This window comes from Psychrobacter coccoides (assembly GCF_017498085.1).
In the GTDB taxonomy this organism is placed as follows: Bacteria; Pseudomonadota; Gammaproteobacteria; order Pseudomonadales; family Moraxellaceae; genus Psychrobacter; species Psychrobacter coccoides.
In genome coordinates, this window is the sequence record NZ_JAGBKM010000006.1 from 1 (window position 1) to 115,343 (window position 115,343).

The 115,343-nt window shown below is 46.5% G+C and carries 99 protein-coding genes and 1 tRNA gene; 32 read left to right on the plus strand and 68 right to left on the minus strand.

Going from position 1 to position 115,343, the window contains the following annotated elements:
* Positions 1–201 precede the first annotated feature (201 nt).
* A complete protein-coding gene (locus J3492_RS04675) occupies positions 202–870 on the plus strand; it encodes a class I SAM-dependent methyltransferase (protein WP_207990414.1) in 669 nt (222 codons plus the stop codon).
* Between the two features lie 185 nt (positions 871–1,055).
* Here the strand turns inward: J3492_RS04675 and J3492_RS04680 are convergent, their stop codons facing one another.
* On the minus strand, positions 1,056–2,180 hold the full coding sequence (locus J3492_RS04680; protein ID WP_243453107.1) for an S-(hydroxymethyl)glutathione dehydrogenase/class III alcohol dehydrogenase: 1,125 nt from the start codon (positions 2,178–2,180) through the stop codon (positions 1,056–1,058).
* Positions 2,181–2,394: 214 nt separating this feature from the next.
* On the opposite strand from J3492_RS04680, the gene J3492_RS04685 reads away from it, so the two are divergent.
* Entirely contained in the window at positions 2,395–3,273 is an 879-nt protein-coding gene (locus tag J3492_RS04685) for a LysR family transcriptional regulator (RefSeq protein ID WP_207990416.1), read from the plus strand.
* 80 nt (positions 3,274–3,353) lie between these two features.
* On the opposite strand, the gene J3492_RS04690 is transcribed toward J3492_RS04685, so the two are convergent.
* The 5 genes from J3492_RS04690 to J3492_RS04710 form a co-directional block, all read right to left on the minus strand.
* Positions 3,354–3,902 carry a Spy/CpxP family protein refolding chaperone gene (locus tag J3492_RS04690; protein ID WP_207990418.1) on the minus strand — a complete coding sequence of 183 codons (549 nt, stop codon included), beginning with the start codon at positions 3,900–3,902 and terminating at the stop codon, positions 3,354–3,356.
* Between the two features lie 103 nt (positions 3,903–4,005).
* Positions 4,006–4,353 (minus strand): hypothetical protein, encoded by a 348-nt coding sequence (locus J3492_RS04695; RefSeq protein ID WP_207990420.1) that lies wholly within the window; start codon positions 4,351–4,353, stop codon positions 4,006–4,008.
* Between the two features lie 115 nt (positions 4,354–4,468).
* Complete coding sequence (locus J3492_RS04700; RefSeq protein ID WP_243453108.1) at positions 4,469–5,845, minus strand: NAD(P)/FAD-dependent oxidoreductase; 1,377 nt, start codon at positions 5,843–5,845, stop codon at positions 4,469–4,471.
* Positions 5,846–5,928: 83 nt separating this feature from the next.
* The gene (locus J3492_RS04705) at positions 5,929–6,312 is read right to left on the minus strand and encodes a rhodanese-like domain-containing protein (RefSeq protein WP_207990422.1); all 384 of its coding nucleotides are present in this window, start codon (positions 6,310–6,312) and stop codon (positions 5,929–5,931) included.
* 397 nt (positions 6,313–6,709) lie between these two features.
* Positions 6,710–8,500 carry a potassium/proton antiporter gene (locus J3492_RS04710; RefSeq protein WP_207990424.1) on the minus strand — a complete coding sequence of 597 codons (1,791 nt, stop codon included), beginning with the start codon at positions 8,498–8,500 and terminating at the stop codon, positions 6,710–6,712.
* Between the two features lie 411 nt (positions 8,501–8,911).
* Here J3492_RS04710 and J3492_RS04715 point away from each other — a divergent pair, with 411 nt between their 5' ends.
* Positions 8,912–9,427 carry a DUF302 domain-containing protein gene (locus J3492_RS04715; protein WP_207990426.1) on the plus strand — a complete coding sequence of 172 codons (516 nt, stop codon included), beginning with the start codon at positions 8,912–8,914 and terminating at the stop codon, positions 9,425–9,427.
* 120 nt (positions 9,428–9,547) lie between these two features.
* On the opposite strand, the gene J3492_RS04720 is transcribed toward J3492_RS04715, so the two are convergent.
* The 13 genes from J3492_RS04720 to J3492_RS04780 form a co-directional block, all read right to left on the minus strand.
* Positions 9,548–9,838: a DUF4031 domain-containing protein gene (locus J3492_RS04720; protein ID WP_207990428.1), complete on the minus strand. Its 291-nt coding sequence runs from the start codon at positions 9,836–9,838 to the stop codon at positions 9,548–9,550.
* A 57-nt stretch (positions 9,839–9,895) separates the two neighbouring features.
* Positions 9,896–10,432 (minus strand): cytochrome b, encoded by a 537-nt coding sequence (locus J3492_RS04725; protein ID WP_207990430.1) that lies wholly within the window; start codon positions 10,430–10,432, stop codon positions 9,896–9,898.
* Between the two features lie 209 nt (positions 10,433–10,641).
* Positions 10,642–11,181, minus strand: a complete 540-nt coding sequence (locus J3492_RS04730) for a DUF924 family protein (protein ID WP_207990432.1) — start codon at positions 11,179–11,181, stop codon at positions 10,642–10,644.
* A gap of 113 nt (positions 11,182–11,294) precedes the next feature.
* Positions 11,295–12,158, minus strand: coding sequence for a universal stress protein (locus J3492_RS04735; RefSeq protein ID WP_207990434.1), 864 nt, complete (start codon positions 12,156–12,158; stop codon positions 11,295–11,297).
* A gap of 461 nt (positions 12,159–12,619) precedes the next feature.
* Positions 12,620–13,318 carry a molybdate ABC transporter permease subunit gene (gene modB / locus J3492_RS04740; RefSeq protein ID WP_207990436.1) on the minus strand — a complete coding sequence of 233 codons (699 nt, stop codon included), beginning with the start codon at positions 13,316–13,318 and terminating at the stop codon, positions 12,620–12,622.
* Between the two features lie 45 nt (positions 13,319–13,363).
* Positions 13,364–14,149 carry a molybdate ABC transporter substrate-binding protein gene (modA, locus tag J3492_RS04745; protein WP_243453109.1) on the minus strand — a complete coding sequence of 262 codons (786 nt, stop codon included), beginning with the start codon at positions 14,147–14,149 and terminating at the stop codon, positions 13,364–13,366.
* 49 nt (positions 14,150–14,198) lie between these two features.
* Entirely contained in the window at positions 14,199–14,663 is a 465-nt protein-coding gene (locus J3492_RS04750) for a molybdenum cofactor biosynthesis protein MoaE (protein ID WP_424108384.1), read from the minus strand.
* Positions 14,664–14,725: 62 nt separating this feature from the next.
* A complete protein-coding gene (locus J3492_RS04755; RefSeq protein WP_207990441.1) occupies positions 14,726–15,007 on the minus strand; it encodes a MoaD/ThiS family protein in 282 nt (93 codons plus the stop codon).
* A 92-nt stretch (positions 15,008–15,099) separates the two neighbouring features.
* The gene (moaC, locus tag J3492_RS04760) at positions 15,100–15,621 is read right to left on the minus strand and encodes a cyclic pyranopterin monophosphate synthase MoaC (RefSeq protein WP_207990444.1); all 522 of its coding nucleotides are present in this window, start codon (positions 15,619–15,621) and stop codon (positions 15,100–15,102) included.
* A gap of 40 nt (positions 15,622–15,661) precedes the next feature.
* Complete coding sequence (gene mobA / locus J3492_RS04765) at positions 15,662–16,408, minus strand: molybdenum cofactor guanylyltransferase (protein ID WP_207990446.1); 747 nt, start codon at positions 16,406–16,408, stop codon at positions 15,662–15,664.
* Between the two features lie 6 nt (positions 16,409–16,414).
* On the minus strand, positions 16,415–16,945 hold the full coding sequence (gene moaB / locus J3492_RS04770; RefSeq protein ID WP_207990448.1) for a molybdenum cofactor biosynthesis protein B: 531 nt from the start codon (positions 16,943–16,945) through the stop codon (positions 16,415–16,417).
* 58 nt (positions 16,946–17,003) lie between these two features.
* Positions 17,004–18,065, minus strand: a complete 1,062-nt coding sequence (moaA, locus tag J3492_RS04775; RefSeq protein ID WP_424108383.1) for a GTP 3',8-cyclase MoaA — start codon at positions 18,063–18,065, stop codon at positions 17,004–17,006.
* Positions 18,066–18,320: 255 nt separating this feature from the next.
* The gene (locus tag J3492_RS04780; RefSeq protein WP_207990452.1) at positions 18,321–19,610 is read right to left on the minus strand and encodes a molybdopterin molybdotransferase MoeA; all 1,290 of its coding nucleotides are present in this window, start codon (positions 19,608–19,610) and stop codon (positions 18,321–18,323) included.
* A gap of 296 nt (positions 19,611–19,906) precedes the next feature.
* Between J3492_RS04780 and J3492_RS04785 the strand changes: the two genes are divergently transcribed.
* Positions 19,907–20,320 (plus strand): hypothetical protein, encoded by a 414-nt coding sequence (locus tag J3492_RS04785; protein WP_207990454.1) that lies wholly within the window; start codon positions 19,907–19,909, stop codon positions 20,318–20,320.
* A gap of 38 nt (positions 20,321–20,358) precedes the next feature.
* Here J3492_RS04785 and torD read toward each other — a convergent pair whose 3' ends face one another.
* The 5 genes from torD to ccmI all read right to left on the minus strand — a co-directional run bounded on the left by torD (position 20,359) and on the right by ccmI (position 27,135).
* On the minus strand, positions 20,359–21,039 hold the full coding sequence (gene torD, locus J3492_RS04790) for a molecular chaperone TorD (protein ID WP_207990455.1): 681 nt from the start codon (positions 21,037–21,039) through the stop codon (positions 20,359–20,361).
* Positions 21,040–21,257: 218 nt separating this feature from the next.
* Entirely contained in the window at positions 21,258–23,798 is a 2,541-nt protein-coding gene (gene torA, locus J3492_RS04795; RefSeq protein WP_243453110.1) for a trimethylamine-N-oxide reductase TorA, read from the minus strand.
* 221 nt (positions 23,799–24,019) lie between these two features.
* Positions 24,020–25,264 (minus strand): pentaheme c-type cytochrome TorC, encoded by a 1,245-nt coding sequence (gene torC, locus J3492_RS04800; RefSeq protein WP_207990457.1) that lies wholly within the window; start codon positions 25,262–25,264, stop codon positions 24,020–24,022.
* Between the two features lie 129 nt (positions 25,265–25,393).
* Complete coding sequence (locus J3492_RS04805) at positions 25,394–25,567, minus strand: periplasmic nitrate reductase, NapE protein (protein WP_243453111.1); 174 nt, start codon at positions 25,565–25,567, stop codon at positions 25,394–25,396.
* A gap of 293 nt (positions 25,568–25,860) precedes the next feature.
* Positions 25,861–27,135, minus strand: a complete 1,275-nt coding sequence (gene ccmI / locus J3492_RS04810) for a c-type cytochrome biogenesis protein CcmI (protein WP_207990459.1) — start codon at positions 27,133–27,135, stop codon at positions 25,861–25,863.
* 316 nt (positions 27,136–27,451) lie between these two features.
* Between ccmI and pstS the strand changes: the two genes are divergently transcribed.
* The 6 genes from pstS to J3492_RS04840 all read left to right on the plus strand — a co-directional run bounded on the left by pstS (position 27,452) and on the right by J3492_RS04840 (position 33,424).
* Positions 27,452–28,615: a phosphate ABC transporter substrate-binding protein PstS gene (pstS, locus tag J3492_RS04815; protein WP_207990461.1), complete on the plus strand. Its 1,164-nt coding sequence runs from the start codon at positions 27,452–27,454 to the stop codon at positions 28,613–28,615.
* A gap of 353 nt (positions 28,616–28,968) precedes the next feature.
* On the plus strand, positions 28,969–29,922 hold the full coding sequence (gene pstC, locus J3492_RS04820) for a phosphate ABC transporter permease subunit PstC (RefSeq protein WP_207990463.1): 954 nt from the start codon (positions 28,969–28,971) through the stop codon (positions 29,920–29,922).
* A 187-nt stretch (positions 29,923–30,109) separates the two neighbouring features.
* Complete coding sequence (gene pstA / locus J3492_RS04825) at positions 30,110–30,895, plus strand: phosphate ABC transporter permease PstA (protein ID WP_424108385.1); 786 nt, start codon at positions 30,110–30,112, stop codon at positions 30,893–30,895.
* Between the two features lie 250 nt (positions 30,896–31,145).
* Entirely contained in the window at positions 31,146–31,904 is a 759-nt protein-coding gene (gene pstB / locus J3492_RS04830) for a phosphate ABC transporter ATP-binding protein PstB (RefSeq protein WP_243453119.1), read from the plus strand.
* 295 nt (positions 31,905–32,199) lie between these two features.
* On the plus strand, positions 32,200–32,982 hold the full coding sequence (gene phoU / locus J3492_RS04835) for a phosphate signaling complex protein PhoU (RefSeq protein ID WP_207990470.1): 783 nt from the start codon (positions 32,200–32,202) through the stop codon (positions 32,980–32,982).
* A 76-nt stretch (positions 32,983–33,058) separates the two neighbouring features.
* Positions 33,059–33,424, plus strand: a complete 366-nt coding sequence (locus J3492_RS04840) for an MliC family protein (protein ID WP_207990472.1) — start codon at positions 33,059–33,061, stop codon at positions 33,422–33,424.
* Between the two features lie 71 nt (positions 33,425–33,495).
* Here J3492_RS04840 and J3492_RS04845 read toward each other — a convergent pair whose 3' ends face one another.
* The 6 genes from J3492_RS04845 to J3492_RS04870 form a co-directional block, all read right to left on the minus strand.
* The gene (locus J3492_RS04845; RefSeq protein ID WP_207990474.1) at positions 33,496–34,221 is read right to left on the minus strand and encodes a DUF3726 domain-containing protein; all 726 of its coding nucleotides are present in this window, start codon (positions 34,219–34,221) and stop codon (positions 33,496–33,498) included.
* Between the two features lie 12 nt (positions 34,222–34,233).
* Positions 34,234–35,976 carry a hypothetical protein gene (locus J3492_RS04850; protein WP_207990476.1) on the minus strand — a complete coding sequence of 581 codons (1,743 nt, stop codon included), beginning with the start codon at positions 35,974–35,976 and terminating at the stop codon, positions 34,234–34,236.
* Between the two features lie 152 nt (positions 35,977–36,128).
* The gene (locus J3492_RS04855; RefSeq protein ID WP_207990478.1) at positions 36,129–37,823 is read right to left on the minus strand and encodes a BCCT family transporter; all 1,695 of its coding nucleotides are present in this window, start codon (positions 37,821–37,823) and stop codon (positions 36,129–36,131) included.
* 247 nt (positions 37,824–38,070) lie between these two features.
* The gene (locus J3492_RS04860; RefSeq protein WP_207990480.1) at positions 38,071–39,060 is read right to left on the minus strand and encodes a membrane dipeptidase; all 990 of its coding nucleotides are present in this window, start codon (positions 39,058–39,060) and stop codon (positions 38,071–38,073) included.
* A 193-nt stretch (positions 39,061–39,253) separates the two neighbouring features.
* Positions 39,254–40,729 (minus strand): aldehyde dehydrogenase family protein, encoded by a 1,476-nt coding sequence (locus J3492_RS04865; protein WP_207990482.1) that lies wholly within the window; start codon positions 40,727–40,729, stop codon positions 39,254–39,256.
* Between the two features lie 80 nt (positions 40,730–40,809).
* Positions 40,810–41,199 (minus strand): RidA family protein, encoded by a 390-nt coding sequence (locus J3492_RS04870; protein ID WP_207990484.1) that lies wholly within the window; start codon positions 41,197–41,199, stop codon positions 40,810–40,812.
* 279 nt (positions 41,200–41,478) lie between these two features.
* On the opposite strand from J3492_RS04870, the gene J3492_RS04875 reads away from it, so the two are divergent.
* Positions 41,479–42,384 (plus strand): LysR family transcriptional regulator, encoded by a 906-nt coding sequence (locus J3492_RS04875; RefSeq protein ID WP_207990485.1) that lies wholly within the window; start codon positions 41,479–41,481, stop codon positions 42,382–42,384.
* A 63-nt stretch (positions 42,385–42,447) separates the two neighbouring features.
* Positions 42,448–42,927 (plus strand): hemerythrin domain-containing protein, encoded by a 480-nt coding sequence (locus tag J3492_RS04880; RefSeq protein WP_207990487.1) that lies wholly within the window; start codon positions 42,448–42,450, stop codon positions 42,925–42,927.
* Positions 42,928–43,126: 199 nt separating this feature from the next.
* Here J3492_RS04880 and J3492_RS04885 read toward each other — a convergent pair whose 3' ends face one another.
* The 3 genes from J3492_RS04885 to J3492_RS04895 all read right to left on the minus strand — a co-directional run bounded on the left by J3492_RS04885 (position 43,127) and on the right by J3492_RS04895 (position 45,657).
* On the minus strand, positions 43,127–43,738 hold the full coding sequence (locus tag J3492_RS04885; RefSeq protein WP_207990490.1) for a nitroreductase family protein: 612 nt from the start codon (positions 43,736–43,738) through the stop codon (positions 43,127–43,129).
* A gap of 197 nt (positions 43,739–43,935) precedes the next feature.
* On the minus strand, positions 43,936–44,874 hold the full coding sequence (locus J3492_RS04890) for a pirin family protein (protein WP_207990492.1): 939 nt from the start codon (positions 44,872–44,874) through the stop codon (positions 43,936–43,938).
* Positions 44,875–44,949: 75 nt separating this feature from the next.
* The gene (locus tag J3492_RS04895) at positions 44,950–45,657 is read right to left on the minus strand and encodes a pirin family protein (protein ID WP_207990494.1); all 708 of its coding nucleotides are present in this window, start codon (positions 45,655–45,657) and stop codon (positions 44,950–44,952) included.
* A gap of 285 nt (positions 45,658–45,942) precedes the next feature.
* On the opposite strand from J3492_RS04895, the gene J3492_RS04900 reads away from it, so the two are divergent.
* Positions 45,943–46,278 (plus strand): GNAT family N-acetyltransferase, encoded by a 336-nt coding sequence (locus J3492_RS04900; RefSeq protein ID WP_207990496.1) that lies wholly within the window; start codon positions 45,943–45,945, stop codon positions 46,276–46,278.
* A 268-nt stretch (positions 46,279–46,546) separates the two neighbouring features.
* On the opposite strand, the gene J3492_RS04905 is transcribed toward J3492_RS04900, so the two are convergent.
* The 3 genes from J3492_RS04905 to J3492_RS04915 all read right to left on the minus strand — a co-directional run bounded on the left by J3492_RS04905 (position 46,547) and on the right by J3492_RS04915 (position 48,302).
* On the minus strand, positions 46,547–47,230 hold the full coding sequence (locus J3492_RS04905) for a YoaK family protein (protein WP_207990621.1): 684 nt from the start codon (positions 47,228–47,230) through the stop codon (positions 46,547–46,549).
* A 70-nt stretch (positions 47,231–47,300) separates the two neighbouring features.
* Positions 47,301–47,855 carry an NADPH-dependent FMN reductase gene (locus J3492_RS04910; RefSeq protein ID WP_207990498.1) on the minus strand — a complete coding sequence of 185 codons (555 nt, stop codon included), beginning with the start codon at positions 47,853–47,855 and terminating at the stop codon, positions 47,301–47,303.
* Positions 47,856–47,903: 48 nt separating this feature from the next.
* Entirely contained in the window at positions 47,904–48,302 is a 399-nt protein-coding gene (locus tag J3492_RS04915) for a DoxX family protein (protein WP_207990500.1), read from the minus strand.
* Positions 48,303–48,502: 200 nt separating this feature from the next.
* Between J3492_RS04915 and J3492_RS04920 the strand changes: the two genes are divergently transcribed.
* The 6 genes from J3492_RS04920 (at position 48,503) to J3492_RS13195 (ending at position 53,818) form a co-directional block, all read left to right on the plus strand.
* A complete protein-coding gene (locus J3492_RS04920) occupies positions 48,503–49,411 on the plus strand; it encodes a LysR family transcriptional regulator (protein ID WP_207990502.1) in 909 nt (302 codons plus the stop codon).
* A gap of 415 nt (positions 49,412–49,826) precedes the next feature.
* On the plus strand, positions 49,827–50,933 hold the full coding sequence (locus J3492_RS04925) for an MBL fold metallo-hydrolase (RefSeq protein WP_207990504.1): 1,107 nt from the start codon (positions 49,827–49,829) through the stop codon (positions 50,931–50,933).
* Entirely contained in the window at positions 50,933–51,736 is an 804-nt protein-coding gene (locus J3492_RS04930; protein WP_207990506.1) for an SDR family NAD(P)-dependent oxidoreductase, read from the plus strand. The genes J3492_RS04925 and J3492_RS04930 overlap by 1 nt, the downstream gene beginning before the upstream one ends.
* Positions 51,737–51,955: 219 nt before the next feature.
* Complete coding sequence (locus tag J3492_RS04935; RefSeq protein ID WP_207990508.1) at positions 51,956–52,573, plus strand: YceI family protein; 618 nt, start codon at positions 51,956–51,958, stop codon at positions 52,571–52,573.
* A 197-nt stretch (positions 52,574–52,770) separates the two neighbouring features.
* Positions 52,771–53,382: a low temperature requirement protein A gene (locus J3492_RS13190; RefSeq protein WP_243453112.1), complete on the plus strand. Its 612-nt coding sequence runs from the start codon at positions 52,771–52,773 to the stop codon at positions 53,380–53,382.
* A gap of 13 nt (positions 53,383–53,395) precedes the next feature.
* Positions 53,396–53,818 carry a hypothetical protein gene (locus J3492_RS13195; RefSeq protein ID WP_243453113.1) on the plus strand — a complete coding sequence of 141 codons (423 nt, stop codon included), beginning with the start codon at positions 53,396–53,398 and terminating at the stop codon, positions 53,816–53,818.
* Between the two features lie 68 nt (positions 53,819–53,886).
* Here J3492_RS13195 and J3492_RS04945 read toward each other — a convergent pair whose 3' ends face one another.
* The 4 genes from J3492_RS04945 to J3492_RS04960 form a co-directional block, all read right to left on the minus strand.
* Entirely contained in the window at positions 53,887–55,182 is a 1,296-nt protein-coding gene (locus J3492_RS04945) for an iron-containing alcohol dehydrogenase (RefSeq protein ID WP_207990509.1), read from the minus strand.
* A 458-nt stretch (positions 55,183–55,640) separates the two neighbouring features.
* On the minus strand, positions 55,641–56,378 hold the full coding sequence (copM, locus tag J3492_RS04950; protein WP_207990510.1) for a CopM family metallochaperone: 738 nt from the start codon (positions 56,376–56,378) through the stop codon (positions 55,641–55,643).
* A gap of 227 nt (positions 56,379–56,605) precedes the next feature.
* The gene (locus J3492_RS04955; protein ID WP_243453114.1) at positions 56,606–57,073 is read right to left on the minus strand and encodes a DUF305 domain-containing protein; all 468 of its coding nucleotides are present in this window, start codon (positions 57,071–57,073) and stop codon (positions 56,606–56,608) included.
* 56 nt (positions 57,074–57,129) lie between these two features.
* The gene (locus J3492_RS04960) at positions 57,130–57,750 is read right to left on the minus strand and encodes a DUF411 domain-containing protein (protein WP_207990513.1); all 621 of its coding nucleotides are present in this window, start codon (positions 57,748–57,750) and stop codon (positions 57,130–57,132) included.
* Positions 57,751–57,976: 226 nt separating this feature from the next.
* Here J3492_RS04960 and J3492_RS04965 point away from each other — a divergent pair, with 226 nt between their 5' ends.
* Entirely contained in the window at positions 57,977–58,699 is a 723-nt protein-coding gene (locus J3492_RS04965; RefSeq protein WP_207990515.1) for a heavy metal response regulator transcription factor, read from the plus strand.
* A gap of 1 nt (position 58,700) precedes the next feature.
* Complete coding sequence (locus J3492_RS04970) at positions 58,701–60,161, plus strand: ATP-binding protein (protein ID WP_207990517.1); 1,461 nt, start codon at positions 58,701–58,703, stop codon at positions 60,159–60,161.
* Here J3492_RS04970 and J3492_RS04975 read toward each other — a convergent pair.
* From J3492_RS04975 to J3492_RS05005, 7 genes are all read right to left on the minus strand, one after another.
* On the minus strand, positions 60,133–60,927 hold the full coding sequence (locus tag J3492_RS04975) for a SpoIIAA family protein (protein ID WP_207990519.1): 795 nt from the start codon (positions 60,925–60,927) through the stop codon (positions 60,133–60,135). The two genes, J3492_RS04970 and J3492_RS04975, sit on opposite strands and share 29 nt — an antisense overlap.
* 133 nt (positions 60,928–61,060) lie before the next feature.
* Positions 61,061–62,014, minus strand: coding sequence for a DMT family transporter (locus J3492_RS04980; protein ID WP_341534083.1), 954 nt, complete (start codon positions 62,012–62,014; stop codon positions 61,061–61,063).
* A gap of 234 nt (positions 62,015–62,248) precedes the next feature.
* Entirely contained in the window at positions 62,249–63,562 is a 1,314-nt protein-coding gene (locus J3492_RS04985) for a DUF3100 domain-containing protein (protein WP_207990521.1), read from the minus strand.
* Between the two features lie 75 nt (positions 63,563–63,637).
* Positions 63,638–64,798, minus strand: coding sequence for a M20 aminoacylase family protein (locus tag J3492_RS04990; RefSeq protein WP_207990523.1), 1,161 nt, complete (start codon positions 64,796–64,798; stop codon positions 63,638–63,640).
* A 710-nt stretch (positions 64,799–65,508) separates the two neighbouring features.
* Positions 65,509–65,910 (minus strand): ExbD/TolR family protein, encoded by a 402-nt coding sequence (locus J3492_RS04995; protein ID WP_207990525.1) that lies wholly within the window; start codon positions 65,908–65,910, stop codon positions 65,509–65,511.
* A gap of 222 nt (positions 65,911–66,132) precedes the next feature.
* Complete coding sequence (locus J3492_RS05000) at positions 66,133–66,783, minus strand: MotA/TolQ/ExbB proton channel family protein (RefSeq protein WP_207990527.1); 651 nt, start codon at positions 66,781–66,783, stop codon at positions 66,133–66,135.
* A gap of 298 nt (positions 66,784–67,081) precedes the next feature.
* On the minus strand, positions 67,082–68,011 hold the full coding sequence (locus J3492_RS05005) for an energy transducer TonB (RefSeq protein ID WP_207990529.1): 930 nt from the start codon (positions 68,009–68,011) through the stop codon (positions 67,082–67,084).
* Positions 68,012–68,493: 482 nt separating this feature from the next.
* Here J3492_RS05005 and J3492_RS05010 point away from each other — a divergent pair, with 482 nt between their 5' ends.
* From J3492_RS05010 to J3492_RS05025, 4 genes are all read left to right on the plus strand, one after another.
* Positions 68,494–69,501, plus strand: a complete 1,008-nt coding sequence (locus J3492_RS05010; RefSeq protein ID WP_207990531.1) for a siderophore ABC transporter substrate-binding protein — start codon at positions 68,494–68,496, stop codon at positions 69,499–69,501.
* 91 nt (positions 69,502–69,592) lie between these two features.
* On the plus strand, positions 69,593–70,675 hold the full coding sequence (locus J3492_RS05015) for an ABC transporter permease (RefSeq protein WP_207990533.1): 1,083 nt from the start codon (positions 69,593–69,595) through the stop codon (positions 70,673–70,675).
* Between the two features lie 96 nt (positions 70,676–70,771).
* Positions 70,772–71,881, plus strand: a complete 1,110-nt coding sequence (locus tag J3492_RS05020) for an iron chelate uptake ABC transporter family permease subunit (RefSeq protein ID WP_207990535.1) — start codon at positions 70,772–70,774, stop codon at positions 71,879–71,881.
* 202 nt (positions 71,882–72,083) lie between these two features.
* Positions 72,084–72,842, plus strand: coding sequence for an iron ABC transporter ATP-binding protein (locus tag J3492_RS05025; RefSeq protein WP_207990537.1), 759 nt, complete (start codon positions 72,084–72,086; stop codon positions 72,840–72,842).
* A gap of 145 nt (positions 72,843–72,987) precedes the next feature.
* Here J3492_RS05025 and J3492_RS05030 read toward each other — a convergent pair whose 3' ends face one another.
* Positions 72,988–75,039 carry a TonB-dependent receptor domain-containing protein gene (locus J3492_RS05030; RefSeq protein WP_207990539.1) on the minus strand — a complete coding sequence of 684 codons (2,052 nt, stop codon included), beginning with the start codon at positions 75,037–75,039 and terminating at the stop codon, positions 72,988–72,990.
* A 300-nt stretch (positions 75,040–75,339) separates the two neighbouring features.
* Between J3492_RS05030 and J3492_RS05035 the strand changes: the two genes are divergently transcribed.
* Entirely contained in the window at positions 75,340–76,086 is a 747-nt protein-coding gene (locus J3492_RS05035; RefSeq protein ID WP_207990541.1) for a siderophore-interacting protein, read from the plus strand.
* A gap of 148 nt (positions 76,087–76,234) precedes the next feature.
* On the opposite strand, the gene J3492_RS05040 is transcribed toward J3492_RS05035, so the two are convergent.
* Positions 76,235–77,434, minus strand: coding sequence for a globin domain-containing protein (locus J3492_RS05040; protein WP_207990543.1), 1,200 nt, complete (start codon positions 77,432–77,434; stop codon positions 76,235–76,237).
* 583 nt (positions 77,435–78,017) lie between these two features.
* On the opposite strand from J3492_RS05040, the gene J3492_RS05045 reads away from it, so the two are divergent.
* Entirely contained in the window at positions 78,018–78,512 is a 495-nt protein-coding gene (locus J3492_RS05045; RefSeq protein ID WP_207990545.1) for an META domain-containing protein, read from the plus strand.
* Between the two features lie 291 nt (positions 78,513–78,803).
* Here the strand turns inward: J3492_RS05045 and J3492_RS05050 are convergent, their stop codons facing one another.
* Entirely contained in the window at positions 78,804–79,232 is a 429-nt protein-coding gene (locus tag J3492_RS05050; protein ID WP_207990547.1) for a PaaI family thioesterase, read from the minus strand.
* 413 nt (positions 79,233–79,645) lie between these two features.
* On the opposite strand from J3492_RS05050, the gene J3492_RS05055 reads away from it, so the two are divergent.
* Together J3492_RS05055 and J3492_RS05060 are read left to right on the plus strand one after the other, a co-directional pair.
* Positions 79,646–80,530: a glutaredoxin gene (locus J3492_RS05055; RefSeq protein WP_243453115.1), complete on the plus strand. Its 885-nt coding sequence runs from the start codon at positions 79,646–79,648 to the stop codon at positions 80,528–80,530.
* 383 nt (positions 80,531–80,913) lie between these two features.
* A complete protein-coding gene (locus J3492_RS05060) occupies positions 80,914–81,183 on the plus strand; it encodes a DUF3817 domain-containing protein (protein WP_207990630.1) in 270 nt (89 codons plus the stop codon).
* Positions 81,184–81,440: 257 nt separating this feature from the next.
* Here the strand turns inward: J3492_RS05060 and J3492_RS05065 are convergent, their stop codons facing one another.
* From J3492_RS05065 to J3492_RS05110, 10 genes are all read right to left on the minus strand, one after another.
* A complete protein-coding gene (locus J3492_RS05065; protein WP_207990549.1) occupies positions 81,441–84,758 on the minus strand; it encodes a type I restriction endonuclease subunit R in 3,318 nt (1,105 codons plus the stop codon).
* A gap of 42 nt (positions 84,759–84,800) precedes the next feature.
* Positions 84,801–85,526 (minus strand): hypothetical protein, encoded by a 726-nt coding sequence (locus J3492_RS05070; protein WP_207990551.1) that lies wholly within the window; start codon positions 85,524–85,526, stop codon positions 84,801–84,803.
* 67 nt (positions 85,527–85,593) lie between these two features.
* On the minus strand, positions 85,594–86,961 hold the full coding sequence (locus J3492_RS05075; protein ID WP_243453116.1) for a restriction endonuclease subunit S: 1,368 nt from the start codon (positions 86,959–86,961) through the stop codon (positions 85,594–85,596).
* Positions 86,961–89,381, minus strand: a complete 2,421-nt coding sequence (locus J3492_RS05080) for a type I restriction-modification system subunit M (protein WP_207990553.1) — start codon at positions 89,379–89,381, stop codon at positions 86,961–86,963. Before J3492_RS05080 ends, J3492_RS05075 begins: the two co-directional genes overlap by 1 nt.
* Positions 89,382–90,137: 756 nt before the next feature.
* Positions 90,138–91,175 (minus strand): peptidylprolyl isomerase, encoded by a 1,038-nt coding sequence (locus tag J3492_RS05085; protein WP_207990555.1) that lies wholly within the window; start codon positions 91,173–91,175, stop codon positions 90,138–90,140.
* A gap of 124 nt (positions 91,176–91,299) precedes the next feature.
* Positions 91,300–92,025, minus strand: a complete 726-nt coding sequence (gene narI, locus J3492_RS05090) for a respiratory nitrate reductase subunit gamma (RefSeq protein WP_207990557.1) — start codon at positions 92,023–92,025, stop codon at positions 91,300–91,302.
* Positions 92,026–92,036: 11 nt separating this feature from the next.
* Positions 92,037–92,891, minus strand: coding sequence for a nitrate reductase molybdenum cofactor assembly chaperone (gene narJ / locus J3492_RS05095; RefSeq protein ID WP_207990560.1), 855 nt, complete (start codon positions 92,889–92,891; stop codon positions 92,037–92,039).
* Position 92,892: 1 nt separating this feature from the next.
* A complete protein-coding gene (gene narH, locus J3492_RS05100; RefSeq protein ID WP_207990562.1) occupies positions 92,893–94,431 on the minus strand; it encodes a nitrate reductase subunit beta in 1,539 nt (512 codons plus the stop codon).
* A gap of 37 nt (positions 94,432–94,468) precedes the next feature.
* Positions 94,469–98,227 (minus strand): nitrate reductase subunit alpha, encoded by a 3,759-nt coding sequence (locus tag J3492_RS05105; protein ID WP_207990564.1) that lies wholly within the window; start codon positions 98,225–98,227, stop codon positions 94,469–94,471.
* 331 nt (positions 98,228–98,558) lie between these two features.
* Positions 98,559–99,938: a NarK family nitrate/nitrite MFS transporter gene (locus J3492_RS05110; protein ID WP_207990566.1), complete on the minus strand. Its 1,380-nt coding sequence runs from the start codon at positions 99,936–99,938 to the stop codon at positions 98,559–98,561.
* A gap of 249 nt (positions 99,939–100,187) precedes the next feature.
* Here J3492_RS05110 and J3492_RS05115 point away from each other — a divergent pair, with 249 nt between their 5' ends.
* The gene (locus tag J3492_RS05115) at positions 100,188–102,212 is read left to right on the plus strand and encodes a histidine kinase (RefSeq protein WP_207990568.1); all 2,025 of its coding nucleotides are present in this window, start codon (positions 100,188–100,190) and stop codon (positions 102,210–102,212) included.
* Between the two features lie 55 nt (positions 102,213–102,267).
* On the plus strand, positions 102,268–102,927 hold the full coding sequence (gene narL / locus J3492_RS05120) for a two-component system response regulator NarL (RefSeq protein ID WP_207990570.1): 660 nt from the start codon (positions 102,268–102,270) through the stop codon (positions 102,925–102,927).
* 335 nt (positions 102,928–103,262) lie between these two features.
* Here narL and J3492_RS05125 read toward each other — a convergent pair whose 3' ends face one another.
* The gene (locus J3492_RS05125) at positions 103,263–104,744 is read right to left on the minus strand and encodes an MFS transporter (protein WP_207990572.1); all 1,482 of its coding nucleotides are present in this window, start codon (positions 104,742–104,744) and stop codon (positions 103,263–103,265) included.
* A 254-nt stretch (positions 104,745–104,998) separates the two neighbouring features.
* Between J3492_RS05125 and J3492_RS05130 the strand changes: the two genes are divergently transcribed.
* Complete coding sequence (locus J3492_RS05130) at positions 104,999–105,382, plus strand: TehB family protein (protein WP_207990574.1); 384 nt, start codon at positions 104,999–105,001, stop codon at positions 105,380–105,382.
* An 86-nt stretch (positions 105,383–105,468) separates the two neighbouring features.
* Here J3492_RS05130 and J3492_RS05135 read toward each other — a convergent pair.
* The 7 genes from J3492_RS05135 to J3492_RS05165 all read right to left on the minus strand — a co-directional run bounded on the left by J3492_RS05135 (position 105,469) and on the right by J3492_RS05165 (position 115,238).
* Positions 105,469–105,545: transfer RNA gene (locus J3492_RS05135), tRNA-Val, on the minus strand.
* A 164-nt stretch (positions 105,546–105,709) separates the two neighbouring features.
* A complete protein-coding gene (locus J3492_RS05140) occupies positions 105,710–107,962 on the minus strand; it encodes a transglutaminase TgpA family protein (protein WP_207990576.1) in 2,253 nt (750 codons plus the stop codon).
* Positions 107,959–108,987 (minus strand): DUF58 domain-containing protein, encoded by a 1,029-nt coding sequence (locus J3492_RS05145; protein ID WP_207990578.1) that lies wholly within the window; start codon positions 108,985–108,987, stop codon positions 107,959–107,961. Before J3492_RS05145 ends, J3492_RS05140 begins: the two co-directional genes overlap by 4 nt.
* A 124-nt stretch (positions 108,988–109,111) precedes the next feature.
* Entirely contained in the window at positions 109,112–110,152 is a 1,041-nt protein-coding gene (locus tag J3492_RS05150) for an AAA family ATPase (RefSeq protein WP_207990579.1), read from the minus strand.
* Positions 110,153–110,269: 117 nt separating this feature from the next.
* Complete coding sequence (locus tag J3492_RS05155; protein ID WP_207990581.1) at positions 110,270–110,725, minus strand: c-type cytochrome; 456 nt, start codon at positions 110,723–110,725, stop codon at positions 110,270–110,272.
* Positions 110,726–111,059: 334 nt separating this feature from the next.
* Positions 111,060–113,147 carry a GGDEF domain-containing phosphodiesterase gene (locus J3492_RS05160; protein ID WP_207990583.1) on the minus strand — a complete coding sequence of 696 codons (2,088 nt, stop codon included), beginning with the start codon at positions 113,145–113,147 and terminating at the stop codon, positions 111,060–111,062.
* A 228-nt stretch (positions 113,148–113,375) separates the two neighbouring features.
* Complete coding sequence (locus J3492_RS05165; protein WP_207990585.1) at positions 113,376–115,238, minus strand: hypothetical protein; 1,863 nt, start codon at positions 115,236–115,238, stop codon at positions 113,376–113,378.
* Positions 115,239–115,343: the final 105 nt, after the last annotated feature.

Genomic DNA, 115,343 nt, shown 5'->3' on the forward strand with positions numbered 1-115,343 from the left:
TCGGGATACTAGCCAGTTATTTGACGCCGTTTGGCAAAATTTAGCCATTTTTAGTCCATTTAGATGCAATCGTTCAGATTGAGGACACGCCCTAGGCCCATCTCACCTTTTTATATAGACTTTTAACCTATCTGTTCTCTAACTCTTGATAATGGCAATTTTGCCAAACCTTGCACTTTTGCTTATTTTTTAGGATGGTTTATGACTTCGCTTACTTCTGTGCGCGTGCGTTATCAAACGATTGAAATTGGCAATACAGACATTCATATTTGTACCCTACGTGACAATCAACAATACAGTGACCCAAATGATGAGGCGCTAAACTTGGGCATTTGCTCGGCTTCTTGGCCGATGTTCGGTGTGATCTGGCCATCCAGCTTGGTACTGGCCAATCACATGCTCGACTACGATATTGCGGGCAAGCGTATCCTAGAGGTTGGCTGCGGCATGGCATTATCCAGCTTACTACTCAACCATCGCCATGCAGATATCACGGCGACGGATTATCACCCAACGGTCGAGTATTTTTTGGATCGCAATACCACCCTCAATAATAATAAAGAAATTAACTTTGAGCGCTTAGACTGGAGCGAAGATAACAGCAGCCTTGGGCGTTTTGATATGATTATTGGTAGCGACTTGCTTTATGAAGATCAGCATATCGATATATTGGCAGCATTTATTGAGCGTCATGCCAACCCCAAATGTGAAGTGATCATCGTTGACCCTGGTCGTGGACGCAAAAATAAGCTAACGACAAAGATGATTGAGTATGGCTTTAGCAGCCAACACCTCAAACCTGAGGATACCAGTTATCTAGATCAGCCCTTTAAAGGGCATATTTTGACGTTTTCTAGGTCTGGTAAATAGCTCATATAGTCCTTTGAAAAGAAGATGATTATTAGTTCAAAGGTACTACTATAGTTTTCTACCAATACTTCTGAATTGATAACAAAATGCCGCTCTTATATATAAGAGCGGCATTTTTATCACTTCTATGTGAGCACATTAATTTGTAGCGCTGGCTTTATCATTGCTACCGTCAAGAGCGACGCTTAAAAATGAATCACCGAACGAATACTCTCACCTTTTTCCATCAGATCAAACGCTTCATTGATGTCTTCTAATGGCATGGTATGGGTGATGAAGTCTTGTAGGGGGATTTCACCTGCTAGGTAGCGCTCAACGTAACCTGGCAGCTCGGTGCGACCTTTGACACCGCCAAATGCTGAACCTTTCCAAACACGGCCTGTCACTAGCTGGAATGGACGGGTTGAGATTTCTTGGCCTGCGCCTGCGACCCCGATAATAACCGACTCGCCCCAGCCTTTATGGCAGCACTCGAGCGCTGAGCGCATCACATCGACATTACCGATACATTCAAATGAGTAGTCGACGCCGCCATCGGTTAATTCAACGATAACCTCTTGAATGGGCTTGTCATAATCTTTTGGGTTGATGCAGTCGGTTGCGCCCAGTTTTTTGGCCAACTCAAACTTGCTCTCATTGATATCAATACCAATGATGCGACTGGCTTTGGCCATTTGCGCACCGATAATTGCGGACAGTCCAATACCACCCAAACCAAAGATAGCGACCGTTGCGCCCTCTTCGACTTTGGCTGTGTTCATCACTGCGCCCATACCCGTGGTCACGCCGCAGCCCAGCAAGCAGACTTCTTCTAATGGCGCTTCTTTATTGACTTTCGCCAATGAAATCTCTGGCAATACCGTATATTCAGAAAACGTCGAGCAGCCCATATAATGATAAATCGGCTCACCGTCTTTATAAAAGCGTGTAGTACCATCTGGCATTAAGCCTTTACCTTGGGTCTCACGCACAGCTGAGCATAGATTGGTCTTACCTGAAGTACAGAATTTACATACCCCGCACTCTGCGGTGTATAACGGAATGACATGATCGCCGACTTCTACGCTGGTCACGCCTTCGCCGACTTGCTCAACGATACCGCCACCTTCGTGACCCATGATTGCTGGGAACACGCCTTCTGGGTCTTCGCCAGATAGCGTGAAAGCATCGGTATGGCAAACGCCACTAGCAACGATTTTTACCAACACCTCGCCTTTTTTTGGCAACATGACATCTACTTCTTCGATAGATAGTGGCTCATTTGGTCCCCAAGCTACTGCGGCTTTGGATTTAATAAAGTTATCTGACATAAGATTCTCGCTTTTTTAATAAGTGTGTCGTTAGTCATACGGATTAGACAGATTACGTGTTAGCCTCTTTAGCTTATAGCGCTTACGGGTAGGAGGCAAGCGGTCGTTACACTAGTCTATAACACGTATCATTCTATACCAACCATTATAGTTGTTTCTGCTGTGATAACAATGTGCTATATTTGCAAATATCTTTTACACAGTGGTAATAATCATGCGGTGGGATGGTATCAGTGAGTTTGTTTATGTGGCAGAGTACGAGAGCTTTACTCGTGCGGCAAAAGAGTTGGGCGTGTCAACGGCGCAGGTCAGCCGGCAGATCAGTGCATTAGAGCAGCGCCTCAATATCAAATTACTGTATCGCACCACTCGGAAAGTATCACTCACAGAAGAAGGCCGGGTGTTTTATCAACACTGCCGCAGCGTGCTTGATGGCTTAGACGCCGCTGAGCAAGCCGTGAGCAATCTGCAATCCAAACCGCAAGGCAGGATTAAGCTGACCGCCCCTGTCACTTATGGCGAACAGCAACTATTGCCACTGGTCAATGACTTCATGGTGCAATATCCTGATATCGAAGTAACGGCATTTTTGAGTAATCAGAAAATTGACTTGGTTGATGGTGGCTATGATTTGGCCATTCGCATTGGCAAATTAAGCGACTCAACGATGATGGCAAAAAAACTCAGCCGTCGTACCAACTTCGTCTGTGCTGCGCCTGCTTATCTCCAAAAATACGGCGTGCCGCATTCTCTGAGCGAGCTGAGTCAACATAACTGTCTGCTTGGCACTCGTGACTATTGGCACTTTATAGAGAACAATAAAAAAGCGGGTAAAGAACGAAACATGCGAGTGTCTGGCACTGTACAATACAACAGCGGTCACAGCCTAGTCGATGCGGCATTAAAAGGTTTGGGTATCGTGCAGCTGCCTGATTATTATGTGCAGCAGTATCTGGCCTCAGGGGCGCTGGTCAGCGTACTGGATAACTACAGAGAGCCTGAGGAAAGTATTTGGGCTGTTTATCCACACAACCGTCATTTATCCCCAAGGATTCGCCTGCTGGTAGATTTTTTGGCAGAGCGTTTGGTTTAGCGTGGCGGCTTTAGTAGCCAAACCCACGCCAAGCTTATGACATTGGCTCATTAACCATTCTGTATTAACCATATTAACGCTTAAGAGCGCTGCAATGACTGCTTATACATTTGCATGAGTGTTGCAAACTGTTCAGGCGTTAAGGTGTTGCGGACGTTTTTAAGACATTCATGGCGTAGATTCATATGCGCCATCTCAGTTTCACTGATACGATGCATCAGTGCCGTCGTCGTTGCATCATCGGCACCTGTCATCATCGCTGTGCGCAACTGCCCACGCAAGGCTTTTTCATTAGCCTGCAGTGCCATACGGTTTTTCATAGCCATCTTACGATAATCAGCAAACACTTTTGCTTGTGCTGGCGTTAACGCCAGTGCATCTGCTTGACCGACGATGAATGGCATTAGCTCTATAATAGGAAAGCTGCTATCGGCATCGACACTCAGCCCAGTATCTGCAACTGGCGCTGCCAACAGGTCTACTGAAGATTGCGGCGAAGCTGGCATATGTGCCGTGTTGTAAGTCGGTATGGTACTCTGACACGCACTCAATGATGCGCCTAGCAATAAGCTACTTGCCGCTAACAATACTGGGGCTTTTAACGACTTCAATCTATTGACAGCTTGCATCCTACTCTCCTAATGATTTGATTAAAAAATGAAACATGATATGCATAGGCATTATTCTGCTAGCCTAACTATGATAGATAGCACTGATATGTCAGTCTCTGCGCTAAGCCCGATACTTAGTCGAACCCGCCAATCCTGTCATCAATGGCAGCAGTACTAAGTAAGCATATACCAACAATGCGAGCACTGTCGCCAGATGAAACGCCCAGTCTACCCAGTAGCTCATGTCTGATAAGCCAGCTTTAAAAAATACGGGTAATGCAAAAAACCCAATAATCGCAACCACGACTGCTGAAATAGCGGCTAAACGATAAGCAAGTTGCTTACTTCTACCGATTGCAACCCAATACCCCCACGCGACCAGTAATATCAGTACCAATGCTATTACCAAGGTAGCGTTTTCTAGTATGGCTTCCCATAACATCATGAACGCTTGATTTAAAAGTAACATGGTCAATCCTTTGAAGTTTCTAGTTTATGTGGCTCTGGCTTGTGTAGTCGTTCATATATTCATGAAGCGATGCCATTAATCATACCGCTATGTGCTACTGACTCTTTATAAAAGGTCAGACACGACCTTTGGCAACCGCCATATAGGCAGGCTTTAGCATCATCTCTTCCAAGAACCAAGCAAAGTAACTCTCTTTTAAAGGGTCAATCAAAGGGACGCTAGGGGTCAGATTGTTTTCATAATCAAACTCAACCAGCATCGCTTTACCTTCCTCTACCAGCATTGGACAAGAGGTATAACCATCAAACTTTTGACTGGGCGCCTTACCCTGTATGACATCGATGAGGTTGGTCACCACTATCGGTGCGGAGAGTTTGACCGTTGCGGCGGTTTTTCCTTTTGGGGTGCCATTGATATCGCCAGCACCAAAGACATTGTCATAAATCTTGTGTTGTAGCGTATATTTATCGACATCCAGCCAGCCTTTGTCATTGGCAAGTGCACTATTGAGCACGCTATCTACTGCAAACATGGGCGGTACGACATGAATAAAGTCATAATCTTGGCGAGTCTGGTTGCCAGCTTCATCAGTGAAATAAGCCGCTTTAGCACCTTTATCAATGGCGGTTAAACGCTGATGAAAATTGGTGCCGATTGGTGGATCATATGATGCCCAGCGTGACAATACGTTTTCATTAACCAGTGGCACACTAAACACTGTGCCATGAGGACTAAAAAACTGCACATCACTGTCTTGACGTGTACCCGCTTGCGTAAGCCTGTCATGCAGCATAAAGGTCATTTTTAGTGGCGCACCAGCACACTTCATATCAGTATGTGCAAGAGTCATCAGCGCCCGCCCACCTGTTTGGCGGAACTCATCCATCTGCTGCCATGTCTTTAGGGCAACTTCTGGACTTGGATACACACTACCGATACCATCAGAGCCTAAGTCTGCGATATCCAGTCCCTCAATGGCCTCAAACCCAAGTCTTAAGCCAGTGGCTATCACCAAATAGTCATAATCAATGTTTTTGCCACTGTCGGTCACGACTTGATTGCTATCAGGTAAGAATTCACGGGCATTTTCTTGTACCCAGTCGATGCCAGCAGGTAGCAAGTCAGCGTTACTGTTGATGACTTTGTCAGCGCTCTTCCACACACCAGTCGCCAACAGCGTGTAACCAGGCTGATAATAATGATTTTTACGGCTATCCAACAGCGTTAGCTTGGCATTGGGCAGTTGCCGACTCAAGCGATTGGCAACTGCCAACCCTGCGACACCTGCTCCTACGACGACGATACTGGGGCTGTCTTGATGAATGGGTAAGGGTGAACACCCTGTCATCGCCATACTACCCACGACTGCGCCGCTTGCTACTCCAGCACCGATGAATTGACGACGGTTAAGACCATTTCTTGACTCAGAATTGAGCTCATGACTGGTCACTTGGCTTGATGTATTTGATAAATCATTAAAAAGTCTTTTCATAGTACTGTCCCTAGCTGCTTACATTCGTCTTCACCCAAAAAAGCATATTCCTATTCAAAACACTTAACCCCAAGCGAATAACACTAACCAAAATCAACACCTTCATGTGGCCTGACAGTTGGCTTGCCCGCTTCAACCCACGCCTCAAAACCGCCTGCAATCGAGACCACTTGCTTATAACCCAGCGCTTCTAGTGACTGTGCGGCCAACGCTGCACGGCCACTGGTTTTACAATATACCAAGAGGTTTGTATCTGCCCCTTTATTGGCAGGTAGATCATTTACTTTGAACTCTAATACGCCACGTGGTATGGATATTGCTCCTGCGATATGCCCAGCAGCGTATTCAGCAGGCTCCCGTACATCGATGACAATATCAGCTTGGTCGCAAGCATCTTGGGCTTCAGCCACAGCGACTTCAGTGATTTGATTTTTGGCCGCACTAACTAAATCATGGGCAGTTTTCATCTTTATTCCTCAAGGTATGGTTGTTTCATCATATGACTCAACAGCCGATATAACGATTTGGACTTATATCGACTCATAAAAAGTAACAAAACAGTCATATATCATTAAAATAATATGCCATTTTATATAATATGTCTACCAGTTATCTTCTATACGGATATTATTTTTTATATCACACCAAAAAGTCACACCGTATCTTGCTGATAAATAAGCAGTACCTTATAAATCAGTATCAGTAGCAACGATGTGTTAGCATTTTAGAATTGAGAGGGTCATATATCAGGACTGATATAACAAATGACTGAGCGTCCTATCAGGTAGGTTTGCAGAATGATTAAGAAAAAAGCGATGACAGAAAGATCGGCTCATATCAGCGACAACCACAGTACGAATAAGCTTATATGACTTCTGCCACCTCTTGCTGCTTTAAGCCTATTGTTCTAAGCTTGCCGTTATCATCGACTTCCTTGACCACAAGTGACCACTCATCATTGATAGCGACAGTATCTCCAGAGACTGGCGCAGTCCCCAAACTGCTTTTGATAAATTCAGCGACTGTTTGCTGCCACATGCTTTTTGAGGGATTTTCAGGCTTGCTTTTTAGCTTTTCTACCAGCGATTCAGAGGTCATCACACCCGTAAAAAACGGCAAATCTCCAAGTTTGACACTAGGGGACAGCAGCCAATCTCCATAAAAATCATCGATAGCCTTGCGATCTAAGGTGGTGTCATTAAAAATCTTGGCAATTTTGCTGGCATGATTGCCGCTTAGCGCATACCACACACTATCGCCAAACTTAAGTTTGGTGTCTTCATCTACCACGACGATTTTTTGTCCACGTACCAAAGCAAAAACACTGATCTCATCAGGACTGATGCGTCTTGAGATACCCATAGGATGGCGACCGATGGCAAATGCTCCTGACTGCACTTCAAACTCATACAGAGTAATACTGGCTTTATCTGATACCCAGACTTCATGTTCTTCTTTTGGATCTTTATTACTGGGGATACGCACTTTAAATGTATTGGCCATGATAGGAATGGTCATACCTTGCAAAATCAAAGACAGAACAACGACCCCAAAGGCAATATCAAACAGCAAAAACGCCTCGTCTATCCCTGCCATGATGGGTAATATCGCAAGGGTAATTGGCACGGCCCCGCGAAGCCCGACCCAAGAGATAAAGCCAATTTCTCTGTCTTTAAACTTAAAGGGTTTGACACTGGTGTAAACGGCAACAGGCCTAGCAATTAAAATCATAAAGGCCGCAATTGCGACTGAGTAATGCCAGACATTGATGACGTTAGAGGGCGTCACAAGCAGCCCTAGCACTACGAAAAGCACTGCCTGTGATAGCCATGCAAAGCTATCCATCACCCGCATCACATGCTCGGTCGAGCGTACCTTGTAGTTGCCAATCAAGACCCCCGCCAGATAAACCGCCAAAAACCCACTGCCGCCAAGCAAGTTGGTTGCCGCAAACACAGACAAACCAGCAGACAATATCAAAATAGCATACATGCCCTCTGCCAAGTGTACCTTCGGCAGTAGCCTTGAAAGCAGATAACCAAAGAGCAGCCCCATGCCTAAGCCTACGCCCAGCTGCTGTAATAGCAGTCCTAAAAACGCAAGTGCTGTTTGCCCTGCAGGGTCAACATTGAGTGCAATTAGGCCAGTCACCAATAAAATAGCCAAAGGATCGTTGGCTCCAGACTCCAGCTCTAATGTGGCCTGTACACGGTCATTTAGCTTGACACCACCATTACGTAATAAAGAGAAAACCGCTGCCGCATCGGTGGAGCCTACGATCGCAGCCATGAGCATACCAACGCGCCAATCCACACCCAGCAGCCACGTCACGAACACCCCTAGCACCATGACAGTGGCCAGCACTCCCCACGTGGCTAAGGTAATCGCAGGCTTTAAACCTACTCGAAAAGACTTAAAAGAGGTACGCAATCCACCGTCTAACAAGATACAGGCTAAAGCTGCCTGTCCGACGAAGTTGGCGATATTATATTGGGAAAACTCAATACCTAAGATGCCCTGCTCACCCGCCAGCACGCCCACGGCCAAAAACAGCAAGAGTAAGGGAATACCCAAACGAGCCGACAGCGTACTTGCCATAATGCTGGCAAATATTAACAATGCCCCTACCAGATATAGGATATTTAAGGTATCCATCTATTTTAAGCCCTATTTTTAATAAGTATTACGAGAATATTGGCTTTACCCTCCTGCAGGTTCTAGCCCTTTTGTATCAATAAACTATAGTCAAAGTGTTTTAAAACCGTTACAAGTCAACCGACCGCAGATAGCACACTGGGTGCATTTAGAGCGAGTAACACCGTAGCGGTCTAAGAGTCCTTCGACCATATATATCAAAGCTGCCTAAGTTAAGTCACCTGAGGTAAGCATAAAAACATAGCAAGCAGACTGTATTTTATATCATAAATTGGCCACTAATGAATGCTCATTAAGACCAATATTGTGCTCAGTACATAAAAAACAGCGGTTACATTGCAATAACCCTCTTTATTACGCACAATGAGGGTCTAGTACCATCACTTTTAACAACAATAAACAGGGACGACTATGATTAAAGCACTCTCCATCGCAGCTTTGGCAGTGGCTGTGTCTTCTTGCGCCAGTGTCGAGAGTATCTTGAACTCGCCTGACAGCAACACCTCAAAAGAGACTGCCACTACTGTCAATGCTAAAAAAGGCTTGGTCACTCTACAGAGCAATCATTCCGTCAAAGAGACGGCCGATAAACTGGCGTCTATCTTAGAAAGCAAAGGCATGACCGTCTTTGCTAGGGTAGATCATCAAAAAAATGCGGCAGGTGTGAATCTAGAGTTGCGACCAACACAGGTCATTATATTTGGCAATCCTAAAGCAGGCACGCCCTTGATGCAATGCGAGCAAAGTGTCGCCATCGACCTACCACAAAAAATTCTGATCAGTGAAGATGCAGATGACAAGGTTTGGCTGTCCTACAACAACCCTGACTACCTAAAAACACGTCATAACATTCAAGGTTGTGACACAGCCATCGATAATATCTCGAAAGCGCTAAATGGCATCAGTCAGGCAGCCACTGCCAAATAGACATGGAACAGAAGCAGAAAACACATCAATAAGGTGGCTTGGTAAAAAGGTGGCTTGGTAAAATACAACCCACCTTACCTGCATTAGATTTCATTATATATAGTAGGTCCAATTTAAAAGTTACTCACGGTGGCCAGAGATAACCCTCTGATGATTTAACTCTACCTTTAACTTCTTTGCGCATTCGATGATCTTTTTTCTATCCGCTTGCATGGCCCCATACTCAATAGCAATAAGGCGCATCTCAGTCGTGATGTCATAATGAGGATAACTGGCATTGCGATGAAACAGACGCTTGTCCACATTAATAAGTTCAGCAAACTCATGCAGCTCTTGCAGAGTGTCAGCCAACATATGACACCACTTATACCCTTTGAACTCTATACATACAAAGTCCACATATACCGCCATATCACCAAACCTTTGAATCACTCTAAATTAAAAAACCTAATATAAGGCCATTAATATCTACAACATGCGGTTGATTAATTTATCTTTTTGAACAAACTGATGAAACAATGCCGCACCGATATGAGCGACCGTAAAGACAATAATCATCGGCCAAATAATATCGGTATGCAAATCATTATAAAAACGTGCCGCACTACGATCTATATCGACAAATACTGGGATTTGAAACAGGCCAAACACATCAACCGCACGGCCCCCATATACCGACATCAACACGCCTGCTATTGGCATAGCGATCAATAATGCATACAGAGCGAAATGCGTTAATTTTGATATGATCAGCTGCCATTTAGGCATTACGGCGGCGGGCGGCGCCTTGGTGAAGACTCGATGGATCACCCGAGCAAGCATCCAAAACAACAAGCTGACACCAAAGGCTTTATGCAAATTGACGTACGAAGAGTCATCAGTATTGCCATACAATAAAATCATAGCCCAAGTTACGAGCAACAACAGAGCGCTAATCCAATGAAACACTCGACTCATCACAGACCACTTATTGACTTGAGTCACACTTGGTTGAACCTTGTTCATACATCACCTTTTATAAATAACAGCCATCTAAGAGCGACTATAATACCAAATCTCATCATAAATTAGCATGGCTACACAGTGTCTAGGCTTTGTTAATAAAAAATCCTTTTAATAAAAAACTTGTTACCCAAATAGCTTGTCAGAATACTTCACGTACCACGCTGCTGACTGTACTTGAATGATATAAGCCAGAGCAATGACATTAGACCTCAAAATGATGAACCCGGCTGTTTTAAGAACGCTATTTCCGCCTCGGTAGAAGTACGGCCCAAGACTTCATTACGATGAGGATAGCGCCCAAAGCGATCAATAATCACCTTGTGTCTGATCTCAAAACCATAGGTTTCTTCATCAGTGTACTGTTTAAAGAGCTGCTCAGCTTGCTGATGGATGACCTTTGATTCGCTATGCATATAAGGCATCAGAATAAATTTACGTTTTTCTAAAGTCTCAAATCCTTCTAATATACCGCTTGCCACCGCCTCTTGAGCGAGTGCCAATGCCATCGCATCTTGCGCAAAAGCCGCTGCAGTATCACGATAAATATTGCGTGAAAACTGGTCCAATACAATGATCTCCGCTAAGCGCCCTTCAGCACTGGTACGCCAAGTATAGAACTCTGCCGCAGCAGTTTGGCGCAGCACGTCACTAAAACGCTCTATAAGCAGCTGATCGAAATCTGCATCCTTCTCAAAGAATTTTTGACTGCCCGCTTCATGAAAACAAAAATCCAATATTTGCTTAAACATGAGTACCTCCCTTAAACGCTCTCAAAACAACTTTAAAAAAAGATATAAGGTTTTAACTTATATCTCTTTTATGGATCTATTGATACAAATAACATCTACCGTTTGGATCAGCCTTAACGCACTAATATCACTGGTGACAGTGTACTGGCGATAATCTCTGTCGTGGTACTGCCAAGGAAGAATCGCTGTAATTTAGAGTGTCCATAAGCACCGACTACCATGACGTCGACGTCATTTTCTAATTGAAACCTCAATAGCCCATCAACCGCATCCAGCTCAGGCAGATGATGCGCTTTTACTGAAAACCCAGATGAGGCGATGTGTTCGGTGGCTGCAGTCAGACTTTGTTTGGCAGACTCGCTATTATTACCTACCATCACCACATGACCTTGTAGCCCTTTTAACAGCTCACTTTTTGCCACCATTTGAGTGGCTTTAATCGCTGTTTTACTGCCATCAAAAGCCACCATATATGACTTGGGTACTTGATACGGCTCTGAGCAAATCAAGACAGGCACACTAGAGGCACGTGCCACCGTTTCGATTTGACTACCAATATTGATACGACTGTTTCTATGATCTTCGCCACGCCGACCCATAACGATGGCCCGGTTTTGTGTCTTAAAGTGCTCGATAGCAGGGAGTAGCTTGCCTCGGCGCTGATAGGTATTGATTTTTATATCTGCAAAGCTACCTTGCAAATAGCTTTTTGCATCTTGTATTAGCGCATTACTATAGTTGTTGACCACTTTAGCACGCTGCTCATCAAGCTGTGACAGCTCTTCTAACAAAAACTGACGGCTATCAACTCCTATCGCGCCTGACAAGTCGCGTCGGGTCGACACAGGGACATCACTGACATGTAATAATCCAACTGACACCCCCAGTCTACTGGCATACCATGCTGCATAATCACAAACCGGCTCAGTCACTGTCGAGCCATCGATACAGGCTAAAATGTGCTGTTCTATTGTCATAACCTTTCCTTATTTTTTGATGATTAAAGAGATGGGGCTGTCCATCTATATCGATATCTCTTGCAACTGATACATACTCTCTAGGGCGTGTCTTCATTTTAAAAATGGTCATAAAAATGAGATAAATTGCTGTCAGACAAGGAAAATAACGCAGATAATATCGGGATATTAATCAGTTATTTGACGCAGTATGACAAAATTTAGCCATTTTTAGCCCATTTAGATATCATCATTTGAATTGAAGACACGCCCTAGCATAGCACTTCTAACATTTGTTAACCATTTCAAGATATAGGGCCATGAGTCGCTCAATAAAGATTTGATATCCACCTTTAATAATCGCTTTTAAGCTCTATCTTTTATTAACACACGTTAGAATGATGACAGCGCTGCTGACTTTAATTTTTCGCAGCCACGAGCGGCAGGCAAGAGAAGTCAGGGCTGCTGCAAGTGGTCGATCGCTACTTTTGATGCAGTCTATTAACGCTGGCAATCAAAGCCACCATGATCATGCCCACAATGATCAGAACAGCAGACATCATATGGGCAGCGTCATAATTGAGTGCCTCGACCTGCTCATAGATTGCAATCGATACCACCTTAGTCTCGCCCGAGATGCTGCCTCCTATCATCAGCACCACACCAAACTCACCGATAGTATGAGCGAAGCTAACCAAACCACCTAAAATAATGCCGATGCGAGCTTGCGGCAAAGCAACTCTCATAAAACGTCTGAGGCGATTGGGCTCTAACAAGTACGCCGCCTCCATCACGCTTTGTGGGATACGCAAAAACTGGGCATAGGCAGGCTGAATATAAAACGGCAGGGAATAGATGATAGAACCAATCACAAGGCCTTCAAAAGTAAAAACCAAGGGGCTTATGCCATGTTCGCTAAGCCACCTGCCGATACCGACGCTAGGGCTCAGCAGCAGCAGCAAATAAAACCCAATGACAGTAGGCGGTAATACCAGCGGCATGGCGATAACACCCATAAGCAAGACTTTAAGACGAGATATGACTTGCGTGCGACTGGGTTTGGCGAGCCAATAAGCCACAGGCGTGGCAAAGAATAATAGGCATAAAGTAGTGACCGTCGCCAGCTTGATACTGACTAAGAACGGAGTGAGCATATCTGACATAAGGGATAGGGTTATCATAATGTCATGGCGCTTGTATTCCTAAGGACCGAGTATGCAATGCAACTATTGAGTGTTTAGATAGCCTGCTTGTAAAAAATACTGCTGTCCTACATCTGAACGCAGATAGTCAACAAACTCTGCAGCCGTAGACGACTCACTGACGATGATACCATCTTGCAAAATAGCAGGATAAGACCCAGGTGCTAAGGTTATAAACTGTCTAGGTGCAGCCTTGATGGCTGTGATCTGTGACTGCGCCACAAAACCATAATCCACACTACCCGTATGGGCGTACTGAAAGGCTTGGCCGATGTTTTCTGCTTGTATCAAGCGCTGCTGTTGCTCCAAGGCGTCATAGAGGCTTTGTGGTTGTGACATGCTTATCGACTGTAGATAAGACTTTGCCGAGGCGCCGTAAGGGGCAAGTTCAGGATTGGCAATGGTGATTTTGCTATCAAGAGCGCTATTGAGTGCTTCCGCCACTGTCTCATAACTTTGCGTGGCCAAAGACTGAGTGGTACTGTATAACGCCAGCTGGCCTTGTGCATAGGTAAAAGGCTTGTGTGCTTGTTTACTTTGAGCACCATCATCCGCCAACTTGGCTGGAAAATCCTGATTGGCCGATAAGAATATATCGTAGGGTGCACCTGCTATGATCTGGGCATATAATTTGCCAGAAGAAGCAAAGGTAATCTCGATATCTTGGTTAGGTAAGTCTTTATCTGTCTTATAGCCTTCGACAATAGCAGGCAGCACATCGGACAAGTTTGCCGCCGCTGCGATACGTAGTGTTTGGGTTTGCTCAGCTGCAGTGGTGGCGGATGCAGATTCTGAAACAGACTCCGACATACAAGCGCTCAATGCTAGGCATGAGCTGACAAGTACACATGTGATTAATCTACCCATTATTGCTCAGCCATTTAGAGGAATCATCCTCATAATACTCTTGCTTCCAGACAGGGATATCTGCCTTGATGGTGTCGAGTATCCAGCGACAGGCATCAAAAGCAGGATAACGATGGGCAGAGACCACCCCGACCCATACCGCCACATCACCGATATCAAGTGCCCCGATACGGTGAATAGCAATGGCATTGGTAATCTCAAATCGCTGCTTGGCCTCATCAATGATGGCACGGCCTTGATTGATTGCCAAATCTTCATAGCCATAATAGGTCAGACGCTCAACGCTAGTGGCGTTATTGTGATTGCGTACCCGACCCTCAAAGCAAGCAAAAGCACCACAACCATCGTCGTCGAGAGTACGCTTTAGGCGCTCTTCATCGATCGCAATGTCTAATAAGGCAAAGCCATCACGCTCAGCGATGGCATATACCTCATCGACGGATCGTTTGATGGTCATCGAATGACCATGTACATTATCTGTCATGTCTTATCTCTATCTGTTATCTTATAAACCCTTATCTAACCACCAGCAACTGGGGTGATAAACACCACACTATCGCCATCATGAATCTGATCTGTCCAATTGGCGAAATAATCATTTACTGCCACTCGCAGCTCTGCTTGTGGACGACTAAAGCGATGTTTTTGACTCAGCTGTTCGTATAGCTCAGTCAATGAAGTCGACTGTGGCACGCTGACGGTTTCTTGTTGGCAATTGGCCTCGTCTGCTAAGCTGGCAAAGTATAGAACATTGATGTTCATCACCGCTTCGGTAGGGGTTGCTACTGCTAAAGTACTCATCATATTCTCCATTCTTATCAAACTGTCCAGTATCAGCTTTATTACATAACAGCTTGCACAATACTACTGGTAGTCCACACATATCTACTCGTTTAAGTCTGACTATAATCTGACTTGCCACCTGTTTTTGTGATCAGGCGTACATTATCGATGACGATATCATGAGAGATGGCCTTGGTCATGTCATAGATAGTTAAACAAGCAACACTGACTGCCGTTAAGGCTTCCATCTCCACCCCTGTCTTATGGGTGACTTTTACCGTGCCGCTGACCACGATGCTATTGAGCGCATCATCGTACTCAAAACTCAATCCTATCTTATCCAATGGCAATGGATGACACAGCGGGATAAGGTCTTGGGTTCGCTTGGCAGCCATGATACCTGCAATATGTGCCGTCTGGGTGATACTGCCTTTTTTGGTCATACCATCAGCGGCTTTGATCTGGCGATAGACCTCTCTAGGGAAACATACCTGCCCCTGTGCGCTCGCTTCACGGGTCGTCGGCGTCTTCGCACTGACATCGACCATAGTAATGTCGCCTTTACTGTCTAAGTGCGACAAGGCAGATATCGGGGTAGCCGCTTGGCCATCTTGTGGAGCATTAGCACTCATTTATATACTCTCTTTACTATTCACTTATCGATCAATCAATTTATAAATCAGTTAAAGCGGTATAGGCACGCTTAAACTCTTCAGGCGTATTAAAATTGGTCAAATATTGCCAGTTTTTTATCAAAGATATCGGCTGCACGATCGGCGTAATAAATGGCATCACTCGCCGCTCACCACTATCGATATAAGCCTTCAAATCAGGTTCGATGCTGATCTGATAAAGCCCTAACAAGGGATATAAATGCTGCTCATCCGCTAAGCAGATCACCTTTTTGTCAAAGGATGAGCTTTTAGAAGACTGGCGTTGAGACAACTCAGTTATCGAGCTTTGCAGTTTTTGCCACAAGTCTGTAGCCGGTATCAAACTATCACAGCTGATGACCAGTAGCCATGACGCAGTCGCATTGGCTTTGCTTTTACATAGATTGAGCGTTTGCAGTGCCGATAAAATAGCGACCAAAGCGCCGCCTGTCTCTGTCTGTTGGCCATCATCTTGTCTATCTCTACCATAGGCGACATAATCAGCAATATGATGAACTGATGCTTGTGGATGATTGGCCCTTGTGTTTGGGTCTACCGTAAAGCCACGTCCATTATCAGCAATCATCACTGGCATACTGACATGATCTGCGCTTAACGAAAGTGCATGCCGCACATGGTAATCTAGCAATGACTCACCGGACGGTAGCATCAATCTAGCCTTAGGCGTGCCCATACGTCTGGATGCGCCACCCGCCAAGATCACTACCCCTGCTAAATTTCTGAGATGTTTTACCGTATCAGTCATGGCGTACTAATCATGACTTGGATTGGTACGCATAAAGTGGGGCACAAAGTTACACGGGCGTGTCCGGTTATCAAACTGCTCTTTTAAGATATCCTCCCAACCAGTACGGCACGCACCCGATGAGCCCGGCAAACAAAATATACCAGTACCATTTGCCATACCTGCAATCGCCCGTGACTGGATGGTTGACATTCCAATATCATCTTTTGACACCAAGCGAAACATCTCACCAAAGCCATCTATAGACTTATCAAACAACACACTGACCGCCTCTGGCATACTGTCTCTGATATAAAAACCAGTACCCCCTGTCGTCACCACAGCGTGCACGTCAGGATCAGCGATCCAGCGACTGATCACCGCTCGTATTTGATAAATATCATCGGTAATCAGCTGACGATCCGCCAAATGATGACCGGCTTCTATCAGACTGTCTGCCAAATACTGCCCTGACGTATCTTCTGCCAATGTGCGGCTGTCAGAGACCGTTAAGACAGCAATGTTAAGAGGAATAAATGTTGCAGCGGGCTTACTCATAGAGAATCCTTAATAAAGATAACAAACACATATAGAGGTCATTAAAAAATCAAACCGTCTAACCACCGATAATCGATAGGTTATGCATAATACCGCTATTGGACTCATGCAAATGATGGTGTTCAGGTTTGATCGGCATAAAGCTATGTAGAGTATCTACCAATCCTGGCACATCGTCATGCTGTAGATACTGACGAATATCGTAATTGCCTTGATCAAACAGACACAAATGCACTTTGCCTTGACTGCTCACCCGCAAGCGATTACAACTGTCACAAAAGTGAGCAGCATAAGGCGCAATCATACCAATGCGGCCCATATGATCTGGATGACTATACTCTATCGCTGGACCATCTGTACTACCACGTACATGCGGCTGCCAACCGTGTGCCAACAGATAGTCGACAATAATGTCAGACTGCGCATGCTGCGCAAAAAATAGGTCGCTGTTGTCGCTGGTTTGCATAAATTCGATAAAACGATAAGTCACGGGTCTGTCTTTGACATAGTCGATGGCGCTGATCAGGTTTTCAAAGGCAGTTTCTGCCATGAGTACACTATTTATCTTCAGCTTAATATCCGTAGTGTCTAATAACGTATCCATATCTGCCAGCAACTGTGGCAACGTATTAAATCCAGTCATCTTGTGAAAGATATCGGCATCAAAACTATCTATACTGATATTTAACTGATTTAACCCCGCAGCCTGCCAGCTGGCGAGATGCTTACCAAGCTTATAGCCATTACTGGTCATGGCGACTGTCTCGATACCAGGAGTCTGCTTGATGGTGTCAATAATCTCTACCACATCACGGCGAATGGAGGGCTCACCGCCTGTAATCCTGACTTTTTTTGTACCCACTTGCGCAAACCCACGTATCAAGGTGGCAATCTCAGGCACACTCAGCTCATCATCAGGACGCTTGCCTTGATAGCCATTGGGCAGACAATACTCACAACGAAAGTTACAAAAATCTGTGATTGATAAACGCAGATACGTCAGACGCCGAGAGAAACCGTCCGTCAATGGCTGTGTCGGTGTTGTGGGGTTAAAAAGAGCCACTTGTGAGGTAGGAGGTGCAGTAGATTCGTACCCGTCAGATACAAGGGGTGAATACACAGATGCATTCCCTATAGTTGGGGCAAGATGGGTCATAGATAATTACCGTTAATGTTTAATATAGTGTGTGCTCTAAGCGTTGCCTCAGGTTATGAATGAAAAATGTCGATATGGATTGCTGCTGATACGCATTGTTACTTTAAATGGTTACTTTAAATGATTACTTTAACTAGTATAGCATCTTTATAATGAAAGCCTATGCACCCCATAGGTAACCAACTACCACCTTAGTAGTAGCTGGCATATCAACAGGCTCTAAGACCAAGGAAAAGGCTGAACCTGTACCTGAGCACCTGCCTCTAAGTTGCCTTCGTCTTTTGCTAGCACAATCAGGCAGTTGGCTTGGCTAAACTGCTTGATACGGTGCGACTGCTGTTTGGCAAAGCTCTCGACTTGTCGCTGTCCTGTATGATCTTGCGTTAAGATACCGCGCTGAAAGTCCATGCGCCCTACTGATTTTTTGATATTGTTTGTCAGCGTCGCCTGCATGCTGAGCATCATTGGCATCTCATCAGAGCGTATGCCTGATAGTTGCCATAGAGCGGGAATCACAAATTGCAAGGTGCCCACTATGGTGGACAAAGGGTTGCCCGGAAGGCCAAAATAAAGCACGGGTTTGTCTAGTGACTTATTTAACTCCCCAAATACGAAGGGCTTGCCAGGTTTCATAGCGACCTTATAGTGATTGATTTGACCCAGCTGCTCAATCACAGTGGTCAAAAAGTCATAATCGCCTACAGACACGCCCGCTGTCGAGATAAGCACATCGCACTCTTGCATCGCCTTATCTACCGTATTGCTGGTCTCCTCTAAATCATCAGGGATGATGCCATAGTCCTTAATCGCCACTGGTAAGTCTGCCAATAAGGTCTTAAGCGTTGGTGTATTAGAGTTATAAATTTGTGCCGAGCTTTCCAGTGGCGCTCCCAAAGCAACCAGCTCATCACCTGTCGCCAGCACCCCGACCGTCAGCGGCTGATAGACGGCGACGGTATCGATACCTAGATTAGCAATTAAGCTAATATCGGCAGGATTTAGACGCTTGCCAGCCTTTATCACCACTTCCCCCGATTCAATCTCCTCACCTTGTTTACGAATGTTGCTATCGATATTCGCATCTTGAGTCAAGGTTATATGATAGGGCTGTGACTTATCGATGCTGTCTTTGATGCTGCTAAAATCAGTGTTTTCTTGCATGATAACCGTATCACAGCTGTCCGGCACGACCGCACCTGTAAAGATGCGCACCCCCTGCCCAGCAACTATCTCACCGGTATAAGGGCTGCCCGCTTGCGATTCACCAACGATAACAACCTGACTGCCAGCGGACAGCTCGCTATCTTGAGCGATGGCATAGCCGTCCATCGCTGACAGATCACTTCTGGGCACATCAAAGGGTGACAAAATATCTTTTGCCAGTATGTGCCCCTTGCTACTCAGCAATGCACAGTCTCTATGGTTTCTCTTAGCCAGAGGAAAGTCTGTTTGATTAAAACTATCGATACGCTGGCGGATAGCGTCTTTGAGCTGCTCAACAGTAATCATAGTGTCATACTCTTTTTGTTAGCGGTTTTTATTAGGGCGTTTGTTTGATGCTTCGACCATGATAATGACCGAGAATACTTTGTAAATGCTTGATAGATTATAGTGCTAAAACACAGTTTGAGGTTGTATTGATCTTATTATAGCAACTGTCTGACTATAGGCCAGTTTGGGCAAGCGTGCTCTTTATTTCACATCACCACCTATATTTAACAGAACTACGATATACACACTCTCAATAATGATTAATGCTAGGGCGTGTCTTCAATTTAAACATTTGATCAATGATGGAGATTTGTATGGCTAAGCTCACGATAAAAAACCTTGCCGCTACTGTCGATACTGCACTCACTACCCTATCTAATACTCAGCCCAAAGACAAAAAATCCTTGGGCATCTTTGTAGTCGCAGCAGCATTAAGCTTAGGGGCTTGTACACAAGAAGCACAAGAGAGCTCGGTGCATGAGTTTGACTTTCAAACTTCAGAAGAAGAAGCTGCCGCTGAAGTGGCTGCCTCTAACGCCCCAATGATCATGGATCGTGAAAACAGTCCTATAACGCCCAGCCAAGATGAGCCAGAGAATACAGGCGCTGTCGCTACCACTGCAGAGAGCATGAGCGAGAACACAGCGCCTACCCGTCTAGACAGTACGACCGCAGACGATATTGACGCCACAAACGATACTGCTAATGAAGCCGACTCGACTTATTAGGGTCTGTTTATATGGGGCTTTAAGCACCATAGACTCGCCTAAAAATCTAATGCGTCTCTATCTGCCAAGACAAACTGCTCTACTAGTGCCACTAAAGCGGGATAAACATCGGTTTTTACACGGATGTTTTGACAACGCTCACTAAATTTAGGCAACCAACTTAATAGGGCTTTATCCAAAAACTCGCTTTGCTGTTGGGCAACGTCACTCATATCAGTGTCTTGCGCCATGCTACTGTCTATCCACAGGCTCATAACCATAAAGTAGACACTGATATGGTCGTCAGGCTCACGAAAATCAGCATGTAGCTTTAATTGATGACTGCTCAAAAACTGCTGCATTTGCTGGGTAGGCTCACCATAAAGCTGCTTATCAGCACTCAAATAATAGGACGCATAAGGTGGCGCACTGTCGTCACCACTTAATAAAAAAACCTGCGCAAAATCAGCGGCAAGTTCAAGCGCTCTATAAGGCTTGGGTATCTGCTCAAGATCGCCAATAGCAGCTTTGAGACGTGCACTGTACGGCTCAAGGTCCAAGCTCACAAAAACATCGTGAATACTTGTAAAGCCTTGGTTGTTTTGCCAGTCGTCTAGTGTGGCACTGGTGAGCTCACGGGCAAAAACATCGGCAAACCAGCGATATAGTGCCGAGCGAGCGCTATTAGCCGCTTGCCACTGTTCTATGGTGTCGGTAGATGTATCTGTCGATGTGGTCATGTTATATCCAATGAGTACTTAGTTTAGGGGTTGAGTCGTGTGAAAAGTAAAATCATATAATCGTTACAATACTGCTGTGTCGTATAAAATAAAGCCTTTATAAATCACACCCATTATGAATCAATCAAGATAATGAATGTGAGTTACAAAGGCCTGTTTTATACCTTAGCTAGGTGTTTGACTGCTTATCTAATCAGCCGTTTACCGACTAAGTATAGCTATGATGAGTAGCTTTCTGCAGTTTCAGGACTACCATCTGGATTGACATACTTAGGACCGCCAAAGGCTGTGACTGCTGGCGCTTTACCGGTAAACTTCTCAATCTCTACGATACAGGTATTAGCACTTGGACCCTGTGCGAGGCTCGACGTACCGACATCCAGTGATACCGTATTGGGGTCACCATACGTATCGATTGCGCCAATTTCAGGTCCTGTTGGGCCGTACCACGCCCCCTCTTGAATACGAATAACGCCTGGTGGGAAGTTGTCTGAAATCACGGCACCTGCAAGCAGTTGACCACGGTCATTATAAACCCGTACCAAGTCGCCATCTTTGATACCTCGAGCCTTCGCATCCTCAGGGCCTATATAACAAGGCTCACGGCCTTGCACCGTATATACCTCACGGCGTGCTTCAGACTCACAGGTTTGTGAATGCAAACGGGTGTCTGGATGCACAGATTGTAACCATAGCGGATACTTGTCTGAACCAGGACCACCATGAGAGCGCTCAATTTTCTCCATCCAAATCGGGTGGCCTTTACAATCTTCATAACCATAGCTTGCAATCTTACGGCTGCTGATTTCGATAAAGCCTGAAGGCGTGCCTAAGGCATTGACCTCAGGGTCTTCACGGAAGTCTGCGTGGCGCACCCAATTATCGCCTTCTGGGAATAACACATAGCCTTTTTGCCAAAACTCAGCAAATGGTGGCATATAAAAATCTTTTTTGAGGTTTTCTGCACGGCAGTCCTCGTAGATCTGCTCGACCCACTGCATCTCATCCATCTGACGACTATATTCCAAATGGCGGTTCATCCGTCGGCTAAATTCTCGCCAAATATCAAAGTCTGATTTTGACTGGTAAAGTGGGTCCACCAGTTTGTGCATCGCAATCACACCACGGTTGCTGTACGAGCCATAGGCATCAAGATCATTACGCTCATAAGGTGTACAGGCTGGCAGTACAATATCGGCAAAACGACAAGTCGCTGTCCAGTTATAGTCCACCGACACCACAGTCTCGATATTGCGATAAGCTTTTTTCATTCGGTTGCGGTCTTGATGGCGATGCCATTGGTTACTGCCTGAAAATACAGCCATCTTAAATGGTGGCAGCGTCACTTCTTGCCCATTGAAGTTAATCTTTTTTCCCGGCTCTAATAGACAGTCTACAAAACGAGCCACTGGTATCACCGAGCTATAGCCTTGATAGTCGCTGTTATCATACTTTGGCTTACGTCCCGTATCTAGGTTCAACGGGAACGCCCCTGGCATAGAAGCACCAGAAGCAGGCACGCCCACCGAGCTATAGTGATGCGAATAGCTGATGCCGCCTCCAGGCAGACCGATTTGACCGAGCATAGAAGCGATAATAGCCCCCATCCAATAAGGCTGCTCGCCGTGCTGCTGACGCTGAATCGCCCAACCAAATACCAGCTGCGTACGATTGTTCGCCATCAAGCGGGCCAGCTCACGGATACGATCGGCATCGATACCACAAATTGGTGCCGCCCACTCAGGTGTTTTTTCTACCATGTCTTCGGTTTTACCCATCAAATAAGGGGTAAATTCATCAAAGCCCAAAGCGTACATGTCCAAGAACTCTTTATCATAAAGGTCTTCGGTGTACAGGGTATGAGCAATCGCCAGCATAAAGGCAACATCAGTCAGAGGGTTGATAAACTGATGGTCACACTCTAGGTAGTTTTGAGTTTTGCTTTTGACCGGATCTATACAGATCACTTGTATGTCTTTGTCTCTGACCTTATCACGCAGTTTTTCTAGGTATTCATAAGCTTCATGCGTTTCAGTATTCCAGCCTACTTGTAAGTTTTTGACAGGGTCATTGGCCCAAAAGATAATCACCTTTGAATTATCCAAAATCAGCGGCCATGACGTGCCTTGTGAATACACCTCTGTTGACCCTAAGATATAAGGTAAGATCACCTGACCGGCACCGGTTGAGTAATCTCCTGCTGTGCCCACACTATTACCATGCATAGCAATAGCACGTAACATATGGTTACCGCAGCTGTGGACGTTACCGACAGAGCGCCACCCGACGTTTGCCGTATGTAGTGCCCAAGGCCCATGGTTTCTTTGTACACGCTCAAGCTCTTGATAAAGCAGATCTAAAGCTTCATCCCAGCCCACCCGTACGAAGCGATTATCACCACGTTGACTGGTATCGCTCTTATGATGGTTTTTGTACCAATCAAGACGAATCATAGGATAGCGCACTCTTGACGGACTATAGATAACACCTAAAGTACCATCTAATATATCGGTAGGGTGTTGATCAAACTCAAAAGGTAGAATCTCAGTCACCCTGTTTGCTTCAACCTTGGCACGAAACGCACCCCAATGCGCACCTGACATCTTCCAATTGCTGATATCGACTTTTTCACCATTTGGTCGAGTAACAACACTGGTTACGATGCTGTCTTTTGCCAGTAGAGGCATTGGCAATAGCGCCGTTCCTGACAAGGCTGCTAATGATTTTAGAAACCCTCTGCGATTCATCTTTTTCATCATACTATCTCCATTACAAGGTGACGCTTTGCAATATGCTTTTGTTAGTCAGGCCAAGCTGGTTCAACCACTTATCGGTGCCATGATTCGATCTTGTTGGTAGTTGCCTATTTACTTGATGGTAAATATTACTGGGCTATAAATACTTAATTGATGTTGTGCTGGTTTTAGAGGCTGACCTACGATATCGTAGGCCGGCCAGTAGCTGCTCAAGAGGTTTTTGGTTAAGAGACCACACCAGGTCTAGCATCTTGAATGGTGTTTTCAATCGAGCCGCCCTCAGAGCTCTCACCAAAGTCTGAGGAGTTTAGCTGAAGATACTTCAGTACCAGTGCCCCTGTTTCATCATCTAAGTTAGTAAACCCTACCATACCGCTCCATAGACCCGGCCATTGGTTGGCATCATGTGAGCTTGGTGCTGGTTGACGGTGACAGGTACTACAATTGTCATCATAAGTCTGACTGGCGATGTCCCATGCCGGCTCAATACTCTCCATCAGACCACCATCAGCCACCCAAAATGTACCACTGACTTTTTGCCACTCTAGACCTGTTAGCGGATCTTCTTTAGCGCTGGTCACCGTCACTAACTCTTCATCACGAGCCAGCTCTTTATCGATGGTCACATCAGGGATATTTAGACCAAAGTAGGTATACCAGACTCGGCCATAGCCTTTGTTTTTGCGCCACATATCCAGCTCGATCTGTGTCATGCCATCCTTATGTGCGATAGCCTTGACAGGCGTTGCAATCTCAATAGTCCCTGCTTGGGTGTCTTTGTCTTCTGTAGTGTAGAGCGCTTGAGGGATGACATTAAAGTACGTCTCACCTTCTTTAACCTTGGTGCTGCCTGCTTCAGAGAGCAAAGAGTCAAAGGCTGGGTTGTGCATGCCTTCAGTATTGGGCAATTCATGCGCAATCCCTTTATGACAATCCACACAGCTGGCGTCACGTTCAGCAGCACTACGCATGATCATCTGTGAGGTCACTCGCATCTTACTAAAGTCCATGCTGTCATAATCATGACATGCTCGGCACTCTTTTGAATCATTGGCCTTAAAACGATCCCACTCACGCTGTGCCAGTACGATACGATGGTCCAAGAACTTTTCACGAGTACCGATATCCCCCATCACATGAGACAGTACCTCACGTGAAGCCTGCATCTTGCGTGCCATTTTGTCGGTAAAATCATGCGGCACGTGACAGTCCTGACACTCTGCTCGAATGCCTGTACGGTTTTTGAAGTGCACTGTCTTTTGTAGTTCAGGCAGCATATTGTCTTCCATGGTATGACAAGATAGACAAAACTCTTCGGTATTGGTGGCATCAAGTGCTGCGGTAAACCCTGCCCAAAACCAAACACCACCAGCAAAACCGATAATGATCAGAATGCCCAGTCCGATTTGGGTTGAAGGTTTGAATAATAGTCGACGCAGCCAGTCAAATAGGCGTTTGATAGCGTTCATGATAGTTCCTTACCATTTTTCATCATAATGTATGCGGTAATGTGTGTCGCAATCTGGGTACTTGGGAGTCTGTAGCAAAATACTAAATAAACAACAAAGCCGTCCTACTACAGACGGCTTGATAATGTACTAAGACGGCGGGCCCCAAAACAACATTTGTCCAAACCAGACGATAAAGCCATAGGCCGCCAAAAAAAGCCCAGCAATAATCGGCAAAGCAATAAATGACATAATCAAGGCACTAAGCCATTGATGTTTGATGGGTTGTTGCTCTTTATGCTGCAGCTGTTTTTCATGTGGCATGGCGCACCTCTCAATCTGTCTACGATAGCGTATGAGCTATAATAAGTGACTCAAAATACTGTAAAACACCTGAATATAATTGACAAATAAACCTGATTTTTAGCGTGTGTTATTAACGACAGGTTGTCGGGTATAAGTGATTACTAAACGCTTTGGTCCGTCAAAATATCATGATTGTTTTTATGAGCAATCACTTCAAATCCCTGCACCTATTAAGGATAACATAAAAGCTTATTATAATGTGACAAATTGGATACGTTTGGTTAATAAATGCAATAAATTAAAGAGGTGCTTTAAGGTACTTGCTGATTGATTTGCATGCGTATAGAGTGTTGCTCGGTTTCGAGCACGATAGGATTGGTAGTGAGATCGCCAGATTGAGTATTTGCACTACCTGAGCGGCTGATACGTGCGGTCACGACCAACTGCTCCCCTAATGCTTGCGCTGATTGCAACGTTCGATCTGGCATCATCATATCTGCATTACTCAAACTGACAGTGATACGGTCTTGCTCTAAATCACTGATCGGTACCCGCTTGGCGGCATAAGGTGCGCCGCCTGTGGCGGCTCGAATGGCCACAAACAATACGTCCTCAGCGACTATCAAAGGCAATAAACTTGGGGTTATGGTGACAGTCACATCAACGCTGTCATCTGCCTGTGCCTGTTGGTTAGCGATATCAGTAGCCAGACTGTCTAAACCACTTATTTCATGGCTATAGTCTCCAGCTCTTTGTTCAAAACTGCGACGCATCTTACCTATCCAAGCTTGTGCCTGCTCATAGTTGCCTGCGCGCGCCTCACCCATCGCCATCATCATCTGCGCTTCTTCTTTATTTGGGCTACTATCAAGCACCCCCTGCAAAGTACGACGGATATTATCATCCAAGCTGCCGCCTAGAGCAAAGAAGCTGGTCTGAGCATACATCATCGCAATGTCCTCGTCGTCAGGAGACAATCTATAAGCCCTTGATAAGGCTTCTAGACCTGATTCGGTCGCACCAAATGATAAAAACATCTCTGCCAGTTTTAACCAGCGCTGCGGATCATGGGCATTGTGGTGAACATTGGTCTGCATCGCAGAAAAAAGCGCTAAGCCTTCTTTCATCGCCCACTCTGGCGGCTCATCAATCTTGCCCGTGAGCAAGTCATCTGCCACTTGACCGACTATCTGCTGCTCTTGCCATAGCGTAAACACATTACTGCGGTCGCTAATAATCATATAAGCCGATCCAGCCAGCACAGGTATCCATAGCATAAGCATCAAACGACTGACCAAACTCGGGGGCTGCATGGCTGTCGTCACTTGCTTGGCAGCCAGCAGCTGGCGCTCAAGCTCTGTTTTTTGTGCTTGATAATAAGAATCACTGATGGTAGCGGCAGCTTTATCAGCGTTTAGCTCACGTATCCTCGCTTGATATACGTCAACATTGATATCAAGCAGTTGATTGTCTATCTCTACAGAGTTTCTGCGACGCAGCCAAGGCGTAATGACTATCACTGCCAACAGTATAGACAGCAATAAGCTCAAAGCGACAAATAAGCTAAAGTTAGAAAGTATACTCATAAAAACGTCTCTTTATCGCAGGTGGGTTCAGTTGAGATAGGGCACTGAGCTTATCGTATCTATTTTAGCACTAATACTGACTTAGACCTGAGCCTGTCAAGCGATAATCGGTGATGATGCGTGTTTGCTGTCGTTCCAACTGCCATTAAATGTCCTTTTATTTCAATTACTTGGCCTAAAAACTGTTTATTTGCTAAAAACTTTTTCCTATTGTCATCAAACTGTCATCAAAGCTTGGCAAACTACCACACATCTCACAGGTAGTCGTTTTTGCTTTTTTCAAATTTGTGTTGTTGTCAAACTTTAGGAGTCCTACATGCGTTATTCGTTATTAGCAGTCGCCGTTAGTTGTGCCTTAGTACTCACCGCTTGTAATAAATCGACCGACCCTTCAAGCTCAGCTGCTGATAGTAGTAGCGCCATAACTCATACAGAAACCACCAACACAGCGACATCCTCTCCAGCAAGCGATTTTAAATCTGCTGCAGACATCGCCCTGAACATCACCGGCGCTGGCGCCTCGTTCCCGCAACCTATCTATGCCAAATGGTCCTATGACTATAATGCCAAGACTGGCGGTCAGGTCAACTATCAGTCGATCGGCTCCTCAGGTGGCATCAAACAAATCCAAGCAAAAACCGTCGACTTTGGCGCATCTGACGCCCCCATGACCCCTGAAGAGCTGGATGCGGCAGGACTTATTCAGTTTCCAACCGTTATCGGTGGCGTGGTACCGATTGTCAATATCGATGGCGTGGGGCCAGGTGAGCTAAAGCTGGACGGCGCAACCTTAGCCGATATCTATCTGGGTAAGATTAGCAAATGGAATGACCCTGCTATCACCGCTATGAACCCAGATTTGAACCTGCCAGATGCTGCCATTACCACCGTGTTTCGCTCAGATGGCTCAGGCACGACCTTTAACTTTACCGATTATCTGGCCAAAGTCTCAAGCGACTGGAGTGACAGCGTGGGTGTCGATAAAACCGTCAAGTGGCCAACCTCTGCCACAGGGGCAGGCGGCAAAGGTAACGAGGGCGTATCAAGTTACGTCAATCGCATGAAAAACGCTATCGGCTACGTCGAGTATGCTTATGCCAAGCAAAACAACATGGCACACGCCGCCCTCAAAAACGCAGCGGGTAACTTCGTGCAGCCATCTGCTGAGACCTTTGCTGCGGCAGGTGACATCGATTGGTCACAGCAAGCAGGCTTTTATAAAGTCATCACCAACTCTGAGACTGAGCAAGCGTGGCCCATCGCTGCTGCTACCTTTATCTTGGTACACAAGCAACCAGAAAACCCACAGCAAGTGGCTGGCGTGTTGAACTTCTTTGATTGGGCGTATGCCCAAGGTGATGATAGTGCCTTAGCCCTAGATTATGTGCCTTTCTCTGATACCGCTGTTGCGCTCTTTAAAGCGCAGTGGAATGAAGTCAAGGGCAGCGATGGTCAACCTGTCTACAAACCAGCTCAGTAGTTTGTCTACATATGCATCATAAGTCCGATATAAAAACGATATAGCGAGATGAAACGTTGTTTTTCGCAGCCTCTGTCGGCGTAGGCACAGCACGCAAGAAAAAAACGTTTCATTGAGTGATTTGATAGCCATGTATCTGATTTATTTGGATTCGACTATATAGCAGCACTTGTAAGCCCCTTTGAGACACCTATTCTCCAGTAGTGGTCTCAAAGGTTTTATCACAACAAATTTAAAAATAGCGTTATTAATGACCGTTAATAGCGCCCTTTATTAAGATTTAGTTTGCTGTGATAAGACCTGATGAGTCTTTTCAAGGTTTTGATTTAACATTATTTGATGCTGAGACACTTATGAATGATTTAAGGTCGCAACTGGCAAAACAAAAACGTTACGATGCATTATTTGTCAATGCCACCAAGGCATTTGCCGTTCTCGTGCTGCTATCTTTGGGCGGTATTTTGCTCTCTTTGATCATTGGCGCTTGGCCAAGTATTCAAACATTTGGTCTTGGCTTTTATACCAGTAACAATTGGGATACGGTCGCCAATGAGTACGGTGCACTAGCGCCGATCTATGGCACACTGGTCACTTCATTTATCGCTATTTTAATCGCCGTGCCAGTCAGCTTTGGTATTGCAATATTTTTGACCGAGATGTGCCCGACCTTCTTAAAAAAGCCTCTCGGTATCGCCATTGAGCTGCTGGCAGGTATTCCCTCTATCATCTACGGTATGTGGGGACTGTTTGTTTTTGCGCCGTTTTTTGGCGATCACATTCAGCCGTGGTTTATCGAGCATATCGGCCCATTGCCTATCGTCGGTAAGCTGTTTACCGGTGCGCCAATGGGACTGGGCATGTTTACCGCCTCATTGGTGCTTGCCATTATGATTATTCCTTTTATCGCCGCCACCATGCGCGATGTTTTCTCTGTGGTGCCAGACTTATTAAAAGAATCGGCTTACGGCATGGGTGCGACCACTTGGGAAGTGATGTTTAAAATTATCTTGCCCTATACCAAGGCAGGCGTGGTCGGCGGGGTTATCTTGGGGTTGGGTCGGGCGCTGGGTGAGACCATGGCCGTGACCTTCCTTATTGGTAACGCCTTTAATATCAGCCCAAGTCTGTTTACCTCGGGTGTCACCATTACTTCAGCGCTGGCCAATGAGTTTGCCGAAGCATCCAGTGAGCTACATCTGGCGTCGCTGCTGCACCTTGGCCTCATACTATTTATCATCACCTTTATTGTGCTGTCGCTGGCTAAGCTCATGCTGATACGTATGGATCAAAAAGCAGGCAACCGCTAATACATAACGACATACAGACGATAGCGATATACAGGCTGATAAAAAATCTTGAAAAATGGAAATGAGTTTTATGCGTACTAATACGATGCACTCAGCGTTACCTGCGCAGACTGGCTTTGATAGCCGCTACGACAAACGCCTTTATAACAAACGGCGCTGGGCCAATAAGTTGGGTCTAGGCTTTGCCATGTCGGCGATGGTATTTGGCTTGATTTGGCTGTTTTGGATACTGGTGACGCTGTTTGTCGAAGGCTTTCAGGGCATGGTGCAAATGCCTATCTTTACTGCCGATACGCCGCCACCGATGAGCGAAGGTGGTCTACGCAACGCCATTGTCGGCTCGGTGATGTTGGCATTTTCGGGATTATTTATCGGTGCGCCCATTGGCCTGATGACAGGGATTTATTTGTCTGAGTTTGCGCAAGGCAGCTTGCTTGGCAAAGTGACGCGCTTTTTAAATGACATTTTGCTCTCTGCCCCCTCGATTGTCATTGGTCTATTTATTTATGCCTTGATGGTCAAAGGCCAAAGCTTCTCTGGGTGGGCGGGTGCCTTGGCATTGGCACTGATTGTGGTGCCTGTGGTGGTGCGCACGACTGAAAACATGCTCAACCTGGTACCCAATAGCATTCGTGAAGCGGCCTATGCATTGGGCACACCGAAGTGGAGGATGGTTACGCAAGTGACGATTAAAGCGGCTCGAGCGGGGCTGACCACTGGTGTGCTGTTGGCCTTTGCCAGAATCACCGGTGAGACGGCGCCGTTACTATTTACGGCATTGAATAATCAATACTTTAGTACCGATATGAGTCAGCCGATTGCCAACTTGCCGAACACCATTTATCAGTTTGCGATGAGTCCTTATGACAATTGGCATGCACTTGCATGGGCCGCTGCACTGCTGATTACCGCCTCGGTATTGGTACTCAATATTTTGGCAAGGTTTATCGGTGGACGCAGCTCCAGCAAATAGCAGCCAGAGTCGATAAGGCCTACCACCAAATCACTTTATATACCCATTTACCTAAATTTATATTCATCAAGCTAGGTTGGATAACATTATGAATGACGTCATCAGCAAAACGCGTAGCACAGCAGATAGCAGTAACTTTGATACGACCACAGCCAACTTATTCAATAGATCGATGGCGACGACCACGCAACTGTCGCAGCCAGATTCGTCAAATTTAACTAAGCAAACACGGCATGATATTCCTAAAAACATGCCAGCGGCAAAAATGCAGATTCGTGATTTGAGCTTTTATTATGGTGATTTTCAGGCATTAAAAAACATCAATATCGACATTCCTGATAAAAAAGTCACTGCCTTCATCGGCCCCTCAGGTTGCGGCAAATCGACCCTGCTCCGTACCTTTAACCGTATGTATGACTTATACCCAGGCATGCGTGCAGAAGGCAGTATCAACCTCGATGGCAAAAACATCTTAGGCAAAGACATCGATGTCAACCTGCTACGCGCGCAGGTGGGTATGGTCTTTCAAAAGCCGACGCCGTTCCCAATGTCCATCTATGACAATGTCGCCTTTGGTGTGCGTCTCTATGAAAGGCTAAGCAAAGCTGAGCTGGATAATCGGGTGGAATGGGCACTAAGAAAATCGGCACTATGGCCGGAGGTAAAAGACAAGCTCAAAGCCTCAGGCTTGTCGTTATCAGGCGGCCAGCAGCAGCGTCTGTGTATCGCTCGTAGTGTCGCTACCAAGCCTGAAGTGCTACTGCTCGATGAGCCAACTTCGGCGCTTGACCCACTCTCGACAGGCGCCATCGAGGATTTGATTGAAGACTTAAAAAACGACTACACCATCGCCATCGTCACTCACAACATGCAGCAGGCGGCGCGCGTCTCAGACTATACGGTCTATATGTATCTGGGCGATATGGTTGAGATGGGCGAGACGAATCAAGTATTTACCACGCCGGCGCAAAAAGCCACGGAAGATTATATTACGGGTCGTTATGGCTAACACTGTACAGATTGAAAGTACAGCAGACTAAAGCTATTTACACAAATTAAAAAACATACCTTGCCATTGTTGATTTATTTTAGAAGATATAATCAGTTGAAAACAAAACTGTCATAAGTTCCAAAGCGCTACTGGGATGAATTTTGCGCAGCCTCTGTGTATACAGCACGCAAGGAAAATTTATACCAGTAGCATACTATGACCCGTGTTCTTTTTTATGTTGAACTGACTATAACAACAATACAGCTATGCCAGCAGCACGCCATTAATATACAGATTTTAGGGAATACCTCTTATGCAAAGTGACAAGCACATCTCCAAAAGTTTTGATCAAGATTTGGACGAAGCCATTCGTCTGTTTTTGGTGATGGGCGACCATGCGGCTAGCCAAGTTGCCAAAGCCATTCATGCCCTTATCGACAAGGATGACACACTGGCGCAAGAAGTCATCGAGATGGATTTTGATATCAATCGGCAGGAGGTCGAGCTCGATGAGCATATCTTATTATTGGTCGCCAAGCGTCAGCCTGCGGCCAGTGACTTGCGTTTGGTGATGTCCATCAGTAAAGGCGTGGTGGATTTGGAGCGCATCGGTGATGAAGCGGTCAAAATTGCTAAAATGGCCAATAAGCTCGCCGCCCAAGGCAAATCAGCGTATGGCTATGCCGAAGTGCAGCATCTGAGCAATCAAGTGCGTCTGATGCTGCACAATGCGCTAGAGGCTTTTAGTCAGTCCAATGCTGAGCAGGCGTTTGAGGTGATGCGCAATGATGATGTGGTCAATGAGGAATATCAGTCAGCGATTCGTGCCTTGATGACTTATATCATGGAGGACGCGCGCCACGTCTCCAAGGTCATCAATATCGTGTGGGTATTGCGTGCGCTTGAGCGTATTGGTGATCATGCACAAAATATCGCCGAGCTGGTCATTAACTATATTAGCGGCCACGATGTACGCCACTCAGACTATGCTCTGGTCGAAAAAGCGGTGCAAGAAGCCAATGATCGGATAGCGGCACGTCAAGCCTCTCCTTTATCAGTAGCTGATAGCGGGCTGTTAAATAATGACGAAGATTAACACAACAGACAGCACTTATTGTAATATATGCTTCATATCTTAGACCTATCGATAGATAGTATTATTGAGGCATATCATGAAAAAAGTATTGGCTATCACTCCTATTTTTTTATTACTGGCAGCTTGTGCAACTAACGCACCCATGAATAGTAGTAATAGTACGCAAGCTCAAACCTTTACCTGTGAGGATAACGCTAAAGTGACAGCCGCTTATGTGAGCAATGGCAAGCTCGCTAACTTAAGCTTGACGCTACCCAGACTAGGTATCAGTCAGCAAAAAGTTAGCTTGAGACAAGCAGTATCAGGCTCTGGTACACGCTATATTAAAGAATCAAGCTCTAAAGCCAGCTACGAGTGGCAGACCAAAGCCAATGTAGGCGTCCTGAGCATTCGCTCAGTGAACGATCGTATATACAAGGTCAACTGCACTCTAAAAAAATAGGCGCTTATTAGCTGTTACGACTCGACTCATGCTTATTAATGGCTTTTACAGCGGTTAATAAGCATTACTCACTATACCCCGCCCGCTCCTTTGCTTGATAGCTCGCTGTTTTCGACTAATATAGCAGCCGCTGTTTTTTTGAGTATCGCCCACTGCTCATCATCGACATGAATGCCCTCTTTCCATGAGCGCTGATGGGTCTCAAACAGCTCATCCGTCGATATCTTATGATCGAAGTGCTGGATATCGTCTTCGATATCAAAGTTTGAGGTAGCCAGCTCAATGATCATATCGTCAGTATTATAGTTGGCTTGCGCCTTATTAAAGAAGTAGATATCAGGATAGACAAAGCCTTGATTTAGGGTAAATAAAGTATGCTTAGGCGCTGAGCCATTGTCCCACTTAGCCAGACAAGCGATACCGTTATCAGCGAGCTTGACCAACTCGCTATAAGCCAGCCAGCGATTGTGACAGTTCATCAGATAAATCTGAAAGTGATCCAGATCGCCCATCTTTTCTAACGCATAGTCCATAATGGCAGGCAAATGACAAATCAAACTGCTGCTATGTAAGTCAAAGCGAATGGCGCCAGTCTCTTGATGGACGATATCGATGGGCGCATCTTGTTCAGTTAAGATAAAAGGCGTGGCATTATTGAAATGACGTACACCGTCCAGTCCTGCCATCTCAAGCTCTGCCACCATAGAGGCGATGACGTCAGCTTCGCCGACTTCTCGGTGCATGCCAGCAAAGGCTTTATACACCATTGCCACGATTTCGTTGTGCGATACAATCATGTCGAACCTCCTTTACTGTGTGGGTGACTGTTTGATTAACGGCTCTTTTATTGACGACGCTTCTTTTGACAAATTGGGTAATAAAGGAAACAGCCACTCATCACTATGTATGTCACTAAATACAGGCGCACCCTGAAACAAGGTGATGCGCACCCAGCGATCAGATCTGGGATCGAACTTGGTCGCACCAAACATCGAGAGCTTACAGCGCAGTAGATGAATCGGCAGGGTATCTTTGTGCAAGACATTCATCTGAATATCGCCCATTTTTTTGTGCCCCATGGTCCAGACACGGCGAGCGATAGAGCGGTATTTAGGTTTGCTTAATATAAACTCAGATATGAGCTGCTGCGGATCGGCCTGCTGCAGTACCGTATACAGATTTTTGGTTTGTCGAGCAATGTCCAATGCCAGCTCACGATCATCGCCTGGCTCTTGTCCACGCACGCCCATGCGTGGCTCCTCTTTATCCACTGAGCGATACCAAAACCAATAGCGATTCTCAGGCTCATCAAAGTCGATATTAACCGCCCATTGATAGCGTGACTCTAAGACATCAAGCAAATCTTGAATCACTTTGCCTTTCGGTAATGACAAGGTCTCATCAGCGTTGACTTTTTCTTGAAACGCATCGACTCGCTCAGGATACAGCTCCATTAAGCAAGAGATAATGACTTCTTGACTCTCAAAGCTCAAATGATCATAAGCCTGCAGGAACTCTGCCCATGTCGTGTGGTTTTGAATAACTGTCGTTAACTCACTTTGTAAGGCACTCAACTCTGTAACGACAACCTCGTTTAATGTGGCTTGCTGCTCATTAATGGTAACGATTTCGCTAAAGTGCTGAATGGCGCGCGCAAGCAAGCTAGAAAAATACGCCACCTTTTCTGCCTCAATATCACAAACCAAGGTCGCTTGTACCGCTTCTTCACGAGTGGTGAGCCACTGGTCGACGACACAAGGATGGTTGATGAGATATGGCGCCATACCCAGACCCGTGGCATTGCCTATACCAAGATAACGCTTAATCTCTGGATGCAGGGCGACGGCTTTATTGCCGCCCTTTTTCTTTGCCAAAAAATCAACCCAATCAAGGCTAAACTCGCGTAGCAAGTAAACGGCACACATCTGCGCACGAAACGACTGATTAAAGTCTTCACTATGATCTAAGGGTTTAAAGTCATAAATACCAAATTTGCCGTTGCCATAGACCGCCGTGGTACGCAGGATATAGCCAACTTGTGCGAGCACCTCGAGATCAGGCTGGCGTCCAGCAGCCAAGGCGCTGACAATATGCTCAAAGACGCGCACGCTCTTGTTGGCTCGTGCCAGTACCATCACCATGTTGGAGTTGCGGCCTGCTTCTTGTAGCGGTACATTGGCCTTTAGATCATCGAGCAGCGCTTGACCGATCTCACCAAACACCAGACCAAAGGTGACGTCCCACTTTTGGGCGATCACTCGATCATTGCGCTCGTCATCGGCAATCTCATTGCAAAACACCACCAAGTGATAGGTGTGCTCAGGCGTCGTCAGGCGATAAATGACTTGTCCATAACCATTGTCATCCAAATCCCAAAGATGGGTGCTCAGCGACCATTTTTCTCTATCCATTTTACGCAGTAATGTGCGCACAAAACTGATACGTGTCTGGTGCATGGCGCCCAGCCGCTCAGCATTCATGACCACATCGGGGCTGCGTAAAGACAGTGTCGCTACGTCAATGCTCTTATTGCTTGCGTGAACCACATTCATAATGCCACTACCTTAAAAATATGTCAGACCAGTTAACTGGCTAACGGTTTGTACGAGGTACTTTTAAACAAAGCCCTTTAAAAAACAACCATTTTAATACCTTAAATAAATCACTATCATAATCAGCAGGTTATATATGGTTGACCGATGATTTACTTCTCTGCGACAACCTTTTGTTTAGCAAGTTTTTCTTCTGCTATTCGATGATTGACCACCACCTTATTAGGGCGATACAAGTCTTGCTCTCGTGCCATTTGCTGAGCAATCTGAGGACCGTTCCATAGCGATGGCAATAAGACAAAGGACACCGGAACTGCAGTAATCACAATAAATGACTGCAAGGCACTTACCCCACCTGAACCAAGCGAGATCAAGACGATGGCAGTCACCCCCATCATGATGCCCCAAAAGGTACGAATCATAGCGTTTGGCTCACGCTCGCCACTGATGACCACACTGATGGTATAGGTCATCGAGTCCCCTGTCGTCACGATAAAAATCGTGGTCAAAATTAAAAACAGGATCGAGGTAATCAAAGGAAACGGTAGCTGCTGCGTGACCGCTAATAAGGCACCGGGTAAGTTAAAACCTTCAAAGGCGGCGCTCACACTACCCGGATTGGCAATCTCAAACGCCAGCCCCGAGCCACCGACGATGGTGAACCAAAAGCAGGTGACCAGTGGCGCAATGATACAAACCGTGGTAATCAGCTCTCGAATGGTACGGCCACGTGAAATACGAGCGATGAAGATAGCCATCATCGGGCCATAGCCCAAAAACCAGCCCCAAAAAAACACTGTCCACCAGCTTAGCCAGCTTTCATCACCACGGTACGTGGCCATTGGGATAAAGCTATCAACCAAACTACCGACACCTTGAATATAACCATTCACGATAAAGTTGGTCGGCCCAAAGATTAAAATAAACACCATCAACGCAAAGGCCAGCGTGACGTTAAAGCGGCTGAGCAATTGCATCCCACGTGTCAGTCCACTGATCGCTGAAATAGTATAAAGTGCAATCGCAAACACAATGATCATCAGCTGAGTGATAAAGGTATCAGGAATACCAAATAGCTCATTAAGTGCGTAGCTGGTTTGTAGACCTAAAAATCCAATCGGACCGATGGTACCTGCCGCTACCGCAACGATACAGCACGCATCGATAATGGCGCCCGTCTGACCAGTAAGAACTCGCTCACCAAATACAGGATACAGCAAGGTGCGCGGCTTCAGCGGTAAGCCTTTGTCATAGTGCAGATGCATCACCACGATGGCCGTCAAGCTACCGACGATCGACCACGCCAAAAACCCCCAATGCATAAAAGACTGTGACAAAGCGTTGAACGCACGCTGCTGCAGATCTGCGGACTCACCATATAAAGGCGGCGCTGTAACATAATGCGCAATAGGCTCAGCGGCTGCCCAAAACACCCCGCCGCCAGCAAGCAGCGTACAAAACAAGATGGCCATCCACTTAAAGCTGTCCATTTCAGGTACCGGCAGATTACCTAAAATGACCCGTCCCGTACGACCAGCGCCAACAGCCAAAGCAATGACAAAGGTCGCTAATAACAGTATCTGCCAAAAGGGGCCAAATATATTAACCGACCAAGCAAAGCTGGCATTGACGATCTCTGCTAATTGCGCCTCGGCAAAGATGGCCATTAAAACGAAGAAGGTAATAAAACCGCCACTGTACCAAAACGCTGGGTTTTTAAGACCCAAGGTATCGGTATCGGCGTCTGTGTGTATGGGGGTTGTCACATGAGGTGCGCTATCAGCTGCTATATTGACAGCGGCTGAGCGTCCTTGCTCATCACTATTAAATCCTTTTAAATCGGCCATGAGGTGGCTCCATATGCTAATGCTAACATTACATGGTGTAAATCAGGCGTTATAGTATTGGGATATACCTAAACCATCCCATTGCCTTGCTTATTTCAAATCTATTTATCATAGATTCCTATTTCTACAAAGGGGCTTAACGCTATAAAACGAAGTCGTTTTATAGCGTTTTGAAGTGATAATGTGCAAACCTAAACGTATCAAATGACATCTTGCAGTGAGCTTTTAAGCGCTCATTGGCTCATCGTTAAGCCAAAGGCTTTAAGCCTTGCTCTAAAAAGTCAAACCAGTTTTGCCCGATGATTTTGCCAGCGTCAGTCTCATTAAAACCATGCTGTAAAAGACCGTTATAGATGTTTTCCATACCATCTTTGCCTGCGAACCACGGCAGAGTATCTGGCCAGCCTGAGTTGTTGGCATTGCCTTCACCATAATCCATCGCCTTTGACCAACGACCATTACGCATCCACTCAAGCACTGCTTGCGGCTGATTGAGACATAAATCACTACCGATGGCTAAATGCTCGACGCCGTATTTATCGGCGCAATTGGCAATCATTCTGCAAAAGTCATCAAGCGTACAGTCGCTACCATTGGGCAAGTGGAACGGATATAAGCTAAAGCCTAATAGCCCGCCCGCTTTGGTTAAGGCACTGATGACGGTATCTGATTTATTACGCAGGGCATCATGTGCGGTGGTCGGATTGGCGTGACTGATACATATCGGACGTGAGGAGACTTCTATCGCCTCAAGCGTAGACTGCTCAGCACTGTGTGACATGTCGATAATCATACCGACCCGATTCATCTCTTTAATGGCCTGTTGACCAAAGCGGGTGACGCCGCTGTCTTTTGATTCATAACAACCAGTTGCCAGTAAGCTTTGGTTGTTATACGTCAGCTGCATAATCAAGAGCCCCATACGGCGCATGACACTAATCAGACCAATTTCATCATCAATGGGTGAGCAGTTTTGCGCACCAAAAAAGATACCGACCCTGCCCTGCTCTTTTGCGGTTTTGATGTCGCTGACCGAATAAACGGGCATAATCAAATCGCTGTTTTGCTCAAAGCGTGCGTGCCACTCAGCAAAGCGGGTCATGGTCTGACGTGCATCTTCATGATAGACCAAGGTGGCGTGTACCGCATTGATACCACTATCTTTTAGCATCTTGAAGTAGTCACGATCCCAATGACTATACTGTAATCCGTCGATGACGATATGATCTTGGTACATCTTGCTATCCTTTTGTGCTTTGATAAAGTATGTCAGGCACTCATTAAAATAAGGTTGTCAATTATTTCGTATAGCTGGTATAAATTTTCCTCGCTTGCTGTTCGCTATGCTCACAGAGGCTTCGAAAAATTCATCCCAGCATACTTAACTTTACATTAGCTATGACAAATTAAGTGCTTTATATTCATTTTTATTAATACGCTTTTTGATAAGCGGTCTTGACGATGGTATAAAACTCTTTGGCATACTGACCTTGCTCACGCGGGCCAAAGCTCGACTCCTTACGGCCACCAAATGGCACATGATAATCGGTACCCGCAGTCGCTAAATTGACCATCACGCAGCCAGCTTGTACTTGCTCTTTAAACATCGCACTACTGCGCAGACTTTGGGTAATGATGCCGCCAGTCAAACCAAAGCGGGTATCATTGGTCATCGCAATCGCTTCTTCCAAGTCCTTGACACGCAAGACACAAGCAAGCGGGGCAAACACTTCTTCTTGGTTGACATCCCAGCTGTTATCAGTCTCAGTAAATAAGGTCGGCGCCATATAATAGCCATCATGCGCCATCTCTAAACGCTCACCACCAAAAGCTAAATTAGCTCCAGATTTCTTGGCTTTTTCGATCCAATCCATGTTTGACGCCAGTTGCTTATCATCGACCACAGGCCCCATAAAGATGCCGTCTTCCAGCGCATGACCAACCTTTAGCGTCTTCATTTTTGCGACCACACCTTCGACGAAGGCATCGTGGATACTGTCCATGACGATGAGACGTGAAGAAGCGGTACATTTTTGCCCTGAACCGCCAAAGGCACCAGCAACCGCCATATCAATGGCAAGTTGTAAATCTGCATCATCAGCGATGACCAAAGCGTTCTTACTGCCCATCTCAAGCTGGCAGCGGATGAAGTTTGGTGCCGTAGCAGCAGCGACTTTGCGACCTGTGGCGACAGAACCTGTGAAGCTGACCGCATCGATGTCTTTAGAGTTGATGAGCGCATCACCTACGCTAGAGCCGCCACCCAATAGCAGGTTAAACGTACCTTCAGGCATACCTTGACGGTGAATGATTTCCGCTAACGCGACCGCACTGGCAGGCGTTAAGTTCGCAGGCTTCCAGATGACACTGTTACCAAATGCTAAAGCTGGCGCAATTTTCCATACAGCAGTCGCAGTTGGGAAGTTCCAAGGCGAGATAATCGCCACCACACCGACGGCTTCACGAGTGACTTCCACTTTTACCCCAGGACGGACAGAGTCAGCGCTATCACCTATTTGGCGTAACACTTCGGCGGCATAATAATGGAAGAACTGCCCAGCACGATAAATCTCACCGCGACCTTCGGCAAATGGCTTGCCTTCTTCACGTGAGAGCAATGTACCCAGCTCATCACAGCGGGCAATCATCTCATCACCGATCGCTTGCAGGATAGACTGTCTCTTCTCAAGTGGTGTCGCTTCCCATTTTGGCTGCGCCTGACGTGCCGCTGCGATGGCGTCTTTGACTTGATCCTGACTGGCTTGTGCAAACTCACCAATGATTTCACTGGTATCAGATGGGTTGATATTAGCAATGGTATCAGCGCCCGCTTGCCATTCACCATTGATATAAAGTGACTTGGTTGGGTCTTGTTGTAATACTTGTTGGGTATTTTGGGCTGACATAAGAACATCCTTATTAAAGCGATTAAAAAACAAAGCGATTAAAAAACTTGGTAAATAAAAAATAGAAATATATTCAAAACTTACGGCACAGCAGCATAAACGACCAGCTCTACCATCATCTCTTCACGAGCCAGTCCTGCTATTACCAGCGCTGCACGATTTGGATATGGTGCTGCAAAGTATTCAGCATACACTTGGTTGACGGTCTGTAGATACTCGCGGTCGGTCACATAGATCAGCACCTGCAATACCGCATCCATACCGACACCTGCACATTCTAGCGTGTGCTTAAGGTTGTCTAGCGTTTGCCGAGTTTGCGCTTCGATACCACCTGCGACCACTTCACCCTTATCATCAATAGGAATCTGCGCAGTATACAGCGTGCCACCATGAGTAACTGCCCACTCTAACGGTGACTTAGAGGCATAAAGTGAGGTGTTAACCGCTTGTTTGGTTGAGGGAGTCGCCATACTGTCCTATCCTTTCAATAAATGGTGGCACCAAACCCTTTTTTTGGGTATTCATTTGGTATGGGCTTTATCCTACGCAATTACCATCGATAAATCTAACTAATTAAACTTTATATATGATAGATTAAACCTATCACTATCTTTAAACATTGAACGCTTAAATGAGTCCCTAGCCAATTGATAAGTAACACATAATAGAATTCAGGTAAGCGATACCAAAGATACGTTCAAAATTAAAAAGCACCAAAGATAGCTAAGTCACAGGCAGGCGAGACAACCATGAAACTACAACAATTACGGCATTTTTTATTGGTGGTAGAAGAAGGCGGCTTTCGTGCCGCCGCTCATCGTGCTCATCGATCACAAGCCGCCTTGTCAGCGTCTATCAAGGAGCTAGAAAAGACGCTAGGCCAACCTCTTTTTGAAAGTGGTAATAAAGCCACACTCACCCCTTTTGGCGAGACCTGCTTGCCCAAGATGGCGCAGTTTCTCAGTAGCTATCGAGCATTAGAAGAGGACCTAAAGGCAGCGGCAGCAGGTGACAAGGGTAAAATAAGGATTGCCAGTGTACCCTCATTGGTGACCAAGCTGTTGCCTAGCGTACTGGTCGAATATTCCAAGAAATACCCAGATATCGAGATTGTATTGATAGATGATAATGCTATCGGAGTGGTAAACAGGCTGCTGACAGGAGAGGTGGATTTGGCTTTGGGCAACTGTACCAGTATGGATCAGGCGGATATCGACTTTACCCCGCTGATCTCAGACCCTATCGGCGTGGTGTGCTTAAAAAGCAATGCGTTAAACCAATCAAAAAACCTGCAAAAAGGTCAACAAACAAAAGGGCTGAAGTGGCAACAACTGGTCACGCAGCCCTTTATCTATAACGGTACTTGCCGCTTGCTTGAAAACACGCCAGCTGAGCTGCTCAATCGCAACGCCCGCTACACGGTCGAAAACATCACCTCCTTGTTTTCCCTACTGCGCAATGACCTTGGCATCACCACCTTGCCCAAACTTGCCTTCCCTGCTAATGAGCCAAAGCTGGTTTGGATTGACTTACTGGAGCCCGCTTTGGAGCGGCAAATCGGTATTTTTAAATTGGCCGATAAAACTATCTCACCGTCAGCCCAAGCCTTTTATGAGTTATGTATGACTTATATTCAGGACCACTATTTGTTATAACAATACTGCTATAGTTTGTGAACAGCCAGCGTTATTTATATTGACACAGCGAGGTATCACACCATGAAACGTGCCCATCAATTACAGCCTTTATCACGCCAACACCATCTTGGCCTAAACATCGCTCGCCATGCCAAAGAGTGTGCTGATAACCCTGCAGCCATCACTGAGCATTGGGGCGCATTAAGCAAGTATCTCAACGACATGCGTGAGCACTTTCATATCGAAGACACCTTGATCGCCAATGCGCTACTCCCTTATAAGGAGACTCAGCCAGAGGTGGCGTCAGTCCTTGAAACGCTTGATAAGCAGCATCAGTCATTATATGAATGTGTGGCGAAAACCAACACATCAACAGCCAGTAAAGACGATAAGGTAACGGTCACTGATGTCCAGCATCTTGGTAGCTTACTCTACGATCACATACGCTTTGAAGAGCGTAAGCTTTTTCCTATCGTTGAGCGCTATTTAACAGCAGAGGAGTTAGATGCTATTTATGCTGCCAGTCCAGACAGTATTAAGCGCATGGATGAAGGGCGTTAGGTTAGGGTCACGGCAAGATAAATAAAACTTATCTGTTATCATCTATAAGCCAAAGGGTTACAAAACAGAGTTAGAATGTGCGCTGCTCTATACGTAAAAAGCCCCGAAGTAACATCGAGGCTTTTTAATGCATTCAATATCGTACGCTATAGCTATACATTATCTGTATAGCTATCGGACTGCTTAGTTATCTGATAAATCATAAACCAAACACTTTCATACGGTCTTCGACAGGCTTAAACTCTTTGTCACCTGCTGGCTGCTCAATGGCACCAAATACCATTTGTGCGTTCAGCTCCCAATCACTATCGATATTCCACTCTTCAGCGACTTGCTGATCGATCACAGGATTGTAATGCTGCAAGTTTGCGCCAATATCCAAACTGGCCAAGGCTGTCCAGATCACATACTGATGCATGGCATTGGTTTGATGCGCCCAGATTGGGAACTTATCAGCGTATAAAGGTGCTGCTTCCTGCATGTTTCTCACGACACCTTTGTCCTCAAAGAATAATATCGTACCCGCTCCCGCTCTGAAGCCTGCGATTTTATCTTTGGTGCCTTGAAACTTCTCATCATCGCCAACGATAACTTTTAGCGTCTCCTCAGTGATATCCCACAGCTTATTATGGTCTTCACCAAACAAAATTACTAAACGTGGTGATTGTGAGTTAAACGCCGATGGCGTATGCAGTACAGCATGCTCAACCAGCTTTACGATCTCATCATTTGATACCGGTAATTGATCGCTCAGTGCATAAATAGAACGACGCTTTTCAGCAAGCTTTTGTAATGTTTGTAAATCTGACATAGATTTTCTCCAAAATATAGATGAATGTGATTAAATTAAAAACGATGAGGTAGGTTGAATGAGTCCACTCCAATTACCATACCTCTTAATCTGCTTTAGTATAAGAATAACGGAGTGCCATACGTATTCTTTTTTTGTAATAAATCTTAATAATTAAGATGACTATAAAAGCCATATTAAAAGGCTCTATTAAGTGCTTAACCTTTAAATCCTTCAGGTAATGCTGGCGCTTCTAGGCGTTTCATATCAGAATCAACATCGCCAAAGCGCTCATGACCATTGTTCCAATCGATGATAGACTGCTCAATCTCTGCTTTGTTATCGGCGACAAAGTTCCACCACAGCAGCACTTGGTTGTTCAGTGGCTCACCGCCGATAACCATAACACGCGTGCCCTTTTTGGCGACCAGCTTGATACTTTCATTGTTGGCGACATCACTATCGTGGAAGCGTAGCAGCTGATCTTGTGGACAGACTTTGCCTTCAGACTCAATCTCGCCTTCTGTGACCAAGATACCGTACTCAAACCCTGGCTCTAAATTGAGCGTGACGTCACCATCTTCTAAGAAATACACATCGATTCCGACCATCTTTGAGTACTGTATCGTCGGTGCCTCATAGCGCTTGCCTAAAACACTGGTATAGCTGCCCGTGGTCAGTATCATCTCGACGCTACCTTCTCGCCACGTTGGCATTTCTGGATAATGGTGGAAACTGCGTTCAATCTGTTGGTCGGTCGGTAGCGCAATCCACAGCTGCACCATGCTCAGCGCACGGGCAGCGTCTGGTGAGCCGCCCGTATCAGGAAAGACGCTTTGTTCGGTATGACTGATGCCTTGATTGAGTCCTGTGCCAGCGGTCATGACGTTGACTTGGTTTTTGGTAATGACCTGCTCATTGCCCAAGCTGTCTTTGTGCAGCACTTCGCCATCTAGCATCCAGCTAAAGGTTTGTAAGTTGGTATGCGGATGACGGCCAACTTGCATGCCTGTCTCATCTTCACCAAACTCAACAGGGCCTGCATGATCCAAAAAGCACCACGCACCGATTGGCTTTTTACCTTTATTGGGCAGCAGACGGGCGATAGGAATACCGCCAACATCTGCCAACCGTGGCTCTAGGGTTTCGATACTCATTATTCAGCTCTCCTTACTTGTTTTTTATTAGTGTATTTTATAATGATATGTTTTATGAACCTACGTTTTATGAACCTACATAGGTACTTCCATTAATAGTACTTTAGCATTATCGATGACATCCATGGTAACCTTCTTAGTATCCCAAACACCAAGCCCATCACGAGTATCTAAAGTGTTACCGTTTACCACCACTTTACCGCTAATGACGAATATATAGACACCATTATTGGCATCGTTGAGCGGATAAGTCTCGGTGACGCCTTTATCAAAGTTACCCATGCTAAACCAAGCGTTTTGATGAATCCACACACCCGCATCATCAGCGTTGGGTGACAATACTTGATTGAACGTATTTGGTTGCATGAGGTCATCCATGCGTATCTGCTGATAGCGTGGCTCTACGTTCATTTTGTTTGGCATGACCCAAATTTGTAAAAACTTAACCGCTTCTTCGTTATCACCATTCATCTCGCTATGGATAATACCTGTACCCGCTGACATGACTTGAATTTCGCCAGTCTCGATAACCCCTTCATTGCCGATGCTGTCACCGTGCGCCAGCTTACCTGATAAAGGAATGCTGATAATCTCCATGTCACGATGTGAGTGCTTACCAAAGCCTTGGCCTGCCGTGACAAAATCATCATTAATCACTCGTAATGCGCCAAAGCCCATGCGCTGTGGATCGTAATAATTGGCAAAGCTAAACGTGTGACGGCTTTTGAGCCAGCCGTGATCAGCGTTGCCACGAGAGTCTGCTGCATGATAAATCGTTTGCATAATGTGTCCTTAATTTTTAATCGGGTTGTCTAAAACAATGGAATCATTATAATTGTTGTTCAGAAGCAGATAAAGATAGTAAATAGCAATTAACTATTCTTATAACAAGAACAATGAAGAGATAAAGATAGCGTAATATTGTTATAACACAGCGATTAGCATTAGCTGCTAACATGACTGGTGCTCATTAAAACAGCGCTTATAAAGTGTGATCACTCGTACAATCAATGAGCCAATCAACAAGTCAATGAATAATAAGACACTCAACAGCAAGGAAGACAAGCCATGTCAAATGATACAAACAGACAGCCATTAAATTATGACGTCATCAATAATACCGACAAAAAGCGTTTTGAGATTCATATTGGTGAGCAAATCGCACTTGAAGATTACGAGTTTTTTACCACCTCAGAAGGCAAAAAAGGTATCGAATATAAGCATACCGAAGTACCAAAAGAGCTTGGTGGGCAAGGTATTGCCGGCTACTTAGTCAAGCACATCTTGGATGACGCTGCCGCTAAGGGTCTGGTCGTCAAACCCACGTGCCCTTATGTCAAATCTTATATCGATAAGCATCCTGAATATCAGGATATCTCTGTGGCTCATAATGCAAAGGCTTAACTGATATTTTTAGCGCATTAAAAAACCGCCAAGCTTAATACAAGCGTGGCGGTTCTATTTTTATAATGAGCAAAAATATTTTAGGGCGCGCCCTCATTTTAAAAATGGTGATAAAAATGAGATAAATGGTAGGCAAACAAGAAAAATAGCGCGGATAATATCGAGATATTAACCCGCTATTTGCCGCTGTTTGGCAACATTTAGCCATTTTTAGCCCATTTAAATGACGATTGATTGAATTGAGGACACGCCCTAGTATCGCAAAGCCTTAAGCAATGTGCTCTAAAAAGGCTTTGTCGCGTGCTTTAAAAGATAAATACAATACGGGCAGCACAAACACCCCGACCGCCCAAAAGCTGAGCTTGATATAGAGCAAAGCACCCACCAGTGCGCCTATCAAAAAACTAAACACCAACGCTGAGCTATGTCCCAAATCTTTGGCATTTTTGGCGCTGCGATTGACCAAGTAATCGGTAAGATTAATGCCCAACTGGGTGGTGTTTCCCGTCATCAGCACCGTGGGGCTCATGTGTTTAATCACCGTTTTACTGGCCGTATTACGAATCGCCAACGCAATCAAACCCAAGCCGCCAGTGATGGCCACAGTGATATCTCCAGCATCTACAAAGGGCTGAAAGTACAGTCCTGCGACCATAAAGGCGGTCAAAAATACTGCTTCAGCTAAGAATAAATGGCTAAGGATAAGTTGCTGCTTATTACTTTTATCAATGAATATCTTAGTCACCATGACAGTCAAGATAAACAGCGGTAAGGCAGCAAGCTTAATCCACAGGCCGTCCTCCCCTTTAACCAGCCCACTACCCGCCATCACCAAGTTACCCGTGACATGAGCAGTAAAAAAACCAAATAAAGTGATAAAACCTATGGTATCAATGGCACCGCCAACGACCGTCAGCAACACAGGCGTCTGATAACGCTGCCAAAAGCTCAACTGTGCTGACTGACTGTCATTTGGATTGTTACTCTGTTCAGAATTGTGCTGTTGTACGGAGCTATTAGAACTAGGCACCTGTATTTCCCACAAACTCTACCAATTCATCGACGAATTTTTGTAGAAACTTTTGTGTGCGCTCGCTGACACTGCCGTCTTCATTTAAGCTGTCAGTCGCATGACCCAAGTACACCTCAGGACTGATCATCATTTGTGCCGACAGCATCTGCATGCTTTTACGCACATCAAGGCCACTAGATCGACCGCCATAAGTGCTCGGAGATGCGGTCACTACTGCGACTTTTTTGCCCGTCCAGACGCTATTGCCATGAGGGCGAGGGGCGATATCGACCACGTTTTTTAGTGCGGCAGGCATGGTACGATTGTGCTCTGGTGTGACAATCAGTACCGCATCAGCCGCTTTTAATTGCGCACGTACACGCTCATAACTGTCAATCGTCATATCATCGTAGTCTTGATTATAAAGTGGCAAATCTGCGATATTGACCTCTGATACCTTGATGCTATCCGGTATCTGCGACACGATGTACTCTGCAAATTTGCGATTGATCGACGCTTTGCGCAAACTACCGATGATTAGGGCAATATTCGTTGATGCGGTCATAGTCACTCCTTGTTAGTGAGGATGTATTCAGGCGTTAATCAAGCGTCATTATGACGATATTTTTGACGTATTGCGATTATCTATGGCATAAGCCCCTGCGCCATGAGCAAATATCAGTAAAAACCCTCCCGCCATCGCAATGTTTTTCATAAAGTTGTTCATCTCTGAAGCATCCGCCAAGAAGTTGTGGAATAAAATGGCCGATACGATATTGAAGCCAACAAATAGCAATGCAACCAACCGCGCCTGAAAGCCGATAAGAATAGCGATACCACCAAACAACTCAAGCACAATGACTAAAGGCAGCATGAATCCTGGTACGCCCATGGCCTCCATGTAACCTTGGGTCGCAGCGTAGCCACCAATCTTATTAAACCCTGACACAATAAAAATCAGTGATAGAAACACACGACCAACTAGGGCACTAAGCGCTTGTAACTTGTTCATAAGTATTCTCCAAAAAAGGTTTGAATGAGCGGGCAATCAAATTATGGCGCTATTATATTCGTTGACTGTACTTCAATAAACAGCAATAATTACAATTAATAGTTCTATTATAAGCAACAATGAGTCAGCTATACTGCAGCAGTGATATCGGCAGGTCAGTATCAAAAGCAATCGTAAAAATTAGCAAAGGAGCAGCCAACATGGGGCAATTAGAAGACATGGCAATGTTTGTACGTATTGTCGATGCAGGCAGTATTACCAAAGCCGCTGAGCAACTCAATATCGCCAAATCTGCCGTGAGTCGGCGTCTAAAGGAGCTAGAAACACGCTTGGGCAGTCAATTAATTAACCGCACCACCCGTCAATCCAACTTAACCGAAGCGGGTGAGCAATACTATCAGCGGGCGAACAGCATCTTGAATGACGTAGATGAGTTAAATGAACAAACCAGCGGCACCCCCACTCGTATCGAAGGCACGCTGAAGATGACGGCACCGCTGTCATTCGGTCTGATGCACCTCGGTGAAGTGATTGATGAATATGCCACCTTGCATCCGCACTTGAATTTTGAGCTGGATTTCTCCGATCGGCACGTTGACTTGGTGGAAGAAGGTTATGAGCTGGCCATTCGTATCAGAGAGCTACAAGATTCAAGCTATCAAGCCAAACGCTTGGCGCTGATCCGTTATGCGCTTTGTGCCAGCCCTGAGTATCTCAGTAAGCATGGCACTCCGAGCACGCTGGCAGAGCTGGAGGAACATGAGTTTTTGCAGTATGGTCTGAGCAAGACCAGTAATCTAGAGCTGACAGATGCCCAAGGCAAAAAGCATAACCACACGATAAACGCCAAAATCAAAGCCACCAATGGCGAGTTCTTAGTTGATATGGCGGTCAAAGGCCATGGCATTATCTTTATACCGACTTTCATAGCTTATCAAGAGATAGCACGTGGTGAGCTGATACCCATACTTGAGCAGTATCAACTGCCCACCTTAAACGCTTATGCCGTCTATCCAAAAAATCGTTTTTTATCGCAGCGCTGCCGCTATCTGATTGATTTTATCGCTGAGCGTTTTGGTGATAATCCTTACTGGGATCAGCTTGATTAGGCCGTTTTTAGAATACTATTTCTAGAAGACTGCTGTTAAAAAACTATAGAGTGCTCTAAAGCGACTACCTAGCTTAAAACAATATTGCTACTATCGTTTAAGGCTTATTTACGCTGACAGTTAGGTGGCCTTATTCATCTCTCAAACAGTCTATCAATCGAGCATGAAAGCAATCAGCAAGGCAACCATTAAGGCAACAACTAGGGCGTGTCCTCAATCTGAACGATTGCATCTAAATGGACTAAAAATGGCTAAATTTTGTCAAACGGCGTCAAATAACTGGCTAGTATCCCGATATTATCTGCGTTATTTTCCTTGTTTGACTTCAATTTATCTCATTTTTATCATCATTTTCAAAATGAGGACACGCCCTAAAACTCTCTAAAAACCTCCATCAATCATAAGGAAATGCATTATGGATTTGCAAGCACTAGGCATGAAAGCCATCACTGAATTTGACGATGTGCGTCAAAGCCCGTTACCCCAAGAGCGTTTAAAGGTAGCCCGCAAGCAAGCTGAAGCCTTGCGAGAGCGCCTTTTGGATGAGCCAGAAGTTGCCTACTATCAAAGCGTCAATCTGGTCAGAGTGCCCTATCCTACTTGGTACGCTTACAGCGGTGTTTATACCCAAAGCAGCTATAAATTTCCCTACCTACACATTCTAAATCGCCTCTTTATCATTCAGTATCATGACTTTTTGGGCGAATTAAAGACGTTGCTATTCTCTCCGTCTGATATTGAAGCTGACCGTGAGACGCCATTCTTTAAGCGCTTAACGGAAAAAATGCCAAATTGGTCACCACTTGAGAGCGTGGTCGCCCCCATCTTTCGTGATGTGAGTGAAGCTTTGGCTGAGATAGGACTGAGCCCAGAAGATGTTGACTATATTAGCTATGACCATTTGCATACCCAAGATGTGCGTCAATGGCTGGGTTCTACGACTACCAGCACCAATAAGGCGGCTTATTTTCCTAATGCTAAGCTGCTGGTGCACAAAAAAGAATGGCAAAGCATACAAGGTTTATTGCCCATTCAAGCAGATTGGTACTGCCCAAATGGTATCGACGGCGTTGATCCTGACAAAGTCATCACTTTCGATGGTAGTATTCAGCTGGGCAAGGGCTTGGCGCTGGTGCATACTCCAGGTCATACCGAGGGCAATCACTCTTTAGTTGCACGCGTACCAGACGGCATCAGAGTAACTTCTGAAAACGGCGTGGGCGCAGATGCTTATGCACCGATGAACTCGAAAGTTAACGCCATCCGTCGTTATGCTAAAGAGACAGGTATGGAGGTCATCTTAAATGGCAATACTCTCGAAGGCAGTAATGACCAATATATCTCTATGGTCGTTGAAAAAACCCTCGCTGGCCCCTCAAGCAACCCTGATTTCCCCAATTGCGCCTCCAGCAGTGAAGCCACGCCTTATTGGCTAATCCCTGGTCACAAAGTCAGCCACTTAATTGGAGAAGCCAAGTTTGGCTCCTTAAAAACAAACTCAGCACCAAAGGCAGGTGCTTAATGAGTTACTTTACCAATAAAACCGTTTATATCACCGGTGCCGCCTCTGGTATTGGCTTTGAAACTGCCAAGCAGCTGATACAACAAGGCTCTAACCTTGTGCTGTTTGATGTGCAACCACTTGATGACGTGGTATCGACCCTGCAGACGATGAATAAACACAATGCTTTGATTGCTGGCTATGATTTGGATGTGACCGATGCCGCTATGACCACCACGCAAATCGCTGCGGCTGCCCATGAGCAAGCGCCAGATATCTTAATGCACTTCGTTGGTATTACTGGACCTTGGACGTTTGATGAGATGAGCCAAGAGCAGTTTGAGCGGGTGATGAATATCAATGTATTTGGCACGCGCAATGTACTGGCGGCGGTGCGACCGTTTTTATCACGTGGTAAGCAGGTAATGGTGACCGCATCTATGTCTTCGTTTACTGGCAGCTATGGCTACAGTTCATATAGCGCATCGAAATTTGCCGTTTGGGGCATGATGCAGTCGCTGAGTTTTGAATGGAAGCCGCTGGGCATTGATATCACCGTCTTTGCCCCGCCACCGATAGACACGCCGCTCACCCAATCGGAAGTCGGAGTGATGTCCAAAGCGGGTGTCGGTATGAAAAAGCTGGCTGGTGAGCTAAAGATTGAGAATGCGGTTAAGTCCATGCTAAAAGGTGTAGAAAAGCGTGAGTTTTTGGTCGTACCTGGGGTAATGGCAAACCTCATTAGGCTGCAGTTGCGCTTTTTCCCAGTCAAATGGGTCAATTGGATAGGCAATACCACTGTGGCACTGTCGATGAAAAAATAGGCTGTGTCGGTTAAAGCCCAACAACAAGCACCTAAGATGAGTACCAGTAACCAAAAGATAACGGAAGCACACATTTCTTGATATAATCTGGCATTAAACAGGATGAGTATTTGCTAAACTAAGTGAGTTTCTGCATAAGACATGCTTAACAGTCTGACTGTTCATTCACTGTATTCTTACTTATTGTATTTCTTACTTACTCTATAAGGATTATTTACCATGGCTCTATCAAAAAACGCTTTTCTTAAAAAAACAAATCGCGCCATCGCTATTGCCGCTGTTAGCGGACTGGGCATGCTGAGTGCTGTCAGTCATGCTGCTGTCTATGAGCTTGATCCTCACCATACCGCCGTACGCTTTACGGTAGATCACTTTGGTACCTCTACCAACGCCGGCGGCTTTTATAACTTGTCAGGTACGCTTGAATATGCGCCTGAAGATAAAAAAGGCTTTATAGGCATTACCATCCCTATGGGCAGCTTGAGCACAGGGCTTAAAACCTTCGATAAACACCTAAGATCTGCTGATTTTTTTAATGTCGAAGAATATCCAACAGCCTACTTCAAATCAACTGAATGGCAGTTTGATGGTGATAAAGTCCAGTCTGTCACAGGTGATTTGACTCTACTTGATGAGACTCATCCTGTCACGTTAACCGCTACCAAGTTTGGCTGCTACGACAGCCCTATTTTAAAGGCTGAAGCCTGTGGTGGTGACTTTGAGACTACTATTGACAGAACCAAATGGGGTATCGATACCTTTACCGATGGCGGTATGATGAAAGACGTCAAACTGGTCATTCAGGTTGAAGCCAGTGCAAAAGAAGACCTTCAATAATCTGGTTGATCATGCAGCAATAATCTAGGTCGTGTCCAGCTGAGAAACACTCAGCCGCCTGATGCAAAGAGCGCTACTTATTAAAAGTGGCGCTCTTTGTTTTTGAGCTTTTGGTTTACTGCGCTGTGCTTTAAACTACTTAGCTATCTGACCTTCATTAAAACCTGACCTTATTAAAACCTGCTGGAACCCATCCCATGATTGCCCTACCGACCATCAAAAAAATCCAAGCCCGAGATACATACGAACCAAATCGAACCTCAACCACACTTGAGCTATTGTTTGATTTGGTCTATGTCATTGCGGTCTCTGCAGCGGCAAGCGGCTTTCATCAGCGTCTGAGTGAGCATGATTTTTCTGGATTTTTGACCTTTATCGTGGCGTTTTTTATTTTGTGGAATGCGTGGACCAGCTTTACTTGGTTTGCCTCAGGCTATGATCCTGACGACTGGTATTATCGCCTGTCGGTCATGATGCAGATGTTTGGCTCACTGATGATAGCGGCCAATATCAATCAGTTTTTTGAACAAGGGCTGACTTGGGTTGGCGTCACAGGTTATGCCATTATGCGTCTGGCCAGCTGTAGTCAATGGTGGCGAGTATATCGGCAGGTGCCAGGCCATCAAAAGATTGCTAAACGCAGTATTGTCGGCCTACTAACCTTGCAGGCTATGTGGATAAGCTGGCTGTTTTTACCAGCATCATTACAGACGCCAGCTTTGTTTTTGTTTATCGCCGCTGAGCTCTTGATGCCGCTGTGGGCACGCACGGAGCAATTTAACAACTGGCATCCTCAGGCATATCGCTGAGCGTTATGGTCTGTTGACCATTCCTTTTGACACTATCTTGGCCAATCAACGTCGCCGCCATGATTTGTTTTTATTTGGCTACGGGCACTTTTTTGTGTTTGCATCGCTAGCAGGTCTGGGTAGTGCGCTCAACTTGGTCGCTGACGCTGTTGATACTGATGTGGCAAAGCAAGCAATTTTGCAGCCTTATGCCATGGGTTTACTGATGGCGATGCTGCTGGCGTTTTTGTTGACCTTAACTGCATTGCGCTCGCTGATTTGCCGTAAGTCCAGCCACAATATTCTTGCCATGACCATCGCCGCCATAATCATTGGCTGTAGTTATGTCGCCGTCGTCTTAGGCTTACCGATTACCTATGGCGTTTGGCTGAGCATCCTCGCCCCTGTGGTGATGATTGGTTATTTTACTCAAGACAATAAGCACTGGTTGGCATAATAAAAAAGCGCATACCACCTTAGCGGTCATATGCACTTTATTTAAAAACCAGTCACGACAAGCCAACTTTAGCTTGTAGCAGCACGCTCATCACTGGCGGTCTTAATCTTCATTAAGATGTCTTTGATTTGTGACGCTTGCATATAGGTCGGAACAGCATAAGTGTCGCTGACTTCTTTGGCGGCGGCCTTGGCGATGCTGTCAAAGTCGCTTTGTTGCATGCCTTTAACCGTCGGATCTATACCTACTGTCTCTAATAGCTCTCGCACTTGCGTGATCAGATGATCTGCGAGCTCACCATCACTGCTACCCGCTTGCCCCGTTTTCACAAGGCCAATCTTCCTTGCTAAGGCTGCCAGTCTTTTTTCACTCGCCTTGCGATTGAGATCTAGGATATAAGGCAAAACGATGGCATTGGCACGACCATGCGGAATACTATAATGTGCGCCTAACTGGTGAGCGATGGCATGGACATAGCCCAGTCCCGCTTTATTAAACGCAATACCGCCATAGTGCGCTGCCACGCCCATCTCTTGTCTGGCTTTCAGGTCATCGCCGTTCTTGTAGACAGTTGGTAGATACTCCATCACCGCTTTGGCAGCTGAAGCGGCATAATAATCAGTCTCAGCACCAGCGTTGACACTCATCCACGCCTCAAGCGCATGGGTGAGCACATCGATACCCGTATCGGCTGTGATATGAGCAGGCATGCCTTTCATGATATTTGGATCAATGGCCGCTGCCAGTGAGACCATTTTTGGATCGATAGCGATTTTCTTTTGATGGGTGTTATCATCCGATACCACAGCGCCAATCGTGGCTTCTGATCCTGTGCCCGCTGTGGTAGGAATACAGTACAAAGGCACAGACGGCTTTTTGGCTTTAAACAGTCCGATCAGCTGCTTTGGCTGACAGTTATTGCCTTGCGCCATGGCGATCATTTTGGCGGCGTCAATCACCGAGCCGCCACCGATCGCAAGTACCGCATCGCAGCCTGCATTGACAGACTCACTCAGCCCTTCATTGACCACCTCAAAAGTAGGATCTGGGGTAATACCATCATAGACGTGATAGCTGATGTTGTTTTGTTCTAGATAATCGGTCACCTTTGCGGGGACGCCTAGCTTATTGAGTACTGCATCAGTAACGATAAACACCTTGCTGGCGCCTTCATTAATCATCATATCGCACAGCTCATCACAGGCACTCTCGCCGACGAATAATAAAGGTCTGGGCATAGGAATGACCAGTGAAAATACCTTAAGTATCTTCGCCCGAGTCTTGGCAACGGCCAAGTAGCTTGCATGGTGTAAGGTGTCATTGTGCATTAATTTGGCAATACTGTTCTGGCTTTGTACGAGCATAAAAAAATCCTTTTTTTGATGGTGCTTTTTAGGGCAATAAAAGCCGTATCAACTGTCCGTCTATCCAAGCTGTCACACAGATTAAAAAGCCATAGTAAAATAATAGCGACTGTGTGCAGCAAGCGCTGACAAGCGTTTCGGCAGATAAAGGCCTTGGCTACTGATATAGTCTTATTGTGCCATTAAAGTTTTTGGTATGTCGCTATTACTAATGACTGATGTGTTCTCATTAAATATAGTCGGAGTGCTTTTAAACCGCTACGGTGTTACCCGCCCTAAATGTACTCAGTGTACTATCTGCGGTCGGTCGCCTCGTAGCGATTTTCAAACTTCTTGACTATAGCCATTTTATGATGGCCATAAAAAAACAGCACTCTAGAATCTAGAGTGCTGCTTTATATTTTCTATCAATAGCAATTTTTATAAAAATAAGCATTCAGTAGTTAACCACTAAGTAATTAACCACCGTGAGTGGCAATCCAGTTTTGCATTTGCTCAATTTCAGCTTTCTGCGCAGCGATAACCTCTTCTGCCAATTGACGCATTTCTGCATCTTTACCGTATTTGAGCTGTACTTCTGCCATATCGATCGCCCCAACGTGATGGGGCAACATACCACGAGCAAACGCCATATCAGGGTTAGGGTCAGCGATACCCGCCATCATATCATCATGCATCGCATCCATGCCGTCCGCATAGGCTTGTTGCATGGCTTTCGTGTCAGGAGTTGGCTCAGCCACATCAGGGTTGTTTGCAAGCCACGTCTGCATCTGTTTAATCTCTGTTTGTTGCGCATCTATGATCTCTTGTGCGAGCTGACGCATCTCAGCATCAGTACCATACTTTAGCTGAATCTCTGCCATATCGACGGCACCGATATGATGACCGAGCATGCCTTGAGCAAAAGCAACATCAGGGTCGTTATAAGCCATACCAATCATCATCTGATCATGCATCACTATCATAGAGTCATTATATTCTTTATGTATGGCTGTCATTGCCTCATCTGTCATATCATGACCAGCATGCGCATCTGTAGCAGCATTATCCACTGCCACGTTTTCGGGTGTGGTGGCTGTTGTAGCAACGTCAGCGGTCTCCACTGTTTCGTTGGCCGACTGACAAGCACTGAGCATGAGTGCCGCACTGATACTGACAGTAAGAACGGCGAGACGTGAATTTTTCAAAGTTTTCATGGTACATCCTTCATGTTTAATTACTAGGGTGAGTTACTACGTTTAGTCATTAGGGTTCAGTCATTAGGGTTCAATTATTATGTTTAACCGTAATAGCTCAAAGAAAAACCGACAAATCCGTTAAGGTTTGCCAGCTTAGGAAAAAACTCATTCAGTTTGTTGTTTTTTAAAAATTCTTGGAAGCTAAAACCCTTGAAAAAAAGGCTTTAAGATAATTAATAAGACACTTACTCTAGCTCATCAATCAACGCCTGCATCTCCTTGATTTCACGCTCTTGTGCTTCGATGATGTCATCGGCCAGCTGTCTTACTCTGGGGTCTTCTATATCCGCTCTCGAGCTGGTCAAGATAGCAATCGAGTGATGCGGTATCATGGCTTGCATCCAATCCACTTGATCGACAGTTGCTTGTGATCTAACGCCCCAAATACCCACGGCAAATAGCAATACACTTAGACCATAAATCATTAAATTGACCTTAGTCTTCTTATACATATTGCTCATAAAGGCGAGCATAATCACCGCCATACCTGCGCCCATGTATAGCGCCATATAAGCTCTGGTCTCACTGAAATAAACGTGATCCCACTCATAGGTATTGAAGTACATCATGATATACATCACGACCGTAGACGTCAGAATCATGAGGGTGAACTTCACATAAGGGTTCATCTTTTTTTGCTGTGTATGATTCATAAGTCAATCTCCATCAATGCTGAAAAACAGCCGAAACTTACAGGCTTTCTTATAGCTTATAACTGCTGTTCTGCGGACTCTACGTTAACATATACCTGACTTGTACCATCTTTGTTCATTTGCATCACTTGATACGGATCAAATCTATTTTGATACTCCATACCCGGGCTACCCATTGGCATACCAGGCACCGCCAGTCCAATGGCGCCGCTCGGTGGATTGGCCAAAAACTGCGCCACGTATTTGGCAGGTATATGGCCTTCGAACACATAGCCATCGGTGGTGACGGCGGTATGGCAGGATTGCATATGGCTAGGCACACCATAGCGCTCTTTAAACACCCGTAAATCAGCAACATCCTGACCCGTGGCATCCATACCATGGTCTTCGGCATGGCTGATCCACTCTTTACAACAGCCACAATTGGCGTCTTTATAGACGGTGGCTGAGACGTTTTTTAGAGCTTCAGAGTTGGTCTGAAAAGGACTGGCAGGCGTAGTATTAGACGCCTGCACTTGCACTGTCTGGGCGTCCGCTGCCGCCGCTACGGGCGTTGTGTTTGCAGCCGTAGTGTCAGGCTCGCTACAGGCAAATAGTGCCGAGGTTGACGCTACTAACGCCAACGATCCAAATCGTTTTTTATGGCCATTGGCAAAGGAGGGTTGATAACGTCTCATAAATAATGCCTCGTCTTAAAAGAGTAATGACTCTTAGTATAGTTGATGCTTAAGCAGCATAAGTCTCATATACTGGTTGATAATGACAGCATATAGCAGTGATTCTGACGGACAGATGACGCCAAGATGACAATTTTGTCATCTTACTGCGCTGAGTATTGCTTTATCATAAATGACAGTTGGCACATATATTGATATCACCCCAAACAATCAGCGCGAGTATGCTATGAAAGTATTGTTAGTCGAAGATGAGTTATCGCTTGGCGACTATATTAAAAAAGGTCTAAGCGAGGCAGGCTTTATCGTTGAGCACAAAACAACCGGCTTAGATGGTTATCATGCCCTTATGACGGAAGACTTCGCTGTCGTGGTGATGGATGTGATGCTGCCTGATGTCAGCGGCTTTGAGTTGGTGCGTAACTTTCGAGCGACTGGCAACACCACGCCAGTGCTTTTTTTGACCGCAAAAGATGACCTCAGCGACCGCATAAAAGGCATAGAAATCGGCGGCGATGATTATCTGACCAAGCCTTTTGCCTTTGCTGAGCTGATAGTCAGAATCAAGAGTCTGCTGCGCCGTGCCAGTCAAACCGACTATCAAAGCACTAGGCTACAACTGGCAGATCTAAAAATCGACCTTGCCAAGCGCACGGTATATCGAGGGGACACAGCGATCACTCTGACCGCCAAAGAGTTTTCGTTATTACAGTTTATGCTTGAACGTCAAGGTGAGGTGCTGCCGCGCTCGGTGATTGCCTCGCAAGTCTGGGATATGAACTTTGATAGCGATACCAATGTGATTGATGTGGCGATAAGACGGCTACGACTCAAAATCGATGATGACTTTGAGACTAAGCTTATTCATACCGTACGTGGCATGGGCTATAAATTAGATACCTTGCACGACTTGGATGTGAGCGGCGATATCAATAGCGCCGAAGTCAAATAAGATGGCCTATACCTCAGACAATCAACGCTGGCCCTTGCTCTGGCGCACGGTGTTTTTGCTCACCATCTTTGTGGTGCTGTCACAAGTGGTGATCTATATCTGGGTACAACGCTCTGTTCAGGGTCACTTCGAGGAGATGGATGCCGAGATTCTCACTCATGCCGCCTTTAATTGGCGTAAGCAAGGTGATACCAGTGCCAGTGACACTATCGAGGCCAACAACAGTACTCGCCAAACGTCATTATCCAATACAGCCAGCGCAGCGGCACAAGCAGCGCACCCCCACTCTGACTGGCAAGGCTATAATCTAAAGTCCCTATTGATTGACCGACATGGTGAGGTGCTGAGCAGTACGCCGAGCAGCTTTGCTGATGAGTTGCCCGTAGATTTTAGGGTATTGTCTTTGTGGCAACATCATCGTGAACAGCAGTTTGTAACCCAGATAAATGAGCGACGTTATCGAGCCGTGATTGTGCAAAATAACGACACCTTTGCTTTTATTGCCTTACCCATTGATATTCATCATCAATATTTATTGCAGTTCAATCGTCAGCTGAGCTTGATTTTGCTGGCGATTACCCTGCTACTGGTTTCTATTGCCGCATTTAGCGTTTATTGGGGGTTTGCACCTTTATCTACCATCATACAAAAGATGAAAGATATCCACCCTGAGCGGCTTGATGAGCGCATCAACACCAGCGCCATGCCTTTAGAGCTGAGACCTTTGGCAGAGTCCTACAACTTGATGATGGCCAAGCTTGAGAGCAACTTTGACTCTTTATTGCGTTTTTCGGACAATATCGCCCATGAGCTGCGTACCCCGCTGGCAACCCTTGGCACTCAGACTCAGGTGATGCTTAGCAAGACAAGAAATACCAATGAATATATCGAGCAATTGCATCATCAGCATGACACGCTTGAGCAATTATCTGCGCTGATTAATAACATGCTCTTGCTGGCTAAAACCCAAAAAGGGCTTGAAGACTCGCAGCTTAAACTTGTCGATACAGACTTACTTATTAATAAGCTCATAGATTACTTTGAGTTGATAGCGGAAGATCGCAAGATAACTTTTGAAAAAACAGGCAGCTTTGGCACAGTGCTAGGCGATAAAGGCTTGTTACAAAGACTGTTTGCCAATCTACTGTCAAATGCTATTTATTATGCGGCTAGTGATAGCGTCATTATTATTGAAGCAGTTACAACCTCTACGTCAACAATCACCATAACTAATAAATTGGCTAAGCCCCTGACTCAAAGCGATGCGGATAAATTATTTGAGCGCTTCCATCGACATGATCAGACCAAGGCTATGCATGCTGGATCTGGTCTTGGCTTATCTATCGTACAGGCCATTGCTCGTGCTCACGGTGGCAAGGTCAGTATTACCATCAAACACGAGTACGAATTTCAAGTTAGCGTACAGCTATCGGCTACATCATCGTCAGATTATCTGTCTTAATCAGCTCAGCCTCAAGCCACTGTAGTGCCTCCTCCTCACGATCTGTCGCAAAGGTCTGCATCTGCATATGAGGAAAAAGTGGCTGCATGGCATGAATCAGCTTGCCCATCCAGTTGGGTGCACCGACTATCGCATAACGCTCGACTTTTTTTATCGCTGCAAGCTTCATTGATAACAAGCCCTGTCGCTGAATAAGAATGGTTGGATCAAAACCTGCAAAATGCGTCATACGATTGAGCAATCGCACCTTTTCGTGATCGGCAAAAAATCTTTCTAGACTGTCTATCACCTCAGGCATCTCGTCTGCCGACATAGTACCGTCAATCTCAAAAGCCAGTACATTGGCCTTGTTGGTTGGCAAAAAGTGAATAGCCGCGTGCTTTGCCTCTGGTTTCTCTGGTATAGCCGCTGCCCACTGTAAGGCCTCTGCGCTTTGACTTGTAGCAAAAACCTGAATCTCAAGCTTAGGAGCTATGCGCTGTATGATAGCCACCAATGTTTGTGGCCATTTTTTGTCCGATACAACCGCACATCTACTAAGCTGATCAATATGACGCCACAACTCTATGTCAGCCTTGATGCCTTCTAGTAATGTGCTTGCATTGATATCAGCAAGCTCTAAAAACTCAACATAGATGCCAATTTGTTCATACTGTTGGCGTTTTTCGTCAAAGATACTGCGATATTCTTGGATACCCTCAGCGCTCAACGCCTCATCAACTGTGAATGCGATGACATGATTTGGCGCAGATAATTGTTTTAACATCACTCTGTCCTTATTTTGATTCAGTTTTTAGATACGCTAATGGCTCTACTTCTAATTTAGCATAGCACTGATATTTTAAGTATTGCTTTAATAGGCACTTATATAACCAAAAAGTGATGTGTTTACAGCTATTTTAGCTCTGCTCTTTTGGCTCCCTTAAAGGTTCAGCTGCCATTTTTACCCCGCCCCAAGTGACCAAAGCGATACCAAGTGCGATCAAAGAAGCCCCCAAGATTAGCCCTTCTGGTGGGCTCTCACCTTGTAAAAACACCGCCACAGGCACACCGACTACCGCCCCTACCGAACCAAGTAAGCTCAGCAATACCGGGCCGCCAGTTTTTTGTAATAAAAACAGCAGTAAAAACTGGCCAGCGAATACACAAGCTTGCAGCAGAATCAAACCCAGCGGCAGCAGCTCCCCTAACGGCACTGTTACTGAAAAGCCAGGCACAAGCCCCATCATGCCTAGCAATAATACAGACGCAATCAGCATACCCGGCGCCAGCGCAGTGGGTGAAGCATCGTCTGGCCAGCGCAGCGTGCGATAGATATTACCAATCGCCAGCAACACAGGCCCGCAAAGCGCCACCACAATCCAAAACACACTTGCCTCTGGCGCAGAGAATTTATGAGCAGCGAGCACTCCCACCCCGATCAACGCTGCTACCACACCACACGCCCGCATAACCGTAAACGGCTCTATCCGCATCATCAAAGCGCCAAGATAAGTCAATAAGGGAGGCAAGGAGATGATAAGCGCAACGAAGCCTGCACCCACATGCGGAATCGCTGAAAAAAGCAATAAGTTGGCACCAGCCACACTGACCAAAGCGGCGACAAAATAATACTCGAAACTACGCGCACTGAGTGGTGGTGGCTGATGTCGCAGTAAGGCAGCAGCCAACAAAATGATGGCCGCACCCATAAGAGCCCAAAACAAAAAGGCCAATGGCGTCAGCCCGACTGCAACCGCATACTTGGCGAGGTTGGTCGAGATGCCTATTAATGCGCCCCCCGCAAACAGGCAAATAAGCGGCACCAGCCACGACTGTTTACTATTAGAGATTTGCTGCATAGAGACACTCACAAATTATCTTAATGACTGATCATATCAATCCTGCTCAAACAGTCTACTAACGATAAGCGCTACTAGCTATAGTTGATTGACGTTAAAAACAATAAAGTACTACCGAACAATAGTGTGATAAACCAGTGCAAATCCGCCAAACAAAAATGAGCTTAGCGGTTTTATAAACTGCCAAGCTCATTCTCTTTTGACTGATATATATAGGACTAAAAACTGACTATAAAGATCAGCGGTTTATAGCATGATCTGAGCGACGAATGCCGATCCCAAAAAAGTCCCTGTAAAGGTCAGAATGGCGACAATCGCAATCTTCACGCCAGACTTTTTAAACAGATCCACTTCCATCTGTGAGATCGCAAAGCCTGCATAAGCCAGTACTGGCGTCAGCAGCTGCAATACACCCAGCTTAGCCGTCTCTTCTAAGACATAGGCATTGAACGGAAACTGGGGTAACGATATCAAAATAGCCACAACGGATATCCAAGCAATCGCTGGAATATTAAACGGAATAACTCGTTTTAATAAAATTCCGACCACACAGCAGGCGAATAAAATAAGCATTGCAGGCAAAGCATCAAATGGACCGACGCCTTGTCCTACCCAGTTGCTCAACAATAGCACCACACATATCACAACCAATAACGCAAAAGACTGTCCTGTCGACAAAGGCGCCTGCTCTTGCATCATGGCACCGAAATCTGTTTCGGCGGCGACATCCACGCTTTTTTTCTTAAACTTGCTGACCAGCTTGTACAAAAACTCGGTAAAAGGCAGGGCGATAAATAAACTCACAAACAAGCCTGTCGCATAAGTGAGCAAGTTAGACGTCGCTGCAAATGCGGTAACCGTTTCTTCTTGCGCAGGCACAGCTTCTGCAAGCGCAGCCGAACAGGCCCCCATCATACTGCCACTGCCGATACCACAAGCCATGGCCAGTGCGCGCACATCCATGATGTTCATAGAAGCAATGACACCCGCCAGCAATGAAAAATAGATCGCACCAAACAAGGTACCCATCACATAGACGCCCATGACACCGATACCTTCGGCGCTCTGCAGACCATACTTATCAGCGATCAAAGCCACGTTTGGCTCACGAGCGACGGAGTGCGTCGCACCGATGGCCTCTCGTCCCATGCCAAATACCAAGACGGCTACAGGCAGTGCAATCAAGACCGTGGCGACGTTACCAAGCTCTTGTAGTAACAGTGCCGGCCCTGCCGCTATGATCTCATCGATATTGGGCCCGACACCGACGCCAAACTTGGCGATAAAGGGCATGATACTTAACAAAACCGCATAACTGGCGAACTTTGCCCGCTTTTTGGTGATGACCGCATTCATCGCAGGGATGACATTGGGGTTGAGTAATATGGCAAAAATGAAGGCATACAACAAAGGCAATAACACCAACGTACCAATACCGATAGGGATTTTAATGATGCCTATCCACTCTGCCAGCAGTGATACTGCTATCACTAATAAATGTAGCTTCCAATCCAGTAGGTGCTTGGTCATGGTAGATGACAGCACGCTTTTATCATTCATATCAATTCCTTTTACTTTTTGTGCTGCTGCACGTTTTAGTCGCTGATTTTATAAGGCTGACGATTACTTAGTCAGTTACGCTTGTTTTGGCAGCTCAGACTCAACCAAAGACACCCAAACCTTAATACCAATCTCGATGGCATCATCATTAAAATCATAATGCGCATTATGCAAAGGTTTAGAAGGCGTACTACCATCGACTCCCAACCAAAAATAAGCGCCTTTGACCTGTTGACTCATGAATGAAAAGTCCTCAGAAGCCATGGACGGCTCTACATCCGTTTTTACTTTATCAGCGCCCAGCACTTTGGTCGCAGCTTCTTTAATCTCAAGATAGGCCTGAGTGTCATTGATAGTGACCGGATAGCGAATGTGATAGTCTATTTCGCCTTTGACACCATATAAAGGCGGCAAGGTCGTGACCATCTCTGTGAGCATCTCCTGCATCGATTGGCGCACGTCCATATCAAAGCTACGAACCGTCCCTTTTAAAATCGCTTGATCAGGAATGACGTTGGTGGTATCGCCACTATTCATCTGCGTCACGCTAATCACCCCTGACTGCATAGGCGATACTCGGCGAGCGACAATAGACTGGATGTTGGTAATCAAGGCGGCACCTGCTGCTATCGGATCAGCGCCTAGATGGGGCATGGCAGCATGTGTGCCTTTGCCGGTCAATGTAATCTCAAAGGTATCAAAGGACGCCATCATAGGGCCATTATTGACCGCCACCTCACCCAGCGACAAGCCTGGCCAGTTGTGCAGGCCATATACGGCATCCATAGGAAATTGCTCAAACAGCCCATCATCAATCATGGCTTTGGCACCGCCCAAGACTTCTTCGGCAGGCTGAAAGATAAAATGCAGCGTACCGCTAAAGTTTTTGTGTTGGCTGAGATGTCTGGCTGCACCCAACAAGATCGAGGTGTGACCGTCATGGCCACAGGCATGCATACAGTTGGCATGGGTGGACTTATGCTCAATATCACTCTGCTCTTCTATCGGCAAGGCATCGATATCGGCGCGTATCCCAATCGTCGGTCCTGAGCCGTTTGTCAATGTGCCGACCACACCCGTACCGCCCAATCCTTGATGCACTTCGATACCAAACGATTGCAGCTTATCGACGATAAATGCGGCGGTTTTAAACTCTTTAAAACCCAGCTCAGGCTGGCTATGGATATGTTGACGCCATTGTTTGACGTCAGTTAATAATTCTTCATTGATTAACATCTGCTGGCTTCCTTAAGATTATTTTGGGGTAGTTATTAGGGTCTGTTTCTATTGAGATTGGGAGCTATTGAGCCATAAAAGCACTCTTCATCTCATTTAAACACCCACTTTTAACTTATCAGTATTTTCAAAATAAATAAGCCACGTAGCGTGGCTTATTTATTTATAACGAGCGGTGGACGGCTTCTATATTTTTTTGTAATACCATTTTCAAAAATTAGAGTAGCTAGGAAAACGAGTGCAAGCACTACCCTTAGTAGGCTTAGCAAGTTTGACACCGCTAATCGTACTTTTTGGGTTTGGTATAATACTCTATTCTAGCCTATTCTCTATTATTCAGATACCACTCTGCCCTACTATCTGATTTTTCTGGATAATGACCTAACCATTAAACATTCATCATAAAAAAAATCCCTGCCAGTGATAACACCAGCAGGGCGTGGAGAATACTATTCATACTGCTTATTATTATTGTTATATCGGTAGCCCATTAAACGATGGCTTGTTCTTTAAACTCCTAAAATGTTCGCTATAGTCGATCCACTATAAAATAAATATAGTGCTACTGGGATAAATTTTGTGCAGCCTCTGGAGTGACGGAGTCGCACAGCAAGCAAAGAAAATTGATACCAGTAGCACGCTGTAAAAGCTGTATTCTTTTTATTTAGGAATCACTATATAAACTTTCAACAGCACCTAGTAATCCACCACTACTCATTAACAAACGCAATTTTGCTTAATTGCGCCTTGCTGGCCAGTGCTAATATTTGCGCGACCGTGTCATATCTGGCGTCTTTATCCGCGCGCAGATGAATGGTGGGCTCTGTCTCAAGGCTAGACTGCGCTATGAGGCGTTTTTCTAATTCCTCTAATGAAATAGAAGCTTCATCCCAGTACACACCCGCATCTTTATCGACACTGATTTGAATGACCTCCGGGGGCTGCTGTTGTACACTGGCACTGGTTTGCGGCAAGTCTAACGGTACGGACGGATTTAATACGGTTGCCGTGACCAAAAATATAATCATCAACACCAGCATGATATCAATCAAAGGAATGAGGTTCATCTCACTCATGCCTTGCATGTCATCGTCACCTAACTGAAACGCCATCTTAATTTCCTACTGTTTTTAGAGTCTATAATCCTGCTATTAAACAATATATAGTCGATACTAAATAAAATAGATACACTGCATTAACACGCTAGACTGGTACAAATTTTTCTTGCGTGCTGCGCCTGCGCAGACAGAGGCTGCAAAACCAACATTAAAAAACTAAGCATCTCAGTCTCGCTGTATTCTTTTTATACTGACCTGACTATAGCCAAAACTGGCTTAGCCCGCCGTTGAGGTCGACATACTGCCAACATACGACTGGTTGTTATTGGCTAACGCTGTCGTCTGTTTGCTATTGGAGGTATTAGCGCCGTTTTTTTTAGCAGTCTCTCTAAGCAGCCCGTAAGCGGTATCATTGGCCACATATAGAGTGCGGCGATTGAGACGAAGCGCAATGTTATAAAAAATCACCGCAGGCAGCGCAACGGCCAGGCCCAAACCAGTCATGATTAACGCTTCACCGACAGGGCCTGCCACTTGACTCAGTCCTGCTTGTCCCGTCTGGCCGATACTATGGAGGGCGTGAAATATGCCCCAAACTGTACCAAACAAACCGATGAATGGCGCAATGGCTGCCGTTGTCCCAAGAATGGACATGCCCTGCTCACCTTTATCACGGTAACGGCCGATATGCTGCATCAATGTCTGCTCAGTGACGGTCTTGCGCTCTGAGCTGCTTAGACCTTCAAGCTCGGTAGACTGCGAGTTCACCGCTTTCATCAAGTCTTCTGCCACTGCTTTTTTTAACTGATGACTTTGATAGAGGCGAATGATACCGGTAAACCAAGAGGCGACAGACAAAGCCAACAAGGCAAAAAATAAAAACTTAGTCACAGCATCAGTGTATTGCCAGTATTCTGCGAAGTCCATGAGTAATCCTCGTGTTTTATAGTCGATTCTAAATAAAATAGATACATTATATTTTAGCGCGGAACTGGTATAAATTTTACTTGCGTGCTGTGTCTACGCTGACAGAGGCTGCGCAAAATTCATCCCAGTCCCGCTGTATCGTTTTTATACTAAATCCACTATATAAAATATATGCCTTAATGATTCAAATACTGCTCTTAGCCATTCTTCTTTGTTAGGTATTGTACTAAGCAATCAGTGAAAATAGTCGTGAAGGTCATTAAGTCATCAATAACTATATAATGGGTATTTAAGGTGTTTAATTGACGTTGACATGTATTGGCAACTCAACGATGCCAACCACAGCCATACCATTGCGTTTAAAAGGGTTAAACTTAGCACGCTTGACGGCTCTTAAAGCATCTTTATCGACCAAAGCATTGCCCGATGAAGACACTACTGCCACGTTTTGGATGTTGCCCTGCTTATCAACCGTCATTTTTAGCAATACGCTATAAGCGTCACCTGGCAACACCTTATTTCTGGTTCTTTTGGACAAGCTGATATTAGGCGCACGTCGCCAGCTGGCTTCAGAGGCTGAGACCGACACGGGCGTATTACTGGCAGCCGCTTGTTCTCTTGCTGCTTGTTCTCTTGCTGCCTGTTCTCTTGCTGCCTGTTCTCTTGCTGCCTGTTCTCTTGCTGCCTGTTCTCTTGCTGCCTGTTCTCTTGCTGCCTGTTCCCTTGCTGCTTGCTCTCTTGCTGCTTGCTCTCTTACCGCTTGTTCTCTTGCTGCTTGTTGTTTTATCTCACTGTCACTATTATCAACGGCCACGGTAGTGACTTCTGGTTTAGGTACAGGCTTAGCTACAGGTTTAGGTTGCGGTTTTGGTGCAGGCTTGGGCTTTGGTGTAGGTTTTGGCTCAGGCTGCGGTTTGGGTTCTACTACTGGCGGTTTGTTGGGCTTGGGCTCAGACACTGGCTTAGGTTTAGGCTGCGGTTTAGGTGGTAGCGCAACCTTTGTTTCGGTCACTACCTTGGCCACTGATTCTGGTTCAGGCTTTGGTTCAATCACAGGGCTGATAAGTTGAATCTCCACAGGCGCAGCCTCATCAAGTTGCTGCTCAGGCTTAGGGCTATCCATATTCACCAACGCAGCAGCAGTAACGCCATGCAAGGCAACGACAACGATAGCAGTGGCGACATTAAATGTTGTGAGACTTTTTTTGTGGCTATATTGTTTGGTCATAGAAGCACTTTTTAATCGTGACAGCACTGGCAAGTTTGTGAGAATCAAAACCTACTTTTAACACATACGGTTAGTAGCGTCGCATGATGCCTGACGTTATGATGACTCATAAGCGTTATACGTTCGTGTACTAAGGTCATATCTCACCCTAGTCCGAAGCATAATAATATAAAACCCACTTCATGTAAATAAGAATCATTATTATTATCGTTTTAATCATGTGTACAGAGTCAAATGCTCGTTGAGACGGTCTGGTCTGTTATTTTCATTATGCTTTTAGAGTTTATGACTTGTTTATAAATATCAATTACTTATAAATAAAAACACACCTCAAAACCAAGTTTCGATGCAAACAATTATCTTAATGATAATGAATATCATTTCATTATGAGTATTTTTGGCGTATGATAGGCCTTTTATTTTAATAAATCACACCTTATTCGTTGTACCGATACAACATCTATAAACAATAGGCCTGCCATATGACCCTTAAAATAAAACAGACTCTAATTGGACTTGCTGTCAGTGCCAGCCTTGTGGGCTGCACACCAACTGAAAATACGGATCAAGCCAATGATATAGATAATGCCGAACAAGCTCAGCTCTCTGATGGCGATGCGAGCGCTACGCCCAATGATGCTGTGGTCACGATTGATACTGTCCGTGGTGATGTGGATTTACCTGTTAACCCTCATCCCATCGCCGTTTATGACATGACTTTGATGCAGGACTTAGCGGCACTGGGCGTACCCGTCGACGGCTTACCTGACAATCTACGCTTAGACAACTTAACAGCGGCTGATACACCAGAGAGTAAGAAAATAGGCACCTTGTTTGAGCCGGATATGGAAGCGTTGAATGAGATGCAGCCAAAAGCCATCTTGGTCGGCTCACGTATGGCAGAAAAGTACGACGCCTTAAGTCAAATGGCACCAACGTTAGATCTTACTTTAGACACCGCCAATATTTACGAATCCAGCAAACAGCGCCTAGCAGATTTGGGGCGTCTGTTTGGTAAAGCGGATAAAGCGCAAGCGCTACAAAAAGACATCGATGCGGCTATCGCAAAAGCCAAGACTGCCAGCGCAGGCAAAGGTAATGGCTTGGTGGTACTGGTCAACGGTAATAAAATCTCAACTTATGGTGCAGACTCACGCTTTGGGTTTATACACACCGTGTTTGGTATCCCTGCGGCAGACGCTCAGATTGAAGAGGCTCGACACGGACAGCCAGTGTCTTTTGAATACCTACAAAAAACCAACCCCGACTGGCTGTTTGTACTAGACAGAACCTCTGCGATTGGTGAAGAAGGTGATGGCGCAGACGTGGTACTAGATAACCCACTGGTGCATCAAACCACCGCTTGGAAAAACGACAACATCGTTTATCTTAGCCCAGACTCTTACTTAGCGTTTGGTGGTTACTACCAATGGTTAAAAGATGCCAACCTTGTCGCCGAAAAATTTGCGCAAGCAGACGGTAATTCATAAATTATTAGAGAAATTATTCATCACCAAGCAAGTCGCTGGCTGAATGAGCGTTTAGTCGTATCAGCCAGCCACTGAATGTGTAGATATCCCTATGGCACGTAGCATCCCCTTCACTCAGTCTCAGCGATTATCATGGTCGTTATCACCAAGGCTGTTAAATGTACTCAGCTTGGTATTGCTGCTGGCATTAGTCCTGCTGAGCCTGTCTCTTGGTGTCGCTGAGTTTTCGTGGCAAGGATTCGGACGATGGCTTATCGATAGTGCTGCGCCTTTATTCGCCATTTTTAGTAGTGACACGGCAAGCCAAACTATCAGCCAAGCAGCCAATACCGATATGCAGCTGCTGCTGGTCAGTCGTATACCGCGTACCCTTGCCGTTATCTTGACCGGTGCATCCTTGGCAGTGGCAGGGATGATCTTACAAACGGTATTAAAAAACCGCTTTGTTGAGCCGTCTATGGTCGGAGCAACCCAGAGTGCTGGCTTAGGACTGTTACTCATCAGCCTGTACCTGCCAGCCAGCAGCTTGCTAAACAAGATGCTGGTGGCCACGTTATGTGCGGTGGCTGGCATGGTGATCTTTATGCGCCTGATCAAGCACTTACCACCGACGGATTACTTAATGGTGCCGCTGGTCGGTATTGTGTTTGGGGCCATCATCGAAGCGGTGACGTTGTTTATCGCCTATGAGACCGAGTCCTTGCAGATGCTCTCCGTCTGGCGCTTAGGAGACTTTTCTGCCATCTTGGCAGGTCGTTATGAGCTGCTGTATTTGACAGGGGCCTTGGCCATAGGCGCTTATATTTTGGCAGATCGACTGACCATCGTTGGGTTGGGTGACGCTATCGCCATTAACCTTGGCGTTAATAAAAACCTGATGACGTGGTTTGTCATCATGACCGTCGCCATCATCAGCTCAGTGGTGGTCGTTACTGTCGGCGCCATTCCCTTTGTGGGTTTGATCGTGCCCAATATCATCAGCCGAATCATGGGGGATAAGCTGCGCCACTGTCTGCCAGCCGTTGCGTTGATGGGAGCGAGCTTTGTACTACTGTGCGATATCATCGGGCGCAGTATTCGCTATCCTTATGAAGTGCCTGTGGCGACGGTTTTTGGCGTTATCGGGGCGGCGGTGTTTTTGTGGTTGCTATTACGGCAGCCCAAAGCCAGTTAGTTATTTTTTATAGCCATTTTTATAATGACCTTTAGCGCCCTTTATTATAAGCACTTTTTTACAACCATTTACTCATAGCCACGTTGAATCAAGCCAATGACGACATCATCTGACCACAGCATACAGCCTGACGATACCGACCACCGTTTTTTGGACCAACCAAAAGCCGTCAAACCAGCCACCGCTCAGCAGCCGCTACTCTCAAAGTTACGCTCAAGACTGCTATCAAGGCCGCTCGCTAGCGAAGTATGGACCAAGCCGGTGCTGATCGTTTTTGGGCTGCTGATCATCAGCTCAGTGTTATTTATGAGCATTGGCGCCAATGGTAATTGGGACTTTGTGCTCGGATTTCGTGGCAAAAAACTGCTGGCGCTGTTGGTGGTTGGCTATGCCATTGGGGTATCGACGCTGCTGTTTCAAAGCTTGACGCACAATCCTATTTTGACTCCCTCACTACTGGGTTTTGACGCTCTCTACGTACTTATCCAAAGCCTACTGGTTTTCTTTTTGGGTACCAGCAACCTGTTTAGCAGTCAGCCTTTGCTAAAGTTTGGTTTAGAGGTGGGACTGATGGTGGCGGCATCGCTGCTGTTGTTTCGCTTACTCTTTACCCGCTCCAATCATGATTTGGCAAGGTTAATTCTGGTCGGCATCGTGTTTGGGGTGCTGTTTCGCAGTTTGTCGTCTTTGGTGGCACGGCTGATCAACCCCGAAGACTACGTCGTCATTCAAGCCGCCAGCTTTGCGCAATTCAATACGATTAACTCAACCCTGATGCTGGCAAGCTTAGCCGTCTGTCTGGTGAGTGCGGTTTTGGTTTGGCGCTGGCGGCATCAAGTGGATGTGTTGATGCTGGGGCGCGCCCACGCCATCAATCTGGGTATCAACTACCAGTCATTGGCGCTGCGCTTATTAATCATCATTGCTGTATTGGTCGCTACGGCGACAGCGTTTGTCGGTCCAGTGATATTTTTAGGACTATTGGTCTGTGCGCTGACCAATCGGATTTGCAAAACCATGCATCACAGCGAACGCTTGCTCTTGGTGAGCTTTATTGCCATGCTCTGCTTGGTCTTAGGCCAAACCTTATTTGAGCGCATACTGGGGATGGCAGGGGTACTCTCAGTGGTCATTGAACTGCTGGGCGGCATTGTTTTTATTGCCTTAATATTCAGCCAGTTTCGTCAACACAAGTCGCCAGTATAAATCACCGGTATAGTTGATTCATTCTAAAAACGATACAGTGCTACTGGTATAAATTTTGCGCCGCCTCTGTCGGCGTAGGCACAGCAAGCATGTAAAATTTATACCAGGAGCACGTGACTATTAATAAGGTATCGATTAATAAGGTATCGATTTTATTTAATACTGACTATATAAACCACTCATATAAAATACGAATGTCATTATGATTACCCTCTCTCACGTCAGCCATCATATCGGCTCCCACACCATCCTCGATGATGTCAGCCTAACCCTAGCGACCAGCCAAGTCATCGCCCTTATCGGTCCCAATGGGGCGGGCAAATCGACCTTATTTAGTCTTATGTCACGGCTGACGCCCTTACAAAAAGGCAGTGTCAGCTTCGATGAGCATGACATCGAGCACGCCGATAGTCAGACCCTCGCCAAAACCGTCGCCATGCTCGCACAAGAAAACCACATCCAAGGCCGACTACGGGTAGAAGAGCTGTTGATGTTTGGCCGCTACCCTTATCATCAAGGCCGCCCCACAGATAAGGATCGGCAAATGGTACAGGCCGTCATGCAGCGTTTTGAGCTGCTTGATATGGCCAAGCGCTTTCTCTCTACCCTCTCTGGCGGACAGCGGCAACGGGTACTGATTGCCATGATTGTCTGTCAAGACACGCCTTACTTACTACTCGATGAGCCACTAAACAACCTTGATATGTATCACGCTGGCCAGCTGATGCGTGAGCTGCGGTCGCTGACGCATCAAGCGGGTAAAACCGTGGTTATTGTGTTGCATGACATCAATCAAGCGGCGCAGTTTGCCGACACCGTGGTCATGATGAAGGGCGGAAGGATTATCCAGACTGGGCACCCGACTGACGTGCTGACCCATGACGCCATCGATGACTTATACGGTGTGGATGTGACCGTGCTGACGCACAACGGTCGTCCTGTGATTGTAGATACACTTTAAAACCTCTCGCTACAGCGTCTTTGATAAATGCCCTTTAATAAAAGATTCTTAATAAAATACCCTTAACCATATCGCACAAAAAAACCAGCCATCTAACGTTTAGATGGCTGGTTTTGTATCAAAATATCGCAGCTATAAAAACAGCTTAGAACTGATAAGTTAACGACGCTTTGATATTACGGCCCATCTCAAAGTCAGTGCTCGCATCGTTAGTGATATCTAAGCGCGATGAGTGGCTGGCATAGGTTTCATCGAACAAGTTATAGACACCAACGGTAGCGGTAACCCCATCAAGCTGACGTGGGGCATAGTTCATATACACGTCATGCACATCATAGCTTGGCTTGGTCTCCCCTTGATTGTCAGTAATAGAGGCCACATAAGTACTGCGCCAGCCAAGACCAACCATGTCGTTTGGATCATAGTTTAAGTTGACCATATAGCGATCGCCCGAGTCAGCACTGCCGCCGCTCACAGATGGGATGCTATTGCCTGTCTTATCGCCTTCGCTACGAGCACGTGAGTAGCTCAGACCCATACCAAAGTCACGAGTGCTATAGTTAGCAGCCAGCTCAACGCCATCTATTTTATAGTCTTCATCACTGTTGAACATGCCTTGACAGTCACCACCTATCTCACCTGTCTCACAGTCAATTCCAAATCTACCAGGGCGACTGCCTGTACGCATAAACTGCTGATAGTTCTCGATATTAGATCTAAAGTATTTTGCACTTAATTGTAGCGCATCATCGGCAAGCGTCAGACCTCGTAGTGTGGTGGCCACACCCACTTCAGAGTTATAGCCTTCTTCTGGCTTAAGGTCATTATTGACGTAGAGACCCTCGCCATTGCTGTTAAAGACAGCTTGGCCTAAGTCTGGGCCGTTAAACAACTGAGTATAGCTGGCAAATACTTGTGTACGTGGCGCAATCTCATAGCTGGCTGCTAGCGCACCGACGACATTGTCGTAAGTAGAACCACCCGCCACAAACTCAGGCGACTTATAACGGTCATAGCGTACACCTGGTGTCAGCGTCAGTTTGCCCATTTGCCATTGGTCTTCTAGATAGACTGAGGTGTTATTGGCATCATCATTCGCAGTTGCAGAACCATCACGTGCCATCTCAGATTCTTTTTTGTAGTGCTCAGCGCCTGCGATCAGCTTATGACGACCCGTAGCGGTATCGATGACACTGGTGTTTTCGACCTTAACGCCTGTGGTTTTTACTTTTGCATCAAAATCAAAGTTACCCACATCATTAGAATCACGTAAAATATGTGTTTCGGTTTGATAAACGGTGGTATCAACGTCAATGAGTGAGTTTGCTGGATTAAAGTTATGATCGAGCGTATAAGTATCGCGCTTTATTTCTTGTGGGATGACATCAGGACCACGAGTGTTAGGAAGACTGGGGAAATCTGGACGATAAGGGAAAGTCCCTTTTTTCTCAGTACGGCTAAAGCTGGCACCCACACGATGATCATCGGCGAGATATGCGCCCGCCTTTAATAAGATGTTTTCGCCTTTGCTGTCTTCAAACAGCTCACGGCCATCTCCATCTTCACCAGAGTCTGTATCACGCTTGCCATAGTAGGCCAATAAATCAACATTGTCAGATGGCGCACCGTAGACAGTCGCCGAGGTGAGCAGCTCATCATTGTTACTGGCATAGCTGGTCTTTAGCTTGGCGCCTATTTTTTGACCTGGTTTGAGTAAGTCTGCAGCATCGACGGTCTCAAAAGCCACCCCACCACCCAAAGCGTCATTACCAAGTGTCACTGAGTTGTTACCCACCGCCACTTCAGCTTGCTTAAGCAAATCAGGATCGATGGTGACATCGCCCATATGATAGAACAATGGTCCCTCTTGGCGTGCACCATCGATGGTGACTTTTAGATTGGTATCATCGAGACCACGCACACGGATACGCTGATTGATCGACGAGCTACCACCAATAGTCACGCCTGGTACGACGTCTAAAAAGTCACTTAAATGGCTCGCTTGCTGCGCTGGCGTATAGTCCTCTATATACACAGAGTCTTCTTGTAGGTTATCACGGACTGAACTGTTGGCCGTGACCGTGATGGTCTGTGCGGTCATGCTCGGTGTATCGTTAGCCATAGCAACCTGTGCAAACATAGCAGTGGCCACACCTAGGGTGAGTGTCGATAGACGGCTGGGTAATGATTTATGCATAAAGACTTACTCTTTAGTAGGGCTTATATATAAGCGTTATAAATTATCAAGTGATACTGACTGCTGAATATCACTACCTTTAACATATATAAGAAAAATGTTAATGTTAATAGTAATGATTATCATTTATAATGATTGCTGCAGATAATAACTGAACCCTATTAAAATTTCAATAGAAAAATAAGCGCAATAAAACCCCTATAAAAGATAACATAAAAATAGTGAGTAAAATCAATACTTAAGTAAAAAAAGACCCGTAAGGTCTGTTGAAAAAACCTACCCTTAATTAAGGATTTTTAGATGAGCAAACCATTACCCAGAACACTAGACGTGCTTGATGCCCAATACATCACGCCAAATATGCGCCGTATCACCCTCGGCGGGGACGGATTATCAGACTTTCCAGAACATCAAGAAAGCGCCTATATCAAGCTGTTGTTTCCTCAATCAGACACAGAACGGCCATTAATGCGCACCTATACCGTGAGTGCGCAGCGCAGTGATGCGATAGATGTTGACTTTGCCCTGCATGAGGCCGAAGGCCCTGCCTCAATGTGGGCACGCCATGCAAAAGCAGGTCAGCAAATACGGGTGGGTGGCCCTGGGCCAAAGAAGCTCATCAATAATGATGCAGATTGGTTTTTGCTAGTAGGAGACATGACGGCGCTACCAGCGATTGCGGTCAACTTGGCGCAATTGCCCGCTGATGCACGAGGATATGCAGTGCTAGAAGTCACCACTGAGCTGGACATGCAGATATTAAAGAAACCAAAGAACATGGAGATACATTGGGTTATCAATGCCAATCCAAGCGCCGACCTGTGTCCTTTACTCGACCGAGTCAAAACACTTGTGCGACTGGATGGACAGCCTGCAGTGTGGGCCGCCTGCGAGTTTCATAGTATGCGTGCCCTTAGGCAGCACTTCAAAGCTCACTATAAGCTGCCCAAAACGCATCTATATATCTCAAGCTACTGGAAAGTCGACGACACCGAAGATCAGCATAAAATAGAAAAGCGCAATGATGCGCAGGCCGAGCTGGCATAACGGCTTGGCTGTCAGTTGGGCTGTCAGTTGGGCTGTCAGTTGGGCTGGAATAAGGGGACTGGAATAAGAGGGCTGGGCCAAGCAGACTAGACTAAAAAAGTGGACTGAGCATGCTCAGTCCACTTGCAGATAAAAAACACGGAATATACTAAGAAAGCTCTAAGCTCATCTTAGGACCAAAAGGCTCATAGTGGACGCTATCAGTACCATGCTCTAAGCGCAGCAATTCATCAATGATGCTTTCCATAAATGGCATGGAGCCACACACATAAATATCCGCTGGCTGGGGCAAACGAGCCAGCATTGTCTCATCGAGGATTTGACCAGACTCAAAGTAAAAAATATGCTTGTCGACTGTCGTCGCTGACGCCAATAACTGCTCCACCTGACTGGCAAAGGCATGATGGTCTTGGTTTTGGCACGCATACACCCAGATGATGGGACGATGCGGATTGGCAGCGACTTGGGCTTCCAACATCGATAAAATCGGCGTCACCCCGACACCTGCACTGACCAGCACTAAAGGAATATCGTTTTGTTGTATCAGGTCTTGGTTTAGGGCAAAGTCGCCTGCAGGTGCAGACAGCTGTATCGTATCGCCCTCTTCGATATGGTCGTGTAAATGGTTCGAGACCAGACCTTGATGGGCATTACGGTTGTCACGTCTGACAGCGAACTGAATGCCTTTATCTGTATTGGTCGAGCATAGTGAGTAATGACGCAGGGCGGTATGATCGCTGTCTTTTGGGTCCGTCTTTACGGTGATGTACTGTCCGGCAGTCAACGCCAGCTTATCCAAATCAATACTCTGAGCCTCTGCCGATTCAGTGACGACTGGTGCGACGGTAAAAGCCACAATATCAGTCGCCACTTCTGCCTTTTCTATCACCTCAAATGGCGCAAAACCTTGCCACATCTCTTGTTCATACATGTTTTGTTCTAACTGGATAAAGACTGAGGCAATCTCATCATAAGCCTCACGCCAAGCCTCGATGATGTCATCATTGGCCGCCTCTCCGAGCACTTGCTTTATCGCGCCAAGTAGGTGCTTGCCGACGATTGGATAGTGCTCTGGCAAGATTTGCAAGGCACGGTGCTTATGGCTGATCTGGGTCACCTGTGGCAGCAACGCCCCTAGGTTTTCTAAGTGCTTGGCAGCCGCCAGCACCGTCATCGCCAAGGCGGTCTGCTGTCGCCCCAGTTTTTGATTGGTTTCGTTAAAGATGTCTAATAGCTCTGGATGCTCGGCAAACATGTTTTTATAAAACACGGTAGTGATAGCTGTGCCATGCTCTTCGAGCACTGGGACGGTTGCTTTTACGATCTCTATTGTCTGTGGTGAGGCCATTATCTTTCCTTTACTAAATCTGAGTATAAGTAGCGATTATTTAGGGTCGACTGCTTATCTGCTAAGTGTTACTTATCGTGATCAAACTCACAGCAACCCGAACCGCACCCATAATATCATAAGATTCATTTAAAATGAATCTTATATAGTTCATTATATCTGTCCATCGCCTTTTTTTTATTTTCTCCATACTGTAGCCCTGTAGTGACGGCCCCGCTCTATGCCAGCTGCTGCGAGGGGGCGTATCATAACGCCATGGCTGGGTGCAACTGAAGTTGCTAAAAACACCTCACTCTACTAGGGCGATTTTGTAAGCATTGACACATAACCCCTGATATCAGCGGGTATTTGTAAGCGAAGGCGGGTTTCGGTATATCGACAGTAACGGCTTATTGTTTTTTGCCTAGGCTTTTGCAAAAATACGCCCGCTGCTCGTCGCAAGCGATGGGCCCTAACCCATAGCAAAGCCAGCATCAACAGCTTGGAGCATCTTTTTGCTCAGCGGTATGACCACCAAGCTCTGTTACCACTCAGCGCTGTTAAACCTTTAAAAATAATAAATCGATCACTTAAGAGGACTACTATGAAAAACACAACTAAAATAATGATGGCCAGCACCTTTGCAATCAGCGCTCTGGCAGCCGGTTGCCAAACGACGCCAGGCACTAGCACACCCAGCACCCAGCCCATCACCTCAGATATCCTACAGGCTCATAACTGGCAGCTTGTCGATGCCACACGCAGCAATGGCGATAAAGTCTCTCAGTTATTTGTTGATCCAGCCAAGCCTTTAACTCTCAACTTTATGGAAGTCGACGGCAACGATCTGGTCAGCTTTATGAATACCTGTAATAACATGGGTGCCAGTTATGACGTCGTCAACGGTGATGTCGAGCTGGGCCACGTCAGAAGCACCATGATGGCTTGCCCAGAGCCACAAGCCAGCTTTGATACCGCCACCCTAGCTACCGTAAAAGGCAAATACAGCTTGGGTCAAAACGCCAACAACGTGCCAGTATTAACCATCACCAATGCTGAGCAAGTCGCACACTTTAAAGCCGTCGCCAAAACCCAATAGCCGTACCTTAACTGCTCACTAATATAGTTAAAATAATTTAAAAATGGTACAGTGCGGCTGGGATAAATTTTGTGCAGCATCGAAAAGTGCGAAGTCGCACAGCAAGCAAGGGAAATTTTTACCAGCAGCACGTGATAATCAAATGTGTCAGTTTTATTTAGGATTGACTATAGACCAGACAAAATATCTCTCGGATAATAATAAAAAACAACGCCTCACGACGACGTGGGGCGTTGTTGTTCTTATCAATGTTATTCATGCTCTATGACGATCATCACGCCTAAAAGCCGCTTAGTCACGCTTGGGCGGTACAGACTTGGGCGGCACAGAATAGGTGCCAACCACATGCGCCACCATATCGCTAAAGCCTTCTGAATACAAAGCCACTTCGCCGACGATCAGCGTACGGCCGACTTTTATCAAAGTACACTCGGCAATGATACGGGCCTGCGCTGAGGGCTTACGCAAAAAATTGATAGACAGGCTGGTGGTCACCGTCAAAGGCACGATACCAATTGTGCCCAGTATCGCCACATAGATGGCGACATCAGCGACACTCATCAGCACAGGACCGGACACCGTGCCGCCTGGGCGCAGCTCGTCTATCCCAATATCGTGCGATAGGGTTGCACTATTCTCCCCTACTGCCTCGACCTTGCACTTGGTTTGGGGAAACTCTGATGCCAAAAAATCGGCAATCTCTTCTTTACTGGCAGACATATCTACTCCTTTAGTGTCCTTGTGTTCCTTTAGTGTCCTTGTTTTTTAGGCACATTATCCTTTGCAAACGGCTAGTCTTATTTGTACTGTTCGTCCTGTTTATAAAAGGCGTCAATATTGCAACTTTTTGTATACCCTCACTCAATACTTATATCAATAATTATCTCAATATGGCTTATCCGTATCATCAAACTGATTGAACAGCCCCTTAAGAATAGCACTGTCTTAACCATAAGACACACTCTCGTCCTGCTTATCATGAAACTTAACAAAAGTAACAAGATTGGTAAAGACTCAGGCTGAGCACGCTTATAGGCTAATAATAAGTAACTTATAAATAAGTAACTTATAAATCGTCAGTAGCTTGTGATAAATAACGAGCAGCGAGTGAGCAAACAGAAGTGAGGTCTGCCATGATGACAGAGGTCAATAATGAGGTTAATGATGAGGCTAATAAGCGGCCTGCAAGCCAGCCTGTGGCTAATAGCGACAACTCCAAAGTACAGCAGCTGATCGACACCCTGCCCGGTGAGCATATCAAAAAAGACGCGGCCAAGTCCGCCATCCTCTTTCGCATGGTGATGTCCGACCATCTGTGTCCATTTGGCCTCAAGTCGTTAGATGCGCTCAAGCGTGCTGGCTACGATATCATCGATCGGTATATCACCAATGACGAGCAAAACACTCTCGTCAAAGACAACTTAGGTGTCGAGACCACGCCGCAGACCTTTATCGAGGGTGAGCGCATCGGCGGTAATGATGAGCTGCAAGTGTTTTTGGGCAATAGCGAGCCAACAGCCGACGATGAAAAAACCTATACACCAGTCATCGCTATATTTTCGGTGACGGCCTTGATGACGCTAGCGTTATGTTGGGCGCTATCGGTCAGCGTGCTGTCGATGCAGGCGCTGATGTGGTTTGTGGCGCTCTCTATGTGCGTGCTCGCCATCAAAAAACTAGAGGACCTAGAAAGCTTTACCACCAGCTTTTTGGGTTATGATTTATTGGCTCAGCGGGTGGTGCGCTATGCTTATGTCTATCCGTTTTTTGAAGCCTTTGCTGGTATCGCCATGCTTGCCAATCAGCCGTGGCTCAATCCAATAGCGGGTGCGGTAGCGCTGAGCATCGGCTTGATCGGCGGTATCTCTGTCATCAAGGCAGTCTATATCGATAAGCGTGAGCTGACCTGTGCCTGTATGGGCGGCGACAGCAATGTGCCTTTAGGCGCTATTTCCTTGACGGAAAACGTGATGATGTTTGGCATGGGCAGTTATATGCTGCTGCGAGCGTTGGTATAGTCAGTTGAAAATAAAACTGTTATGGATTTAAACGCGCTACTGGTATAAATTTTACTTACGTGCGGTTATCACAGAGGCTGCGCAACCGATATTTCAAGAGCCAGCACCCCAGTAGTGCTATGTTCTTTTTAAAGTGCATCGACTATATAAAACGGCGGCATAAAGCGGCGGCAGACCCTTAAAGCGTGTCCTTAAAGTATGCGCCTAAAACAGGCGCTCAAAACACGATCAATATCCTGTATCATAGCGAGGCCTACAATCTTGCCAAGTTATACCTTGGTCATCAGCAAAAGGATGCAACCGTGTCGCAGACGCCGTCAACTTCCCAACCGATACCCCACCTCACTCAAAGACAAAATCGCCTGTTAAAGGGGCTGACCATCATGGGCTACCTAGAAGGCAGCTCTTTTTTGTTGTTGCTCTTTGTCGCCATGCCATTAAAGTATATGCTGGGCATGCCCGAAGCGGTCAAATACGTCGGCATGGCGCATGGCGTGCTGTTTATCGCTTATATTCTGCTGCTTTTCACTGTGGTCAGCAAAATCAAAACGCCACTTTGGGCGATGCCAGCAGGGGTCATTGGTTCGCTTTTGCCGTTTGGGCCTTTTGTCTTCGATCATGTGTTAAAAAAGCAGCTCAGACATCAGCTATAGTCGATACTATAGTCAGTCCAATATGAAAAAGATACAGCAGAACTGGGATGCTTAGTTTTTTAATGTTGGTTTTGCAGCCTCTGTCGGCGTAGGCACAGCAAGCTAGAAAAATTTATACCAGTTTCGCATTATTAAATAACGTATCTATTTTATTTAGTATCGACTATAGATAAAATAGATACACTGCATTAATACTCTAGACTGCTATCACCATCAACAATACAGGCCACCGTTGACCCACATTATCGCTTGGGCTTTTACATTCGCTTGCCCAAGTCCACCAGCATGTCATAGATGATGTTTGAAAAATGACTGTGCGCTTTTTTATCAGAGAAGAGATGCATCATCATCTTTTCGTGTGCCTCTCTGCTGTCGATCATGGCATCATCGATGGCGATAGGAAAGTCTCCTAACATGGCTTGGTCTTTGCTGTTTTTGCGCACTTGTGACATGACGACTTCGCTTTCGGCCATCTTATCTCTGATGGTCTCGGCGTAGTTGACGATGTCACTGTCACTAAACCCCTCTCCTGCAAACACGTCATTGAGCTGACGGATGATCACTGACAAAAAGTCTTCTTTTTTGTCTTTGGGGGTCGCTGTACCCAGCCCGCTAGCAGGGTCGAGCTGGTATTCTTCAGCGTTTTCTTGTAGCTGCAAGTCCTGCTGACGTAGCTTAGACACACGGTAGTGCGTCATCTCTATATTACTCAGATCGATATCGTCCTCTGCGTTAAAGTCCTCACGTAGTAATGGCAGCAAATGACGGGCATATAGGCTCAGCTTCTCCAGCTCTCGGTCGTCATAGTCGACGATCTGCGACATAAACTCATAAAAGCGCGCAAAGCCGCCTAAGTCTTTTTTGAATAACACCAGCGCATCTTTGGCTTTTTTAGCTTCCTTAAGCTCATTCTCGGCATTTCCAATCAACACTGCATCGTTAGACGCTTTGGCACGCTCAAACAACCCTTTGGTGCGCTGTATCTCTTGTCTGGCTCGCTGGTACTGATGACGCCAGCGCTCGACAGCGGGTTTACAGATATTACTGATGGCGGCCTGACTTTTATGTTTACTATAAAACGCCTGAGCGAGGTTATTGACCTCATGCCATTTGATAATCTCACTGGAGCGTATTTTTTCAAACAGCTCAAACACCTTGTCAGGGTCTGTGACATCGACAAGCTCTGCTGTCTCATAATACGGCTGAAACGCCGCTAGGATATCTTCTGGGTCATTAAAAAAATCGAGGACAAAAGTGCCGGTTTGTTTTTTGCCAGGATAGATGCGGTTTAGCCGTGATAGCGTCTGTACGCAGTCGACCCCTGCCAGTTTTTTATCGACATACATGGCGCATAGCTTGGGCTGGTCAAAGCCAGTCTGAAACTTATTGGCCACTAGCATCACTTGATAGTCATCGGTGTCAAAGGCTTTGCGCATATCACGGCCTTTGAGAGTGGGGTTCATATTAGTTTCGGTAAAGCGCTGACCCACGAGGCCGCCGCTGTCAGGGTCGGCATCATCAAACTCGACCTCACCTGAAAAGGCCACCATGGCGTTGATGCCTCGATAGCCGTGGTCTGTCACGTATTTATCAAAGGCAAGCTTGTAGCGCACCGCTTCCTTACGTGAGCCGGTCACGACCATGGCTTTGGCCTGCCCGCCGAGCAGGCCTTTGATGTTTTTATTAAAGTGCTCGATGATGACCTTGACCTTTTGCGAGATATTGTAGTCATGCAAGCGCACCCAGTTGTTGAGCTTTATTTTGGCACGCTTGGCATCGACCTCTTGGTCAGCGGCTATCTCTTGGCTGAGCTGATACACCACTTTATAGCTGGTGTAGTTTTTTAGCACATCCAAGATAAAGCCTTCTTCTATCGCTTGGCGCATCGAGTAGACGTGATAGGCTGCTGGCTTGTTGTCTGCTGAGGCGGGCAGGCTTGGATTGGGCACACGGCCAAACAGCTCAAGGGTCTTGGACTTAGGAGTGGCGGTAAACGCATAGTAGCTGAGATTGTCACTGCCACGGCGGGCGGTGATGGTGGCATCGAGCATGTCTTCAGCAGACAGCCCCTTATCGACATGCGCTTCAAGGTTGTCTCTGAGTTCGTCACTGGCTGTTGGGCTGGCGATCAGCACTTCTTTTAGCTTACGAGCAGTTGTACCCGACTGAGATGAATGTGCTTCGTCAGCGATGATGGCATAGCGTCGTTCTTTGAGTACGCTTGAGTCTTCAATGGCTTTGAGCACATGCGGAAAGGTCTGAATGGTGACGATGATGATGGGCTGGAAGCTCATCAGGGCGTCGGCCAGCTTGTCGGACTTGGAGCCCTCGCCCTCTGTACGGTTGATCCGCCCCACCACCCCATCGGCGTGTTCAAACTGATAGATGGTGTCTTGTAGTTGGTCATCGAGTACGGTGCGGTCGGTCACCACGATCACCGAGTCAAAGCGCTTAGTACCCGCCTCATCATATAGGGTAGAGAGCTGATGCGCTGTCCACGCAATCGAGTTGGATTTGCCTGAGCCAGCACTGTGCTGAATCAGGTAGCGGTTTTGGTTTTTGGGCAGCTCGCTGTGAGTGACACCTGCGTCTGCAACCAGTTTCGTTACCACCTCCCACTGATGATAGCGTGGGAAAATCATGGTTTCTTTTTTGGATTTTCGCCCAATGGCATCTTCGACGTCTTCGATCTGCAAGTGTATAAAGCGGCCTAAGATATTGAGCAGGTTGTCGCTGCTGAGTACGTCATGCCACAGATAGTCGGTGGCGTAGCGGTTGGGATCTTGCGGTATGTCATTGCCCGCCCCGCCATCCCGAGTGCCTTTATTGAAAGGAAGGAAGAAGGTATCATCACCTGCCAGCCGTGTGGTCATGTACACATCGTACTGACTGACAGCAAAGTGCACCAGTGCCCCCCGCTTAAAGCTCAGTAGCGGCTCAGGTTTATTGCTGTTGGGGTCGACTGGCAGTCGGTCTTTTTTGTACTGCAATATGGCATTGTCCACGGCCTGCTTAAACTCAGACTTCAGCTCCATGGTGACCACGGGTAGACCATTGACAAACAGCACCAGATCTATACGGTGCCGCTTGGCCGCCTTGCTGCTATCGGCAGTCGTCGCCTCGTCGGCGGCTTTGGGGCTTAGATGGGCGCTGTAGACGACTTCGGGCACCACACGGCAGATATTACCGTCATAGCGTGCCAGCACTTCTGGGTTTAGGCTGTGCTCTGGCTGAAACTGACAGAGGCTAAAGCGGGTGTTACGAATCTTTAGACCATGACGCAGCACGCCCAAGGTGCCATAGGTGCGTGAGGCTCTATCGGTGGCGTGCTCACTGGCTTTGCCGAGCTGCTTGACCAGTTGTCTGATAAACTCTTGCTCTGGCTCCTGCGGAAACAGCCGACAAAACTTCTGCCACTCTTGCGGCTGAGTACGCTGTACATAGTCGAGCGCATCCCGCTCATACAGGGCGGTGTCACGCTGATAGCCTGAGGCGACGCCTTGTACCCAGCCACTGGCCACCATTTCTTTGATGATGTCGGCTTGAAAGGTTGATTCACGAGTGAGGTCAGTCATGGTAAGTCCGTATCGTTATTTTAATATTGCGCCGTCGGCATCCTATGGCTCATCGCAAACCATCGTCAAGCTCTGCCCAAACAGCGTTTTATTCAGTTTTTGGCTGTCGTTAAAAACTTGCTGAGGGTCAGCATGATAGACCTGATCGTTGACGCAGTTGCCAAACCCAAAAGTCACCAAGTCGATTTTGGCATATTTGGCTGGGTTACTGGCTTTTTCTTTTTGATAGCGTGCCATGGCATGGCTGTTGGTTTGCGCCCGTTTTTTGACCAGCTGCTGCCATTTGTTTTGTACGGCCGCTTCGTTTTGTAACAATGGCTTGATGTATTGCTGGCATACTTTGGGGCTTTGTTTGAGGGCGGCGCTAGGATTGATATAGCCCAAAATGGTCAATTTATTTTGTTGATACTCTCCATCGATAGACTTGAGCAGGTCTTGCTTATGGCGTTTTGCCTCTGGCACGACCTCCAAGCGCTCGACTTGCCGCTTCACTTGCTGGTATTCGGCCGTCAGTGTGTCTAGGTCTGTCATGGACAGTTTGTCTAAAGCGTCGATATTCATCGGTGGAAAAAAGCTGTTTAGGTTTGCACTGGTCAAGCCCTTTAGGACGAGGTGGGAATTTTTGATTTGTTTGGCGCTGTATTTTTTATGATCAAAGTCGCCTTGCATGTCGCACAGTTCGTCTTGCCATTGATAGGTTTGCGCTTGGGCGGTGGTGGTCATTGCGATAGCGGCAAGTGCAGCGGTCAGCCATAGTTTTTTTATCATAAAAATCCTTATTTGTTTTTTATTATGTGATGTGATGCACATTTGTACATCGGTTACAGGCGGCACCCTACTCAGGCTGCACCCACTCTCGCACATCAATCTTACCCGTCACCGCCGCAGATATTAAAGCGGTTCGACGTTCTTGCATGAGTTGGATTGCTTGTTTTGCTCTCTCAATTATTAGATCATATTTCTTAGTCCGTTCATAAATATAGTTAACAATCTCTCTCTGTTCTTTAAGTGTAGGTATAGGTACTTGTACATACCTGACCTCTCCACAGTTTAAATGAGGATGCATCCCACCTGTTCTAATAGAGTATAAAAAGGCATATCCATAATCTGTTTGAAGCGTTAAGGACAAATACTCACCAATCAACAACTCATTTTTTGGTTGTAAAATTATAAGAGCATGACAGTTAAACCCTGCTTCTTTGTCAGTTACCAATCCAATATCACCAGTTCCTGCTCCAGTTTGGACAACCAGTACATCACCTTCTTCTAGTATAGATTTCGAATGCTTTTTACTCCATTCTTCCCTTACAAAATAAGAGCCGTCAAAATGGATGCCTCCACGCTTAACATGAGTTGCCTGTATGTAAGGAACTCCCTTAGGCACCAAAATGTCTCTTGTAGCTCCTACATATCCATTCGTTATCTTCTTTGTTACTTTAGAAATTGCCAATATATCCCAATGCTCCGGCACCTCACCCAACCACTCCACGCCCGAATCTTTCATTGGCATCTCAGGATTTAAGCCTTTGGTTACCGCATGGCTGATTACCGCTTGCCGCTTTTCGGTCAATAGCTCGATAAGACGTTGCTGTTTTTCGATCAGGGTGTCTATTTTGGCGGTTTCAAAGTCTAGGAAGTTGGCTATTTTCTTTTGTTCTAAGACTGGAGGCAATATAAGCGGTGACCCTTGTAACTTATCTGCTGTATAGTGAGAAATAGTTGCCTTATTACAAATAATATTAATAAAGTCAGTAGACTTTAAATAGTTGATCCAGTAGTAAAAAAATCTTGAATCATTAGTATATCTAGGACGAACCCTATTAATTGCATTCTGGATATAGCATTCATCTATTTCATTATCCCAAATAGCAGCGCGTCCAACATCTCCCCCCTCACTGACTAGAATATCATTTTTCTTTAGAAGCAATCTTTTACGTTCGTCAGCGGAAAACCACATTGAACTTACGTTCGTAAGATCAATCCCAGATGGCTGTATATTTTGCGCTTTCAGATAAGGTTTCAGCAAATCTGAGGTAGTCTTGCGTGTTGTTTGCAACATTTTACCTAGAACTACTGTATAACCATACTTAACTTGCGTTGAAATCCAATGCGCTGGAACCTCCCTCAACCACTCAACCCCAGAGTCTTTATACTCAGGATACGCCTGATAGCGCCCCGACTGCATCGCTGTACTGTCCACCATTACGAATGCACCTCGCTCAGCAGTGCCATAATATCCTGACTGACCTTATCCAGATCGGCATCAATCTCGCTCAGTGGCCGCGGTGGCTCATACACATAGAAGTGACGGTTAAAGGGTATCTCATAGCCGACGATACCAATCTCATCATCGCTGGCATCTCGCTTGCCGCCATCGATCCACGCATCCGCCACATGCGGCTGTACCTCACGAGTGAAGTAGCTTTCGATCAGCTCACGAGTGCTCACACTTGGGTCAAGCGGGATGTTTTCATAATCCCGTAGGTCGCTATCGCACTCAAACTCCACGATTTTGGTTTTACCATTACTATCTGTAACCTCAAACGCACCGTATAACGGATTGGCTGCTTTGGCTGACTTTTTGATCACCCGCTGCGCCTCAGGGTTTTTCCACGTAATGGCATTTAGGATCTGCTTTTTTTCTTTGGCGCTTAGATTTAGCCCCGTGTCTTTTAGCGCCTGCTTAAACAGCGCATCAAACTGATTATAATCATCAAACTGCTGGGTGCCGATGGCTTGTTGTAGGGTTTGGGCAGCGGTCATGATGGCCAGCTGCTCACGCCACAGCTTGGGGCTGAGCACCTCTTTGATTTGCTTTTCTTTTAGCTCACTAAAGTCAGCCTTTATCATCGCACGGGCTTCTACCTGAATATCACTGGTCAAATCGCCAAACTCGCCATAAGTTTCCTCAGTCCACTGCTCACCAAACTTCTCATACAAGGCGGGCATGACCACATCATAAGTACGCTCGGCATAGCGCAGTGACGCAATCGCCGCAGCGCTCATCTGTGCTGACAGTCGTAGCGGGCGCTCGATGGTCACACGGCGATAGCCAAACTCATGAGTGGCAAAGATTTTACTGGCGAAGGTCTTTGCGGTCTCAGTCTTAGGCGTCGCTGATTGACGACCACGGTTTGACTTCACATCCGCAGGTTTATCAAGCTCTCGGGCATCCACCACCTCAAAGTCGCCAAAGGTACGGGTGATGGTCCTGATATCGGTGTCGCTCATCTCATTGCGCTTGGAGCCCAGCGACTTACGCATCTTGCTATATAGGTTAGTACCGTCAATAAGCTGTACCTTGCCTTTACGCTCAGGCGCTTTGTGGTTGGTCAATATCCACACATAAGTGGCGATACCCGTGTTGTAAAACATATCTGTGGGTAGCGCAATAATCGCCTCGAGCAAGTCCGACTCAAGGATATAGCGGCGGATTTCACTCTCGCCACTGCCCGCGCCGCCTGTAAACAATGGCGAGCCGTTTAAAATAATACCGATACGGCTACCCGTAATGGCGGTATCGTTAGTCGGTGCATCAGATTCGGAGTTTTGAGAGTGCGATTGTACTGGGCGCATCTTACTGATCAGATGCAGGAGGAACAATAGCGAGCCATCCGAGACCCGTGGCGTGCCTGGACCAAAGCGACCATCGAAGCCTTTTTGCTCATGCTCGTCTTTTATCTCGCCCGATATCTTTTTCCAGTCCACCCCAAATGGTGGGTTGGACAGCATATAGTCAAAGCTTTCATTAGGGAGCTGGTCATTTGATAAGGTGTTGCCCAGCTTGATGCGGCTGACCTCCTGACCCTTGATCAGCATATCGGCCTTACAGATGGCATAAGACTCAGGGTTGAGCTCTTGACCAAAGGCCCGCATCACCGCATTGGGGTTGAGCTCCAGTACATACTCCATACCTGATGATAAAAACCCACCCGTACCTGCTGTGGGGTCATAAATGGTACGAATGATACCGTCTTTGCTCAGCGCCTCATCGTCCTCCATAAACACCAATGACGTGGTTAAGCGCACAATATCACGTGGGGTAAAATGCTCCCCTGCTGTCTCGTTTGAGCTTTCGGCAAAGCGGCGGATCAGCTCCTCAAACACCAAACCCATCTCATGATTTGACACAGCTTCAGGGCTGAGATCGACGTTTTGGAACTTTTGTACCACTTTATACAGCAGGTTGGCATCATTTAAGTAACCCACAAACTCCTCAAAGCGAAAGTGCTCAAAGATCTCCCGAGCGTCCTTTGAAAATGACTGGATATAGTGGCTTAAGTTGGCTTCGATATCGCTTTGCCCCATCTTAGCCAGCGTCATCGGTGAGGTATTATAAAACGCTAGGCCGTCAGTCTTACGCAATAAAAACTTGGCCTCAGCCTCTTCATTTAGGTTCATAGCGCTGATGTTTTGAGCTTCTGCCACCACCGCATCTTTTGACGCCTCTAGCACACACTCCAGACGGCGCAGCAGCGTAAATGGTAGGATGATGCGTCCATACTGAGACTGCTTGAAGTCACCACGCAGTAGGTCAGCGACCGACCAGATAAAGGCGGCTAGGTTGGTCGGTGTGGTGGTAGATGAGGGGTGCGGCTGAGTGGCTGAAGCTGATAGAGTCATAGCGGTCTTATGGTTGGGTGGTTGGGTGGTTTAGGAGACAATAAATAGCGGCTCATCGTAGCGGCCTGCCTGATAGCGTCCTAGTTTAGGTCTGCCGCTCTGTTTTGTCTAGCTGTGTCGGTATGGATGGCGCTACTATAGTCAATTTAATCAAAAATGGCACTATTTAGCTTGTTTTTAATATACCTAGCTATCGGTTACGTTGCCCCTATCGCTTATGATCCCATAGGTCCTCGTCCTTACCCTATTCTTATTTTTTCTCTCATGGCGTTTTTGACTTTAATCATTACTTTTCGTCCGGTGCGTTTTACGAAAATAATTGATCTGGGTTATGACAAGACCGTGATTAGAAACCTCCTCTTATGTGTCTTTGTCTATCTCTCAAGGAGACCTGTCTATCCTGTGGAGTAGCTCTATCACTATCGCTTTATGGGCTTTGGCGCTGCTGATGGTGTTTATGCCCATGGTTCGTAGTATCTATCGTAAGCGTTATAAAAAAACTGCTGCTTAAATATTATGCAGTTCATTCTCAATGCATTTAACGGTGATTATACTTTGCGTATGATCACCGTTTTTGCATCAGTCACTCATCAAAAACCCACCATACGACAGCTGCTGTCGTGTCATTGCGTCTTGAGCATTGTCTAGCCATTCTATTTTGACTACCTTTCGCATTGTAAGGTCATGCAAAAGGTGATTTATAAAAGCCGTCAAAAAATCACATGCCAATTTTAGCGGCGCACCTCTACCGACCACCTAGCCACGAAACACGTTTTCTTGCTCAAGCGTCATCTCAATACCTTCTATATCTGCCTCATCTGCTAACATAAACAGATAGTCACACAAAGACTGGTGAAAGGCCTGTTGACTGAGCTTGTTGTGTATGGCAGGACTGACTTGCTCATAAGTCATTTGTACGCCTGGTTTTTTGTCTAGTACCTCGACGATATGAAAGCCGTATCTGCTTTCGATAGGACTAGGCGCAAGCCCTGCCTCTAACTTAAATAACGTATTTTCAAACTCTGGAACGGTTTGTCCTTTATTGACAACACCCAGCTCACCGCCCTGCTCCTTTGACGGGCAAGCAGAGTGCTGCTGCGCCAACTGAATGAATGCAGCATTTGGGTTGGTATCGTTTTTGATCTGCTCAATAAGCGCATAAGCGCTTTTTTTGAGCGTTAAGCGCTCGTCGCCATCTTCAGGCAGACACGCCAATAAGATATGGCGTACTGACATAATAGGATCTGTTTTATAGTCAGCCATGTTTTGCTGATAGTAGCGCTCGCAAGTCGCCATATCAGGTGTCGTCGCCGTGACGTTTTTTTCGATCAGCGCCGAGATGGCTTGCTCCTCATCATTATCCCACGCAGTCGTACCGAGGCTTGGCTCGTTTAATACGGCCAGTCTTAACAGCTCACGCACCACCAGTGCCTGAGTCGCCAAAAACACCGCATCTTCCTTGTTTTCTGCTGGATGATACTGCAGCTCTTGGGCGATAGCCGTTCTATCGATCATGACGCCATTGACCGATACAGAAGGCAGCTCATCACGGCTAGAGGCGATCAAGTTACTGTGATTGCTGCGCTCTTCTGCCATCGCCTTTTCGATAAACGCTTTATCCGAATGCGGTTTTTTGAGATCCGCCAGTGTCGGCATGACACGCACTATATCTTCGTCATGACTCATAGGAATGCGACTGGTTGCAGCAGAGTGATGAGCGACGTGGTGATGATGGTTATTACCGTGAGCATTGTTAGTAGTATGGTCGGCTGGATTATAAGTGCTAACAGTCATGGCGGATACTCCCCTTATTCAGGTAGTGATAATTAAGAGATTTTGTGTAATAAGCGATCATGTAGCAACCATTTGATAACTGTATTTGTCATACAAAGGGTCGCTACTTATCTCGCACGCTGTCTTACTGTGATTTTTTTTGTCTCACGATCTGATAGCGGCGACCGAAGTACCAAATGGGTGCACTGATGATGTGAATCAGTCGTGTGAATGGGAATATCATAATGAGCGTAATCCCTAGGACGATATGCAACTGATAAATCAAGTCAGCCTGCTCGATACGTGCGGCAGCATGCCAAGGCCTTAAGATGGTGATGTCTTGGGCCCAGCCCGCTAAGTTCATCATCGTATAGCCGTCCAGATGCTGCACGGAAGTAAAGATGGATATCAAACCCAGATTGAGCTGCACAAACAATAGCACCAGGACCATCTTGTCCGAAAACGACGAGGTGTTTGAGATACGATCATCAGTGAAGCGTCGCCACATCAACATGGCAAGCCCAATCCAACAAAACACGCCAGCGATACCACCGACCACGACTGCTAAGATTTGTTTGTTCCCTGCACTGATGAATCTGTCATATAAAAAATGCGGGGTCAACATACCAAATAAATGCCCAAGTAACACCACGATGATGCCAACGTGAAACAAGTTACTGGCCCAACGCATGTTTTTGCTTCTGAGCATCTGAGTCGAGCCTGTCTTCCATGAGTACTGGGACAAATCAAAACGCACCCAAGTACCCACGATAGCAATGGCCAAAGCAATATAGGGATAGACGCCAAAAAGGAATATCTGCAGCCAATTTAGATTGGCTAACGTCTGTACACCAGGATCTGCAACATTCATGTCCTCTCTCCTTAAGATTGTTTGGCCGGCTGATTGGTCTTAAAGTCCACCCAATGCACAGGGGCATCAGCCATTTGTGCTGCTGACTGTTTCATACCAGATTTTGCCGCAATATTTTGGGTATTTGTCTGTGAGGGGCAGCGCTCTTCTTGCTGTGCGTCCAAAAAGGTCACGACTTCCTCTTCCCATTCTTTATCTAACGCCTCAAAGCTGTCATCACGCTTTTCTTTACCGACTTGCTCTTGGTATTCCGCCACCACATCGAGCGGCTTGCCAGCGATTTGTAACAGCGCATGAAAGCAGCCTTGATAGACACTGCCACGATCGACAAGCCTCGCTGCTAGTAGCGCAATGATATGACTGACGTCAGCGATATCCATACGAATCTGGATATCATCGTTGATGACGGTCGCTTGGTAAGCCAGAAACTCCAAATACAAAGGCAGATAATCTGGCAGCTCTTTGACACTGATATCAAACCCAGCATCGGAGTATTGACCCATCAGATCGACCATGGCTTGACCTCGGTCACGTGACTCGCCGTGCACATGCTCAAACAGCCACAGCGATAAAGAGCGGCCACGCTCAAACAGGCCATCATAGCGAGCTTGCGACTCAAGAGCGCCTGTCTCAATCAAGTCTTCTATCAAATCGATAATCTGCGCACGCACCTCTGGACTAATGAGCGTCGATGTCGCCACAATCTCGGCACAATCAGCGAGCGTATCACCGATAAACAGCTCGTTAGTTGGGTAGTCGATGAGCACACTCAAAACCTTTAGGAGCTTTAGCTCAGAGTGTCCGATAGTCGCCGGAGCAGTAGGCTCATCGGCTAAATTAGGATGATGTAATTGAGTAGCTTGCATTTTACGACTCCCACTTTTGTACAGTATCAATAAAGTCACGACGGTTGGCTTTGCGTTGGCCAAACATACTGTTATCAGAATGCCCAGAGCAGCCCTCACCGAAAGTGAAACCACAGCCATTGCGCTCAGCAAACGCATCACTTAACGCCTCTTCACGATGCGCCGTTGGGATGACAAAGCGATCTTCAAAGTTGGCAATGGCCAAGTAACGATACATCTCTTCTACTTGGTGTTTGGTCAGACCAACTTCATCCAAGATGCTTTGTACCTCTTGCTTTTCGACCAGCTGCATACGCTTGTAGCTGCGCATCGCCAGTAAGCGCTTGAGTGCCAAACGGACAGGCTCTTCATCGCCAGCAGTAAGCATATTGGCCAGATAACGCAGTGGAATACGTAAGCTGTCGACGTCTGGAATCAAGCCATCCATACCGACCTTGCCCGCTTCGGCAGCATTTTGAATCGGTGATAATGGCGGGACATACCAGACCATCGGCAGCGTGCGATACTCAGGATGTAGCGGCAGTGCCAGCTTCCAGTCCATCGCCAGCTTATAAACTGGCGAGCGTTGGGCTGAATCAATCACCGACTGCGGCACGCCATCTTTTAATGCTTGGGCAATGACGACCGGGTCATTGGGGTCCAAAAACACATCCAACTGCGCCTGATAGAGATCCTGCTCATTTGGTGTACTGGCCGCTTCGGCGATTTTGTCGGCATCATAGAGCAGCACACCCAGATAGCGGATACGACCGACACAGGTCTCAGAGCAGACGGTTGGCAGTCCTGACTCAATACGTGGATAGCAAAAAGTACATTTTTCTGACTTGCCCGACTTCCAGTTGTAGTAAATCTTTTTGTACGGGCAGCCTGAGATGCACATACGCCAGCCACGGCATTTGTCTTGGTCAATCAGTACGATACCGTCCTCTTCACGCTTATAGATTGCGCCACTTGGGCATGACGCCACACAGGTCGGGTTCAAGCAGTGCTCGCACAGGCGAGGCAGATACATCATAAAGGTGTTTTCGTACTGTCCATAAATCTCTGCTTGGATATTGTCAAAGTTTTTGTCTTTGCGGCGCTTCTCAAACTCTGAGCCTAGGATTTCTTCCCAGTTAGGGCCCCATTCAATCTTTTGCATACGCTTGCCAGTGATGGCCGAGCGTGGGCGGGCGATTGGCTGGTGGTTGCTGATGGGTGCGGTATGCAGATGCTGATAATCAAAGTCAAACGGCTCATAATAATCATCAATCTCTGGCAGATCAGGGTTGGCAAAGATATTTGCCAACACTCTGAACTTGCCACCGATACGTGGGTTGATACTGCCGTTGGCATTACGTATCCAACCGCCCTTCCATTTGCTTTGGTTTTCCCACTCTTTGGGATAACCGATACCTGGCTTGGATTCAACGTTGTTGAACCACGCATACTCCATGCCTTCACGGCTGGTCCAGACGTTTTTGCAGGTGACTGAGCAGGTGTGACAACCGATACATTTATCAAGGTTTAGCACCATGCCTACTTGTGAACGAATTTTCATGGATCTGTGCTCCGAATATTAGTAGAAAAAAGTACCCTTACCCATCAATGCTGGTTGGCAGTGGACGAGGTAATGCATTATCTGGCTTGTCTTCTAACCAGTCGATTTTGGACATTTTACGGATCACGACAAACTCATCACGGTTACAGCCCACAGTGCCATAGTAGTTAAAACCATAGGACTGCTGCGCATAGCTACCAATCATATGGGTCGGCTTGAGGATGGTACGGGTCACTGAGTTGTGGATACCGCCACGAGTACCTGTCTGCTCAGAGCCTGGGATATTGACCAGCTTTTCTTGAGCGTGATACATCATCACCATGCCTTCTTTGACCCGCTGACTGACGACGGCTCGAGCAGTGATGGCACCGTTGGCATTAAAGACCTCAATCCAGTCGTTATCGACGATACCTGCCTTGACAGCATCAACTTCTGACATCCAAACACAAGGGCCACCACGGCTGAGCGTCAGCATGAGCAGGTTTTCAGAGTAGGTACTGTGGATGCCCCATTTTTGGTGCGGTGTTAAAAAGTTCAGTACGATCTCTTTATTGCCATTCGGTTTGGTGTTTTTGATAATGTCCGTGGTTTTGGTATCGATCGGCGGACGATACTGCTGCATTTGCTCACCGAACGCCTGCATCCAAGGGTGATCTTGATAAAACTGCTGGCGGCCAGTGATGGTGCGCCAAGGGATCAGCTCATGGACGTTGGTATAGCCGGCGTTATAGCTCACCTCATCTGACTCAATACCTGACCATGTCGGGCTTGAGATGATCTTACGTGGTTGGGCCACGATGTTTTTGAAGCGAATTTTTTCATGCTCACTTGATTTGGCCAAATGCGTATGGTCACGTCCGGTAAACTCGGATAGCGCCGCCCAGCCTTTGACCGCCACGTGACCATTGGTCTCAGGTGCCAGCATCAAAATCGTCTCTGAGGCATCAACCGCCGTATCGATACGAGGGCGTCCTTCAGAGATACCAGGCTCAGTGACACGGTAATTGAGGTCGCCCAGTTGCTTAACCTCAGTTTTCATGTCCCAATTCAGGCCTTTTGAGCCATTGCCTAGTGCCTCGAGTGCTGGGCCAAGCGAGGTAAACTTCTTATAAGTGCTCGGATAATCCCGCTCGATTACCTTAATCATCGGGCAGTTTTTACCCGGTACTGGTTTTTCACCTGCTGTTTTCCAGTCGGTGCCACCAAACGGCTGAGCGATCTCTCCTGGGCTGTCGTGCTGCATCGGCAGGGTGACGACATCAGTTTCGACACCCAGATGACCTTTTGAGACTTCAGAGAAGCTCTTGGCGATGCCTTTGTAGATCTCCCAATCGGTCTTGGACTCCCATGCAGGGTCTGTCGCTGCCGTTAGAGGATGAATAAACGGATGCATGTCTGAAGTATTCATGTCGTCTTTTTCGTACCAAGTGGCAGTCGGCAAAACGATGTCTGAATACAGACAAGTCGAGGACATACGGAAGTCTAAGGTAACGACCAAGTCCAGCTTGCCGGTTGGGGCGTCGTCTACCCAGTCCACTTCTTTGGGCTGCAGATGACCGGTAGGGTTTGGGTCATTGAGCAAGCCGTTTTTGGTACCCAAGAAGTAATGGAGCATATACTCATGGCCTTTACCCGACGAGCCCAATAGGTTTGAGCGCCAGATAAACAGATTGCGTGGGAAGTTGGCCGGACTGTCAGGCGACTCACAAGCGAAGCGTAAGCTGCCATCATGGAGCGAGTCCACCACATACTCTTCAACGCCTTTGCCACTATCAGCGGCGTCAGCAGCGATGGTAAGCGGGTTGCGATTGAGTTGCGGCGCTGAAGGCAGCCAGCCAGCACGCTCGGCTTGAATATTGTAGTCAAGCATATGCTCAGGGAAGAATTTTTTATTGGCATTGGGAGACAAGATATCATGGGCTGAGATGGTCTCATGACGCCACTGTGAGCTGTGGTTATAAAAGAAGCTGGTACCATTCATATGACGTGGTGGACGATGCCAGTCTAGCGCAAAGGCTAATGGCAGCCAGCCCGTCTGTGGGCGCAGTTTTTCTTGACCGACATAGTGTGCCCAGCCGCCACCTGATTTACCGATACAGCCACAGAGCATGAGCATATTGATCACGCCACGATAGTTCATATCGAGGTGATACCAGTGGTTCATACCTGCACCAATGATGATCATGGATTTGCCATGGGTCTTGTGGGCGTTTTCTGCAAACTCACGAGCCACTTGGATGATACGCTCACGGCTGACCCCCGTGATGACTTCCTGCCATGCTGGCGTACCCGGTACGCTGGCATCATTATAGTCGTCAGTGACATAGTCGCCGCCGACGCCATTATCGACCCCAAGGTTGGCCACGGTTAAGTCAAACACGGTCGCAACGATAGCGCTGGTACCATCAGCCAACTGAATGGTCTTACAAGGGATGGTTTTTTGCTGGATAGGCTCGCCCGGCACCGAAGTGAAGTGCGGATGATCGACATGACCAAAGTAGTCAAAACCAACGACACAGGTCTCTTGGCTGTCTTTTAGCGTGAGGGTCAGATCTATCTCTGCGCCTGTGGTGCCGTTTTTGTTTTCTAGGTTCCACTTACCCTTCTCGCCCCAACGGTAACCGATAGAGCCCAAAGGTGACACCAGCTCGCCATCATGATTGAGGCCGATGGTTTTCCATTCTGGGTTGTTTTCTTGTCCCAGATTATCGATCAGATCAGAGGCTCGCAGATAGCGGCCGGGACGACGAGCGCCTTCTTCGCCCTCTAGCATGACCAATACAGGCAAGTCGGTATAGCGTTTGGCGTAGTCTAAAAAATAGTCGCTGGGCTGCTTGAGATAAAACTCTTTGATAATCACGTGACAAAACGCTTGCGCTACTGCTGCATCAGTACCTTGTTTTGGGTTTAGCCATAAGTCTGTCAATTTAGAGACTTCTGCGTAGTCAGGTGTGATAGAGACCGTCTTGGTACCTTTATAGCGCACTTCAGTGAAAAAGTGAGCATCTGGGGTACGCGTTTGCGGCACATTAGAGCCCCAAGCGATGATGTAGTCAGAGTTGTACCAATCTGCTGATTCTGGCACGTCGGTTTGCTCGCCCCATGTCATCGGCGAGGCTGGTGGCAAGTCGCAATACCAATCATAAAAAGACAAGCACACCCCGCCGATGAGCGACAGATAACGGCTACCTGCCGCATAGCTCACCATTGACATCGCCGGAATCGGAGAAAAGCCAATGATACGATCAGGGCCAAAGGTTTTGGCGGTATAGACGTTACTGGCAGCGATGATTTCATTGACCTCAGCCCACGTCGAGCGAATGAAGCCGCCCAGACCACGCTTAGACTTATACTGCTCTGCTTTGGCAGGGTCTTCTACGATACTGCCCCAAGCCGCTACAGGATCTGAATGCTGAGCCTTGGCTTCACGCCATAGTTTCAGTAGCGGCTTGCGCACTTTAGGATATTTGACACGGTTAGCGGAGTACATATACCAGCTATAGCTGGCACCACGAGGACAGCCTCGGGGCTCATGATTTGGCAGGTCTGGGCGGGTTTCTGGATAGTCTGTTTGTTGCGTCTCCCATGTCACCAGACCGTTTTTGACGTAGATCTTCCACGAGCAAGATCCGGTACAGTTGACGCCATGTGTAGAGCGTACCACCTTGTCATATTGCCAACGGCTGCGATAGGCGTTTTCCCATGCGCGGGACTCGTCACGTGTCTCGCCATGTCCATCGGCGAACTCTCCTTTTTTGCGTTTAAAAAAGCGGAATTGGTCGAGTAAATGACTCATTTTGCTATCCTCTATTTTGTGACCTAGGGTGTATTTAGAGCGGGCGCATAAAGATCAATGGAGTGTCTCTACTGTGAGCCGAAAAGCCGTAAATACTGCTTTGATTGATGCTGCTTTGATTGATACTGTTTCGATATCATCATTCTAGGTCACCACCAAAGGCCTGACTATTATCTAACATGAGCAGAGCACTACCCCCTAAGTAGTAGTTAAAATATACTCTTGAAACACAAAAAAAATGCCACTCACCGAGCGAGTGGCATTTTGCAAACATTTTATGAATGGCTTTTATTTTTATAGCCGTACTATGAGCGCCATTGGTACCAGAGCGTTAGCAAGGAACCTCAGCATTACCACGGCTGTAATACCACCATGTCAGCACAATACACACCACATAATAGCCAATCAAAGCGATAAAAGTACCAGATATACCCAGCCCAGACCCAAACATTTTAGGAATAAAAAATGCCCCATAGGCGGCGATAGCAGCCGTGAAGCCAACGACGGCAGCAGACTCCTTACGTATCTCAACAAACAGCTCTTCAGTACCGACTCTCTCAGGGTGTAGACGCTCCAAAAAGGTTCTAAAAATGTTGGGAATCATACTAAAGGTAGAGCCATTACCGATACCTGTAGTAATGAACAACACCATAAAGGAGATAAAGTAACCGACGAAGCTGCCTTCATGAGTCTCGCTCGGTAAAAAGTACATCACGCTAACCACAGCAAAAACCATCACGATATAGTTCCAAAAGGTCACTCTAGCGCCGCCCACTTTATCTGCTATCCAGCCGCCTAGTGGACGAAATAGAGCTCCGACAAAAGGGCCCAAAAAGGCGTACTTAAGTGGATTGATATCAGGGAATGCGTTTTTAATCAGCATTGGAAAGGCGGCAGAAAAGCCAATAAAAGAGCCAAAAGTGGCCATGTACAAGATACACATGATCCAGTTATGCTTACGCTTAAAAATCACCGATTGGTCTTTAAAAGAGGCTTTGGCAGATGAGATGTCATTCATCATAAACCAAGCCGCTACCGACACCAGTGCGATAAAAGGCACCCAAATAAAACCAGCGTTTTGCAGATACAGTGCTTTGCCAGCAGCCGTTATCTGCGGCGCACCGCCCAACGCACCAAAGATACCTATACCAATGACGATAGGCACCACAAACTGCATGACTGACACCCCCAGATTACCAAGGCCGGCATTGAGACCAAGGGCCGTGCCCTGCTCAGATTTGGGGTAAAAAAACGAGATATTAGACATAGATGAGGAGAAGTTGGCGCCACCAAAACCGCACAACAACGCAATGATAGCAAAGGTCATAAAGGACGTATTAGGGTCTTGCACCGCAAACCCCATCCACAGCGCTGGAATCAATAGCGAGGCTGTGGATATCGCAGTCCAACGCCGCCCACCAAATATCGGCACCATAAAAGAGTAAAATATACGCAAGGTCGCCCCTGTCAATCCAGGCAGAGCAGCTAACCAAAACAGCTGGCCATCGTCAAAACTAAAACCAATATCTGGAAGGTTGACAATGACCGCGCTCCATACCATCCACACTGCAAAAGCAAGCAGCAACGCAGGTATAGAGATCCATAAATTGCGTGTGGCTACTTTTTTGCCGCCACCTTGCCAAAACGCCTCTACCTCTGGACGCCAGTCGGTGATGAGCTTCCCACCCTTGGTATAGTACTTATTGCTCATATTATTCCTCACTTAGTATCGTCTACGCTTGGTTGTGATTTAGGTATGATTGAGATTTTTTTATGTCATCTACTCATAGCGCACATACTGTATTGACAGGCTTGCCATCATAATAAGTGCGCTACTGAGACTGCCTACCAGCTTTAGGCTTTATGGACTTTAGTCACAATGATGACTCACGATACTGCGCTTCTATTATTATTAGTATTCATACATAGTGGTATACTGATGTCTTAAAGAGGTATATTGATGATAAACCGAATCTTACGACATTCACTACCGCTGCGAGCTTGGGTGGCGGTCTTTGCCATCTCTGCTTTGTGTCTGCTCTCAGCGTTTAGTAGTGGCCTGTTGGCATGGGTATCCCAAGCAGATGCGCAAGCCATCAATAGCGCAGGCTCAATCCGCATGGCGACATATCGCATCAACTTTCAGTTGGCAAATGACTTTGATGATGACTATATTGCAGGTTTGGATATGGGTCTGGCAGACGGTGACAGTGTCAGCCGCAATCAAAATGACAGCGACCAGAGTAAGTCTGCTATCGTGCTGTCTTTGGTTGAAGATATGGAACACAGGCTGGCAAGCTTACGTGAGTATCAACTAAACTATGCCAACCAACATGACATCATCAATAGCCAGTTTGAAAGGATTGAATCGCAGTGGCTGGCAAACTTAAAACCTGCATTGTTGTCGCAGGATAAGCAAGGCTTTTATACTTTTTCCTCTCGATATATTGAAGATGTCGACAGCTTTGTCAGTGAGTTGCAACATAGAAACGAGCAGCGTCAGACTTGGCAGCAGTCGCTACAAGTCGCCTCAATCATCCTGACCATTATCATTTTATTGATTGGTATGTATCAGCTGCGCAGCAATGTCTTGCTACCTATACAGCAGCTCATCCGAGCCAACCGTCAGTTTCGACAAGGCAAGCACAATACCAGAGTATCCATCACAGGCTATGAAGAGTTCCATGCCTTAGGAGAGTCTTTCAATGACATGGCCAGCACCATTGAAACCTATCAGCATGGACTAAAAAACGAGGTAAACACAAAAACGCAGCACCTCGTCAAAGCCAACGAAGTGCTGTCACTTTTTTATGATTTTTCTAAGCACCTAACCACCAGTAAGGTAAGCTTACATAAGCTCGATAGCCTCATCACCGATTTTGGAGAGATTTTTCCGCATTTGGACTTCACTTTATGTCTACAAAACAACGCCTTACACAATAAAGACTCCATCGCCCTTCACGATGACAAAATGAAAGAGCTGTGTAGCAAGCTAAACTGTGATAACTGCTCAATCAAAGAAGACGTCTATACCCAAACTTACCCTATCGCTCATCTCAATGATGAATTTGGCGAGTTAAAGGTGAGACCTAAGTCCATCTTGCGGATGAGCAGCGCTAAGTCAGGGGTTCATAAGACAGAGGATAACAAAGAACCTGTATCGCCCTCACAGCGCATCAAAACCATAGAAATCGACAGCACGTATCTAGATACTGAGAATAGCGAGCTTATCGTCGCCCTTACCAACCTGATCAGCACCGCACTATCTCTGCGCAAACAAAGACAGCAGGAGCATCAGCTGATTTTGTTTGAGGAGCGCTCTACTATCGCAAGAGAGCTACATGACTCTCTGGCGCAGTCATTGTCTTATCTCAAGATTCAAGTCAGTGTCCTAGAAAGACATCTTACAAACGTCACGGACAAAGAGTGTGCAGCGGCCATTTCACAACATATCACACAAATAAAAGCCGGGCTGAATTCAGCCTATCAACAGCTAAGAGACCTGCTGGTCACTTTCCGTCTGACCATCGATAGTGACAACTTTGATGATGCTTTGCATGAGGCGGCCAACGAGTTTGCCACAAAAGGCGGCTTCGATATTGTCGTCAATAACAAAGTAATGACGCTCAATTTAAATGCCAATGAACAGGTGAACTTGATTCAAATCACACGAGAAGCGCTATCAAATATCAGCAGACACGCACAAGCGACGACTGTCGCCATCGAGCTGGGCTATGATGAGACAAACGAGCATATCGTCATGCAGATCATCGATGATGGTGTTGGTATCTCAGGTAGCGTCGATCAGTCACAGCATCATGGCTTAATGATCATGCAAGAGCGTGCCCGTCATCTGGGAGGCAGCGTGACTTTATCGGACAACGAGCCTACAGGCACGATAGTCACCACGACTTTTGTCCCTAGTTTTTTTGATGACTATACGACACTACAAACCAGCAATAATGCCAACAAAGAATCGATTTAAAGATTCAACGACTTAACGCACGTCATTTGTAAAAACTTTCATTTGTGAGTATTTTATGAGCAATACAGTGTATACCCCAACTTCTCCAGCCAAGCTCTTATTGGTAGATGATCATCCTATGCTACGTCGAGGGATAGCTGAGCTGCTAAGCCTTGAAGACGACGTAACGGTCGTAGGAGAAGTAAGCAATGGTCAAGAAGCGCTGGACTTCTTAGAAAGTAATGAAGTGGATCTTGTGATTTTAGATCACAAAATGCCCGTGTTAACCGGCATTGAAACCTTAAGAGCAATCAGAGAGAGAAACATTGATGTCAAAGCGTTGTTGTTTACGGTCTCGGACAGTGGTGAGGACGTACAAGAGGCGCTCAAACTAGGTGTAGATGGTTATCTACTAAAGGATATGGAGCCCGAGCTGATCATCGTCGACATCAGAAAGGTACTGCGAGGAGAGCTGGTCATCAGCCCAAATCTGGCCTCGATACTGGCACAAACCATGCGCAAGCCGAGCATCGATGATATCGCAGGCAATTTGACCGCTAGAGAGCTGCAAGTCATTCAGATGATCGCTGAGGGCCTCAGTAACAAAATGATTGCCAATAAGCTCGATATCGCAGAGTCCACAGTAAAGGTACATGTCAAACATATCCTAAATAAGACTGGGCTGCGCACCCGGGTAGAAGCAGCGGTGTGGACCGTCAATCACCTGTCAAAATAGCTGTCTCAAAACAGTGCGGCCGTTTGTATAAGTCACCCCACTCTCAACTTAGCATGAACTATCGTAGGCTGTGGCTTTAGCCCAGCATAGCAACTTTGCAAAAGCAAGGTCTCGTAGTGTGGGTTAGTTTTATTAAACTCTCGTAGAGAACGAAGATGAAACGTAACCCGCCGATGTTATATTGGCGAATGTTATCTAGACTACTTGGCGGGTTACGCTGCCACTAACCCACCCTACAAAATAAGTTGAGAGTGGCGTATAAGCCACAAAAAACCACCCAGCTCATCACTAGGTGGTTTGGTACTGTGGCGATCAAAGTATCAAATATAGCGCTATTACCGAGCTTCTTCAGCCGCAATCTGACGATCCACTGATGACATTTTGTATTCATCACCAAAGGCGTCTTCAGGCTCTTCTAACCAAAAATAGCAAACCAACCAAGCGATAAAAGCCCCGACTGCGATAATCAAAAAGAACTGATTTGGCTCTACAAAGGTATAAATAAACAAGTAGAACACTGCGCCAACGTTGCCATAAGCCCCTGCCATACCCGATATCTGACCTGTCAGGCGGCGCTTGATCGAAGGAATAATACCAAAGGTTGCGCCCTCTGCCCCCTGAACAAATACCGAACACAAGATAGTAAACACCACAGCGATAAATAGCGGCCACTGAGCATTGAGCAACCCCATTAGCCCAAACCCAATACCGATACCAAACATATATATGAGCATGACCAGACGGCGGTTGCCGACCTTGTCAGAGATATAGCCACCCAATGGCCGCGCCCATAAGTTTACAAAAGCAAACGTCGAGGCGACCAGTCCTGCTGCAGTAGGATCGAGCTTCCACGTTGTGGCAAAGAACATCGGCAACATAGAGACCACCGCAAGCTCTGCGCCAAAGTTGGCAAAATAACTGACATTAAGCGCAGCGACTGACTTAAAGGGGTATTTATCATCTTCAGGGATGCCCGCTTTTAGCATAGGCACGTTGACACTAATCGCCTTATAAATCTGGTAGACAACCACAGCCGCAATGATGATATAGAGTACCCATGCCCCTGTGTCGCTCAAAAAACCCATGTCTTGAGTACGATAAACCAAAACCCCCAATACACCATATAAGGGAATAATAAATAAACCATACAACCAAAGGTCACGCCAACTTGAGACCTCTAACGCCCCAGCTTTACGTGATTTTTTGTGAGTGCCTGCTGTCGGGCCATCTGTGATCAGAAACCAATAAGCCACACCATACAGCGCCATCAGTAACCCGGATAAAGCAATCGCCCAGCGCCAGCCATCATCACCACCAAAGAACTGTAACGCCACGGTCGGGATAGTAATCGCCGCTGCCGCCGAGCCAAAGTTGCCCCAGCCTGCATAGAACCCTTCTGCAAAGCCTATGTCTTTTGGCTTAAACCAGAGGGCCGTCATATGAATGCCGACGACAAAACCGGCACCGACGATAGACATAAACAGCCGTGCCACAAACAGCTGCATGGCAGAGGTCCCAAAGGCGAAAAACCATGTCGGTATCGCCATCACCACCATCAAGATCGAAAACACTCTCCTAGGTCCGAAACGATCTAGCGCCATTCCCACAACCACTCGACCTGGAATGGTCAACGCCACGTTGGCAATTAAGAAAAGCTTGATATGATCTGGAGTCAGATAGTCCTCTGTCGCTAGCATAGACGTCGCTAGTGGGGCCATATTAAACCAGACGTAAAACGTCAGAAAAAAAGCAATCCACGTGTAGTGAAGTGCTCTTATCTCACGGCGTTCTAACTCCAGTAGCTCTTTTGCATGCATAACAAATGTCCTCCAAAAAAACTTGATAGTTCTGATGGAGACAATGTAACAATAACGTGTCAGCGTCACTATTGAGCAAAAGCAGTACACCATACACTTAAGGTACTACTAAAGGAGGATTCTATCAGCGACACTTAAGGCTACAATCGTGAGAATAATAACTATTTAACACAGTGTGTCATGTCATTGCATATAACCTTGAAGCTTTATATGCGTGGAAGATATAAAACATCAGTCATTATTAAGGAGTCATCATGAGCCACCCAATCATCCCAAGCCACTGGAAAATCAAACGCTCTACACACTTTTTCACCAAAGACAACGTTCCTAAAGCGCTACTAACCCATCACAACACTGCCGAAGGTGTGTTCGGCCAAATTTGTGTGATGCAAGGGGTGGTGACTTTTTATGGGTTTGCCAATGAAGCAGCGACCGAACCTGAGCAAACTATAGTCATTCAAGCAGGACAGTTTGCGGTTAGCCCGCCGCAGTATTGGCATCGAGTAGAATTAAGCGATGACGCTCAATTTAATATTAACTTCTGGACAGAAGGCGATACAGATAATAAGTCATTGTTTAATAGCTCAACCATCCACAGTAAACCTATTGAGAAGCTGTTTGATAAACCTAAAAAATAGATTATTGCCAGCAGAGCTTTTTCGCCACAGCCCTTATATTACAGGCAAAAAAAATCCCCAGTCGTTAAACTGGGGATTTTCGAATCTGGTAGGCGTAATCGGATTCGAACCAACGACCTCTACCATGTCAAGGTAGCGCTCTAACCAACTGAGCTATACGCCTATTTAGGTTGAGCATTTTAACAAGTTTCTGAGACTTTGCAAGCACTTTTTATCGAAACTTTGATTTATTCTTCAATTAATATGCAATGACTCTCTAAACGACCCTTATTTACAGTCGATTCACTATAAAAACCCTTTGCTACTGGGATGCTTTTTAGGCAAGTATCACAGCTTACGTACATTTTCTCTCAGCTGCTTTAGTAATCCTTGGTACTCAGTATCATTGTCATCAAGCGTGCTGACTCGCCCATAGCGTAGCTGTCGATAATCTTTTTTAATGTGCTCTATACGCTGTCGAGTCATTTCTAGATCATTTGTTTGCAGGCTGTTCTCAGAGGTGCCGACACTGGTGGCTGTCAAACGCTCAAGCCACGCCAGCTGACCTTCACTCTCAGCACGAGCCAATAAAGGCTCATGCTTACCAAGCCGTTTAGACAGCTTTACCAATGGCAAGTCCGCTGGATGCCAACGCTTACGTCGGCGCTGCCAGATCAGTAGCGCCAGTAGACTGACTACCACCACGGCACTGGCAGCCAGCCAGACAATCTGCTGCATGATCGAGCTAATATTAAACCACTTAAGTAATGATCCTGCCTGCTTATCCTGATCATAACCGACGATATCTTTTTGCCAATAATAGCTGACCTGATCAGAGAGACGTCGCAAGGTTTGTAGCATTTGATACTGCTGGTAGCTGAGCTGTGCGCCCGCCCCATCACCAAACATCGTCGCCCCTTGGCTTTGCGTCAATGCCTCCATCCCTTGCTCGACCCGCTCAGGCGAGACAAAGGCGGTTGGATCGACACGTAGCCACCCCTGACCCTCAAGCCAAACCTCTGTCCAAGCATGCGCATCCATCTGCCGCACCTCCCATACATCACCACCTCGGCTAGGCTCACCGCCTTGATAGCCGGCCACGACTCGGGCAGGAATACCAGCGGCACGCAGCATAAAAGTAAAGCTAGAAGAGTAATGCTCACAAAACCCAGCTTTGGTATCAAACAAAAACTCATCGATACGGTTATCATTCAGCCGTGGTGGCGATAGCGTATAGCGAAACTCAGTCTGATTGATCCAGCGCTCAAGCGCTTGCATATAGCGCACAGGATCTGATCCTGACTGCACAAACAATTGCTGAGCAAGGGCACGCGCCTGTGGGTTACCATCACTAGGCAGTGCCAAGTTGATACGGCGAGAGGCGGCATCAAGCACTGGATCGATACGCATGGGCGCAAAACGTAGCACCTCATAGCGCAGCTGCTGGGTGACAGGCTGGTCTTTGAGTAAAGTAAAATCGGAGCTGATACTGACATCCGCACGCTGAGTAAACGGATAGTCCAGCCCAAACAACCAGCGCTGCTGAGTTGGCTCTAGTAGAATCTCATAGTGGCTGGGGTCAAGCTGCACTTGACTAGGAGCCGTGGCCAGCGCTCTATGTAGCCATTGCGGCTGTGTTTGCTGCGACTGCCACTGCTGCTGTACACTTCGATTCGGTCGCCATGTCACCCCATCGAAGTCACTAAACACCAGACCACGCCAGTACAGCTCACTCTGAGGCGGGGGCTGGTCTGCAAACTCAACCCGAAAGGCAAGCGCAGTAGACTGGCCCAAGTTGGCAAAGTCGCCAGGTGACATACTATCTGACACGCCTGTAGTCGCCTGACTGCCTGACAGCTGCACTGACCATAGCGGCGGCAAGCGTGGGAAAAATAAAAACAGCACCACTAACAACGGTAATGCTCCAACGCCTAGCACACCGAGCGTACGCAAACGGCCATCACCGCGCCTATTGCCATCATCATTGAGTGCGATAAAGGCAAACAAAACCACCAAAGTACCTAAGATGGCTTGCACAGTGGCAAGCAGCCCCTGATCCATCAAAAACAGTGCCGCCAGCACAAACAGCGATAAATTCAGCACCACATAAGCATCACGGCGCTTGTACAGCTCCCACAACTTGCTAATCAAGCACAGCAGCAAAAACGCCACACCCATATCGAGCCCAAACGCAGCATGATAAGTGAGCCATAAGCCCGCCAGCCCTAATAAAAACCCGAGCATCTGCATACCTTGATAAAGGCGTTTGAGATGACGATCTTGTCTAAATTTGGCTTTAATAGAGGGTAGCTGGGCGGTGATACTGACCACTGCAAATCCCATCAGCCATAATGGCAGATGAGCAGCGTGGGGAAACACCACCACGACCTGAGCCAATAGCACCCAATAATAAGCCGGTAGCGCTAATAGTTTGCTAAGCCATTTTCTATGTGTGGTTGAGCCATCATCTATCTTCTGATGCTGGCCGAGCGCTAACTGCTCAAAGCTGGGCGGCTCAGCAGGGACTGACGCCTGTGCGATTGTCTGAGGCGCCGCAAGACTGGCAGCTGAGCCGTGAGGCTTACTATGGAAGTCCGTCATGGCACTTTTGCCAATCGTAACAAACAGGCCTGAGCAAATGCTTCGCCTTGCCCAAAAGTGACGGCCTCTGGCGCAGCGTTGTCATTGGGCAGCCGCATTTGAAAAGGTGTGCCAAGCTTACCAAGGATGAGGGCGCCATAGGCCAGTTGCGCCAGCTTTTGCTCATGGTGAGCGGCGGGCATGTCGGCATAATCTAGCATCTGCTCGACACCGATGGGATCAGCGAAATGCTTGGTCAGCATGCCCTGACCTCGGGCGACATGCGCCCAAGAAATACGCGCCAAGGACTCGCCTTCGATGTAGCTATCCAAACGCTCAAAGTCATCTTGGCCTTGAGTATACTGACTATAATGAGCGCCAACAGGCATCTCATCTTTGTCTGCCGCTATATAATGCGTCTGCCAATCAAACGCTAATGGTTTGGGATAGACCCATGCGCTGCGTGCGAAGTATACATATGACCACGCACGCATGATACCCAACGGATAGACACTACTGATTTTGAGTCTAGGGAGCTCAAGTTGACCACGTTTATCCGTCAGCACAGGCAAGCGAATGATTTGCTGGTCTGTTAGACTTGGCAGCCATACTGTTGTCTCGCCATTATGGTTTGGCGGATTTTGAGCGTCATGCTTACGACTTTTTGCTTTATCGCTTATCGCTTGTTCAAAGCTAAAGCTCAGCTGACGTCTAGGTTGCCGGCTCTCACTCCGTACTTGCAGCGTTACCCAAACAGCTGCACCCGCCTCTGCCGTCGTAACCTCGAGCAATTCGACTTGTAAGCCTGATACATGGGCGAAAGTCAGATGAAAGCTGATCAACCAAACGCTGACCAGATAAAAAAACAAACCCAGCACCAAGTTGTTGCCATAGTTGACACCAGCGATAAAAGTAATCATCAATAGTACGGCAAATAACGCCCCTTCTCGACTAAAGAAGATATACACATTGCGCAAGTTCAGCGTGGCACTATCACTTTTGGGCGCACGCTTGGCAAACCAACGCGCCAGCAGCCTAGATACCATCGATCTTTTATGCTTAGACCGTGGCTTAGATTGGGAAGATTGAGGGGGATGTGACGCTGATACGCTCATAATTGCCCTATCTTTATCATGATTAGCATTTACAAATCTTGTTTTCAGCCTATTTTTAGACAATCACCGCCACTTCATTAATGATACGCTGAGCTATGGTTGGCGCAGGCTGCCCGCCAATGACAGGCAACGGCATAAACCGCTGACCCAATCTATGATCGGCCACAGCGGCAAACACTGCTTGAATGTCCTCCGGCGACACCTCTTGATGCCCTGACACGTACGCATGTGCCTGGGCAGCACGCTGCAGTGCCAACACACCACGGGGTGACAAGCCATGATATTCTTGGCTCATCCGAGTCTTGGCCACCAAGCGCTGTAGGTAATCTAATACCACATCCGCCACATAGACTTGCTGCACCCCTTGACGGGCGAGCTGTACCGCCTGCGTATCAAGTACAGCATCTAAGCCTGCCAACAGCTCACGACGATCGCGCCCTCGTAGCAGCTCACGCTCCGCAGCTGCTGATGGGTAACCAAGGGACAAACACATCAAAAACCGGTCCAACTGTGACTCAGGAAGCGGGTAGACTCCTGCTTGTTGCATTGGGTTTTGGGTAGCAATGACAAAGAACGGTTTGGGTAGTGGGTAGGACTGACCATCTTGGGTGACTTGCCCCTCTTCCATCGCCTCTAGCAAGGCGCTTTGAGTCTTTGGACTGGAGCGATTGATTTCATCAGCCAGTAGCAGCTGAGTAAAAATGGCACCTTTACGAAACTCAAAGCTCTGGGTGTGTTGATTATAGATACTCATACCCAAGATATCTGCTGGTAGCATATCATTGGTAAACTGCACCCGATTAAATGTCAACCCAAGAAGCTGCGCCAGACCTTGCGCCAGTGTGGTCTTACCCATACCTGGCAAGTCTTGTAATAGCAAGTGCCCACCTGCCAGCACACAGCTGAGAGCCAATTTAACCACTTGCGGCTTATCCAGTACGATCTGATTGAGCTGTGTGAGCAGTTGCGCCATCTGGCGTTGATTGACGGCATAGCTTGCATCATCTCTGCTCGTTGGGCCTGAAAAAGCAGCGGATGGATTGACCGTTACTCTACTGTCTTTTAGCGATAAGTCATAAGCCTTACTTTGGCGCATAATAAACTACCGAGTTGATTTGTGATGAATCTAAGACAGATATAATGAGACAGGTCTGATGAGACAAACACGCTGTACGCTCCGTATTTATTGCCTGCTTCTATCGCAGCGTCGTAGCTACTCATCCTCTGTCACAACGGGCGCTGCCGCCCGCAGCGTGGACAGATAAGCGATCACATCAGCACGCTCACTTGCATCTGGCATTGGATCTGACAGCATTTTGGATCCTGGCAGGGCTTTTTCAGCATCAGCAATATAAGGATCAAGCGTCTTAGCATCCCATACCCAACCTGAGTTGCTCAGCGCCTCACTATAATCGTAGTCTGCTAGCTGTGCTGCCGCTGCGCCATAGATATTCATCAACTGTGGCCCTTTTTTATTAAGTCCAGGGGTCAGCTGATGACACTGGGCACAGGCATCACCATAGATGATCGCTCCTCGATCAGCATCGCCTTGAGTGTATTCTGGCAAGCTGACAGGTGCTCGATAGTCTGCTGGTGGCTTTTCGCAAGCACTAAGCGAAAGTACTGCAAGTAACATACCACCCAGTTGACACTTCATTCTCATAGACATATTGATGTATTCTTTAGGTTTTTGATGACAAGAGATCCTAGAGCGTGTCCTTCATTCAACCCATCAGCCTCTAAATGGCGTAAAATGAGGGCTCGCCCTAATATCAGACAATCATAACAGGCGTAGACAAAAAAGTAAGCAGCAAGCCAAACACTTATCCACCCCCAACGTATTGAGGAGATGAATTAGGCGGGCAAAGATTAAATAGAGATTAAGTCAATAAAGCAGCACAGCGTTTTGAGTGAGTAGATATAAAGGATGTCAGCCACTCGCTCTAAAAAACAACCAGAAGCGCTGCTTTTAACACAAAAGCAAGATATCAGATAGGCGATGTTTACACGACATTGATGGTTTTACTTGGCTCTTCAAAGTAGTAGCCTTGTAGATAGCGCGCCCCTACACTCCAAGCAACCGACATCGTGGCCGCTTCTTCGATATAGGGCATCAAAACATCAATATTCAGCTCATTCGTTTTTTCAATGAGTGATTTAAGAGTATCTAGGTTTTCGGCTTTGTCGATGTTTTCGACATAATCACGTCCCAATCGTGCCAAGTCAGGCTGTACAAACTCAGCAACCTTGATCGACTTCACCGAGGTACCAAAGTTATTGATACTGATCTGACAGTTCACACTGTTTAATGCCGCAAACTGTGACTTCGCCACGGTTAAGTGATTGACCACATCCTCTTCACGAAACTGCAAGGTCAATGCACCAGGAGCGCCGCCTACCGCTTTGATAAGCTGGCTTGCGACATTCACAAGTTTTTTATCCAACAATGAGGCACTGCTGAGCTGTATGAGCAAGCGTGTTTCAGGATACGTTTTGCGGACATGGTTCAGCTGCTTACAGGCGTTGATCAGGAGCCAGCGGTCTATTTTTTCACGTAAATCGTGTTTTTTGGCGACCATCATAAACTGATGAGGGGTCAACACAGTATTATCAGCATCATTCAACGGTAGGCGCAAATACACTTCAAAGAAGTCACTGCGATCATTATTGACATCATAAATCGGCTGAAAGAGCACCTCAAAATAATGGTTTGTAATGGCACTGATCAGATACTCTGCCAAGGCGGTATCATCACTACTGGCGTGCTCACTAGGGTCATACATATGAATGGCATCACCACGGCTCGACGTTTCAACTTTGATATGACTGACAGCTTCAACCGCACGCTCAAGCAGGACTTGTGACTCAGAGGCCTTTGAATCAATTTTGACAATACCAATACTGGCTGTGGTGGTGGTGGTTCGACTTTCCACCTCGATAAGCGTCTCACCAATTCGCTGACGGATGCGTTCAGCCAATGCCTTTAGTGCCTCGGCTGTGATGGTTTTTTCTATCAGTACTGTAAACACCGTATCACTAAAACGACTGATATGAGCATGCGCCAACATATCGCTCAACACGTCAGCTATTTTTTTGATGGTGGTGTCTACACCTTGCAGGCCTAAACTGCTGCTAATCTTGCCAATATTGTCTAATTGGATATACAACAAGCCCGCAGTGGCATTTTGTTGCGACACGGACTGACACAGCGCCTCGAAGCGCTCTTCAAAACCACGGCGGTTGTTTAGACCTGTGAGACTGTCCTCACGCTCAGCAGCTGCTAGGCGCTGAGCGATCTCAGCACTATTGGCGCCACTTTGTTGGATAATGATTTGGGTAACAGGCTCGCCGTCCAATGTGGCAGCTGCCAGCTGCAGTTTGGCCTCAAAGGTACTGCCGTCCATGCGGCGACTCTCAAAGTTAAACTCAACCTGCTCACGACTGCCTTTGTCAAACTGACGTAAAAAGTGTTTAAACTCTTTTACACTGTCACCATTGGCGATCAAATCAATCACAGGTACGCCGATGACCTCTTCCATCGATTCGAAGTTGAATAACTTAAGGTAGGGCTCGTTGGCAAAGATATGGATGCCTTGATCGATATAAGCGACGGCACTTTTAGAGTTTTTGATTAAGATATCGGCACGCAGCTCAGATTCAGAGATGACATGCTGCAGGGTTTGCAGTTGGCGGCGACAACGCAGATTGGCATGCTGCAAGCGGATCGCCATGATCACTTGGGTTTCTTTGTGTGCCAGTAGCGCTTTTACCATCGTGCCATCAATGACGGCGGGCATGCCATCGCCATTACGTCCTGTCTTTGCCATCTCGTCACTCATTAAGCCGATGACCGGCAAGTCAAGGCCTTGCTCTTGAATGATGCCGACGACATCAGTGAAGCTCAAATCATAAGCTCGGCCAAAAACCAATACATCCCACTGATGACGCAGAGACTTTATCAGCTCTTCTTTATCATCTAAAAATCCCAGATTCACCTCATCATAGTAAGCAGATAACAATCTAACCAGACGCTCAGCATAAAGCTGGTCGTCGTCTATTACGAGTAAGTTTAAGAGGGACTTAGTATGCATATCAGGCCTTTGTATTATTGTCATCGCAGATCGTTGATCAATTTATTATCACAGGTAATATTTCAATTCGCAACAATAACTGCTCGTAAAAACAACGACTGACTGCGGTATCGAATGGATGATACCCCAGCCAATCTTGATTATCGAGCCCGCATTATAGCCTGATGAGGGATTAATCCATAATACTATTAATGATATATAAAACCATAGTCACTGAATGACCTGACGCTACAAACGCACAAACTTATATTGCCCAAACCCCTCACTATTTATCAAGCACTCCTGCAAGCGCAAAACCTCTTGGCTATCATGGATGCGCATTATCACTCTGTCTCCGGTCTGAAATTGATAAGGTGGCACAGCGATGCTGGGTTCCGTTTGTAGATCTTTATCTCCCTTGATAAGCAGAGCTGGAGCAAAGCGCTGACTGCGCTGGCTGGTCGGACTTCTATTATCCAAACGCAGCGCACATGCCGTCAGCTCATGGCCAAGCGCCTGCCATTCCACTTCGACAAGCTTGCTCTCAAGGCTGAGCCAACGCACCATGCCTAATGACCATTTAAGTTTGCCAGCGCTGTTTGGACGACACAGCAAAAACAGACTCATGAGTGACAAAGGTGACAGGCTATCTTGCACCGCCTCTATCCTATTACTTATACCTTCATCCGTTTCTATAGAGGCCATCGATGACAAGGCGCCATCGATATTCAGCTGACGTTGATGCGTTGCATTTACTTGCCGTTGTCGTGCGGCCATTCGTTCATCGACGATGGCTTGGCGCTGCATGATGTCTGGTACAGACAACAGTTGTAGCACTCTAACTGTTGAGGTGACGTCAGTGCTGTCAAACGTCTCTACATAGAGTTTAGCGGCATCCGTATTTGGGTTAGCGTTCAGGCTGTCTTGCTTGGGCTGAGTGTCGTAGCGTGGCAACTGCTCGCTTGGTAGTTTGTTTGCAGCAATCATACTCATCAGCCCCTGACCGTCTGCCACATGATAGTGTATAGCATTGAAACCGGTAATGATGATTGCCCGCTGCTTGGGGCTGAGCCTAGCGGGTACGGTAAACTGTCTTTCGAGGTAACGGTGCTTGATCGCCATAAGTACCTTGCTCACCAGCTGAGCTTCGATGCTTTCATAGCCCGCTTGCAGCAGTTCATGATGACGCTGCTGCAAGTATGATGCTAACGCTCTAAGCTCGATGAACAAACAGTGGTGATCATCTTCGTAAGGGTTGATGCTAGAGCTTGCCGTCAAATATACAGGCGCACTACTGCCTTGCAAATTGACAAAAACACGAGTGTCTGTCAGCGGCTCTATGGTGGCATTGACTTGAGATGACCATGTCGGCAGTAAGCGTTGTAATAATATGACATTGGCTCGGCGCATAGCACGTGTGTTTAGCAAGCTGATCAAACACAGCTGAACATAGGCCTCATGAACACTCATGACTTGGCTCATGACCACACGGCGGCTAAGATTCACATGAGTGATGCCGGACTGATGCGCTAAATAATACAGCTGATTGATCGCGCCCCATAGATATCTTTGGGCATACTCATAAGAGATGGCTTGCTCATATATGAGTTTCTGATAAACAGACAGTGACTGATAAATAGCCGTCGCAAGTATCAACGGTGGCTTTTTACTTAAAGAAAAAAACGGTCTCCAGCTGCTTGCGGCAGCCTGCTTTTGGTGGGCTAAAGCCTGACTTTCACGCTTTATGACCCCGTCATAAACTAAAATAGTGAGGTAGTATAAAGATTTGACTTGCGCACTATATCGTAACTGCTCATGGTCTAGCGGGCCTAACTCACTGATATAATGCTGGCGCAATGAGGTGATCAAGCGATCAGTAGCGGTGGCAACAATCCCCATCAACTTAAGACGTAACGCATCTTGTATGTCAGACACCACCATCTCTGTCAGTATTTTTTCGAGCTGAGCCAGCTGCTGCGTCTCAGTTTGTGCAGAGAGTGCTACTGCCCATTTGAGCAGTTGTTGCTCATCATAGTTGCTAGACTCACTCTCAGACTGTGGCAAGGGTATCTCAGCAGACAGATACGCTTGAAAATCCGATAACGTGATCACAAGTACTCCTTAATAAAGGGATAAACTAACGATCAATACGATGATAAAGAAACGCTAGAAAAAGATACGCTAGGAGACAGCACTTATGTTTATTAATAAAAGCCT

Bases quoted from the DNA above. Each gene is read 5' to 3' on its own strand.
- J3492_RS04675 (WP_207990414.1), top strand. From the start codon at position 202: ATGACTTCGCTTACTTCTGTGCGCGTGCGTTATCAAACGATTGAAATT.
- J3492_RS04680 (WP_243453107.1), bottom strand. From the start codon at position 2,180: ATGTCAGATAACTTTATTAAATCCAAAGCCGCAGTAGCTTGGGGACCA.
- J3492_RS04685 (WP_207990416.1), top strand. From the start codon at position 2,395: ATGCGGTGGGATGGTATCAGTGAGTTTGTTTATGTGGCAGAGTACGAG.
- J3492_RS04690 (WP_207990418.1), bottom strand. From the start codon at position 3,902: ATGCAAGCTGTCAATAGATTGAAGTCGTTAAAAGCCCCAGTATTGTTA.
- J3492_RS04695 (WP_207990420.1), bottom strand. From the start codon at position 4,353: ATGTTACTTTTAAATCAAGCGTTCATGATGTTATGGGAAGCCATACTA.
- J3492_RS04700 (WP_243453108.1), bottom strand. From the start codon at position 5,845: ATGAAAAGACTTTTTAATGATTTATCAAATACATCAAGCCAAGTGACC.
- J3492_RS04705 (WP_207990422.1), bottom strand. From the start codon at position 6,312: ATGAAAACTGCCCATGATTTAGTTAGTGCGGCCAAAAATCAAATCACT.
- J3492_RS04710 (WP_207990424.1), bottom strand. From the start codon at position 8,500: ATGGATACCTTAAATATCCTATATCTGGTAGGGGCATTGTTAATATTT.
- J3492_RS04715 (WP_207990426.1), top strand. From the start codon at position 8,912: ATGATTAAAGCACTCTCCATCGCAGCTTTGGCAGTGGCTGTGTCTTCT.
- J3492_RS04720 (WP_207990428.1), bottom strand. From the start codon at position 9,838: ATGGCGGTATATGTGGACTTTGTATGTATAGAGTTCAAAGGGTATAAG.
- J3492_RS04725 (WP_207990430.1), bottom strand. From the start codon at position 10,432: ATGAACAAGGTTCAACCAAGTGTGACTCAAGTCAATAAGTGGTCTGTG.
- J3492_RS04730 (WP_207990432.1), bottom strand. From the start codon at position 11,181: ATGTTTAAGCAAATATTGGATTTTTGTTTTCATGAAGCGGGCAGTCAA.
- J3492_RS04735 (WP_207990434.1), bottom strand. From the start codon at position 12,158: ATGACAATAGAACAGCACATTTTAGCCTGTATCGATGGCTCGACAGTG.
- modB (WP_207990436.1), bottom strand. From the start codon at position 13,318: ATGATAACCCTATCCCTTATGTCAGATATGCTCACTCCGTTCTTAGTC.
- modA (WP_243453109.1), bottom strand. From the start codon at position 14,149: ATGTCGGAGTCTGTTTCAGAATCTGCATCCGCCACCACTGCAGCTGAG.
- J3492_RS04750 (WP_424108384.1), bottom strand. From the start codon at position 14,663: ATGACCATCAAACGATCCGTCGATGAGGTATATGCCATCGCTGAGCGT.
- J3492_RS04755 (WP_207990441.1), bottom strand. From the start codon at position 15,007: ATGAGTACTTTAGCAGTAGCAACCCCTACCGAAGCGGTGATGAACATC.
- moaC (WP_207990444.1), bottom strand. From the start codon at position 15,621: ATGAGTGCTAATGCTCCACAAGATGGCCAAGCGGCTACCCCGATATCT.
- mobA (WP_207990446.1), bottom strand. From the start codon at position 16,408: ATGACTGATACGGTAAAACATCTCAGAAATTTAGCAGGGGTAGTGATC.
- moaB (WP_207990448.1), bottom strand. From the start codon at position 16,945: ATGAGTAAGCCCGCTGCAACATTTATTCCTCTTAACATTGCTGTCTTA.
- J3492_RS04780 (WP_207990452.1), bottom strand. From the start codon at position 19,610: ATGATTACTGTTGAGCAGCTCAAAGACGCTATCCGCCAGCGTATCGAT.
- J3492_RS04785 (WP_207990454.1), top strand. From the start codon at position 19,907: ATGGCTAAGCTCACGATAAAAAACCTTGCCGCTACTGTCGATACTGCA.
- torD (WP_207990455.1), bottom strand. From the start codon at position 21,039: ATGACCACATCGACAGATACATCTACCGACACCATAGAACAGTGGCAA.
- torA (WP_243453110.1), bottom strand. From the start codon at position 23,798: ATGATGAAAAAGATGAATCGCAGAGGGTTTCTAAAATCATTAGCAGCC.
- torC (WP_207990457.1), bottom strand. From the start codon at position 25,264: ATGAACGCTATCAAACGCCTATTTGACTGGCTGCGTCGACTATTATTC.
- J3492_RS04805 (WP_243453111.1), bottom strand. From the start codon at position 25,567: ATGCCACATGAAAAACAGCTGCAGCATAAAGAGCAACAACCCATCAAA.
- ccmI (WP_207990459.1), bottom strand. From the start codon at position 27,135: ATGAGTATACTTTCTAACTTTAGCTTATTTGTCGCTTTGAGCTTATTG.
- pstS (WP_207990461.1), top strand. From the start codon at position 27,452: ATGCGTTATTCGTTATTAGCAGTCGCCGTTAGTTGTGCCTTAGTACTC.
- pstC (WP_207990463.1), top strand. From the start codon at position 28,969: ATGAATGATTTAAGGTCGCAACTGGCAAAACAAAAACGTTACGATGCA.
- pstA (WP_424108385.1), top strand. From the start codon at position 30,110: ATGTCGGCGATGGTATTTGGCTTGATTTGGCTGTTTTGGATACTGGTG.
- pstB (WP_243453119.1), top strand. From the start codon at position 31,146: ATGCCAGCGGCAAAAATGCAGATTCGTGATTTGAGCTTTTATTATGGT.
- phoU (WP_207990470.1), top strand. From the start codon at position 32,200: ATGCAAAGTGACAAGCACATCTCCAAAAGTTTTGATCAAGATTTGGAC.
- J3492_RS04840 (WP_207990472.1), top strand. From the start codon at position 33,059: ATGAAAAAAGTATTGGCTATCACTCCTATTTTTTTATTACTGGCAGCT.
- J3492_RS04845 (WP_207990474.1), bottom strand. From the start codon at position 34,221: ATGATTGTATCGCACAACGAAATCGTGGCAATGGTGTATAAAGCCTTT.
- J3492_RS04850 (WP_207990476.1), bottom strand. From the start codon at position 35,976: ATGAATGTGGTTCACGCAAGCAATAAGAGCATTGACGTAGCGACACTG.
- J3492_RS04855 (WP_207990478.1), bottom strand. From the start codon at position 37,823: ATGGCCGATTTAAAAGGATTTAATAGTGATGAGCAAGGACGCTCAGCC.
- J3492_RS04860 (WP_207990480.1), bottom strand. From the start codon at position 39,060: ATGTACCAAGATCATATCGTCATCGACGGATTACAGTATAGTCATTGG.
- J3492_RS04865 (WP_207990482.1), bottom strand. From the start codon at position 40,729: ATGTCAGCCCAAAATACCCAACAAGTATTACAACAAGACCCAACCAAG.
- J3492_RS04870 (WP_207990484.1), bottom strand. From the start codon at position 41,199: ATGGCGACTCCCTCAACCAAACAAGCGGTTAACACCTCACTTTATGCC.
- J3492_RS04875 (WP_207990485.1), top strand. From the start codon at position 41,479: ATGAAACTACAACAATTACGGCATTTTTTATTGGTGGTAGAAGAAGGC.
- J3492_RS04880 (WP_207990487.1), top strand. From the start codon at position 42,448: ATGAAACGTGCCCATCAATTACAGCCTTTATCACGCCAACACCATCTT.
- J3492_RS04885 (WP_207990490.1), bottom strand. From the start codon at position 43,738: ATGTCAGATTTACAAACATTACAAAAGCTTGCTGAAAAGCGTCGTTCT.
- J3492_RS04890 (WP_207990492.1), bottom strand. From the start codon at position 44,874: ATGAGTATCGAAACCCTAGAGCCACGGTTGGCAGATGTTGGCGGTATT.
- J3492_RS04895 (WP_207990494.1), bottom strand. From the start codon at position 45,657: ATGCAAACGATTTATCATGCAGCAGACTCTCGTGGCAACGCTGATCAC.
- J3492_RS04900 (WP_207990496.1), top strand. From the start codon at position 45,943: ATGTCAAATGATACAAACAGACAGCCATTAAATTATGACGTCATCAAT.
- J3492_RS04910 (WP_207990498.1), bottom strand. From the start codon at position 47,855: ATGACCGCATCAACGAATATTGCCCTAATCATCGGTAGTTTGCGCAAA.
- J3492_RS04915 (WP_207990500.1), bottom strand. From the start codon at position 48,302: ATGAACAAGTTACAAGCGCTTAGTGCCCTAGTTGGTCGTGTGTTTCTA.
- J3492_RS04920 (WP_207990502.1), top strand. From the start codon at position 48,503: ATGGGGCAATTAGAAGACATGGCAATGTTTGTACGTATTGTCGATGCA.
- J3492_RS04925 (WP_207990504.1), top strand. From the start codon at position 49,827: ATGGATTTGCAAGCACTAGGCATGAAAGCCATCACTGAATTTGACGAT.
- J3492_RS04930 (WP_207990506.1), top strand. From the start codon at position 50,933: ATGAGTTACTTTACCAATAAAACCGTTTATATCACCGGTGCCGCCTCT.
- J3492_RS04935 (WP_207990508.1), top strand. From the start codon at position 51,956: ATGGCTCTATCAAAAAACGCTTTTCTTAAAAAAACAAATCGCGCCATC.
- J3492_RS13190 (WP_243453112.1), top strand. From the start codon at position 52,771: ATGATTGCCCTACCGACCATCAAAAAAATCCAAGCCCGAGATACATAC.
- J3492_RS04945 (WP_207990509.1), bottom strand. From the start codon at position 55,182: ATGCTCGTACAAAGCCAGAACAGTATTGCCAAATTAATGCACAATGAC.
- copM (WP_207990510.1), bottom strand. From the start codon at position 56,378: ATGAAAACTTTGAAAAATTCACGTCTCGCCGTTCTTACTGTCAGTATC.
- J3492_RS04955 (WP_243453114.1), bottom strand. From the start codon at position 57,073: ATGAATCATACACAGCAAAAAAAGATGAACCCTTATGTGAAGTTCACC.
- J3492_RS04960 (WP_207990513.1), bottom strand. From the start codon at position 57,750: ATGAGACGTTATCAACCCTCCTTTGCCAATGGCCATAAAAAACGATTT.
- J3492_RS04965 (WP_207990515.1), top strand. From the start codon at position 57,977: ATGAAAGTATTGTTAGTCGAAGATGAGTTATCGCTTGGCGACTATATT.
- J3492_RS04970 (WP_207990517.1), top strand. From the start codon at position 58,701: ATGGCCTATACCTCAGACAATCAACGCTGGCCCTTGCTCTGGCGCACG.
- J3492_RS04975 (WP_207990519.1), bottom strand. From the start codon at position 60,927: ATGTTAAAACAATTATCTGCGCCAAATCATGTCATCGCATTCACAGTT.
- J3492_RS04985 (WP_207990521.1), bottom strand. From the start codon at position 63,562: ATGAATGATAAAAGCGTGCTGTCATCTACCATGACCAAGCACCTACTG.
- J3492_RS04990 (WP_207990523.1), bottom strand. From the start codon at position 64,798: ATGTTAATCAATGAAGAATTATTAACTGACGTCAAACAATGGCGTCAA.
- J3492_RS04995 (WP_207990525.1), bottom strand. From the start codon at position 65,910: ATGGCGTTTCAGTTAGGTGACGATGACATGCAAGGCATGAGTGAGATG.
- J3492_RS05000 (WP_207990527.1), bottom strand. From the start codon at position 66,783: ATGGACTTCGCAGAATACTGGCAATACACTGATGCTGTGACTAAGTTT.
- J3492_RS05005 (WP_207990529.1), bottom strand. From the start codon at position 68,011: ATGACCAAACAATATAGCCACAAAAAAAGTCTCACAACATTTAATGTC.
- J3492_RS05010 (WP_207990531.1), top strand. From the start codon at position 68,494: ATGACCCTTAAAATAAAACAGACTCTAATTGGACTTGCTGTCAGTGCC.
- J3492_RS05015 (WP_207990533.1), top strand. From the start codon at position 69,593: ATGGCACGTAGCATCCCCTTCACTCAGTCTCAGCGATTATCATGGTCG.
- J3492_RS05020 (WP_207990535.1), top strand. From the start codon at position 70,772: ATGACGACATCATCTGACCACAGCATACAGCCTGACGATACCGACCAC.
- J3492_RS05025 (WP_207990537.1), top strand. From the start codon at position 72,084: ATGATTACCCTCTCTCACGTCAGCCATCATATCGGCTCCCACACCATC.
- J3492_RS05030 (WP_207990539.1), bottom strand. From the start codon at position 75,039: ATGCATAAATCATTACCCAGCCGTCTATCGACACTCACCCTAGGTGTG.
- J3492_RS05035 (WP_207990541.1), top strand. From the start codon at position 75,340: ATGAGCAAACCATTACCCAGAACACTAGACGTGCTTGATGCCCAATAC.
- J3492_RS05040 (WP_207990543.1), bottom strand. From the start codon at position 77,434: ATGGCCTCACCACAGACAATAGAGATCGTAAAAGCAACCGTCCCAGTG.
- J3492_RS05045 (WP_207990545.1), top strand. From the start codon at position 78,018: ATGAAAAACACAACTAAAATAATGATGGCCAGCACCTTTGCAATCAGC.
- J3492_RS05050 (WP_207990547.1), bottom strand. From the start codon at position 79,232: ATGTCTGCCAGTAAAGAAGAGATTGCCGATTTTTTGGCATCAGAGTTT.
- J3492_RS05055 (WP_243453115.1), top strand. From the start codon at position 79,646: ATGATGACAGAGGTCAATAATGAGGTTAATGATGAGGCTAATAAGCGG.
- J3492_RS05060 (WP_207990630.1), top strand. From the start codon at position 80,914: ATGGGCTACCTAGAAGGCAGCTCTTTTTTGTTGTTGCTCTTTGTCGCC.
- J3492_RS05065 (WP_207990549.1), bottom strand. From the start codon at position 84,758: ATGACTGACCTCACTCGTGAATCAACCTTTCAAGCCGACATCATCAAA.
- J3492_RS05070 (WP_207990551.1), bottom strand. From the start codon at position 85,526: ATGATAAAAAAACTATGGCTGACCGCTGCACTTGCCGCTATCGCAATG.
- J3492_RS05075 (WP_243453116.1), bottom strand. From the start codon at position 86,961: ATGGTGGACAGTACAGCGATGCAGTCGGGGCGCTATCAGGCGTATCCT.
- J3492_RS05080 (WP_207990553.1), bottom strand. From the start codon at position 89,381: ATGACTCTATCAGCTTCAGCCACTCAGCCGCACCCCTCATCTACCACC.
- J3492_RS05085 (WP_207990555.1), bottom strand. From the start codon at position 91,175: ATGACTGTTAGCACTTATAATCCAGCCGACCATACTACTAACAATGCT.
- narI (WP_207990557.1), bottom strand. From the start codon at position 92,025: ATGAATGTTGCAGATCCTGGTGTACAGACGTTAGCCAATCTAAATTGG.
- narJ (WP_207990560.1), bottom strand. From the start codon at position 92,891: ATGCAAGCTACTCAATTACATCATCCTAATTTAGCCGATGAGCCTACT.
- narH (WP_207990562.1), bottom strand. From the start codon at position 94,431: ATGAAAATTCGTTCACAAGTAGGCATGGTGCTAAACCTTGATAAATGT.
- J3492_RS05105 (WP_207990564.1), bottom strand. From the start codon at position 98,227: ATGAGTCATTTACTCGACCAATTCCGCTTTTTTAAACGCAAAAAAGGA.
- J3492_RS05110 (WP_207990566.1), bottom strand. From the start codon at position 99,938: ATGAGCAATAAGTACTATACCAAGGGTGGGAAGCTCATCACCGACTGG.
- J3492_RS05115 (WP_207990568.1), top strand. From the start codon at position 100,188: ATGATAAACCGAATCTTACGACATTCACTACCGCTGCGAGCTTGGGTG.
- narL (WP_207990570.1), top strand. From the start codon at position 102,268: ATGAGCAATACAGTGTATACCCCAACTTCTCCAGCCAAGCTCTTATTG.
- J3492_RS05125 (WP_207990572.1), bottom strand. From the start codon at position 104,744: ATGCATGCAAAAGAGCTACTGGAGTTAGAACGCCGTGAGATAAGAGCA.
- J3492_RS05130 (WP_207990574.1), top strand. From the start codon at position 104,999: ATGAGCCACCCAATCATCCCAAGCCACTGGAAAATCAAACGCTCTACA.
- J3492_RS05140 (WP_207990576.1), bottom strand. From the start codon at position 107,962: ATGACGGACTTCCATAGTAAGCCTCACGGCTCAGCTGCCAGTCTTGCG.
- J3492_RS05145 (WP_207990578.1), bottom strand. From the start codon at position 108,987: ATGGTATCTAGGCTGCTGGCGCGTTGGTTTGCCAAGCGTGCGCCCAAA.
- J3492_RS05150 (WP_207990579.1), bottom strand. From the start codon at position 110,152: ATGCGCCAAAGTAAGGCTTATGACTTATCGCTAAAAGACAGTAGAGTA.
- J3492_RS05155 (WP_207990581.1), bottom strand. From the start codon at position 110,725: ATGTCTATGAGAATGAAGTGTCAACTGGGTGGTATGTTACTTGCAGTA.
- J3492_RS05160 (WP_207990583.1), bottom strand. From the start codon at position 113,147: ATGCATACTAAGTCCCTCTTAAACTTACTCGTAATAGACGACGACCAG.